The sequence below is a fragment of the Roseovarius confluentis genome, assembly GCF_002917925.1.
GTDB lineage: Bacteria > Pseudomonadota > Alphaproteobacteria > Rhodobacterales > Rhodobacteraceae > Roseovarius > Roseovarius confluentis.
This window is the reverse complement of record NZ_PPFE01000012.1, coordinates 1-111,191: the sequence shown is the minus strand read 5'-3', so window position 1 is coordinate 111,191 and position 111,191 is coordinate 1. Positions and strand designations below refer to the sequence as shown.

Here is a 111,191-nt window from a genome sequence, read left to right as displayed (position 1 = left end):
GCTGATCATGTCCGCGCCCGCCTCGGCATAGGCGTCGATATACTGATCCACCGGCGCAATCATCAGGTGCACGTCCATGAACGTTTTCACATGCGGACGGAACGCCTTGACCGCCGGGGGGCCGAAGGTGAGGTTCGGCACGAAATGCCCGTCCATCACGTCCACATGCACCCAGTCCGCACCCTGATCCTCGATCGCCCGGATCTCGGCCCCGAAATTGGCGAAATCGGCGGACAGGATGGACGGTGCGATCTTGACGGAACGGTCGAACGGCATGGCAGGCTCTCCTTGGGGTTTGCCCTGCTCTTGCGGGGTTTGGCGCACGCCGTCAAGTCTCGCGCCGCCGGATTGCACCGCACCGCCATTCGTGCCACCAATTGATCCCGCCATTCCGTCAAGGGGGACCCGCGCCATGCTCGGCCAGATGCAACATCGCCCGCTCAGGATCATCGACATCCTGACCTACGCCGCCGAAGCCTTCCCCGAACAGGGGCTGGTCTCGGTCCGCGACGAAGGCGACATTCACCGCACCACCTATCCCCAGACGCTGGCCCGTGTCTGCCAACTGGCCCACGCCCTAGACGCGCTCGGGCTCAAGACCGGCGACCGCATCGCAACGCTCGCCTGGAACGGCTACCGCCATTTCGAGCTTTACTATGCCATCGCCGGGATCGGCGGCGTCTGCCATACGATCAACCCCCGCCTGCCGCCCGACCAGATGCAGTATATCCTCGACCACGCGCAGGACAGCGCGATCTGCGTGGATATCAGCCTCGTGCCGCTGCTGGAAAACGTCACGCTACCAGAGGGTTGCCGCGTCATCATCATGACCGATGCCGCGCACATGCCCGACGCCCCCGACGGCGCCCTCGCCTACGAGACCCTCATGGCGGACCAGCCCACCAGCTATGACTGGCCCAGCTTCCCCGAGGACACCGCCGCCGGTCTCTGCTACACCTCCGGCACCACCGGCAACCCCAAGGGCGCGCTCTATTCGCACCGCTCCACCGTGCTGCACGCGCTTCTGGTCATCGCCGGTCACCCTCAAAGCCTGCGCCACGGGTCGCGCGTGCTGCCCGTGGTCCCGCTCTTTCACGTCAATGCGTGGGGGATGCCCTATACCGCGCCGCTGGCGGGCATGACCATGGTCATGCCGGGGCGCCACCTCGACGGGGCCAGCCTCTATGATCTGATGGACCGCGAAGAGGTCTTCTCCGCCTGGGGCGTGCCCACCGTCTGGGCCGGACTGCAACAGGAGATCGCCAAGCGCGGCACGCCACCAAATGGGTTCAAGGACCTCGTCGTCGGTGGCTCCGCCGCCCCCCGCTCGATGATCGCCGCCTTCGAGGAGATGGGCGTCAACGTCAACCAGGCCTGGGGCATGACCGAGATGAGCCCCATCGGCACGCGCGGGATCCTGCCCAGCCACCTTGCCGATGCGCCTTTCGACGAGCGCGTCGATGCCAAGGTCGGCGCGGGCCGCCGCCTCTTCGGTGTCGAGTTCAAGCTCAAGGACGACGCGGGCAACCTTGTGCCGCACGACGGCGAAAGCCCGGGCGAGCTCTTCGTGCGCGGCAGCACCGTGATCTCGGGCTACTACAACAACGACGACGCCACCGCGGCAGCCATGGACGAAGACGGCTGGTTCGGCACCGGCGACGTCGCCACCGTCGATGACAATGGCCGCCTGATCGTGCGCGACCGCGCCAAGGACCTGGTGAAATCGGGCGGCGAGTGGATCAGCTCCATCGACCTCGAAAACGCCGCCATCTCGCACCCGCTGATCGACACCTGCGCCGTCATCGCCATCCCGCATCCCAAATGGGACGAACGCCCGGTTCTGGTCGTGGTCCCCGCCGGTGCCGAAAAGCCCACGCTGGAAGACATCCACACCCATCTCGAACCGCATTTCGCCACATGGCAGATGCCCGACGACATCCTCTTCACCGATGCCCTGCCGCTCACCGCGACGGCCAAGGTCTCCAAGCTGACCCTGCGCGAACAGTTCTCCGATTACGTCCACCCCGACCTGCGCGAGGACGGCGCGTGAGCCTGTCGCTCGACACCGCTGCGCTCGAGGCCTGGGCCAAGACCCACCTGCCCGCCCTCGGCGGTCCGGTCACGGCCACCAAGTTCTCCGGCGGGCAATCCAACCCCACCTACATGCTCGACACGCCTTCGGGCCGCTTCGTGCTCCGCCGCAAACCCCCCGGCGTGCTGCTCAAATCCGCCCATGCCGTCGACCGCGAATACCGCGTGCAAAAGGCACTGGCGGACACCGACGTGCCGGTGCCGAAGATGCACGCCCTCTGCGAAGACGACAGCGTGATCGGCTCGGCCTTCTACATCATGGACCATGTCGAGGGCCGCAATTTCGATCAGCCGTCCCTGCCAGACGTCGCGCCCGAAGCCCGTGGCCCCCTCATCGACGCCATGAACCGCACCCTGGTGGCCATCCATTCCGTCGACCTCGACGCCAGCGGCCTCGCCGATTACGGCCCCCCCGGCCACTACTGCGAACGCCAGACCGAACGCTGGACCAAGCAATACCGCGCCACCGCGACCGAGGATATCGCCGAGATGGATGCCCTCATCGACTGGCTTTTCGCCAACATGCCTCCCGATGACGGCCAGCGCACGCTGGTCCATGGCGACTACCGCCTCGACAACCTGCTCTTCGCGCCCGACGCCCCCCGCGTCGCCGCCGTTCTGGATTGGGAGCTGTCGACCACCGGCCACCCCTATGCCGATCTGGCAGCGGTCATCATGCAATGGTCCATGCCCGCCACCACCGAAGGGCGCGGGCTGGAGGGGATCGACCGCGCCGCCCACGGCCTCTGGTCCGACAGGCAGTTCATCGATACCTATTGCGAAAGGCGCGGCATCCCCGGCATCGCGGATTTCCACTTCTACCTCGCCTTCACCTATTTCCGCATGGCCGCCATCCTCCAAGGCGTCAAGAAACGCGCCCTCGACGGCAACGCGTCGGACCCCGACCGCGCCCTGAAACTGGGCGCCTATGTTCCCTTCTTTGCCCGCTCGGGCCTGAAAGCAGCCACCCAATGACCGACACGTTCAATCCCAACCTGCGCGAGGCGCCCTCGCCGCTCTCCGCAACCCTCGGCTTCGACATGACCGACTGGTCCGAAGGCTATGCCCGGGTCGAAGCCCCCCTCGCGCCGCACCTGATGAACCGCCAGGGCCTGCCCCACGGGGGCGTCTACGCGGCGATCCTCGATACGGCGATGGGCTTTTGCGGCTGCTTTACCGGCGACCCGAAGGTCAAACAGAATGCCCTGACGCTCAGCATGACGGTCAACTACCTCGCCCGCGCCACCGGCACGCACCTTGTGGCAGAGGCCCGCGTGACGGGCGGCGGCCGCTCCACCTTCTTCGCCAAGGGCGAGGTCCACGACGACACCGGCGCCCTCATCGCCGAGGCCACCGGCGTCTTCAAACTGCGCTCCCGGACATAACCGGCCGCGCCCGCGGGCGCGATCTCACGCACCTCACACATCCCCTGTGCGTAAGGTGGGTGAAAACCCACGCGGCACCCATGTATTTCCTGAAAACCCCCTTGACCTTCCAGTCACTGGAACCCTTATCTACGCCTCATGACAACGCTTCGCCTAGAGATTGACGGCATGTCCTGCGCCGGCTGCGCGGGCCGCGCCGAACGCGCGCTCACGTCCCTGCCGGGCGTGGACGCCGCAACCGTGAACTTCGCCACCGGCACCGCGCAGGTAGACACCGGCACCGCGTCGCTCGACGCCATCACCGGCGCGCTCTCCTCTGCGGGCTATCCTGCCCGCACGGCGCAGACGACCCTCTCGATCGACGGCATGCATTGCGCCTCCTGCGTGGGCCGGGTCGAAGACAGCCTGACGGCAACCCCAGGCGTGCTGACCGCCACCGTCAACCTCGCGACCCAGACGGCGCAGGTCACCTACCTGGCGGGCACCGCCACGCCCGCCGACCTCGCCCGCGTCGTCACGCAGTCCGGCTACCCGGCCCGCCCGTCCGAGGAAGACACGCCCGATCCCGCTGCTTCGCGCCGCGCCGCAGAGATCACCCATGCCCGCCGCATGACCCTGCTCGCCGGGGCGTTGACCCTGCCGGTCTTCGTCACCGAAATGGGCGGGCACCTCATCCCTGCATTCCACCACTGGCTGCACGGCCTGATCGGCCAGCCAACGCTCTGGACCCTGCAATTCATCCTCACCACCCTCGTGCTCGCCTTTCCCGGCCGGCAATTCTTCACCCTCGGCCTGCCCGCGCTCTTTCGCGGCGCGCCCGACATGAACAGCCTCGTCGCCCTCGGCACCCTTGCCGCCTGGGGCTACTCGACCCTCGCGCTCTTCGCGCCGACCGTCCTGCCCCCCGGCACCGTCGCCGTCTATTTCGAGGCCGCCGCCGTCATCGTTACCCTCATCCTTCTGGGCCGCTGGATGGAGGCCCGCGCCCGCGGCCAGACCGGCGCCGCCATCCGCCGCCTCATCGGGCTGCAACCCGACACCGCCCGCGTGATACGAAACGGTGAAACCACCGAAATCCCCGTCGCGCAGGTCGGCGTCGGCGACAGGATCCAACTGCGCCCCGGCGAACGCATCCCCGTCGACGGCACCGTCACCGACGGCACGTCCTACGTGGACGAATCCATGATCTCGGGCGAGCCACTCCCGGTCTCCAAATCCGACGGGGACGCCCTCATCGCCGGCACGATCAACGGCGACGGCGCGTTGACCATGACCGCCACCGGCGTCGGCCGCGACACCATGCTCGCCCGCATCGTCGCCATGGTCCAAGAGGCCCAGGGCGCCAAACTCCCGATCCAGGCGCTGGCCGACCGCGTGGTGCGCATCTTCGTGCCCGTGGTCATCGCCACCGCCGTCCTGACCGTCCTTACATGGCTCACCTTCGGCCCCAATCCCGCCCTCGGTCTCGCCCTCGTGGCAGGCGTCTCGGTCCTGATTATCGCCTGCCCCTGCGCCATGGGCCTCGCCACGCCCACCTCGATCATGGTCGGCACCGGTCGCGCCGCCGAACTCGGCGTGCTCTTCCGCAAGGGCGACGCGCTCCAGACCCTGGCCGAGGCAAAGGTCGTCGCCTTCGACAAGACCGGCACGCTCACGATGGGCCGCCCAAGCCTCACCGCCCTGCACCTCGCCCCCGGCTTCGACCGCGCCGAAACCCTCGCCGCCATCGCCGCGGCAGAGGCACAGTCCGAGCACCCCATCGCCCGCGCCATCGAGGCCGCCGCCCAAGCCGAAGGCCTTACTCTGCCCGCGGTCAAGGCGTTCAAGGCCAAGTCCGGTCACGGTCTCACCGCGACCGTGGACCATCAAGACATTCTGGTCGGCACCGCGCGCCTGATGCAGATGCACGACATCGACACCGCCCCCCTCAAGGCCGAGCTTGATGAGCTTGCCAGCAAAGGCGAAACGCCCGTCTTCGCCGCCATCGACACCCGGATCGCCGCCTTGCTCGCGGTCTCCGATCCAATCAAGGATCAGGCAAGGGATACGATCCAAGCCCTCCATGGCATGGGCCTGCAAACCGCCCTCATCACCGGCGACACGGCAGCCACGGCTCACGCCGTCGCCGCGCGCCTGGGCATCGACCACGTCGAGGCCGAGGTCCTGCCCGGCGACAAGCGCGACACCATCGCCCGCCTGCAAGAGGCGCATGGCGCAACCGCCTTCGTCGGCGACGGCATAAACGATGCGCCCGCGCTGGCACAGGCCGATATCGGCATCGCCATGGGCACCGGCACGGACGTCGCCATCGAAAGCGCCGACGTGGTGCTCGTCTCCGGCAACCCCGCAAACGTGCTGACCGCGCTCCATGTCTCGCGCCGCACCCTGCGCAACATCCGCCAGAACCTGTTCTGGGCCTTCGCCTACAACGCCGCGCTCATCCCCGTCGCCGCCGGCGCGCTCTACCCTGTCACGGGCGCGCTCCTGTCGCCCATGCTCGCCGCCGGCGCCATGGCGCTCTCTTCAGTATTCGTGCTGACCAACGCCCTGCGCCTGCGCCGCCTGACCCCGGAGACCCCGCAATGAACATCTCGCAGATCGCAGACAAGACCGGCCTGCCGCCCAAAACCATCCGTTACTACGAGGAGATCGGCCTCATCACGCCCGACCGTGGCGCCAACGGCTATCGCGTCTTCACCGACAGCCACCTGCACAAGCTGGCCTTCCTGGGCCGCGCCCGGACCTTGGGCTTTTCCATCGAGGATTGCCGCACGCTGCTGGCACTTTACGAGGACGACACCCGCGCCAGCGCCGACGTCAAATCCATCGCCCGCCAGCACCTGGAACAGATCAACGAGAAAATCGCGCAACTGCAATCCATGGCCGACACGCTCGGCCACCTCATCGACTGCTGCGCCGGCGACAACCGCCCCGATTGCCCGATCCTGAACGACCTCGCCCGCCACTGAGCGCCAGAATTTTCGTACGAAAATTCTCACCCAAGATTATTCGCACGAATAATCTTGGGCTACAGCTCCGCCCCCGCCTTCCATTCCCCCCACTTCATCGTGGCATTTGCCCCGACATAGGTGAACGGCAACGGCGGTAGGCGCGACGGCTCCCCCTGCGCCATGACATGCTCCACGATATCGCTCTCGACGCCCGAGGCCAGCTCCGCCATCGCCATCCCATGGAGCGTGCCCCGCGCCGTGCCAAGCCCGTTCTGGCAACAGGCCGAGAACAGCCCCTCCTCCACCTCACCCAGCGCCGGCGCGCCGTTCCAGCTCAGGCACAGCCGCCCACCCCAGCGATACTCCATCTCGACACCCGCAAGCTGGGGAAACCGTGCCGCGAGGGCCCTGTCATGCGACCGGCTCATCCGTGCCACGCGCCCTTGGGAGACCTTCAGTGACGGATCATAAGTCACACGGTTGCGCATGATGATCCGCGTGCCGCCCGTGCCGCTGATCTTGCGCACCGTGCTGCCCATCGGGTCCGCCGGGGTCAGTCCCCAGCGTTCCGCGCCAAGCCGGGCATTCTCGCCGTTGGTCAGCGGCCGCGTCATCGAGGCATACAGGAACAGGTGCAACAGGCGTCCCTTGAACTGCCCGAAACTCTCGGCATGACCATTCACCGCCAGGATCACCTTCGGCGCCGTCACCCGGCCCTTCGGAGTCACGGCCACCCAATCGCCGTCGCGCCGCAATTCGGTCACCGGCGACCCCTCGCAAATGCGCACCCGGTTGCTGACCAGGCCCCGCGCCACGCCGCGCACGAACAGCGCCGGCTGGATCATCGCCGTGCCGGGCGTATAGAGCCCGCTGCGATAATACTCCGATCCGGTCATGTCGTGCATGGCACCAGCATCCAGCAATTCATGCGCCTCGCCCATCGCTTCAAGATGCGCGGCATAATCAAGATTGTGCCGATGCCCTTTCCCGCTCGCCGCCGCGTTGGTCTTTCCCGTCTGCTGCCATGCCTCCGCGCCCAACCCGAAGGCCTCCGCCATCTCTCCGGCGAAACCGATGGCCGTCCGGTTCATCCGCGTCTGCCTGACGTCCTTCTCCAGCGCCCCGCCATAATCCTTCGATGACAGGTCATGCGGCAAATCGATCATGAAGCCCGAGTTCCGCCCCGCAGGCCCCTCCCCGATCCGCTTGGCTTCCAAAAGGACGATCTTCGCCTCGGGGTGCAGCTGGCTCAACCGCCGCACGGCCGCCAGCCCCGCGAACCCGCCGCCGATCACCAGCCAATCCGCCGTCATCGCCCCTTCCAGCGGCTTCGCCGGCTCCGCTTCGGGCAGGATCGCGTTCCACCCGGTCACACCCGGATCACAGGGCAACTGGCGCACCTTCATGGCAGGCTCAACTGGGCCATCCGGCCGCCGTCAATGGTCCAGACCTGTCCCGTCACGAAACTCGCCTCGTCGCTTGCCAGCCAGCAGATCAATTGCGACACTTCCTCGGGTTTGCCCGTCCGCCGCACCGGGTGTATCCCCGCGATCCCGGCGCGAAACGCCGCCGGGTCCGGCATGCTGTCGATGAAACCCTCGTTCAGCGGCGTGTCGATCCACCCCGGCGCCACCGCGTTGCAGCGCACGCCATCCTTGCCGTGGTCCACCGCCACGGACCGTGTCAACCCGTGCAAACCCGCCTTCGATGCACAATAGGCCGGGTGCCGCGGGTTCGCTCCAAGCCCCTCGACCGAGCCGAGATTGACGATCGCGCCACCGCCCTCGCGCAGCATCGCCATTCCGTGACGGATCAGCAGAAACGGCACCGTCAGGTTCATATGCAACTGGATATCCCAGTCCGCCTTCGACGTTTCCTCGACCGTGCCCTCGCGCATCATCCCGGCATTGTTCACCAGGATGTCGAGCGTACCTGCCTTCTGGGCAACCGCCGCCATCACCCGCTCGGGCACGGAGTCATCGCTGAAATCCGCCGCGATATCCTCGTGCGCCGACCCGCCGCGCTGCGCACAGAACACCCGCGCGCCGCCCTCGGCCAGGATCGCCGCAGTGGCCGCGCCCATGCCGCTCGACCCGCCGGTTACCAGCGCGACCTTGCCTTCGAACCTGCTCATATCACGGCTTTTCCACCATTCACTTCGACCAGCGCCCCGCACATGTACCGCGCCGCGTCCGACGCCAGGAACAGCATCACGTCCACGATCTCTTCCGGGCTTGCGATATGCCCCACAGGCACGCTCGCGTTCAGGTCTTTGATCGCCTGCTCCGGGTCCAGCCCGCGTGCCGCAAAGCCCGTGCGCAGCATCGGTGTGTCCACCTCGTTGGGGCAGACCGCGTTCACGCGTATTCCCTGATGCGCATGATCCCGGCCCAGGCATTGCGTCAGGCTGGCAATCGCCGCCTTGCTCGTCACGTAGACCGGATGGTTCGGTCCCGGCCGCAAACCCCAACAGGAAGACGTGTTCACGATCGCCCCGCCGCCCCGCGCGGCCAGGATCGGGATCGCCGCCCGGCAAATCCGAAACGGCGCCTCCACGTTCACCCCAATGGTCAGGCGCCAGTCGTCATCGCGCGTCGTGGTGATATCGCCGCGCGTGATGACGCCGGCATTGTTGAACACCAAGTCCAGACCGCCCAAGGCATTCTCGACCCGCCCGGGCAATGCATCGCAGAAGGCACCATCCAAAAGGTCGCCATCCAGATGCGCCTCCGCCTCGACGGCAGAACTGTCGCGGTCACTCACCGCAAGTCGTGCGCCCTCCGCCCGGAGCGCCCGCACCAGCGCAGCCCCGATGCCGCCTGCGGCCCCCGTGACCAGCGCGACCTTGCCGTCGAATCGCATCACGCGACCTCGTAACGAACGGGCAACCTCAACGCTCCGGTATTGCCGCTATCCGGAAGCCATTCCGGCGCGCCGTCATAGTCCACCGTCCGAAAAGTCTGCCGCAACGCATCCAGTGCGCATCCCGTGTCCGTCCGCGCCACGAAATGCCCGATGCAGTGATGCGCCCCGCCGCCGAACCCGAAATGCCGCTTGCGCTTGACCGTGATGTCAAAGCCCGGGTCCTCGCAAATCTCCGGATCCCGCGCCGACGCATGGACCAGCAGGTTCAGCACCGTGCCCTTGGGGATCATCATCCCGTCCATCTCGACGTCCTCGACCGCCTCGCGCGTGGACCAGGTGGTCGTCGGCCGCGCGCGGATGAACTCTTCCACCGCGTTCGGGATCAGGCTCTCGTCCTCGCACAGCATCTGCCACTGCCCGGGGTTCTCGATGAACAGCGACAGGCCAAGCCCCAGCAACGCCCGCGTCGTATCCACACCCCCGAAGATCGAAATCACGATGGTATTCAGCAATTCCTCATGCGTGCAGTCCCCGTTGCGGTCGAACTCCGCCACCATGCGCGCAACGTAACTCTCGCTATCCTCGCCGCGCCGCACCTTGACCACCAGTTGATCGGCCAGTTGAAACAGCGTCTCGCAGGCCGCGTTGAACCGCTCCTGGTATTTCGGCGCCTCGATCCCCATCGCCAGCCCCAGATCCGCGGCATTATGCGCCACCAGCGGCCACGCCTCGCGCTCCATCCCCAGCAGGGTCGTGATCGCCTGCCCCGCGAAGGGTTCGCAAAACGCCGATTGAAACTCGCAGGAAGATTTGCCGCGCAGGTCAGCACAAAGGTCCCGCGCAATCTCATCAAAGGCCGGGACCAGCGACAGCACGTAGTCCTCGCTCAGCGCCGGCACCGCAAGTGCCCGCAGCTTCTGATGCGCGTCGCCTTCGCGCCCGATCACCGAATCCCGCCAGAAATCCGCGAAGCGCCCTTCGATCCCGACCGTATCCGGCCAGTTATGGCTGCCCTGTCGAAACCGCCGGTCGCGCAGGATCTTGCCCACCTGCCGATACCGCAGCACCGCCAGGCCAAAGGGCGTCTCGGCGCACCAATGGGCCTTGCGCGCCGCGACGACCTCCGCCCCCCGGGTCGAAAACTCCGGGTCTTTCAGGTCCAGATACGGCAGGTTGCCCATGTGCGTCACTCCCCGCGCCGCGGCGCGTTCTCAATACTCCTGGTTCAGCGCATCCGCCGCCGGGATCTCGGCCTCCCGCTTCGCAATATACGCCAGCAGCGCCTCGTTCACACCCTCGTCCAGCTTCGGTTCTTCGTACTCGTTCAGCATCTTGCGCGCATAGGCCTGCGCCCTTGCATTCGCCTCGACCGCACCCTCGGCCTGCCATTGCTCGATCGAGTTGTTGTCGAACAGATCCGGCATGAAGAACGCCCGCTGAAAATTCGCCAACGTATGGGGGTGGCCCAGGTAATGCCCCCCCGGCCCGATATCGCCCACGGCTGCCACAGCCTCGTCGAAATCGTCCCAGCGGATGCCCTCGGCCATCCGGTAGGCCATCGCGCATTGCTCGGCGTCGATCACGAACTTCGCCATCGAACAATGCATCCCGGCCTCGTTCCAACCTGCCGCGTGCCACATGTAATTCGTCCCCGCCATCTGCAACGCCATCAGGGTCGTGGCACTCTCGTACCCCGCCTGCGCGTCCAGCGTCTTGGCCCCACCCAAGTTGGTCGAGGACCGCCACGGCACGCCATAAAACCGCGCCATCTGCCCGATCATCATGTTCATCAGGGAAATTTCCGGCGTCCCCGCCATCGGCGCGCCCGACTTCATGCTGACCGTCGACAGGTAATGCCCATAGATCGCCGGCGCCCCCTTGCGAATGACCTGTGTATAGGCCAGCGCGCTCAGCGCCTCGGCATTCAACTGCGCCACCGCCGGTGCCACGGACGCCGGCGTATTGGCCCCGCCCAGCACGAACGGGCTGCACAGCACCGGCTGGTTACGCTTGCAGAACGCCCGCATCGCGCCCAGCATCGTCTCGTCCCACACAAGCGGGCTGTTGCCGTTGCAGTTCCCCGTCGCCACCGGATGATCCTCAAGGAAGTCTTCTCCGAAGAGGATCGCACACATCTCAATCACGTCCTCGGCGTTCTTGGGGCTGGTCGTCATCCCCATGAACGTCTTGTCCGAATGCTTCATCGACGAATAGGTGATCCGCAAATGCCGCTGGCTGATCGGGTGGTCATAAGGCTCCACGATATGATGCGCGCTGGAATGCAGCGCGGGCGACATCTGCGCCAGCTTGTGGAAGTTCGCCAGGTCGTCCAGCGTCGGGTTCCGCCGCACATCGTCCAGATCCCGCAGGAACGGCGCGCCCGTCATCGGCACGAAAATCGCATGATCCTTGCCGAAGGGCAGGTTATGCGCCGGGTTCCGCGCGTGATAAGTGAACGTCTCGGGGATCGACTTGATCAACTCCCGCACCAGCCCCCGGTCCAGATGCACCCGGTCGCCGTCGCGCACCTCCGCGCCGACCCGCTTCCAGTCGGCAATCGCGATCTCGTCGCGGAACACCACGCCGACAGTCTCAAGGATATCCATGCTCGCAGCGTCAATCCGCTCGATCTCTTCCGCACTCATCGGCTCGGTCAGCGGCAGCCCCCGCTTCAGGCTGGGCAACATCTTCACGTCCCGCACCGCGCGCTGCGCCGTGCGTGCCCCGCGCCCCCGCCTTGCGGACTTCTTTTCCATAACCTCATCCATCGCGTTATTCCTCGTAGGGTGGGTGCCAACCCACCGTTGCTGCGCTGGTGGGTTCACACCCACCCTACCCGACGTTGTCCCCATCCTTGGGATCGCTCAGATCGACCCAGATCGTTTTCACCTCGGTGAACTGGTCATGCGCATGCACGCCATTGTCCCGCCCGCCAAAGCCTGACTGCTTGTACCCACCAAAGGGCGTGGCGATGTCCCCCTCGCCGTAGCAGTTCACCGTCACCGTCCCCGCCCGGATCTCCCGCGCCGCCCGGATCGCGCGGCGCACGTTCCCGGTAAAGACGGACGCCGCCAGCCCATACGCCGTGTCATTGGCCAATTCGATCGCCTCGGCCTCGCTCGCCACCTCGATCACCGACAGGACCGGGCCAAAGATCTCCTCCTTTGCCCGCTTGTCGTCCTTCTTCACCTCGTACACCGTCGGCTCGATGAAATTGCCCTTTGGCTTGCCGCCCCCGGCCACCGCCTTGCCTTTGAGATAGCCGGCCACCTTCTTGCAATGCTCGGCATCCACCAGCGCGCCCAGATGGTTCGCCGGGTCCAACGGATCGCCGGTCTTCCAGTCGCGCATCCGCGCCACGATCCGCTCCATCAGCGGTGCCTTGACGGCCTTGTGCACGATCACCCGGCTGGCCGCCGAACAGTTCTCACCCATGTTCCAGAACGCCGCGTTCACCACGTGCTCGGCCACGTGATCGAGGTTCTCGGCATCCTCCAGGACAACAGCGGGGTTCTTGCCCCCGCATTCCAGCGTGACCTTCTTCATGTTGCTGTCCGCCGCATAGCGCAGGAACCGCTTGCCGGTCTCGGTCGAGCCGGTAAAGCTCACCATGTCCACGCCCATATGCAGGCCCAGCGGCTCGCCCACGCTCGGCCCATCCCCCGGCAGCACCTGCAACACGCCGCGCGGCACGCCCGCCATATGCGCCACTTCCGCCAGCCGCAACGCGGTCAGCGAGGTCTGCTCGGCGGGCTTCACGATCACCGAGTTTCCGGCGGCCAGCGCCGGCCCGATCTTCCACGCCATCATCAGCAGAGGAAAGTTCCACGGCAGCACGCAGGCCACCACGCCCAGCGGCTCCCGCACGATCAGGCTCAGCGCGTCGTCGCCCGACGGCCCCACCTGGTCATAGATCTTGTCGATCAACTCGGCATGCCACTTGATCGTGTGAATGACCTCGGGAATGTCCACGGCCTCGCAATCGCGGATCGGCTTGCCACTATCGAGGCTCTCCATCACCGCGAACTCATGCCGCCGCCGCGTGATCAATTTGGCAAACCGGATCAGCACATCCTTCCGCGCGCTCGGATGCGCCTTCGCCCACTCCCCGCGCTCAAACGCCTGCCGCGCCTTCTCCACCGCGAAATCCACGTCCTTCGTGTTCGCGGTCGAGATCTTCGCCAGCACGTCCCCCGTCGCGGGGTTCACAGTCTCCATCACCGGCCCCGATCCCTTGCGGAACTTGCCATCGACAAAGGGCGCCTTGGGCAGATCGATCTCGGCGGCAATCGCGCCATACTCGTCCCGTGTCAGAAGCTCGCTCATTTCTTGCCCCCTTCGATCGCGGCAATGGCCGTGTTCATCGTGCGGATCACCTCTTCGAGGCTACGCTTGTCATCCTTGTTCAGCGGCAACAGCGGCTTGCGCGGCGGCCCCGCCGGAATGCCCCGCATCGTCACGCCATGCTTGATGCACTGGATGAACTTGCCGCCCTGCTCCAACACCCGCATCAGCGGCATCATCGCACTCATGATCGCCCGCCCCTTGGTGAAATCCCCCTCCACCACGCAGGCCCGGTACAGCGCCACATGCGCCTCGGGCGCGAAATTCGACCCGGCACAGACCCAGCCCTTCGCGCCCCAGGCAAAGAACTCCAGCGCCTGGTCATCCATCCCGCAGAGAAGGCCCAGATGCGGATAGTCCCGCGCGATCAGGTGCAGCCGGTTGATGTCGCCGCTGCTCTCCTTGATGCCGCAGAAATTGGCCGAGCGGCCCAGGCGATCCAAGGTCTCCTCGTCCATGTTCACGCCCATCCGGCCCGGGTAATTGTACAGCATCACCGGCATATCCACCGCCCGGTCGATCGCCAGCGCGTGCAGCGCAATCTCGCGCCCCGTCGGCACCGAATAAGGCGGCGTCGCCACGAGGATCGCATCCGCGCCCACGTCCTTCGCCATTTTCGCGAATTCGATGCTGTCCTCGGTGCGCAACGCGCCCGTGCCCACGACCAGCGGCACACGGCCACGGATCAGCTCATGCGTCTTGGCCGCCAGCCACGCCCGCTCTTCAAAGCTCTGCGCGTAATATTCGCCCGTGGTCCCCGCACTGATGATCCCGGCCACACCACCCGCGATCAACTGCTCCACCACGTCGCCCAACGCGCCCTCGTCCACCGTGAAATCCTCACGATAGGGCGTCACGATGGGCGTCCAGATCCCCTCAAACTGCATCTTCACGATCCTTCATCGGCAAAACGTCAATCGGCAACGGATCCGGGCTCACGAACCGCTCCAGCCGGTCGCGCGACAGGTTCCAGTGCTCGATCGTCAGATCCACCATCAGGCCCGACTCCTGCCGCTCGATGGCCACGATCATCGCGTCATGGTGGTCGCAGGCCTTCACCACCCGCAGCGACTCGTCCGCCGATGCGGGGCGATAGAATGTCTGGCTCAGCCGCGTATGGTCGATCAGCATGCGCTTCAGGCTGGGCAGCAGGTAGGGATTGTGCGCCATCTCCCCCATCGCCAGGTGAAAGCGGTGGTTCTGCAACGCCGCCTTCGCCGCGTCGCCGCTTTGGGTGGCCCGGCGAAACGAGTCCTGGATCTCCTTCAACCCGTCAATCTCGCCTTCGCGTCGGTTCTCCGCGGCCAGCCGCGCCACGTTGGCATAGATCATCGGCGCGGTCTGAAAGAACGTCCGCAGCACCGGCAGGTCCATCGACGCCACCTTGGCTCCGCGATTCTGCGTCAGGTCCACATACCCCTCACCGCCCAGCCGCTGCAGGATCTCCCGCATCGGCGTGCGCGACATGGCATACCGCTCGCACAGCGTCGCCTCGTCCAGGTCGCTGCCCGGCGCGATATCCTGCGTCAGTATGCGCATCCGCAGGTCTTCCAGGCACTGGGTCTTCTTGTCGGCGGTCAAAACGAATCTCCTTGCTGAATACATAATGTATACATTTCGTATTCATACGTCGATTCAATTCGATATCGCCCGACCGATTGCCCCAAGCCTATCTTTTTCTTGCCAAAAATACTCGCGCCGCAGGCCCCCGCCGGCCATACGCGTACCGTCAGGCACAGCGCGTCACGCCGCCCTCACGCCCCCCGAGGCCACAAGGCCGAGACAACCCTGCGCGCGTGATACGCGCTCAATCTGGTTGAAAAATTACCGCCGTGCGCCCACCGGCGGATCGGCCCGGCTCGCGTCCCAGTCGGGCTCGAACCCCAGAACCTCGGTCGCCGGCGGCAGGGCCGGGTTGAACAGGACGTTATGCGCCATCGTCGACTGGTGCAGCAGGTTGTGCGGCGCCAACCGCCAGACCTTGCAAGCCAGCTCGAACTCCTGCCCGTAAGCCGCGAAGCGCAGCGTCGCATGCCCCGCCTCGTGCAGCGCCCTGGCGCCTTCGCTGCCCGGCGGGAACGTCGCGGTCAGGATATCAGAAAATTCCTTGGCCTTCTGGTAATATGTCGCCGACAGGAATTGCAGCGCGGTCTGCCGCCGCTGCGCCGGGTCGTTGGTCTTGGCCGCCATGTGCTGCAACTCGGGCGTCACCGAATACCCCGGCGCCTTGTTCAACAGCGTGATCACAACGCCCATCGGCTGATCATGCCCCTCCGGCGTGACTTCCGGCATGATCGCATCATCCGGCCGCCCATCATTGTTGCGCATCGCCAGCTGCCGCACGTGGCACTGCCACTTCAGGAACCCCAGCCGCAGCGGGTTGTCGGAATAGCTTTGCCCCAGTTGGGCCGCCAAAGATGTCATGCCACGCTCCTCTCGGGGTCTGGCGTTTCCATGTCGAACTCCCGGTCACTCATCAGGCTCGGCACCCGGCCCGCGGCCTTTTCCACGCCATCAAGGTCGATCTCCGCCTGCACCACGCCCGGCTCCGTGCCGCCCTCGGCCAGCACCTCGCCCCACGGTCCGACAATCAGCGAATGGCCAAAGCATTCGCCCCCGCCCGGCACCGGACCTATGGCACAAGGCGACACCACGAACCGCGTAGTCTCGATCGCCCGCGCCCGGTTCAGCACATGCCAATGCGCCTCGCCCGTCTTCCTGGTAAAGGCCGCGGGGCAAATCAGCATCTCCGCCCCGGCCTGCGCCAGGCCGCGCCACAGCATCGGAAACCGCAGATCGTAACAGATCGTGTGCCCGATCCGCCCGAACGGCGTGTCGTGAATGACCGCGCGACTGCCCGGCGCCACCCGCTCGCTTTCGCGATAGACTTCCGTTTCGCTCAGCTGGATGTCGAACATGTGGATCTTGTCATACCGTCCGCGGATCACGCCGGAATCGTCCAGCATGATCCCGCGATTGATGATCCGCCCATCCGGGCCATCGACGGCGATGGAGCCGAGGTTCATCCACACCCCCGCCGCCCGCGCAAAGGCCTGCGCCTCGCGCAGGAACGGTTGCTCGTCCTCCGGGGCAGAGGGCGCCGCCACAGCCGCACCCTCCGTTTTCAACCCACCGCAATATTCCGGCAGGAAAAGAACCTGCGCCCCGTCGGCCACCGCCTGTTCGGCCAAAGGCCGCGCTTCCGCCCAGGCCGATGCGAAATCGGGCATGGGCCGCGTCTGCAGGCAGGCGATGTTGATCGGGCGCGTCATGTCTGGTCCTTTCAAAGTTCCTTCAGAACTTCATATAGGCCTTGCGCAGGTTCACCAAAGGGTGCCGATCCGACATCTGGAACTTGATCAGGAGTTCCCGCGCGATCATGTCCCGGTCCTGCTGGTTGTCGGGCAGCTCGATCGTGTCGGGCACCCGCACCCAGCCGTTGTTGTTGCGGTCGAACACCGCCGGCGAGCCTTCCTCGTAACCCATGTGCACGTCTTCCAGCCAGTTGAGGTCGTCCCAGCCCATGGTCTCGATGTACTTTTCCAGGAACGGCGTGATCCGGTCATAATCCGGCACGAGGTTCACGTCATAGCGATAGCCGATATGCTGGCCGATTTCCTTTTCCCGCTCCGAGCCGAGCCCGTCCTTGTCCTTCAGGAACTGGTCGACATCGGTAATCTCCGAGCCGCGATATTGTGTTCCAGCCATTGTTTTCCCTCCTTATCGGGAGGTGGGGTAAACCCCACCCTACGCCGTACACGTAGGGTGGGTTTCCAACCCACCGTTTAGAAATGGTGATAATCCTCGACGCCAACCGTATGGCCGGTGCCTGCCAGCGGAACCCCCGCCATGGCCGAGGCCTCCATCGTCAACGCGGCCAGGTCCTCCGGCTCCAGCGAGTGCAGGTAGGTCTTGCCGCACGCCCGTGCGAACAACTGCGCCTCGATGGTCAGCGTGTGCAGGAAGTTGTACACGCGCTCCGCCGCCTCGTCCGGGTCCAGCCGCTCGCGCAGCTTGGGATCCTGCGTCGCCACGCCCACCGGGCAGCGCCCCGTGTGACAGTGATAGCAATAGCCCGGCTCGGCCCCGATTTCCTCGGGATAATTGGCCTCGGGGATGTCCTTGTTGCAGTTCAGCGCCATCATGGCCGAGTGACCGATCGCGATGGCATCCGCGCCCAGCGCGATGGCCTTGGCCACGTCCGCGCCGTTCCGGATCCCGCCCGCGTAGACCAGGCTGATCTCGCCGCGCTTGCCAAGGCTGTCGATGGCTTTCCGCGCCTGACGGATCGCCGCCATGCCCGGCACACCGGTATCTTCCGTGGCCAGGTGCGGGCCCGCGCCCGTGCCACCTTCCATCCCGTCGATATAGATCGAATCCGGGTCGCACTTCACCGCCATCCGCACGTCGTCGAACACGCGGGAGGCCCCCAGCTTCAGCTGGATCGGGATCTGCCAGTCGGTCGCCTCGCGGATCTCCTGGATCTTCAGCGCCAGGTCGTCCGGACCCAGCCAGTCGGGGTGCCGCGCCGGCGAGCGTTGGTCGATCCCCGCGGGCAGCGACCGCATCTCGGCCACCTGGTCGGTCACTTTCTGACCCATCAGGTGCCCGCCCAGACCCACCTTGCAGCCCTGCCCGATGAAGAATTCACAGCCATCGGCCAGAACAAGGTGGTTGGGGTTGAAGCCATAGCGCGACTGGATGCACTGGTAGAACCACTTCGAGCTATAGCGCCGCTCGTCGGGGATCATGCCCCCCTCGCCCGAACAGGTCGCCGTGCCCGCCATCGTGGCGCCCCGCGCCAGCGCGGTCTTCGCCTCGTAGGACAATGCGCCGAACGACATGCCCGTGATATAGACTGGGATATCCAGCTCCAGCGGCACCTTGGCGCGCGGACCGATCACTGTCTTGGTCTCGCATTTCTCGCGATACCCTTCGATCACGAACCGCGTCAGCGTGCCGGGCAAAAAGGTCAGGTCATCCCAGTGCGGGATTTTCTTGAACAGCGAGAAGCCCCGCATCCGGTACCGGCCAAGCTCGGACTTGATGTGGATGTCATCCATCACACGCGGCGGGAAGATGAAGCTGTCACCGATGCGGTTTACATCGCGGTCCAGCTGTTTTTTCTGCGGCAGATCACCATCAGCCATGATTGTCTCCTTCGTGCATGGTGAGGTGGGTTGCAAACCCACCCTACACGTCCGGCGTAGGGTGGGGTTTCACCCCACCATTACAAAATCAGTTTCTTCTCGGACGGCTCGAGGTTGTCGTAGTTCCACAGCATCTTGCCGGCGACGACCTTGGTGAAGTGATCCACCCCCTTGTCGGGCATCAGGCCATATTGCGTCAGCTTCCGTGTCAGCCACTTCTTGTCGAGCTCGGTCAACTCCGCCTCGACAGCATCCACGCCCAGGCTCTTGATGTCGCCGCCCACGTAGATCGTGCCGTCATACATCGAGTCGCCCAGGTTCTTGCCCGCGTTGCCGCAGACCACCATCCGGCCCCTTTGCATCATGAAGCCACTCAGCGCGCCGGTATCGCCACCGACGATGATCGTGCCGCCCTTCTGGTCGATCCCCGTGCGCGAGCCCACCGAGCCCCGGCACACAAGGTCGCCGCCCCGGATGGCCGCGCCAAAGGTCGAGCCTGCGTTCTTCTCGATCATGATCGTCCCGGACATCATGTTCTCGCCACAGGACCAGCCCACACGTCCGCTGATGCGCACGTTCGGCCCGTCGATCAGGCCGACGGAAAAGTACCCGGTCGAGCCTTCGATGATCAGGTTCAGCTTGCTCAGGATCCCCACGCCAAGGCTGTGCATGCCCCGCGGGTTCTGCAGCACGATCGTGCCGTAACCTTCCTTCATCAACTCGCGGATGTTCGAGTTCACTTCCGTCACGGTCTTGCCGTCACAGTCGATCTCGGTCCGCTTGTTGAAGTCCACGTCGGGCGCCCACGGATAGGTGAAACGCTCCTCGGCATCCGGGTCGAACTCGACGTAAAGCGACTTGCCCGTCAGCTGTTCGGTCCGCATGCCCAGCGCGGTCACCCGCTCTTCCTGGGTCATCTTCTTCAGTTCTGCGTCGCTTACGCTTGCCATACCCGGACCTCCTCATCATAGGGATCTGTCGTGTCGATTTCCTGCGGAAGGATCGCGCGGATCGCCACCTCTTCGCTCGCCATGGCGATCAGGTCGTCGGATTCGTAAAGAACCAGCGGTTTCGCCGCCATCGTGTCCTTCGCCATGCCCAGCTGATCCTTGGTGGCCACAAGATAGGTGAACACCCCGTCGATCTCCTCGATCGACTTGCGCAGGGACTCTTCCAGCGTGATGCCGTTGGCCAGGTTGTGCGCGGTATAGACCGCCAGCAGTTCGCTGTCGCAGTTCGACATGAACCGGTGGCCCTTGCGCTCCATCTCGCGGCGCATGATCCAGTAGTTGGTGATCTGGCCGTTATGCACCACGCTCACGTCGTTATAGGGAAACGCCCAGTAGGGGTGTGCCGACTTGATGTCGACGTCCGATTCCGTGGCCATCCGCGTATGCCCGATGGCATGCGTGCCCTTGAAATCGTTGAGGCCGTACGCCTTCGACACCACCGACGCATCGCCCAGATCCTTGATCAGCTCCAGGCCGTTGCCCATCGACAGGATCTCGATCCCATCGGTTTCCTCGATATGCTCGGCCATCTCGCCGACATTGTCGGCCCCGCTGAACACGTAGCGCAGCGCGTATTCCAAGGGCGCTTCCTTGGACTTGATCTTGGCGCCATGCTCTTCCATCACCTGTTCGACATAGGCGATGCGGTCCTCGATCACCTTGTGAACGCCACGGCCCTTTTCCATGTCCTCGGCCTCGGCCACCTTTAGGCGCATGATGTAATCGCCCTCGGTCGGTTCACCGTATACCGCGTAGCCGGTGCTGTCCGGCCCACGGTGCTTGAGCGCCAGCAGCATCGAGGTCATCTCCGACCCCACGTCGCTGCTCTTGCCCTTGTAGATTAGTCCAGCAATTCCACACATCTGGAAACGCCTCCTCTGGGTTGCATAGTCGTTAGATCGGCGGCGGGCTCCTCAACCCGCCGCCAGGCGCATGGGATGCCTCAGGGCAGGCATTCCATGTACGTGTCCTTGTCCCAATCCGTCACGGTGGACATGAACCGGGCATATTCATCGTGCTTGTACTCGTCGAACAGGCGGTACATCTCGCCGGGCATCCCGCGCTGCACCACTTCGTCCTTCTTGAGGAAGTCCAGCGCCTCGCCAAGCGACATCGGCAGCTTCTTCACCTGCTTGCCGGCCTCGATCGCGGCGTAGATGTTGCGCTCTTCGGGCTCGCCCGGGTCCAGCTTGTTGTCGATACCGTCGTCCATCGCCGCCAGCAGGGTCGTGCCCATCAGGTACGGGTTCACCATGCTGTCGACCGAGCGGTACTCGAACCGCCCCGGCGCCGAAACGCGCAGGCCCGTGGTGCGGTTCTGGAACCCCCAGTCGGCAAAGACCGGCGCCCAGAAGCCCGTGTCCCACAGACGACGGTAGGAGTTCACCGTCGAACAGCCCACGGCCGTCAGCGCCTGAAGGTGATGCACCACGCCGCCGATCGCCTCCAGGCCTTCCTTGCCGGGCATCTGCGGATCGTCGTCATCGGGCATGAACGTGTTGTCGCCGCCCTTGACGTACATGTAGTTCTCTTTCATCCCCGGCAGATCCTTGGGATCGTTGCCGCACTTGACGAACTCGTCCTCGCCGCCGCGCCACAGGCTCATGTTGTGGTGACAGCCGCTCGCCGACACGCCCATGAACGGCTTGGTCATGAAGCAGGCGAAAATGCCGTTCTCGCGCGCCACCTGCGCACAGATCTGGCGATAGGTGGTCAGACGGTCCGCGTTGCGCAGCACGTCGTCGAACATCCAGTTCAGCTCCAGCTGGCCGGGTGCGTCCTCGTGGTCGCCCTGGATCATGTCCAAGCCCATCATGCGGGCATACTTGATCACCTGCATCGACACCGGGCGCAGGCTTTCGAACTGGTCGATGTGATAGCAATAGGGCTTGGAATAGCCGTCGCGCGGCTTGCCGTTCTCGTCGAACTTCAGCCACATCATCTCGGGTTCGGTCCCGATCCGCAGGCTCCGGCCATGCTTCTTTTTGAAGTCTTCGTGCATCCGGCGCAGGTTGCCCCGGCAATCGCTGGTCAGGAACCCACCCGGATTTTCCTTTTCCTCGCGGTTGCGGAACAGCGTGCAGTAGAAGCGGCCGATCGTCGGCGCCCAGGGCAACTGCATGAAGGTTTCAGGTTCCGGAATGCCCACCAGCTCGGCCGCTTCCGGGCCATAGCCCAGGTACTCGCCCGCGCGGTTGGTGAACAGGTTCACCGTGGCGCCATAGACCAGCTGAAAGCCCTTCTTCGCGACGGTTTCCCAGTGATCGGCAGGAATGCCCTTGCCCATGATCTTGCCGGTCACCGACACGAATTGCAGATAAAGGTACTCGATGCCTTTCGCATCGATCATCTTGCGGACTTCTTTGATTTTCTCGTCGCGCCCGGGGGCCTCGACAAATTTCTCAAGATCCATTTCAGCCACGGTTTAGCTCCCTGATGTTGCGCCGCCTTGCTTGTGTCTGGACCCAAGAAGCGGCTGGTATTTTAGGTGGCATGAGCAGGCATCGCGATGCCGCCCAGCACCTTCACGATTCCGAGGCTCAATCCAAAAGTCAACCGAATTTGATCCAAACATGCAGATTCTGCTGGAAATAGCCGCTATATGGTATATAATTGGTCCAGTTAACGGAGGAATCACAGTGAGCGACGCACAAAGAATGGGCGCGGCGGATATCGCCGGCCTCATCCGGCGCGAAATATCCAAGGGCACGCTGCAACAGCATGACCGCCTGCCACCCGAACGGGTGCTGTCCGAGACATACGGCGCCGCCCGCGGCACCGTGCGCAAGGCGCTCATGCAGTTGGAATCCGAAGGTTTTGTCGAGATCCGGCCAGGCAGCGGCACCTATGTCATGCACAAGACCGAGACAGCCGCGGCCAGCGCCATTGACAACGCTACACCCCTGGAATTGATGGATGCCCGATTCGCGCTCGAGCCGCACAGCTGCCGCCTGTCGGTCCTGCACGGCCGCCACGCCGATTTCGACCGGATGGAAGAGCTCTGCGAGCAGATGGAGGCCAGCGTCGACGACCCCGCCGCGTTCTCCGAGGCCGACACGCAGTTTCACCGCGCCATCGCCGACAGCACCCGCAACGGTCTCCTGGTGTGGATCCTTACCCAGATCGGCAGCGTCCGCGGCCAGGACGACTGGACCCGCATGCGACGCCTGACGCTGGATGAGCCGACCATCAACACCTACAACCGGCAACACCGCCAGATTCTCGAGGCCCTGCGCGCCCGCGAACCCGAACGCGCCGCGACCATCATGAAGGAACACCTGGAAACCGCCCGCCTGTCCCTCACCCGCGCCTCCGAGACGTGAAGCCGTCCCGGGCCTGACCCAGGACCTCTTGACGCGAAGGGACTGCCCACCGCTACCCGCGTAGGGTGGGTGAAACCCCACGCGCCGCGACGCCCGCTACTTCTTGTAAAGCCGCGCCATCTCGTCCCCGAAGAGCCGGTCGAACTCCTCCGGCGGCAACCACCCCACCGGCGCATCCTCCAGCTCCTGCCCCAGGAACAGCTTCACCGCCGCCACCGCGTGCCAGCTCTGGCTGCCCGCCGCGTGATAGGGCCGCATCGGCACGTAGGTCCCATCCTTCAAGAGCAAATGTGGCCGGTCGATCCCGCTATCCGTGCCCTGGGCGCCCACCGTGCCGATCACGGCGGTTTCGACGTCGCTCAACCGCCACTCCCATTCCTTGGCACCCTTGCGGTCCGTCACCGTCAGATGCACCCGGTCCGCCGCCCGGTCGAAGACCAGCACAGACCGCATCTTGCTGCGCTTCCAGTAGACCACCATCCCGACGATCAGCACCGCTCCCGGCAACAGCAACTCGGGAAACCCCTCCCACGCCATGAAGAGGCTCATGCCGGCCACGAACACGCCAGCCAGCGTCAGGCCCAGCTTCTTGTCCTTCTGGTCATCCACCAGGGTCAGGGTGGTGTCGGTCTTGTCCTCGATCCGCATCCATCGACGATGCCCCGCGTCCCGAGTTCCGTCAATCCTGCACGTAGGGTGGGTGACAACCCACGCTTACCACCGCACGCCGCATTAACGACCCGATCTGCCGACGCCCCCACCGCCGCGATACCACCCGGATACCGACGCGATACCGACGTCCCAAATCAGCCAAACAAGGCCGTTAAACTTTTTACTCGCGCCAGTCGAAAAATCCCGGCCCCGCGCGCTCCAGCAATCCGCGCGCCAGCGCGTCGCCCAGCTTGGCCCCGTCCTCGACCGGCGCCTCGCCCTCGTCGCTGAGGCTCTCGCTGCCATCGGGCCGCAGCACTTCGCCGCGCAGCCGGATCCTGTCGCCCTGCAACTCCGCCAGCCCAGCAATCGGCGTCTCGCAGGAACCGTCCAACGTCGCCAGAAAGGCCCGTTCCGCCGCCAGCCGCTTACCCGTCTCGACGTCATGGATCGCCGCCAGCATCTCGGCCGCGCGGCTGTCATCCGCACGCCGCTCGATCCCGATGGCCCCCTGCGCCACGGCGGGCAGCATGTCCTCGGTATCCACCGCACCGACCGCCACCTCGGGCTGCCCAAGACGGTTCAGCCCGGCCATGGCGAGAAACGTGCATTCCGCCACGCCGTCATCCAGTTTCTTCAATCTTGTCTGAACGTTACCGCGAAACTCCACCACCTCAAGATGCGGAAATTTCACCAGCACCTGCGCCTTGCGCCGCAGGCTCGACGTGCCCACCTTGGCGCCCTCGGGCAGCCCCGCCAGCCCCTCGTAGCGCGGCGACACGAACGCATCGCGCACATCCTCGCGCGGCAGGTAGGTGTCCAGCATCAGCCCCTCGGGCTGCAACACAGGCATGTCCTTCATCGAGTGAACCGCGAGGTCGATCTCGCCCGACAGCATCGCCTCCTCGATCTCGCGGGTGAACAACCCCTTGCCGCCGATCTCTTTCAGCGGCCGGTCGATCACCCGGTCGCCGGTTGTCTTGATGACGACGATCTGGAACGCCTCGTGCGGCAGGTCAAAGGCGTCGGCCAGACGGTCGCGCGTCTCGTTCGCCTGCGCCAGCGCAAGCGGGGAACCTCGTGTACCGATCTTCAACGGCGCGGCGGGGGTGGGCATGGTCACAGTCATGCAGACGGTCTAGACGTGTAAATCTGGGCTGACAAGTTTTGGTTGACTTTCCAAGGCTCAAAGGGGACCAAACTCGCAAAAGGGAGACCGGACATGGCGTCACAAAAAACCATCCTCAAGGCCCTCGCCGGCGAGACGCAGGCAACGCCGCCGATCTGGATGATGCGCCAGGCCGGGCGGTATCTACCCGAGTATCGCGCGACGCGCGAACAGGCTGGGGATTTCCTGTCGCTCTGCTACAACCCCGACCTCGCAACCGAGGTCACGCTGCAACCGATCCGCCGCTACGGCTTTGACGGGGCGATCCTTTTTGCCGATATCCTCTTGGTCCCACAGGCCCTCGGCGCCGATCTGTGGTTCGTCACCGGCGAGGGCCCACGCCTGTCGACCGTCACCCAGCAGGCCGATTTCGACAAGCTCGGCCCAGCGGACGAGGTGCACGAGACGCTCAACCCGATCTACCAGACCGTCCGCAATCTCTCCGGCGCCCTGCCGCCCGAGACCACGCTCATCGGCTTCGCCGGCGCGCCTTGGACCGTCGCCACCTACATGATCGCCGGCCGCGGCACGCCCGACCAGGGCCCCGCCCACGCGCTCAAATCCGAAAACCGCCCCCTGTTCGAGGCGCTGATGCAGCGCATCACAGAGGCCACGATCCATTACCTGTCGGCCCAGATCGACGCCGGCGCCGAGGTGGTCAAGGTCTTCGACAGCTGGGCCGGATCGCTCAAGGGCCAAGACTTCGAAGATTTCGCCGTGGCGCCGACCAAGCGCATCATCTCCGCGCTCAAGGAAAAGCACCCCGGCATCCCGGTCATCGCGTTCCCGCGCGAGGCCGGCGACGGCTATATCGGTTTCCATGAAAAGACCGGCGCCGATTGCGTGGCTATCGACAATTCGGTCAGCCCCGAATGGGCCGCGGAACACGTGCAAAAGGACGGCTGCGTGCAGGGCAACCTCGCCTCGTCGCACATGGTCACCGGCGGCGACGCCCTGGTGCGCGAGACGCGCCAAGTGGTCGAGGCGTTCCGCGGCGGCCCGCACATCTTCAACCTCGGGCACGGCATCACGCCCGACGCCGACCCCGACAACGTGCAACTGATGATCGATACGGTCCGCAGCACCTGACCGCGCCTTTCATCGTTCCAAAATACTCAAAGAAAACCCGCCCGACGCACACGCACCGGGCGGCTCTGGCGTGGCTCAGTCCAGCCCCATGCAATTCGCGTAATAGGTCACCGTCGCGGGCCAGTCGCTGAACACACCGACCACGCCGACCTTGTCATGCAGCGCCTGCAGCATGGTGAAATAATCCGCATCGGTGTCGATCGTGTCCGCCACCGATTGGAAATACCATCCGCCACCGCCGGTCAGCGGGCCAGAGCGTTCCAGCGTCCAGGTGATGATGTTCAGCCCGGCCTCGCTGGCCGCCGTGGCATAGGGAGACGGCACGATCTCGTCGCCCTCCAGCGTCACCAGCATCCACATCGGCGGCGCGATGTAATTGACGCCCTGATCCGCCAGTTCCTGCATCGACGGCTCGAACGTCGCCGGGTCCATGTAGTCGAACCCCTCCACGTCATACCGGCCGTCCAGGTACACCGCCTGCGCACCGAACTCCGGCTCGTTCTCGATCCAGTAAAGCACATCGTCCAGGTTGAAACTTTGCGGCCAAACGTCCGAGGCCGGCACGCCCGCCGCCTTGTACTCGTCGATCATCTTCTGCGCATAATCCTGCTGGCTGAACCCGTCATGCGGCATCTCCACCGCCGGGCTCTTCAGCTCGGGCGTGAATTTCGCGCCCAGGTCTCGGAACAGCGCGATCGACTCGGCATGGGTCATCAGCGTTCCGCCCGCGAACGCGTAAAGATCGGTGCGCCAACTGGCCGTGCCGTCCATGTACCCCTCGACCGTCGTGGCCGACGTGTCCGCCGCATCCATCTTGCCGGTCAGCGTGCGGAACTCGGCCAGCGTGACTTCCGAGGCCCGGCATTCCGCCGTCGCGTCCGTCTCGCCATCGGCGGGGCTGAACGGGGTCACGCAGGTCCCCGCCAGGTCCGACGCCAGGATATCGGTCGTCGTGTGCAGATCGTTCTGCGCGTGGCGGCAGACCAGTTCATGATCCTTGGTGAAGGTCACGTCGCACTCCAGGATGCCCGCACCCATCCGCGCCGCCGCCTTGTTGGATTCAACCGTATGTTCCGGAAAGAGCAGCGGCGCCCCCCGGTGTCCGATAGAAAAATCCGACCGCGCCGGCGTCTGGCCCGTGCACCCGGCCAGCTTCTCCTTCAACGGTCCTTCGGCCATCCGGTCGATCAGGTAGCCCGGGCGCGGCCCGTACCCGACCTCTTCGGCGGCCAGCGGCGTCGCCAACCCGGCAATGGCAATAGGCAACGCGGCGAATGTGAAACGGATCATTCTCGATCTCCCATGACGTGTTTTCATCGCCCGGGAGTATCCCTGCTCTTCCAAAAAGATCGTGACGGTTTCGCAAAACCTTTGTGACGCGCCGGCGCAGTTCCGACATTCCCGATGTCGCATTCCGTCGAGCAAATCGCGGCTCGGGCGCCCAATCTTGAACCAGACTCGAAGAGCCCGACGATGAACATCCATTTCCGCGACACACGCAAGATCGACCCCACCCGAGGGCCCGTTCTGGGCGACAACACCCCCAACGACGCCGACCGGATCGAGATCGGCCCGACCCAACTGGCCTTCCGCGAGTGGGAGGCGGCAGATCTTCAACTCCCCGATCTGCAAGCCATGCGCCGCTACCGCTGGGAACGCCTGACCCGCTTCGTCCAGGACCGTGATTATGCCGGGCTGCTGGTCTTCGATCCGCTGAACATCCGCTACGCCACCGACTCGACGAACATGCAGCTCTGGAACACACACAACCCGTTCCGCGCCCTGCTGGTCTGCGCTGACGGCTACATGGTGATGTGGGACTACAAGAACTCACCGTTCCTCAGCACGTTCAACCCGCTGGTGCGCGAACAACGCTCCGGCGCCGATCTGTTCTACTTCGACCGCGGCGACAAGGTGGACGTGGCCGCCGATACCTTCTCGAACGAAGTGCGCGCGCTCTTGGCCGAGCACGCCCCGGGGAACAAACGCCTCGCGGTGGACAAGATCATGCTCCACGGCCTCCGCGCGCTCGAGGCTCAGGGCTTCGAGATCATGGAAGGCGAGGAACTGACGGAAAAGTGCCGCGCCGTCAAAGGCCCCGACGAGATCCTCGCCATGCGCTGCGCCTCCCACGCCTGCGAGGTCGCGGTGACCGAAATGGAGCGCTTCGCGCGCCTCAACGTGCCCTTGGGCAGCACCAGCGAAGACGATATCTGGTCGGTCCTGCACGCCGAGAACATCCGCCGCGGCGGCGAATGGATCGAAACCCGCCTGCTCGCCTCAGGCCCCCGCTCCAACCCGTGGTTCCAGGAATGCGGCCCGCGCATCACCCAGATGAACGAGATCATCTCGTTCGACACCGATCTCGTTGGCAGCTACGGCATCTGCGTCGACATCTCGCGCAGCTGGTGGATCGGTGACGCCAAACCGCGCCCCGACATGATCTACGCCATGCAGCACGCGCATGAGCACATCATGACCAACATGGAAATGCTCAAACCCGGCGTCACGATCCCCGAACTCACCGCCGGCACCCACGTGCTTGACGACCGATACCAGGCGCAGAAATATGGCTGCCTCATGCACGGCGTCGGCCTTTGCGACGAATGGCCCCTCGTCGCCTATCCCGACCAGGCCGTGCCCGGCGCCTTCGACTACCCGCTGGAACCCGGCATGACCCTCTGCGTCGAGGCGCTGGTGGGCGAGGTTGGCGGCGATTTCTCGATCAAGCTCGAAGACCAGGTGTTGATCACCGAGACGGGCTTTGAAAACCTGACGAAGTACCCCTTCGACCCCGCTCTGATGGGTCTCTCCTGACCGCGCTCAACTGTCCGGCGGCATGTCGTAGAACCCAAGCGACTGCACTGTGTAGCTTTCCTTGTCATCGACATCGGGTGTCACCACGAGTTCCAGCGCCAAGGTGAATTTCGGGTCTTCAACATCCTTTTCACCCCGCATCTGAAAGTTGAGCTGCGCCGCTTTCCCGGGGGGCAGCACGGTCGCATATTTCGGATCGCTCGAATTGCAGTATTGCAGGGCGCTTTCGCTGTAGCACGTCCTCAGGCCAGACCAATTGCTTGAGGGTGTCAGGAAGCCGCCACGGCCATCCGCGACGGATATCGATTTCGGCATATAGGCAAGCGCGATCGTTTTCTCCGTCGTGTTCTTGAAGCGCATCGCGAATGTCGTATCGCCCGAGGATTTCGAATAGACGAGGGTCGATACCTCGGCGTCGTAGACATCCGACGCGTATCTGCGCGAGGGTTCCACAAGGCTCTGACCCTGCCCGCTCGGCTGTCCGCCGCCCTCGACCACGACAACCTGTGTTGTCGGCGCCGCTTCAGCGCCGTCCGCCGTCTCGGAGAACCCGCAGGCCGTGCGGCTGCGCTTCGCCATCATCTCGGCCACACTGCCCACGCTGGGAAACTCCGACCTCGCGGTGGCAAACAGCCGGCCGTCCTGTGTGCCGATCATGCGTGCCTGCACCTTCACCTGTTCGCCGAACTGTATCAGCGAGCCGGTCACCAGCGCGTCAACCCCCTCGATCTCGCCCAACCGCTTCGCGGCATCCGGTGCGATGGTCCCGTCGAACACCAACTCCATCTCCCGGAAAATCGCGCTCAGCTGCGACCGCTCGATGATGTCGATCTTGCCCTCGCCCGCATTGAACAGGCTGTCCACCACGAACTCGCTCACGTAATTCGACAGATCGGAACAGGTGCCGTCACTGTGCGTGAAGGTCGAAATGCCGATGGTCGCCGTTCCGTCCGTGCGCGTCCGCTCCACGATCTGGCCCGCGATCTCGTCCAGGCTTTCGTCCACGGACGAGGCCGCCTCCGCAGTCCCCGCTAGACCCGCCATCCCGGTCAGACCCGACAGAAGGCAGGCAATCACCGCTTTTCTCAACCCCATGTTCACTCCCCTTTGCAATTCGCCTTGAAAATTCCGGTCTGCGTCACCTGCTCCTCAAAGCCGCGCAGGGCCATGTCGGTGGCGCCGATTGCTCCCGTCGGGCCCTTTCCCGACCCGACCAGACGCATTCGCTCCGGCCCATCGGACCCGGCCAGAACCACCGCAGCTTCCAGCGTATGGCCCTCGAAACCGTGGGTCGTCTCTTCGTCAGGCACCACAAGCGCCGTTGCCGTGACCTGCTCCACCGCGACACCGGCGCAGTCGTATCTCTGTAGCTGCTGTTCAATCCGCGTGGCCAACTCGCGCTCCAGAACGCTGCGCGTGGGCGCGTCGCGTGTTTCAACGGATGCCGCTTGCCCCCCGCCGCTCTCGCCCCCCGTGGCGCCCGTCTGACTGTTGTCCAGAGCACCCGTAATTGACTGGGTGGTGACCTCGCCATCCTCTTCGGTCGCGACCATGAGCCTGTCGCTGAGTTCAAACAAGCCGACGACCCCACCCACAAGGGCACTCACAAGGATGACCGACTTGGCCATGAAGGAATTTGTGGACATGCGACTGTTATTATTTGACGACAATGCGCCCACCATTGCACAGCGCTCCCAGCCCATCAACGATTCCGCGCAGAATGACGGGAAGGCTGTCACGGGACAAATCTGAAACTCGGCCGCCCCGGGATGCTGACCGTCCGCGCAGGCGCCTCACAATCCCGAGACGACCGTGAAACACTCCTTACGCATGCGATCCGAACTGCCATCTTGAAGGCAACCGAAAGGACCACCCATGCCAAGCGAACGCTTCACTTTCAAAGGCCATGACGGGCATGAGCTCGCCGCCCGGCTCGACCTGCCCGAAGGCCCGCACATGGCCACCGCGCTCTTTGCGCATTGCTTCACCTGCTCCAAGGACATTCCCGCCGCACGCCGGATCGCGGCTCGGCTGGTGGGGGCCGGGATCGCCGTGCTGCGCTTCGATTTCACTGGGTTGGGCCATTCCGAAGGCGAGTTCGAGAACACGTCTTTCACCTCGAATGTCGAGGATCTCGTGTTGGCCGCCAACGCGCTGGCGGCCCGCGACATGCCTCCCAGCCTGCTGATCGGCCACTCGCTCGGCGGCGCCGCCGTTCTGGCGGCCGCGTCGAGTATCGACAGCGCCCGCGCCGTGGCCACCATCGCCGCGCCCTTCGATCCCGGCCACGTCACCCACAATTTCGACGGCGCGCTCGAAAAAATCGCGGCCGACGGCGCCGCCGAAGTCGAACTGGGCGGCCGCCCCATCCGCATCGGCCAGAAATTCGTCGAGGATGTCCGCGCCGAAAACCTCGCTCCACGCATTGCCGGCCTCAAGCGCGCGCTTCTAGTGCTGCACGCCCCGCTTGACGAGACCGTCGGCATCGACAACGCCACCGAGATCTTCAAGGCCGCGAAGCATCCCAAGAGCTTCGTCACCCTCGACAGCGCCGACCACCTGATCACCGATCCCGGCGATGCCGAGTACGCCGCCGGGGTCATCGCCGCCTGGGCACAACGCTATCTCGACCTCAAGCGCCCCGCGCCGCCCCCCGGCGCGCCCGAAGGCGTCGTGCGTGTCTGCGAAGTGGACCCAGACGGCTTTCTGCAGGACATACATGCGGGACCACATCACCATGTCCGCGCCGACGAGCCAGAGGCCTATGGCGGCACCGACCGCGGCATGAGCCCCTACGGCTTTCTCGCCTCGGGTCTCGGCGCCTGCACGTCGATGACCATTCGCATGTATGCCCGTCGCAAAGGCTGGCCGCTGGATCATGTCTCGGTCGACGTCACCCATGACAAGGTCCATGCCCAGGATGCCGATGGCAGCAGCCCGGCCAAGATCGACAGCTTCATTCGCACCATCCGCCTCAAGGGGGATCTCAGCGACGACCAGCGCCAGCGCCTGCTCGAGATTGCGGACAAATGCCCCGTGCACCGGACGCTGGAAAACGCGTCGAAGATCGAAACCCGGCTGGCCGACCCGGACACCAGGCCTCAGCCCGAGCGGGCGTAGTGCTCCACCATCGCCGTCAGGTCTTCCGGCGGCGTCGCGGCATTCACGTAAGCCCGAGCATTGGCGCAATATCCAAAAACCGACCCGTCCGAAAAAAACGAGGTATTCGTGACGAACAGGATCGGGATACCGGGATGACGCGCCTCGGCCGCGTCGGCGATGGAAAAAGAACTGCTGCGCGTCAACAACAGGTTCAGCACGATCAGGTCGAAGGGCCGCAAGTCCAGCGCCTCTATCGCCCCGGCCTGATCATGCTCCAGTCGCACGCGCAAGCCTTGCCGTTCCAGGTGACGCTGCCACAGCTGGCCGAGCGACGCGTCGCTCTCCACGATCAGAACGTTCAGTTGGCTCTTTCTCACTCAAACGACTTCCGTACTTTAACCCAGCACGCACAGCACCTCGGTCTGCATGTCTAGATAAACGCTGAATATGATCAGTTAGTTCTGGAAAAAGAAAACGATATAAGGACTTAACACCTTACGTGACGTCAGTCCAGGCTCCGCCGGACACTCAGTGCACAAGAAACGGTACACCAGACTCCATCAAGTCGTCCAGTTCGACGTCGCCTAGCGCGAACCCGGCAGATGAAACCCCGACGCCCCGGGGGCGTTGCCCCTCCGATATTGAATAACACAATGCCCGAATACAGGTTTTCCGGACTGGCCAAGGCCAATCCGCTGCTGCACTCTCACCCGGAAAAGGAAGTACTGAATGATCCGCTGCCTCGCCCTCGCCCTGTCGCTCTGCACCGCCACCACCGCCTATGGTCAAAGTTGCGGCGGCTCGTTTTCCGGTTTCGTCGACGCGCTGCGGCAAGAGGCGATTGCCCGCGGCCACGCGCCCGACAGCGTGAACAGCTTTTTCGCCTCGGTGCGCCAGGACCAAAGCGTCCTGCAGGCCGACCGTCGCCAGGGTGTTTTCCAGAAACCCTTCACCGACTTTGCCCGTCGCCTGATCAGCGCGAACCGGCTCAACACCGGCCGCGCCAAGTCGCAGCAGTTCGATGCCGTCTTCGACCGGATCGAGGCCGAGTACGGTGTGCCGCGCGGCGTGCTACTGGCCTTCTGGGCGTTCGAGACCGACTACGGCGGCTTTCAAGGGGATTACAACACGCTCAACGCGCTGGTCACCCTGTCGCATGATTGCCGCCGGCCCGAGCTTTTCCGGCCTCAGGTCTTTGCCGCCCTGGAACTCTACGAGATGGGCAATTTCGACCCCATCGGAACCACCGGCGCCTGGGCCGGGGAAATCGGCATGGTCCAAATGCTGCCGCAGGATATCATCGACAACGGCGTCGACGCTGACGGCGACGGCGAGGTCAACCTCAAGACCTCCGCCCCCGACGCGCTGATGTCGGGCGGCAAGATGCTGCAACATCTCGGCTGGCGCGCGGGCGAGCCTTGGTTGCAGGAAATCGACGTGCCCGACAACTTCGACTGGTCCAAGACGGGCCTGCGCACGACGCTGCCCGCCTCCGAATGGGCCGCCATGGGGGTTACCCCCCGCCATGGCCAGATCCGCGGCGACCTGCCCGCGAACATTCTCCTGCCCGAGGGGCGCAAAGGTCCGGCCTTTCTCGCCTACCCCAATTTCAACGTCTATTTCGAATGGAACCAAAGCTACACCTACGTCCTGACCGCCGCCTATTTCGCCAACCGTCTGGAAGGCGCGCCTGTCTTCGACGCGGGCAACCCGGATCCGGGCCTTTCGGGCGATCAGATGAAGCGCTTGCAGGAAAAGCTCGCCGCACGCGGCTATGACGTGGGCGGGGTCGACGGCATCCTCGGCTCCGGCACCCGCGCCGCCGTGCAGGACGTGCAGCAGGAACTCGGCATGCCCGCCGACGCCTGGCCCACGCCCGCGCTTCTGAACGCCCTATGATGCCACGCCGCGCGTTCGAGATCTTTCTCACCGCCCCGCCCGGTCTCGAACTCACCCTCAAGGACGAGGCGCAGGCAGCCGGGTTCGCCAAGCCCAAGGCCACCCCCGGCGGTGTCCGCTTTCGCGGCCACTGGCCGGACGTCTGGCGCGCCAACCTCGCCCTGCGCGGTGCGGGCCGGGTCCTCGCCCGCGTCGCCCGCTTTCAGGCGATGCATCTCGACCAGCTCGAAACCCGCACGCGCGAAGTCGGCTGGGCGGGTCTCCTCCGCCCCGACGTGCCGATCACGGTCGAGGCCACGACCCGCAAATCAAAGATCTACCACCAAGGCGCCGCCGCCGAACGCGTCGCCCGCGCCATCCACGAGGTCACCGGCGCGCCGCTCGAAGGCGACGACCCCGTGCGCGTCCAGCTGCGGATAGAGGGTAACCAGTGCCTGCTCAGCCTCGACACCTCGGGCGAGCCACTCCACCGCCGCGGCCAGAAACCCTTCGTCGGCAAGGCCCCCATGCGCGAGACCCTTGCCGCGCTCTTCCTGCGCCAATGCGGCTACACCGGCACCGAGCCGGTGCTGGACCCGATGTGCGGTTCCGGCACCTTCCTGCTGGAGGCCGCGGGAATGGCCCTCGGCCACGCCCCGGGCCGTGACAGGGACTTCGCCTTCGAGCGTTTCGCCAATTTCGGTGCAAGCGCATGGCAGGACTTGAAAAGCGGCCAAACTGACACCGAAACCACGCTCCGCTTCCACGGCAGCGACCGTGACGCGGGCGCCGTCACCGGCGCGCGGGCCAACGCCGACACCGCCGGCCTCGGCGACCGGGTCACGATCTCGCACCATGCCTTCAGTGATCTCCAACGCCCCGACGGTCCACCCGGCCTCGTCATGGTGAACCCGCCCTACGGCACCCGCATCGGCGAGCGCAAACAGCTCTTCGGCCTCTATGGCGCCCTCGGCAAGACCCTCGCGGAACGGCTCGCAGGCTGGCGCGTCGGCCTCGTGACCACCGACGCCAGCCTTGCCAACGCCACCGGCCTGCCCTTCACCGACCCCGGCCCGCCCGTCGCCCATGGCGGCCTGCGCATCACGCTCTGGCAGACCGGACCGCTGCCGTAAGGCGTTAACCAAGGTCGCGCGCTCGGCTTTACTTTTTGGTAAGAAAAGCGCATCATATTAAGAATGCGGAAGTTGTCTTTCAGGTGAACCACCAAAGACGTGACCCCGCGAAGTTGCTGCTTCGCGGGGTCTTTCTTTGTCAGGGTATCAAAGCCCTATACAAAGTCGAATGATCGTCACGACCAGCGTTCCCGCTGCCAGAACGACCATCCATTTGCGGAAGGTGTTTTCCTTCAGTTGAACCACCTCCTCTCACTGCAAAGGGTTGCAGCGAGACCAGAGATATCGGCTCTATGTTCGTAAAATCTTAACGACGGATGGCTCACGCCACCATCTGCTCCGCCTTCTTGAGATCCACCGACACCAGCTGGCTGACACCCTGCTCGCCCATCGTCACCCCGAAAAGACGGTCCATCCGGCTCATCGTCACCGCGTGGTGCGTGATGATCAGGAACCGCGTCTCGGTCCGGCGGCACATCTCGTCCAGCAGATCACAGAACCGCCCCACATTCGCGTCGTCCAAGGGCGCGTCCACCTCGTCCAGCACGCAGATCGGCGCCGGGTTGGCCAGGAACACGGCAAAGATCAGCGCCAGCGCGGTCAGCGTCTGCTCACCCCCCGACAGCAGGCTCAGCGTCGCAAGTTTCTTGCCCGGCGGCTGGCACATGATCTCCAGCCCAGCCTCCAGCGGGTCGTCGCTCTCGACCATCACGAGGTTCGCCTCGCCGCCGCCGAACAGGTGCTTGAACAGCATCGAGAAGTTCGAATTCACCTGCTCGAACGCCGTCAGCAACCGCTCGCGCCCCTCGCGGTTCAGCGACGCGATACCATTGCGCAGGGTGCGGATCGCTTCCTCGAGATCGGACTTCTCATTGACCAGCGTGTCATGCTCTTCCTGCACCTCACGCGCGTCTTCCTCGGCCCGCAGGTTCACCGCCCCCAGCGCATCGCGCTGACGTTTCAGGCGGTTCACGTCGGCCTCGATCGCCTCCGACGCGGGCATTGTCTCGGGATCGGCCTGCAACGTCTCCAGCAGGTCCTCGGGCGAGCACTCCAGTTCCTCCTCGATCCGCGCCGCCGCCTGTGCCTGGGTTTCCCGCGCTGCTTCCGCCCGCGCCTCGGACCGCGCCCGCGCCTCGCGCGCCTCGCCGGCCAGCCGCTCGGCATCACGCTCGTTCGCCACCGCCTCACGTGCCACGCCCTCGGCGTTCGACAGCGTGTCGGCCGCCTCGGCCCGCCGCGCCTCGGCCTTCGAAATGTCCGCGCTCAATTCCTCGCGCTTGGCCGCCAACTCGCCAGGCTTCGCCCCGGCCTCTGCCAGTTCCGCCTCACTCGCCTCCTTGCGTTCGGCCAGCTCCGCGCTGCGCGTCTTCGCCGTTTCCAGCCGGTGCCGCCAGCCCGACAATTCCTTGGTCACTTCCTGGCTGCGCTTCAGCCGCGCTTCGCCCTCGCGACGCAGCTCATCATGGGCCGAACGCTTGGACATCATCGTCATCCGCGCCGCCTCGACCGTCATCTTGACGTCTTCCACCTCGGCGCGCGCGGTATCCAGATCACCCAGATCGCCCATCGCCTTTTCCGCCTCGGCCAACGTCTTGCGGGCGGCCAGCGCCTCTTCCTCGTGGCGCTTCACCGCCAACCCGAGGCTTTCCAGCTTGGACCCAGCCAGGCTCCGCTCCGCCTCGGCCCGGCTCAGCGCCCGGTTCGCCTCGGCGACCTTGCCATCGGCAGCACGCCGCGCCTCGCGCGCGGCCTTGTCCGCCTCGGTCAACTCCACCAGCCGCGCCTTAAGCGTCTCGTGCGCCCGCTGCGCACCCTCGGCCCGCGCGGTGGCATGCGACAATTGCTGCTTCAACTCTTCCAGCCGGTTCAACTGCTCCAGTCGCAGCGCGGCGGCAGACGGCGCATCCTCGGCCCAGGCACGGTACCCGTCCCAGCGCCACAGGTCACCCTCGACGCTGACCAGCCGCTGCCCCGGTTTCAGAAGCGCCTGCAACCGCGGCCCGTCATCCGGATCCACCAGCCCGATCTGCGCCATCCGCCGCGCCAGCACGCCCGGCACGTTCACATGAGCGCCCAAAGCAACGACACCTTCAGGCAAAGTCTGCGCCTGGGCATACCCGTCCAGCGGAACCCAGCCCGACGGCCCGTCCGCATCGACCTCGGGCGCGCGCAAATCATCGGCCAGCGCCGCGCCCAGCGCCTTTTCATACCCCGGCGCCACCTGCACCGCGTCAAGGATCTGCCCGCCCTCTGCCGTGTCCCGTTCCAGCAGCCGCGCCAGCGCCGACACCTCCGCCGACAGGGCACTCACCTCGCCCTCGGCCTCGGAGCGTTCCGCCCGCGCATCCGCCTCGCGCCCCTGCGCATCGGCCCGCGCGTCGTCGGCCGCGGTCAACGCTGTTTCGGCTGCCTGCGCCGCCTCGGTCGCGTCCTTCTCGGCTGTCTCGGCGGCCTCGAACTCTTCGCTGGCCCGCGTCACCGTGTATTGCGCCGCCTCCACCGCGTCCTTGGCCCGCGCCGCCTCGGCATCGGCCCGGTCGCGGGTCTTGCGGCTGTCCTCGACCAGCCGCTGCGCCGACTGGTGCCGCGCGGCCAGCCGCGCAACATCCTCCGTCAGCTCGGACAGTTCGGTTTCCCGCGCCTGCAAGACCTGGCTGGCGTCCGCCGCCTCGGCGCTCGCCGATTCCAGCTTGCCCTCGTGGCCTTCGGCGGCCTTGGCCAGTTCCTGCGCTTCCCACTCCAGCCGTTCGATCGTCTCGCCCGCGTCGCGGTTCAGGCTGTCCTCGCGCTCCATGTCGCGGGCCAGCTGTTCGATCCGGGATTGCAGCGTCTCGATCCGGTCCTTGGCCGCGGCTTCCTGCTCGGCCAGCGTGTCGCGGCTCACTTGCAACCGCTGCAACACCGCCGCCGCGATGGCCTCTTCCTCGCGCAGGGGCGGCAGTGCCTCGTCCGCCCGCGCCCGCAGCTTTGCCGCCTCGCGCGCCGCCGCCTCGGCCCGCGCCGCGTCGCTGGTCCGCTCGGTCAGCTCGCTCTGCGCATTGGCCCGCGCCAGGTCGGCTTCCTTCCAGCGGCGATACAGCAGCAATCCCTCGGCCTGCCGCAACTCCTCGCCGATCTGGCGATACCGCGCCGCCTGCTTGGCCTGCCGCGCCAACTGCGCCAGCTGCGTCGCCAATTGCTCGATCACGTCATCGACGCGGGCCAGGTTGCTCTCGGCCCCCTTCAGCTTCAACTCCGCCTCGTGTCGCCGCTGGTAGAGGCCGGAAATCCCCGCCGCCTCTTCCAGGATGCGCCGCCGCGCCGTGGGCTTGGCGTTGATCAATTCCGAAATCTGCCCCTGCCGCACCAGCGCCGGCGAATGCGCACCGGTCGAGGCATCGGCAAACAGCATCTGAACGTCCCGCGCCCGCACGTCCTTGCCATTCACCTTGTAGGCGCTGCCGACGTCCCGCGTGATCCGCCGGATGATCTCAAGGTGATCCGCATCGTTGAAACCGGCGGGGGCCAGCCGGTCGGAATTGTCCAGATGGATGCTCACTTCGGCAAAGTTGCGCGCGGGCCGGGTGGCCGCACCGGCAAAGATCACGTCCTCCATGCCGGAGCCACGCATCGAGGTGGGCCGGTTCTCCCCCATCACCCAGCGCAACGCTTCCAGCAGGTTCGACTTGCCACAGCCGTTCGGCCCCACCACCCCGGTCAGACCGTCCTGGATGAAAAGGTCGGTCGGGTCGACGAAGCTCTTGAACCCGGTCAATCTCAGCTTGGTGAACTGCACGGCACGTGTCCCTCTGGTCGGGCCGGCTTGATTATCGGATGTGATTCCGGCCTTGGAAGGACATGCAAGCGCACGACCTTGGGCCCTGTCAACGCAAAACCCCTGCATATGGCGCGATGCCAGCACTTATCCACAATATATTGCGTGATCTCGCGCGGATTCTGAATTCTCCCGATGCAGTTATTGCGGCGCACGCGCCCCAAACATATGCTTCGGCGCAGATCACGCTCACGCCACGGAACGCTTCGTCATGTCAAACCCGATTGCCCTTCTTGTGGCCGGCCTCGCCGCCGGGGCCGGTCTCGGCGCGCTGGTCACGGCCACGGTGATCGACCGCCCGGCCATGTCCAATATGGCCACGTCCAAGGGCATGTCCCATGACCACTCCGCCCATGATCACGGGCAGGACAACGCCATGCACGACCACAAGATGGTCGAGGCCGGCGATCCCGCCCCGACGCTGGCCATCGAGCTTCATCCCGACGGCCCGCAAAGCCGCAACCTGCATATCATGACAACCAACTTCACCTTCGACCCCGAAGGCGTGAACGGCGATCACCGCCCCGGCCACGGCCACGCGCATGTCTATATCAACGGCGTCAAGCAGCCCCGCGCCTACAGCCCGTGGGTGCAACTCGACGCACTGCCCAAGGGCACGCACGACATCCGGGTCACGCTCAACGCCAACACCCACGGTCACCTCGCCACGAACGGCACGCCGATCGAGGCCATGACGACCCTGACAATCGAATAGCCCGCGCCCCATGCTCATCGTCGAAATCGCCAAACCCTCCAGTCCCGGCCCCCGTGCCCTGCTGGAACAAAGCCACGCCATGATGCGCGACCTGTTTCCGCCCGAGGACAACTATTTCCTGGACCTCGAAGAGCTGCGCGGCCCCGATATCCGCTTCTACGCCGCCCGCGACGGGGCCGAGACGCTGGGCACCGGGGCGCTGGCCCTCAAGCGCGGCTATGCCGAGGTGAAATCCATGTTCACCTCAGAGGCCGCCCGCGGCCGGGGCGTGGCCGCCGCGATCCTGCGCGCGCTGGAAGACGAGGCGCGGGGCGAAGACATCACCGTCCTGCGCCTGGAAACGGCCGAAGCGCTCGACGCCGCCATCCGCCTTTACGAACGCCATGGCTTTACCCGGCGCGGCATCTTCGGCGATTACCGCCCGAACACCACCAGCGTCTTCATGGAAAAGATCCTGTCCCCCGTGGCGGCTCAGAACGGGTAACAGATCAACGCGCCGCCATCCGCGTCCAGATCGAACGCGTCGCATTCAAGATACGGCTCGCGCTGTCGTGGCGCCGGGGCGCCCGCCCCGCAATCCAGCGTGGCCCGCATCATTGCCTGGTCCCCGCGCAGCCGGTCCACCCGGCACCCGCTGACCCTCTCGATGGCCAGCACGGCCGGCACGCCCACGCTGGCCAGCCGCATTGCGGGTCGCGGGTTCAGCCGGATCGCTTCGGCGCGCCGCCCCGCCACGCGGATGTCAAAGACCGACTTGCCCAACTTGACGCGCACCGGCGCGACCCCGGCGAACTCCGGGCCGGGCGTCCCGCAGGCCCCCAGCACCAGCAAAATCAAAAGCATCCTGAGCATGGTCCCAGCTTGCCCGCCACAAGGTTAAGAAATCATGAGCAGCGACGCCCGCGCCAAGCGCCCTAACGCACTCCCCCCGCCAAAGGTTTCACGCGCTAAGCCTCAATTTTTCAATAGTTTTTCGGAACGACACGCACCCCCCGCCGCGTTGATCCATCAGAACAGAAATGAACAGGAGACAGATAATGAAACTCTTTGGAACCACCGCCATCGCAATGGCACTCGTAGCCACCACCGCGTTTGCCCAGAGCGACTCGAACACCGAGATGGACACCGACACCCAGAACACCCAAGTCGAATCCAACTCCGAAATGGACACGGCCAATGACACCGCCACCGACAGCAGCAGTGACGCTCAGGACGATCAGTCGGCCATGAACGAAGACTCGTCCAACATGGAAACCGAGCAATCGGCCATGAGTGACGGTGACAGCGACATGGGCTGGGACAAGTCCAGTGAAGAAATGAGCCAGATGCAAGGCGAGCTGATCCGCAGCCGCGACATCACCGGCGGTGCCGTTTACACCACCAACGAAGCCAACGACGAAGGCGAAAGCTGGGACATGACCGAGTATGACGAAGTCAACTCCGAGTGGAACCAGATCGGCGAGATCGAAGACCTCGTGATGTCGCAAGACGGCAAGCTGACCGGCATCATCGTCGAAGTTGGCGGTTTCCTCGACATCGGCGACAAGCACGTCATGCTGTCAGTGAAAGATGCGAAACTCGTGCCCGTCGATGACATGAGCTACACCTTCGTGACCAAGTTCAACGAAGAAGATATCGAAGCCATGAACGGCGTTGACGAAGCCTTCTGGAACTAAGCCGAGAAGTATCTCGCTTTTGCCGCCGCCCTTGCCGGGCGGCGGTTTGCGTTTGCGCAACAGCCGGGCTTAAAAGCTCTTCCAAAGCTGGTGCGCCACGAAACCCGCCCGCATCGCGCCGGTCTTCATCGCCTTGAACGGCACACGCTTCAGATCGCTCATCGGCACCGGCAGGCCCGCCGGATCTCCGCCCGCGATCAGCTCCGCCATGCACTGACCAAACACCGTCCCGGTCGTGATCCCCCGCCCGTTATACCCGATCGGCGTCAGCACACCGGGCGCCAGCCGGATAATCCGCGGCAAATGATCTGGCGTCATCGCGATCTGCCCATGCCAGGCCTCCTCGAAAGCCACCGCCCCAAGCTCCGGGAACAGCCGCTCCAGCCGTTTCGCCGCCCAGCGCCGCGACAAGCCCCGCCCGGCCTTGCCCACAACCGGCCCCATAGACCCGAGAACGATCCGACCTCGCACGTCGCGCCGCAGGCTGGTCATGATAGTCCCGGTGTCCCAGACCCCTTGCCGCTCCAGCAGGACGTGCGCCATCTCCGCCCCCAGCGGCGGCGTCGCCAGTTGAAAGAATTCGATCGGCGTGAATATATCGCGCAGACCCGGCCACAGCGTGTCGGTATAGGCATTCGTCGCCAGAACCACATGCCGCGCCCGCATCGTGCCCTGGTCGGTTTCGACAAGCCATGCCTCCCCGTCGCGTCGCAGCGCCGTCGCCCTCACGCCGGTATGCACCTCCGCGCCGGCCCCCTGCGCCGCCCGCGCCAACCCACGTACGTATCCCATCGGATTCACCGTGCCGGCACGATGATCCAGCAACCCGCCATGAAACGCCCGCGTGCCAGTCCGCTCGGCCACCGCGTCGCGCGACAGCAGTTCCACCGGCGCACCCAGCCGTTGCCACGCGTCGTACCGCGCCCGCAAGCCTCGCATCCCGCCGGGCGCATGGGCCGCATGGATGGTCCCCGTCCGCGTCACCTCGCACCGCATCTGGTGCTTCTCGATCAGGTCGAACACCTGCCCCGGCGCGTTCCCGAACCGCTCGATGAACCGCGGCCCGTAGGTGTCGCCCAACAGCTTGCGCACCTTGTCCGGCGGATACCACACACCGGCGTTCACCAGCCCCACATTGCGCCCCGACCCGCCAAAGCCGATCCGTTCGGACTCCAGCACATGCGCCTCCATCCCCTGTTCGGCACAGTAAAGCGCGGTCGCCAGCCCGGTATAGCCGCCCCCCACGATGGCCACGTCCGTCACCACGTCGCCGCGCATCGACGTGCCGCTCTCCGGCTCCTCCGCCGAATGGTCCCAAAGGGATATGCCGGGTATGTCCCCTGTCACGGTTGTCCTCTCATGGCCCGCCATGCCGCGGCACCGTGAAACGCGGATGCCCCGACGTCAATATCACACCGCCTCCGCGCAGCCTCGCCGCGCTCAACGCACGCGAGAAATAAAAATTGGCCGATTGCCGATTCTGTGAGACGATTTTCTTCTGATGCGCGCGAAACCGGAACAGCGTCCGCACCCAAGGGAGGAATTGCAGATGAACCTGAGACCAGACCCAACCTTCTACCCGACTCCGAAAATGGCGATGGAGGCCCCCGCCGAAAAGCTCGCCTTCACTCTCATGCTCAGCCCCGACGGCAGCCAGCCCGACGGCCTCGCCATCGTCGACGTCGACCCAAGCTCCAAGACCTATTCCCAGATCGTCCATCAGGTGATCATGCCCAACACCGGCGACGAGTTTCACCATTTCGGCTGGAACGCCTGTTCCTCGTCCCTCTCGCCGCTCTCCGGTCACGCCTTCCTCGAACGGCGCTACCTGATCATCCCCGGCATCCGCTCGTCGCGGATCTACGTGATCGACGTCAAGGAACCGCTCAAGGCCAAGATCCACAAGATCATCGAGCCCGAGGAAGTCTTCGCCAAAACCGGCTATTCCCGGCCCCATACCATCCATTGCGGTCCCGAAGGCATCTATGTCTCCACCCTGGGTGGCGGCGGCAAGGACGGCACCGACGGCCCTCCGGGCATCTTCATCATGGATTGCGAAACCTTCGAGATCCTCGGCCGCTACGAGATGGACCGCGGCAAGCAGGATAAGCACTACGATTTCTGGTGGAACCTGCCGCGCGACTACATGGTCAGTTCCGAATGGGGTCTGCCCCCGCAATTCGAGAACGGCATCGTCGCCGAGGATCTGCTGTCGAACAAGTACGGCCATTCGATCCACTTCTGGAACCTGCGCCAGCGCAAGAACGTCCAGACGATCGACCTCGGTGAAAACCACCAGATGGCGCTGGAAATCCGCCCGGCCCACGACCCTGGCAAGGATTACGGCTTCTGCGGCGTCGTGGTGGACACCACAAACCTCCAGGGTTCCATCTTCACGTGGTGGCAAAAGGACGACGGCACGTTCGAGGCCAAGAAGACACTCACCATCGACCCCCGCCCCGAGAAACCGGAAAACCTGCCGCCCCTGCTGCAGGGGTTCGAGGCCGTGCCGCCGCTGGTCACCGATATCGACCTCTCGCTCGACGACCGCTTCCTCTACGTCGCCTGCTGGGGTCTGGGCGAGATGCATCAATACGACGTCTCCGACCCGTTCGCGCCGAAGCTCGCCGGCAAGGTCGAACTCGGCGGCATCGCCCGGGGCACAAAGCACCCCAACGGCCAGCCTTTCGCCTATGGCCCGCAAATGGTCGAGATCAGCCGCGACGGCAAGCGCGTCTACTGGACCAACTCGCTCTATTCCACCTGGGACGATCAGTTCTACCCGGATGACGAAGGCGGCCAGATGGTCATGGCCAATGTCGGCGAAAACGGCGGGCTGGAACTGGACAAGGACTTCTACCTGTCCTTCCCCGAAGGCTATCGCAGCCACCAGATCCGGCTCGAGGGCGGCGACTGCTCCACCGACAGCTTCTGCTACCCCTCGGTCTGATCCATGCAAAACGGCGTCCCGGGCTTGACCCGGGACCTCCCCGGCGCTGACATCGCCCCATGACCGCTGACATTTCCACGACGGCGGCCCTGTGGTGGGCGGTGCTGGCCTCGGGGCTTTATCATGGCATCAATCCCGGCATGGGCTGGCCGCTTGCCGTGTCCTCGGCCCTGATGGAACGCCGCCAGTCCAGCCTCTTCAAGGCACTCGCGGCCCTCGCCCTCGGCCATCTTGCCGCCATGACCGCCATCCTCCTGCCCTTCTCGGCCCTCCTTTGGCTGGCCGAATGGCAGACCGTCCTCCAGACCGGCGCCGCCGTCTTGGTCATCGCCCTCGGGATCTACCTGCTGATCAACCGCCGCCACCCGCGCTTTCTCGCCCGCGTGCCGCCCTCGCGCCTCGCCCTCTGGTCCTTTCTCGTGGCGATGGCTCACGGCGCCGGGCTGATGCTGGTGCCGATCTATCTCGGCATCTGCGAAACAGCCGACGCCGGCCACACCGCCGCCGACACGCTCATGCGCGGCACGCTCTCCACCGCGCTGCTGGTGGCGCTCGCGCACACCGCCGCCATGATCGTCTCCGGCGGCGCACTCGCGCTCGGCACTTACCATTGGCTCGGCCTCAAGTTTCTTCAGAAATCGTGGTTCAACCTCGACATACTCTGGGCGCTCAGCCTCATCCTCGTCGGCGTCCTCGCGCTGCTGCTGACCCACTGACGCCTTGCATTTTCACTGTTCAAAAAATACTCAAATCCCAACGCCACCCATGGGAGCACAGACATGCCCAAAACGCGCCTCCTCACCGAATTCGGCATCGGCTCGTCCCTGCGCCACCGCGATTACACCGCCGCCGCCCGCCGCGCATTGCAGGACGCGCTCTGGCGCAACTCCATCAACCTCGCGGAGCTTTTCGGCCAGCCCAAAGAGGCGATGATGATCGACGTGGAAATCGCCGCGCAGGACCCCGACGCCGTCGACACCACGGCGCTCGCGGACGTCTTCCCCTACGGCCAGGTCACCGTAACCGCCCACAAGGGCGGCCTGGACGTCCCCCGCCCCGACGGTGAGCCTACCGTCATCGTCAACGCCGCCATCAATGTCAGCCTGAACCTGGAGCTCGCCCAATGACCGATCACCGCTTCATCATCGAAATGGGCATGGGCAACGACCAGTACGGGATGGACTACCAAAAGGCCGCCGCCCGCGCGATCGAAAGCGCGATCCGCCGCTCCGCCATCCCGATGTATTCGACCACCGCCCTCGACCCGTCGCAGATGCGCGTGCAGGTCACCATCGGCGTGCAGGACCCCGACAAAATCGACACGGACGCGCTCGCCGCCTGCCTGCCGCGCGGAAACGCCACCGTGACTGCCACCTTCGGCGGGCACAACGTGGTGAACCCCGACACCGGCGACACAATCGTCATCGCCACCGCGGCGGTCGAGGCGTTCCTGCCCGACCAGTCCGGCAACTACACCGCCGGCTGACCCCGAACGGCTCGGCGCTTGCCCCGTATCGCCTCTGGTCATATGATTTGACCAATTCACTCCCGAGGCGCCCATGCCGTTCCAGAAAGTCACGCCCGAAAAACTCTCGCTCGCGGTCACCCGCCAGATCGAGAAACTGATCCTGCGCGGCATCCTGCGCCCCGGCGAACGCCTGCCCTCGGAACGCGAGCTTGCCGACCGCTTCGGAGTCTCCCGCCCCTCCCTGCGCGAGGCGGTGGCCGAGCTTCAGCAGAAGGGACTGCTGACCTCCCGCGCCGGCTCCGGCATCTTCGTGGCCGATGTCCTGGGCAGCGCCTTCTCCCCCGCCCTGATCGAGCTTTTCGCCAGCGACGACGAGGCCGTGTTCGACGTCATCGCCTTTCGCCGCGACATGGAAGGGCTCGCCGCCGAACGCGCCGCCCGGCTGGCCTCGGACACCGACCTGCAGGTCATCGCGTCCACCTTCGACCGCATGGAGCAGGCCAGGGGCCGCGCCAACCCCGAACGCGAGGCCCGGCTCGATGCCGAGTTCCACATGGCCATCCTCGAGGCCAGCCACAACGTCGTGATGCTGCACATGATGCGCTCGATGTTCCAGTTGATGCAGGAAGGCGTGTTCTACAACCGCCAGATCATGTTCAACCAGTCCACCAAGCGGTCCAGCCTGCTGGACCAGCACCGCGCCATCCGCGACGCCATCCTCGCGCGCGACCCCGTCGCGGCCCGCGCGGCCGTCGAAACCCATCTCGATTTCGTCGAACGGGCACTGACCGACCAGCGCAAGGCCGAGGCGCATGAGCATATCGCCCGCCAGCGCCTCGAACACGAGAACCGCCGCTGAATTCATTGCCAACATCGTAGGGTGGGTGGTTCTGCGCGATGCGCAGGTTCACCCACCGTTACACCGCACACCCTGCAAATCACGGGCTTTAGCGCGCCGCGCCGCCGCTTTTCGCGCCGTTCACAAACCGCCTAAATTTTACCAATTGATAAAATTTTGATCTGTGCAATACTTTCTACAAAGCGCACAGCCACTGGAGCCCTCCATGAGCCATTCCGCCCTGACCCCCGGCATCACCTCCGGCCGCCTGTCAGAGGACGACCTCGCCCGGAACTTCTCCGACCTGCACCCACCCCTAGACCCGCACGAGGCGCTGGTGGCCGCCGACCGCTGCTATTTCTGCCACGATGCGCCCTGCATCACGGCCTGCCCCACCGATATCGACATCCCGCTCTTCATCCGCCAGATCGCCACCGGCACGCCCGAGGCCGCCGCCAGGACGATCCTCACCCAGAACATCCTCGGCGGCATGTGCGCCCGCGTCTGCCCGACCGAGACGCTTTGCGAACAGGCCTGTGTGCGCGAGACCGCCGAAGGCAAGCCCGTCCTGATCGGGCAACTACAACGTTACGCAACCGACACCCTCCAGGCCGCGGGCACGCATCCCTTCGCCCGTGCGCCCGAGACGGGCAAGTCGGTCGCCGTGGTGGGCGCGGGACCAGCCGGTCTGGCCTGCGCCCATCGTCTGGCGATGCACGGCCATTCCGTCACGCTCTTTGACGCCCGCCCCAAACCAGGCGGCCTCAACGAATACGGCATCGCCGCCTACAAGACAGTGGACGGCTTCGCCGAACGCGAGGTCGACTGGCTGCTGAAGATCGGCGGCATCACCCTGGAAAACGGCAAGGCCCTTGGCCCCGACCTCAGCCTCGACACCCTGCGCGACCAGTTCGACGCAATCTTCCTCGGCATCGGCCTGGGTGGCGTCAACGCGCTCGGCCTCGACGGCGAGGACAAGACCGGCGTGCTCGACGCGGTCGATTTCATCTCCGACCTGCGCCAGGCCAGTGATCTGCGCGCGCTTCAGGTGGGCCGCGACGTCGTGGTGATCGGCGGCGGCATGACCGCCATCGACGCGGCCGTGCAGGCGAAACTGCTGGGCGCGCTCAACGTCACGCTGGTCTACCGCCGGGGCCGTGACCGCATGAACGCCAGCGTCTATGAACAGAACCTCGCCGCGTCCAAGGGCGTGCGCATCATCACGAATGCCACGCCCCGCGCCATCCACGGCAACGGCACCGTCCGCGAGATCGAGTTCGAATATACCGACGACGCCCTCACCCCGACGGGCGAGACCGTGCGCATCCCCGCCGACCAGGTGTTCAAGGCCATCGGCCAGGCACTCGCGGGCGACGCCCTGCCCGATCTCGATGGCCGCAAGATCGCCATCACGGGCGCGGGCCGCACCTCGGTCACCGGCGTCTGGGCGGGGGGCGATTGCGCCGCGGGCGGCGACGACCTGACGGTGACAGCCGTGGCCGAGGGCCGCGACGCCGCCGAAGACATCCATAAAAGCCTCGTTTCGTGATACACTGCGCACCATCCCGGTTCCGCAGGAGAAGCGCCATGAGCGATGTCGAGTCCCGTGTGTCCACCCATTATTCCACCACCAACCTGATCGACGCGATCCGCGCGGCCCTTGAAAAGGCCGGCGTCGATCCCGACGCGCCCGGTCTTGATGACCTCAAGCCCGTGGACGAATTCCACACCGGCGGCGTCGAGGCCACCGATGCCCTGATCGACCAGCTCAGCATTACGCCCGAGACCCGCGTTCTCGATATCGGCTGCGGCATCGGCGGCGCATCCCGCCACGTCGCTGCCCGCACCGGCGCGCATGTGCGCGGTATCGACCTGACCCCTGATTTCATCGCCGCCGCCAAGGCGCTCAGCGCCGCCACCGACATGGCCGACCGCACCAGTTTCACAACCGGCAGCGCCCTCGACCTGCCCGAGACGGATGCCAGCGCTGACCTCGCCCTCATGTTCCATGTCGGCATGAATATCGAAGACAAGACCCGCCTTTTCTCCGAGGCCGCCCGCGTCCTCGTCCCCGGCGGCACCTTCGCGCTCTTCGACGTGATGCGCGGCTCGGACCGTCCCCTGACCTTTCCGTTCCCCTGGGCGGAACAGGCCGATTTCTCCTTCGTGGCCCCGCCCGAGACCTACCGTCAGGCCGCCGCCGCAGCCGGCTTCTCGCAAGTGGGCGAGCGCGACCGCTCCGAATTTGCAAAGGCCTTCTTCGATCGCGTTTTCAAACGCATCGAAGAGGCCGGCGGCCCGCCGCCCGTCGGCATCCACCTTCTGATGCACGACACCGGGCCCGAAAAGATCAAGAATTACGTGACACACCTGCAGGCGGGCGACATCGCACCGGTGGAAATGATCTTTCGCCGCAACGCGCCCCAGTCCCCGCGACACCAGACAAGGGAAACACGCTCATGGCTGACCTGACGACGAATTTCATCGGCATCACCTCGCCCAACCCGTTCTGGCTGGCCTCCGCCCCGCCCACCGACAAGGAATACAACGTCCGCCGCGCCTTCGAGGCCGGCTGGGGCGGCGTGGTCTGGAAAACCCTGGGCGAAGAGGGCCCACCTGTCGTCAACGTCAACGGGCCCCGCTACGGCGCGATCTGGGGCGCCGACCGCCGCCTTCTGGGGCTGAACAATATCGAGCTGATCACCGACCGCCCGCTGCAAACCAACCTCGACGAGATGACGCGGGTGAAAAAGGACTACCCCGACCGCGCCCTCATCGCCTCGCTCATGGTCCCGGTGAACGAGGACAGCTGGAAGTCCATCCTAGACCGTGTGCTGGAAACCGGTTGCGACGGCGTGGAACTGAACTTCGGCTGTCCGCACGGCATGTCCGAACGCGGCATGGGCTCCGCCGTTGGCCAGGTGCCGGAATACGTGGGCCAGGTCACCGAATGGTGCAAGAAACACTCAAACCTGCCCGTCATCGTGAAACTCACGCCCAACATCACCGACGTGCGCAAACCCGCGCAGGCGGCCAAGGACGGCGGCGCCGACGCGGTGTCACTGATCAACACGATCAACTCGATCACGTCCGTCAACCTCGACAGTTTCGCGCCAGAACCCACCATCGACGGCAAAGGCGCGCATGGCGGTTATTGCGGCCCGGCAGTGAAACCCATAGCGCTCAACATGGTGGCCGAGATCGCTCGCACGCCCTCGCTCGCCGGCCTGCCCATCTCAGGGATAGGCGGCATCACCACATGGCGCGACGCCGCCGAGTTCATGTCGCTCGGCGCAGGCAACGTGCAGGTCTGCACGGCGGCCATGACATACGGCTTCAAGATCGTGCAGGAAATGATCTCGGGCCTGTCCCAGTTCATGGACGAAAAAGGTTTCACCTCCACCGACGACCTCGTTGGCCGCGCCGTCCCGAATCTCAGCGACTGGCAGCACCTCAATCTCAACTACGTGACGAAAGCCCGGATCGACCAGGACCTCTGCATCAAGTGCGGTCGCTGCTATGCCGCCTGCGAGGACACCTCGCACCAGGCGATTTCGATGTCTCCGGAGCGCACCTTCGAGGTGATCGACGAAGAATGCGTCGCCTGCAATCTCTGCGTCAATGTCTGCCCCGTCGAGAATTGCATCACGATGGAGGAACTCAGCCCCGGCACGACAGATCCCCGCACTGGAAAGACGGTCCAGGACGACTACGCCAACTGGACGACCCACCCCAACAATCCGGGGACCTGCGCCGCGGAATGACCGCCCCAGATTCTTCGTACGAAAAATCTGTCCCCCAGAAAATTCGTACGAATTTTCTGGGGACGATCCGCACCGCATCAAAACACGATCCGAATGGGCCCCGCATGGCAGACCACGATCATCTGGTCGCCGGTTTCGATCAGGTGAAAGCCGCGCCGGCGCACTTCGCGCTCAAATTCCTCACGCCCGACTTCGCGCTCCACCCACCGGCGGGACCGCCGCACGACAGAGCCTTTGCGTGCCGATTGGCTCGAAAACAGTTGCGATACCCAAGGGGCGGCCGGAACAGGGCGAATGACATGGGTCATGCTCCAAAGCTGACGCCACCGTGGTAAAGATCAGGTTAAGGCGTCAGGAGGCCTTCCGGTGCCCTGCGCATCGCCACCCACGGTTTCGCGCGCGGTCCTCAGGACCCGTCTTCAACGGCAGGACTGGCTGACGGGCTTGGCGATTGGTCCCCGCCCACCTCGATCTTCAGAACCTCGATCATCTCGCGAAGGTCGGTGATGTCGCGCGCGGCCTGCGACTGTTCCAGTCGCGTGCTGGCCCGCAGAAGATCCTGCTGGCGCCCGACCAACTCGTACTGCGCCGCGACCAGTTGATCGCGCGGAGTCTCTTGGCTCTTGATCCGCGCGTCGAGCATGCTTTCGCCTGACGCCTTGGCCGGCAGCCGCGAGACATCGTCGGCAGCCGGATCACGGGCCGGACGCGCCGTCGCATCCATGCGCGGCCCGTCGCCGCCCGTGGCATTGTCGGAATTGTTGCCGCTCGCACTGCTTTCCGCCGACCCCGCGGCGCTCTTGACGGCGAGTTTCTGAAGGTTCTGCCCGGCGCTGGCTGGCACCGAGGGCAGGAAGGTCACAGGGGCTGGTCCTGTGATGTTCATGTATCCACTCCAAACACGGGGGATCGCTAGATCCGGCGCCCGCACCCAACTGCCTTCATACCACGCAGCGGGCAGGTGCCGCGACCGTATTCTAAGCAGCATTTTATGCGTTTTTGTCCCGCGCGCGCCTCAGATTGCCAGCATCCTGCGATAGAGCGCATCAAGAAACACCACAGCCTCGTCATGCGTATCGCGCCCATCCATCAACGCCTGAACCTGCGCGTCGAAATCAGCGTAATGCTGCGTCGTGGCCCAGATCGAAAAGATCAGGTGCCGCCCGTCCACCGGCTTCAGACGCCCCTCCGCCGCCCAGGTCTCGATCAGCGCCGCGGTCTCATCCACCAGCGGCTTCAAATCCGTCACCAGTCCCGCCCCGATCCTTGGCGCGCCTTGCAGGATCTCGTTCGCGAACAGCCGGCTCTCGCGCGGCAACGTCCGGCTCATCTCCAGCTTGCGATGCACGTAGCGCAGGATTTCCTCCAGCGGCTCGCCGTCGGGGTCGATCTCGCGCATCGGGTCCAGCCACGTGTCCATCAAACCGCTCAGCAGCGTGACGTGGATCTCTTGCTTGCCCGCGAAGTAATACAGGATGTTGGGCTTCGACAGCCCCGACGCCTCGGCGATCTGGTCCAGCGTCGCGCCGCGGAACCCGTGCATCGAAAACACGTCCAGCGCGGCGTCCAATATGCGCTTGCGGTTGCGCAACTGTATCCGGCTCGGCTTGGCGCCGCCCGCCGCCTGCGTCCCGTCTTCCATCGCGCCTCTCATGTTTCACTGCCCGAAGATTTAGCATCACCCGGCCCGAATTGGCCAGCAACAGGTGCAATGCTTGACAGACCCGCCCCGCTTCGCAATCGTGGTTTTACCATTTGGTAAAAAAGTGGCAACCGGGATGGCAGCCAATATCGCGCCCTTCCGTGCTATGATACGTCAGACAAGGGGACAGCGATGACCGCACCGGGCCAAAATCTCAAGATCGACGGCGACCGGCTCTGGGACAGCCTGATGGAAATGGCCAAGATCGGCCCGGGCGTCGCGGGCGGCAACAACCGCCAGACCCTGACCGACGAGGATGCCGAGGGCCGCGCGCTCTTTCAATCCTGGTGCGAGGCGGCGGGCATGACCATGGGCCTCGACACGATGGGCAACATGTTCGCCCGGCGCGAGGGCACAGACCCCGACGCGCTCCCCGTTTATGTCGGCTCCCACCTCGACACGCAGCCCACGGGCGGCAAGTATGATGGCGTGCTCGGGGTGTTGGGGGGGCTGGAAATCATCCGCACTCTCAACGACCTCGGCATCAAGACGAAACACCCCATCGTCGTCACCAACTGGACCAACGAGGAAGGCACGCGCTACGCCCCCGCCATGCTCGCCTCGGGCGTCTTCGCCGGCGTGCACGACCAGCAATGGGCCTACGACCGCGTCGATGCCGACGGCAAGAAATTCGGCGACGAGCTCGATCGCATCGGCTGGAAGGGCGACGAGCCGGTGGGAAGCCGCAAGATGCACGCCTTCTTCGAGCTGCATATCGAACAAGGCCCTATCCTCGAGGCCGAAGGCAAGGATATCGGCGTCGTCACTCACGGCCAGGGCCTGCGCTGGATCGAATGCACCGTCACGGGCAAGGAAAGCCACACCGGCTCGACCCCGATGCACATGCGCAAGAACGCCGGTCGCGGCCTCGCCCGGATCACAGAACTGGTCCACGAGATCGCCATGAAGAACCAGCCCAATGCCGTGGGCGCCATCGGCCAGGCCAACGTCTATCCCAACAGCCGCAACATCATCCCCGGCAAGGCCGTCTTCACCATCGACTTCCGCTCGCCCGACCTGGACAAACTCGAAGGCATGGTTGCCGAACTTCTGGAAAAGGCCCCGAAGCTCTGCGAGGACATCGAGGTCGGCTTTTCCTCCGAGATCGTCGGCCAGTTCAACCCGCCCGCTTTCGACGAGACCTGCGTCAAGGCCGTCCGCGACGCCGCCGAACGGCTGGGCTATTCCCACATGGAGATCGTCTCGGGCGCGGGCCACGACGCCTGCTGGATCAACGACGTCGCGCCGACAGCGATGGTCATGTGCCCCTGCGTCGACGGCCTCAGCCACAACGAGGCCGAGGAAATCTCCAAGGACTGGGCCACGGCGGGCGCGGACGTCCTGATGCACGCGGTGGTCGAGACGGCGGAGATCGTCGAATGATCGTCACACGATCATTCGACGTCCCGGACTTGATCCGGGACCTCCCAGCCACCCGGCGCAACGCAGCCCCGGACTTGATCCGGGACCTCCCAGCCACCCGCGTCCCGCCACAAACACCAAAGCCGCGTTTACATCAAATTAACCATGTTCCCACACCACCGGTCCATGGCGTTCTACACCTACATCATGGCCTGCGGTTCAAACACGGCGATCTACGTTGGAACCACAGGCAACCTGCGCGACCGCGCGGCCCAGCACCGGCTGGAGGCCAGGTCCGTGCACACCTCGAAATACAACATAACCAAGCTCGTCTATTTCGAGACCCACGAGACACTGGATGCCGCCGTCGCCCGCGAACGCAAGTTGAAACGCTTGCGGCGCGAGTGGAAAAACAAGCTGATCGAACACGCAAACCCAAGCTGGTCCGACTTGAGCATGGAGGCCTCGTTTCTCTGAGGTCCCGGATCAAGTCCGGGACTGCGTAGCACCAGGGAGACACCCAATGACCACCAAAGTCATCAAGAACGGCACCGTCTGCACCGCCGACCGCACGTGGAAGGCCGATGTCCTGATCGAGGACGAAAAGATCAAGCAGATCGGCGAGGACCTCAAGGGCGACGAGACCATCGACGCCGAGGGCGCCTATGTCATCCCCGGCGGCATCGACCCGCACACGCATCTGGAAATGCCCTTCATGGGAACCACGGCGGCCGAGACCTTCGAGACCGGCACCTGGGCGGCGGCCTGTGGCGGCACCACGATGCTGGTGGATTTCTGCCTGCCCGGCGCCGACGGCTCGATCAAGAACGCCATCGAGGAATGGCACCGCAAATCCGCCCCCCAGATCTGTTCCGATATCGGCTATCACATGGCGGTCACCGGCTGGAACGAGACCATCTTCAACGAGATGAAGGACGCCGTCGACATGGGCGTCAACTCCTTCAAGCATTTCATGGCCTACAAGGGCGCGCTGATGATCGAGGATGACGAGATGTTCGCCTCCTTCAAGCGCTGCCGCGAGCTGGGCGCGCTGCCCATGGTCCATGCCGAGAACGGCGATCTGGTCGCCGACATGCAGCAGGAGATGCTGTCCAAGGGCATCACCGGCCCCGAGGGCCACGCCTATTCCCGCCCGCCCGAGTTCGAGGGCGAGGCCGCCAACCGCGCCATCACCATCGCCGATGCCGCCGGCGTGCCGCTCTATATCGTGCACGTCTCCTGCGAACAGGCGCACGAGGCCATCCGTCGCGCCCGCCAGAAGGGGATGCGCGTCTATGGCGAGCCTTTGGCGCAATTCCTCACGCTCGACGAAGGCGAATACTTCAACACCGACTGGGACCATGCCGCCCGCCGCGTCATGTCGCCCCCCTTCCGCAACAAGGAACACCAGGACAGCCTCTGGGCGGGCCTTCAGGCCGGTTCCCTGCAGGTCGTCGCCACCGACCACGCGGCCTTCTCGACCGAGCAGAAACGCATGGGCGTGGACGATTTCACCAAGATCCCCAACGGCTCCAACGGGCTCGAGGAACGCATGCCCGTGCTCTGGACCCGCGGCGTTGAAACCGGCCGCCTCACGCCCAACGAATTCGTCGCGGTGACTTCGACCAACGTCGCCAAGATCCTCAACATCTACCCCAAGAAGGGCGCCATCGTCGAAGGGGCCGACGCCGACATCGTGGTCTGGGACCCCAAGATCACCAAGACGATCTCGGCCTCCAACCACCATTCGATCCTCGACTACAACGTGTTCGAGGGCTTCGAGGTCACGGCCAATGCCCGCTACACCATCTCGCGCGGCGAGGTCATCTGGGCCTGGGGCCAAAACTCCCAGCCGCAACCCGGCCGCGGCCGCTTCGTCCCCCGCCCGGCCTTCCCCTCGGCGCATGAGGCGCTGTCGAAATGGAAGGCGCTGACGGCCCCCAAGATGATCGAACGCGATCCGCTCAACATCCCGGCGGGCATCTGACCCCATGCGTCTCGCCCTCACCCTTCTCCTGCTGGCCAGCCCGGCCACGGCCCAGCTGGCCGCGCCACTCGGCAACCCCGACGGCTGCGCTCGCATCCTCGGCGAGGACAGCAACAAGGAAAACGAGGTCGCCATCGTCGCGGGGCACCTCAACCTGCACGGCGCGATCTGCCAGATCACCGCCGTGCAGACCGGCACGCTCATGGCCACCTGCCCCGGCGACGCCGACAGCCGCAAAAAGGTCCTCGGCATCACCCGCAGCGCCGATGGCAGCGGCGTGACGCTGACCCTGCCCGACGGCGCGGTCGAAAACCTGGCCCCCTGCGAATGAACCAAGTCCCCATCCGCCCGCGCCACTGCCCGCAAATTCATCATGTGCCTGCACCACAGGCAGATGACGCCGGGACCTGCCTTGACACCGCCTTGCGGCGTGGGATTGTTCCTTCCACCCGGCCCGGAGACACGACACCGTAATGCAAGACGCCCAAGCCACCTCGACAGCCAGCCCCGTGATCGCCGCCCGCGACCTGTCACTGACCTTCCAGACCAATGACGGCCCGGTGCACGCGCTCAAGGACGTGACGCTGGACGTGCAAAAGGGCGATTTCGTCTCCTTCATCGGCCCATCCGGCTGTGGCAAGACCACCTTCCTGCGCTGCATGGCCGATCTCGAACACCCCACCGGCGGCAGCATTTCCGTCAACGGCATGACCCCCGCCGAGGCCCGTCAGCGCCGCGCCTACGGCTACGTTTTCCAGGCCGCGGGCCTCTACCCATGGCGCACCATCGGCGGCAACATCCGTCTGCCGCTGGAGATCATGGGTTACTCCAAGTCCGATCAAAACGCCCGCATCGCCCGCGTTCTCGAACTGGTCGATCTCGCGGGGTTCGAAAAGAAATTCCCCTGGCAGCTTTCGGGCGGGATGCAGCAACGCGCCTCCATCGCCCGGGCGCTGGCCTTCGACGCCGATATCCTCTTGATGGACGAACCTTTCGGCGCGCTCGATGAGATTGTCCGCGACCACCTAAACGAACAGCTCCTGCACCTCTGGGACCGCACGAACAAGACCATCTGCTTCGTCACCCACTCGATCCCCGAGGCGGTGTACCTGAGCACGAAAATCGTCGTCATGTCCCCGCGCCCCGGCCGCATCGCCGACGTGATCGAAAGCACCCTGCCGCGCGAACGCCCGCTCGATATCCGCGACACGCCGGAATTCCTCGAAATCGCCCATCGCGTCCGCGACGGGCTCCGCTCGGGGCACAGCTATGAGGGCTGAGCTTGCACCGCCCGCCCCGGACCTGATCCGGGGCCTCCTGCTCACCGCGGGCCCAGAGGCCCCGGCTCGGTGGCCGGGGCGGGAGGCGCCCTGATGCGCAATGTCGTTCCCGTCCTGACGGTCGTCGCGACCCTCATCGCGCTCTGGTATGCCGGCGCGGTCGCGCTCAACGCGCCCTGGGCCTATGACAAGGCCGCGCGGGCCGAGGTCACGCTGACCTTCCCCGAACTGGTGGCCGACACCTGGTCCCAGGAAAAGCCCAAGCTGCCCGCGCCGCACCAGGTGGCGACCGAGATCTGGAACACCACCGGCGCGATGATCGCCAGCGGGCGGCCCTTTTCCAAGCGGTCGCTCATTTACCACAGCTGGATCACCTTCAGCTCCACCGCGCTCGGTTTCCTCCTCGGCACCGCGCTCGGCACGCTTCTGGCCATCGGCATCGTCTACAACCGCACCATGGACATGAGCGTCATGCCCTGGGTCATCGCGTCCCAGACCATCCCGATCCTCGCCATCGCGCCCATGATCATCGTCGTGCTGAACGCGGTCGGCATCTCCGGCCTGTTGCCCAAGGCCATGATCTCGATGTACCTGTCGTTTTTCCCGGTCGTCGTCGGCATGGTCAAGGGCCTGCGCAGCCCTAGCCAAATGCAACTCGACCAGATGCGCACCTGGAACGCCAGCCGGTCCCAGACCTTCTGGAAACTGCGCCTGCCGTCCTCCATGCCCTATTTCTTCACCTCGCTGAAAATCGCCATGGCCGCCAGCCTCGTGGGCGCCATCGTGGGTGAGCTGCCCACCGGCGCCGTCGCGGGCCTTGGCGCGCGGCTCCTGGCCGGCAGCTATTACGGCCAGACCATCCAGATCTGGAGCGCGCTGATCATGGCCGCCACCCTCGCCGCCGTTCTGGTGGGCCTGATCGGCCTCATCCAGCGCATCACGCTCAGACGAATGGGGATGGCAGCATGAGCTGGCTGATCGCAGGGGCGCTCATCTGGGCCGTGGGCTGGTGGATCAACACCCGCCTCGCGCGCCACCCGCAGAACACCGCCGCGCAGCTGGCCGCGCCCATCGTCTTCGGGGCCACGCTCATCGCGGTCTGGGAGTGCCTCGTCTGGGGCCTCGGGATCAAGCTCGCCCTCCTGCCCGCCCCCAGCGTCATCGCCGTGACCTTCGCGAACTCTCTCAACATCCTCTGGGGCGATTTCCTACAGACCGCCATCAAGGGCGCGCTCACCGGCTACATCCTCGGCTGCGGCGCCGCGTTCCTGACGGCCATCGCCGTCGACCGCTCCGATTTCCTGAAACGCGGCCTGCTGCCCGTGGGCAACTTCGCCGCCGCGCTTCCCATCATCGGCCTCGCCCCCATCCTCGTCATGTGGTTCGGCTTCGACTGGCAGTCGAAGGCCGCCGTCGTCGTCGTCATGGTGTTCTTCCCCATGCTGGTGAACACCGTCCAGGGCCTCTCCGAGGCCGACGCCATGCAGCGTGACCTGATGCGCACCTACGCCGCAGGCTACTGGACCACGCTCCTGAAACTCCGCCTGCCCGCCGCCATGCCCTTCGTCTTCAACGGGCTCAAGATCGGCACCACGCTCGCCCTCATCGGCGCCATCGTGGCCGAATTCTTCGGCTCGCCCATCCAGGGCATGGGCTTTCGCATTTCCACCTCGGTGGGGCGCCTCGCGATGGATCTCGTCTGGGCCGAGATCGTCGTCGCCGCCCTCGCCGGTTCGGGATTTTACGGCGCGGTCGCCCTCATCGAGCGCGCCGTCACCTTCTGGCACCCGTCCCAACGGGGCCGGACATAACCAAAGCAAACCAGAACAGGGAGAAGACAATGAAACATCTCACCACTACGCTTGGCCTCGCCGCCGCCACCCTCTGGGGTGGCATGGCCCAGGCCGCCGATGACGTCACGCTGCAACTCAAATGGGTGACGCAATCGCAATTCGCCGGCTACTACGTGGCGCAAGACCAGGGCTTCTACGAAGAGGAAGACCTGAACGTCACCATCAAGCCCGGCGGGCCCGACATCGCCCCGGCGCAGGTCATCGCCGGCGGCGGCGCGGACGTCATCATCGACTGGATGCCGTCCGCCCTGGCCAGCCGCGAAAAGGGCCTGCCCCTCGTCAACATCGCCCAGCCCTTCAAAAGCTCCGGCATGATGCTGACCTGCCGCAAGGACACCGGCATCGAAGGCCCCGAGGATTTCCGCGGCAAGACGCTCGGCGTCTGGTTCTTCGGCAACGAATACCCCTTCCTGTCATGGATGAGCCAGCTCGGCATCCCGACCGAGGGCGGCGAGGATGGCGTCACCGTCCTGAAACAGGGCTTCAACGTCGATCCCCTGCTGCAAAACCAGGCCGCCTGCGTCTCGACCATGACCTACAATGAATACTGGCAGGTCATCGACGCCGGACTGACCCCCGACGACCTCGTCGTGTTCAAGTACGAGGACCAGGGCGTCGCCACGCTCGAGGACGGCATGTACGTGCTGGAAGAGAACCTCGAAGATCCCGAGTTCGCCGACAAGATGACCCGCTTCGTGCGCGCCTCGATGAAAGGCTGGAAATGGGCCGAGGAAAACCCCGACGAGGCCGCGATGATCGTGCTCGACAACGACGCCACCGGCGCACAGACCGAGAAGCACCAGAAGCGCATGATGGGTGAGGTCGCCAAGCTGACGGCCGGCTCCAACGGCGCGCTCGACCCGGAAGACTTCCAGCGCACGGTCGACTCGCTGCTCTCGGGCGGCTCCGACCCGGTGATCACCGAGGACCCGGGCGAGGCCGCCTGGACCCACCAGATCACGGACGAAGCCCTGAACTGAGGGCTTTGAAAGCCTGACATCGGAACGCCCTCGCAGGGACCTGCGGGGGCGTTTTGCATTGGGACTCAACCCCGTCCCGGACTTGATTCGGGACCTCCTTCTCCAAGCCGCGCGTGGCTCTGCATCCGCCGTAGGGTGGGTTTCCAACCCACCACGCGCTACCCCAGGAACACCTTGTCGCTCGGATACCGCACCCGGGGCCGGCTCTTCGCTGCCAGGAAGAAGCCCAGCGTCAGCGGTCCCACCCGGCCCAGGAACATCACCGCGATGATCACGGCCCGCCCCAGCCAATTCAACTCGCCCGTCGCCCCGTGCGACAGCCCCACCGTGCCAAAGGCCGAGGCCACCTCGAACGCGAGGTCCCGGAAGGCGATGTTCTGCGTCGCGGTCAGCACGAACAGGCTTGCGAACATCAACAACCCGCTGATCGTCGCCAGCGCCATCACCTTCAGCACCTGGTCCAGCTCCAGGCTCCGCCCGAAGACGTGCAAGGCCGGCCGCCGCTGGAAAAACGCCGCTGTCGCCAGCAGCATCACGATCAGTGACGTCACCTTGATCCCCCCGGCGGTGGAGGTCGACCCGCCCCCGACGATCATCAGCATGATGGTCAGCAGGGTCGTCCCGTCCCCCATCGCCGCGGTGTCGATCGTGTTGAACCCCGCCGTGCGCGGCGTCACCCCCTGGAACCAGCTGGCCCACAGCTTGTCGCCCGTACTCTCCAGCCCGCCCAGGGTGCGCGGGTTGTTCCATTCCAGCAATGCGAAACAGACCACGCCGATCACGATCAGCCACAGCGTCCCCGCGATCATCAGCTTGGAATGCAGCGACAGCTTGCGCCACTTGCGATGCTGATAGACGTCGCCCACCACGATGAAGCCGAGCCCGCCGAGGATGAACATCACCGTGACCGTCAGGTTGACCACCGGGTTCCCGACCCAGTCCGACAGGCTGTCGGGCTGCAGCGCAAAGCCCGCGTTGTTGAAGGCCGAGATGCTGTGAAAAATTGCGTGCCACAGCCCCGTGCCCCAGCCCATCTCGGGCACGAAGACAAAAGCCAGCAGCACCGCGCCCACCGCCTCGCAGCCCAGCGCCACGTACAGGATGATCTTCACCAGCCGACCCAGGTTGCTGATCGTCGCCTGGTTCAGGTCCTCGCGCAGCATCACCTTGTGCGGCATCCCGATGGGAATGCCGAACGCCGTCAGTATCAGGACCGCGAACACCATCAGGCCCAGGCCCCCGAACTGCATCAGGCCGGCGATGATGATCTGCCCCAACAGGGTGAAATCCGCGCCGGTATCGACCACCACCAAACCCGTCACCGTCACCGCCGAGGTCGCGGTAAAGATCGCCTCGCTCAGGCCCACCTTGCCGTGATGCGACACCGGCAGCCATAACAGCAGCGCGCCCAGCGCAACGATAAGCAGATACATCACCGCCAGCACCGCCGGCGGCGACAGGCTCAGCCGGGTCGATCCCAGCTTGATCGACGATCTGCGCGCCACCTCAGAGGCTCGCGGAGAAGTCGCGCAGGTTGTTGCGTTCTCCCAGCATCAGCAGCAGGTCGTCGGTCTTCAGCGTGCAATCGTCACCGTCGCGGCCGATGAACTTCGTCCCGCGCATCACCCCAAGGCAGCGCAGGTCAAACTTGTCCGCGTGGCCCAGCTCGGACAGTTTCCTGTCCTCCATCTCCTCGGGCACCTTCAGGTTCACCACGAAGAACCCGTTGCCCAGGCCCACGTAGTCGCGCACCAGCGGGTTGTGCATCACCTGCGCGATCCGCTGGCCGATCTCGACCTCGGGGTGAATCACCCGGTCCACGCCGATCCGCGACAGGATGCGGTGTTGCGTGCGGCTGGTGGCCTTGGCCCAGACCGCGCCCGCGCCCACCTGCCGCAGGTTCACCGCCGCCAGGATGCTCGACTCCAGGTTGTCGCCGACCGCCACCAGCGCCATGTCGACCTCGCCCAGGCCCGCTTCCTTCAGCGCCTCGTCGTCGCGTGCGTCCAGGATGATCGCCTCGCCCAGCTTGTCGGCGTGGCGGCTGACGCGGGTCTCGTCGATGTCCACGCCGATCACGTGATTCCCGAACCGCTCCAACTCGGTCGCGACCGTGCTGCCGAAATTCCCAAGGCCGATCACGGCGAAACTGCGATGTGACATGAGGTCCCCTTCCTCTTCGCACGCAAACGCGCGGTACCATGCACCAGTTCCGAAGCCGGCATGGAACCCGGTCCCGGTCCCGCCATCAGGGCTGCCATCCGGGCCGCCACAATCCCGCCACAATTGCCGGTTTAGCGGTCACGGTAAATTTAACCACAACATGTGCCGTCAATTCTCGAAGAGTGCCCTCAAAATATTTGAAAATAAACACTTTATTCAAATGACCCCCTGTGCTACCTTTTTCTGCAATAAATAAGGCCAGCCGAACAATCGGCGGTTGAACGAGGCAGAGAAAGAGCAGTTCCATGAGAACGCGGAGCAGGCAGCCCATCCGTTGGGGTCTGGTGGCTATGGCCACTATCTGGATGATGGTTATCGTACCGCTAAGCGCGGTCGCGGCCCCCTACGCAGCTTTGGTGATGGACGCACGATCCGGCGAGGTGCTTCATTCGCGCAACGCCGACACTCGCCTTCACCCGGCGTCGCTGACCAAGATGATGACCCTCTACGTGGTCTTCGAGGCGGTCGAGAACGGCGAGATCACCCTCGACACGCCCGTGCGCATCTCCAAGCACGCCGCCAGCGAACCGCCCTCGAAACTCGGCCTGCGCTCGGGCTCGACGATCAAGCTGCGCTACCTCATCCGTGCCGCCGCGGTGAAATCGGCCAACGACGCCGCCACCGCTTTGGGCGAGGCGATCGAAGGCTCCGAGGCCGCCTTCGCCCGGCGCATGAACCGTACCGCCAAGGCGCTCGGCATGACGCGCACGACCTTCAAGAACGCCCACGGCCTGACCGAGAACGGCCACCTGTCGACGGCCCGCGACATGACCCTCCTGGGCCGGCACCTGTTCTACGACTACCCCGAATACTACAACCTCTTCTCCCGCGTGACCGCCGATGCGGGCATCAAGAAGGTCTACCACACCAACCGCCGCCTTTTGGGCGACTACCGCGGCGCCGACGGCATCAAGACCGGCTACACCCGGGCCGCGGGCTTCAACCTCACGGCCAGCGCGGAACGTGGCGGCGAGCGCATCATCGCCACCGTCTTCGGCGGCCGCTCCACCGCGTCGCGCAACGCCAAGGTGGCCGAACTGCTGGACCTCGGCTTCCGCCAGGCCCCCAGCCGCGTTGCGGTGAACCGCCCCTCGAAACCCGCCTACATGGGCAAGATCGGCCCCGCCGACAATCACTCCGTTCCCGGCGGCAAGGGCCGCACCGTGCGCCTCGCCTCCGCCGCCGCGGTCAAGAAATCCCTCCGCCCACAGCGCCGCCCCGGCGAAGCCGTCGTGGCACAGGCCGCGCCCACTGTCGGCAAGGAAGATATCGAAAAGGCCCTGCTGGCCGCCGCCGAGACCATCACCGAGGACGCAACCCCACCCGCAGCGCAGGGCAGCGCCCTGGCCACGGCGACGCCCAAGGCACGGCCCAAGGACCTCGTCCTGGCGAGCGTCGATGCGAAGGCACAGACCACGCCCAAGGCCAAAGAGCCCGCCAGCGACCCTGTGCAAAAGGTCGTCACCCGGATCTCCACCTCCGGCGGCCGCCACTGGGGCATCAATGTCGGCCGCTACCCGTCGGAATACAAGGCGCGCAAGGTCCTGTTGAAAACCGCCCTGAACGAGATGGAGACGCTCGACGGCTCCCTGCGCAAGGTGGTCAAGCGCTCCACCGGGTTCGAGGCGAATTTCATGGGTATGACCCGCGAAAGCGCCGACCTCGCCTGCCGCCGGCTTCAGGCCAAGCAGATCACCTGTTTCATGATCGACCCCGGCGCGTAACGCCGCGCCCGATCCAGAGAACGCCTGCGCCTCCCTCCGCGCAGGCGTTTGCCGTTCCGGGCCCCACCCCCGGCTTTTTCTTGCTGAAAATACTCAAATCCGACAGGCGCGACCGGGTGCTACCGCTTCGGCTTATCGTCGTAAGTGTCGCTCAGGATGCGCTGCGCGTTGCCCTCGGGGTCGTCATACTGGTTGCTGCGCACCGTCCACACGAAAAACCCCAGCCCCAGCCCACCCAGGATCAGCGAGATCGGGATAAGATAGGCCAGAATGGTCATGCACGCCTCCCCGACAGCCTTAGCGCGTTCAGCGACACGGTAATCGAACTCGCCGACATCGCCAAGGCCGCGATCAGCGGCGTCGCCAGCCCGGCCACGGCCAGCGGCACGGCAATGATGTTGTAAAGCGTCGCCAACCGGAAATTCTCGGTGATCCGCCGCCGCGCTTTCCGCGCCACGACCAGCGCGTCGGCCAGCGGGCTCAGGTCCGTGCCCAAGAGCACCACGTCGCTGGCCACCCGCGCGGCATCCAGCGCCGAGGCGGGCGAGATCGACACATGCGCCGCCGCCAGCGCCGCGGTGTCATTCAGCCCGTCGCCCACCATCAGCACATGGGCGCCTTTGTCCGACAACGCTGCCACGATCCGCGCCTTGTCCTCGGGCAGCACGCCCGCGTGCCAGGCTTCGATCCCCAACCGCTCCGCCAGCGCCTTCACCGCCGGTTCGGTATCCCCCGACACCAGCCAGACGGCCTTGCCCGCGCGCAAGAGCGCCGTCACGGCCTCTTCCGCACCAGGCCGCAACGCATCCTCGAAAGTCAGCGCCACAGGCGCCGCCTTCCCGATCTTCAGATAGGTCGCCGTCTCGGCACGCGGCTCCGCCCCGACCCAGGCCGCCCGGCCCAGCCGTACCTCCAGGTCGCCGACGCGCCCCGACACGCCATAGCCCGGCACCTCGGCAATCCCGGTCACGTCCGCAGGTTTCGCCTCCGCCTCGCCCAGCGCCTTGGCAATCGCCCGCGCCAGCGGATGCGCCGAGCCCCGCGCCAGCGCCAACGCCACGCCCCGCGCCGCATCGTCCAGAACGTCCGGGTTGGTCAGCACCGGCACCCCCGCCGTCAATGTCCCGGTCTTATCGAACACCACCGTGTCGACCTCCGCCAGCCGCTCCAGCGCGGTCTCGTGCTTGATCAGCATCCCCTTGCGGAACAGCCGCCCCGACGCCGCCGTGGTCACCGCCGGCACCGCAAGGCCCAGCGCACAGGGGCAGGTGATGATCAGCACCGCCGCCGCTATATTAAGCGCCGTGCGCATGTCGAACGTGTAAAGAAACCAGCCCGCAAAGGCCAAGGCAGACAGGATATGCACGCCGGGCGCATAGAGCTTCGCCGCCCGGTCCGCCAGCGACGTGTACCGCGACCGTCCCGATTCCGCGATCGCCACCAGATCCGCCATCCGGTGCAGCGACGTCTCCGCGCCCACCGCGCTGGCCCTGATCCGCAGCGGCCCGGTCAGGTTCACTTCGCCCGCCGACACAGCCTGCCCCGGCCCGGCAAAGACCGGCACGGTCTCGCCGGTCAACAGCGACCGGTCCAACTCTGACGTGCCCTCGACGATCTCGCCATCCACCGGCACGCGCCCCCCGGCCCGCACCAGCAGCACGTCGCCCACCGCCAGTTCCGCGATGGGCCGCTCTACCTCTTGGTCGTCCTCGATCCGCCACGCGCGCGGCACTTCCAGCGCCGTCAACTCCTCGGCCGCCGACCGCGCCACGGCCCGTGTCCGGTGATCCAGGTAACGCCCCGCCAACAGGAAAAAGACAAGCGCAATCGCCGCGTCGAAATAGGCGTGATGGCCCGACAGCGCCGTCTCCCAAAGCGACGTCACCACCGCCAGCGCCACGGCCAGCGTGATCGGCACGTCCATGTTCAGCCGCCCCTGCCGCAGCGCACTCCACGCGTTGCGATAGAACGGCACGCCGCAGAACGCGACGGCGGGCAAGGCAATCGCGGCGGAAATCCAGTGGAACATGTCCCGCGTCGCGTCATCCGCGCCGGACCAGACCGACACCGACAGCAGCATCACGTTCATCATCGAGAACCCGGCCACCGCCAGCCGCATAAGCAACTCGCGCCCGGCCTTGTCCGTCGCCGTGGCATTCAGCGTGCCGGGATCCAGCTCATGCGCCTCGTATCCCAGCCCTTCGACCAGCCCCACCATCTCGGCGGGCGTCACGTCGGCCTCGGCGTCGATGCTCGCCCGTTTCAGCGTCAGGTTCACCCGCGCCGAGCGCACACCGGGATGCGCGTTCAGCCCGTCCTCGATCCTGGAAATACACGCGGCACAATGGATCGTCGGCAGTGACAGCGCGATCTGCCATCCCTCCGGCGCGACCTCCACGTCGTCGGCACCGGGGGCCGCCGCACAGGCCGGGCAGCCCATCGCCGCCTGATGCCGCATCGCCACGGTCACGCACCGCTCTCCTTGATCAGCACCACGCGCTGCTGAAACACCGTGCCGTCCTCGGCCCGTGCCTCCATGCGGATGTTCCAGTTGCCCGCGCCCAGCGGCACCGTGGCAAAATAGGCCTCGCCGTCGAAACGGAACGCGGGCGTCACGTCATCCTGCACATGGGTCGCCCGCCCCACCGTTGCGTCCAGCGCCGCCACTTCCACCGGCTGGCCGTCCGCATCGGTGATCTTCAACTCCAGCATGCCCGCCTTGTGTGTCGCCTCCACGCTCCAGCCCAGCGCCTCCTGCGCGTCGCGCCGGTCGTCAAAGCTCTGGCTGGCGACATAGGAATTCTTCGTCTCCAGCCCCGGAAAGGTCTTCACCGCCGAAAAAGCCAAAACCAGGTTGACCGCGATGATGATCGAAAACGCCCCGGCAAACCCGGCAAAGACGTGCCATCCCTTGATCGTGAAGTCGCGCTTCATTCGCCCCTCCCGTTGAACACCGTGTCCTTGTGGGCGCGGTCTCCGTTCGAGATATCCTCGACCCACAGGCGCACGTCCGTCGCATCGCTCCGCGCCGCGTCCGATCCCGGCGGCGCTATCAGGTAGACGCGCTGCAAATAGGTCTCGTTGGCCGGCACATCTACCGTTTCATAGGGGGTCCCTTCAAGCTGCACGCGAATGGCCGGGTCGCCCTTGGCCGAAATCCGCATCGGGCGCGCCTCGCCATGCTTGTTGCGCAGCCGCACCTCGTAGGTGTTGCGGATCGACCCGTCCGACAGCGTGACGAAGGTCGGGTTGCGCACCGGCGCCACCGTCAGGTCGATATCCGCCCGGATGAACAGCGCAAACAACAGCCCCGCCCCCACCAGCGACCACAGCGACGTATACATGATCGTGCGCGGCCGCAGGATATGCTTCATCACCGGCTTCGGTGGCTTGCCTTCGCGCTCGCGCTCCTCGTCGGTCAGCGCCATGTAGTCGATCAGGCCGCGCGGCTTGCCGATCTTGGCCATGATGTCGTCGCAGGCGTCGATGCACAGGCCACACGTGATGCACTCCATCTGCTGCCCGTCGCGGATGTCGATCCCCATGGGGCAAACGTTCACGCAGGCCATGCAGTCGATGCAGTCGCCCGGCCCCTTCGCCGCCGCCGCGGCATCCGGCACCATGTCGCTCTCGTTGTTGGGCACCGGCGTCCGGGCATAGCTGGCCCCCGCGGTTTCCCCCGCCGCATGCGACGCCGCCTCGGCCTTGACCGCGTCCTCGGTCTGCCGCCGCCGCACGTTGCCTTTGCCCCGCGGCTCGCCCCGCCAGTACCGATAGCCGATGGTCAGCGTGTCCTCGTCCATCATCGCCGCCTGGATACGCGGCCACGGACAGGCATAAATGCAGATCTGCTCGCGTGCGAACCCGCCGAAAAAGAACGTCGTCCCGGTCAGGATGGCGATGGTCGTATAGGCGATGGGATGCGCGTTCAGGGTGAAAAGATCCACCAGCAGCGTCGGCGCATCGGTGAAATAGAACACCCACGCGCCCCCCGTGGCCACCGCGATCAGCAGCCACAGCGCCCACTTCGTCAGCCGCAGGCGCACCTTCCGCGCGTCCCATTTCTTCTGCCGGTGCAGGCGCAGCCGCGCATTGCGGTCCCCCTCGACCCAGCGTTCCACCAGGATGAACAGGTCCGTCCACACCGTCTGCGGGCAGGCATAGCCGCACCACACCCGCCCCAGCGCCGAGGTGAACAGGAACAATCCCAGCCCCGCCATCACCAGCAAACCGGCCACGAAATAGAACTCGTGCGGCCAGATCTCGATCCAGAAGAAAAAGAACCGCCGGTTCGCCATGTCCACCAGCACCGCCTGGTCGGGCAGCGACGGCCCCCGGTCCCAGCGGATCCAGGGCGTGACGTAGTAGATCCCTAGCGTCACGATCATGATGATCCACTTGAACCGGCGGAACCAGCCACTCACGCGCTTGGGAAAGACAGGCTCCCGCGCGGCATAGAGGCTCGGCGGGGTCTCGGGAGAATCAGATGTAGAGGACACGGATAGCTCTCGCTCCGATAAAGGTCTGTTGCGCCGGCCCGTTCTGACACGGCGGGTTTTCCAAAACCTTGACTCAGATCAACCCTTTTCGTCGCAGGGCGCTTCCTTCTGACGGCGCAGCCACGTCACGAAGGCCTTGGCCTTTGGGCGCAAAACACCGGGCCGCGTGACGATATGATACCCCGTCTCGCCCGCATCCCGAAACAGCAGCTTCAGCCGCCCCGCATCCACTTCCGCCTGGACCGAGGACATCGCCGTGCTGATGATCCCCTGCCCCGCGCGGGCGCCTTCCAGCATCAGGTTGCCCGGCACCTGCGTCACGCTCTTGGCGCGGCCCTCGGTGACGCCATGCTTGCGCAGCCAGTCGGTGGATTCTGACGTGCCAAGCTCTTCCAGCCACGGATAGTCCAGCAGATGCTCGGGCCGGGTGATCTCGCACGTCCCAACCAGCTTGGGCGCGGCGGTGATCACGATATCCGAGGGCACCAGCATCTCCACCTCCAGCCCCGGCCAGTTGCCGTCGCCAAAGCGCAGCGCAAGGTCATAGCCCCCCGGCGTCAACTCGTGCAGCTCCGCCGACGGGTTGATCATCAGATCGATACCGGGATGCCGCGTCTGGAAATCCATCAGCCGCGGCATCAGCCAGGTGGTCGCGAAAAGCTGCGTGGTCGAGACCTGCACCGCCCGGTCTGCATCCGCCCCGGTCAGCGCGTCGACACTGCGCGCGATGGTGTCGAACCCGGTCTTCAGCGCATCGGCCAGCTCACGCCCCTCGGTGGTCAGCTGCAACTTGCGCCCGCTGCGATCCACCAGCGGCACGCCCATCCGGGCCTCCAGCGCCTTGACCTGCTGGCTGATCGCCGCGTGGCTGACGTTCAGCGCCGCGCCCGCCGCCTGCGCCGAGCCGGTCTCGGCAAGGGCCGCGAACGCGCGCAAGGCCGTCAGGGGCGGGAGGGTCAGCCAATCCGTCATGTAATCTAATCTTACATATCCGAATTTTTCCTGAGTCGCAATAACACGCTATGGCTGTCAGATTGAGGCTATCACACGAACCTCAAAGGAACACGTCATGCTTGGAATTCTTTCAGATAGCTTCCGCACCGCCACCCGCCTGAACGATGCCGATGCCCGGCAGGGCCGCGGCCACTGGGCGCCGAACACGCGCTTCGACAACCGCCGCGACGCCGAGCTTGAGGCGCACCGCATCGGCCGCCTGCCACGCTAGGCCGGGACGATGCTCGAGGCCCGCATCTTTCACCCCAAGCCGGCCTTGCGACCACGGCCCTGGCCCTGGCGTACACGCCGCTGGCCCTACCAGACTCCTGATGTCGGCCCGCGCACAGGTTAGGTGCGCGGGGCGTCTCCCCCGACTGGCCCGTGGTCCCGGCCTTCTGGCCGCGCCACGGGTCTTTTTTCACCGACAGGCTTGCCCTCATGACCTGGAACCTGGATCACACCACAGACACCCCCGCCGGCACCGTCGCCTGGGGCAGCGCCGGATCGGGTCCGCCGCTCGTCCTCGCCCACGGCTGGCCTTGGTCGTCAGTGTCGTGGCACCAGATCATCCCCACGCTGGCGAAAACGCACACTGTTTACTGGCACGACATGCCCGGCTATGGCCGCTCCGAAAAACGCGCCGATCAGCCCACCGGACTGGACGTGCAGGGGCAGGTCTTTGCCCAAATTCTGCGCCATTGGGGCCTCGACCGGCCCCGCGTCGTGGCGCACGACTTCGGCGGCGCGACCAGCTTGCGCGCGCACCTGCTGCACGGGGCCGAATTCGACCGGCTCGTGCTGATGAACGTGGTGGCGATGCGGCCCTGGGGGTCGGAGTTCTTCGACCATGTCGGCCGCCATATCGGCGCCTTCATCGGCTTGCCCCCGCACATCCACGAAGCCATCGTGCGGGCCTATATCGACGGCGCGCTGGTCACTGACCTTGCAGCCGACGACACCGAGGCGCTCGTCGCCCCCTGGCTGGATGAGGCGGGCCGCGCCAGTTTCTACCGCCAGTTCGCCCAGGCCGACGAACGCTTCACCGCCGAGATCGAGCCGCATTACTGCGAGGTCCGCTGCCCGGTCAAAATCATCTGGGGAGAGGCCGATCCGTGGATCCCACTGGACCATGGCCGCGCCTTACACGCGCTGATGCCAGGGGCGGACTTTGAAACGCTGCCCGGCGTCGGCCATCTGCCCCAGCTCGAAGCACCAAAGGCCGTTCTAAGCGCCCTGGCCGATGTGCTCGAAAACTGACCCCTTCCAACGAAAAACACCGGCCCCTCCTGAAATGCGCGAACAGAGGGAGGGGCCGGTGCCTTCCCGGGGGCATTGCAATAGCACCCCCGGGAATCTCTTGTCGGAACGTCAGCTCATTCGCCGCCACCCAACTGATGGACGTAAGCAGACACCGCCCGGATCTCCGCTTCGCTCAGACGCTCCTGCCAAGACGGCATGACGCCAAAGCGCGAATTCCACACCGTCTCGTACAGCGCGTTGTAATCCCCGCCGTAAAGCCAGATCGCGTCGGTCAGGTTCGGCGCACCCTGCTCCTCCATTCCCATGGCGTTCTCGCCATGGCAGGCGGCACAGTTGTATTCGAACACTTCCGCACCTACCTCGGCGGCCTGCGCATCCTGCGGCTCGCCCGACAGGGACATGACGTAGTTCACCACCTGCACGACCTCTTCCTCGGTCAGAAGCTCGTCGCGGCCAAAGGCCGGCATCTGCGAATAGCGCGCGTCGGGGTCCTCGTCGTTGCGGATCCCGTGGGTGACGGTCGTGTGGATCGCCTCCATCGAGCCGCCCCACAGCCAGGCGTCATCCGATAGCGTCGGATAGCCGGTGGCCCCGCCGCCCTCGCGCCCGTGGCACTGCACGCACCAGGTGTTGAACACCGCCTCGCCCGCGGACCGGGCAAAGCCCGCCAACTCGTCGTCGCCCGGAATCGCCGCCAGCTCGACACTGGCCAGCCGCTCGTTGATCTGCGCGTTGGCCGCCTCGGCCGCCTCGATCTCGGTCTGCACGTTGGCCCGGGTCGAATACCCCAGGTAACCTTGCGTCGCGCCCGAGATCATCGGCCAGGCCGGATAGGCGATCGTGTACCAGACGCCCCAGGCGATCGTGGCGTAGAACACCCACAGCCACCAGCGCGGCAACGGGTTGTTGTATTCCTCGATCCCGTCCCATTCGTGGCCGGTCGTTTCGACCTCATGGTTGTCTTGCGGTTTCTTAACCATTTTATTGCTCCTCGTCCGAGGCACGGCGCGCAGCCGGGGCCGGCGCGTCTTCATTGCGGAAGGGAATGTCGGCGACATCCTGGTAGGCGCCCCGTGACCCGGGCCGCATGACCCAGATCACGACGCCGATGAAGAAGGCGAAGAGCGCCAGCAGCATCCAGCTGTCCGCGAACTCCCGCAGCAGGGAATAGGTGTCCATCGTCGTCCCTCCTTACCGGCTGGCCACGGGCGTGAAGGTCGAGAAATCGACCAGCGTGCCCAGCATCTGCAGATAGGCGATCAAGGCGTCGGCTTCGCTGATGCCCGGACGGCCATCGAAATTGGCTACCTGTGCGCTCTCGCCATACCGCTCGATCAACCCGTCATAGTCGCTGTCGGGATCGGCCTGCGCCCGGAAATCCGCCTGCGCGTTCTCCACATGCGCGTCCTCGTAGGGCACACCCACCAGCTTGTGCGTCGCCAGAAGGTCCCCCACGTACTGCCCGTCGATCAGCCGCTCCTCGAGATAGCCGTACTTGGGCATCACCGATTCCGGCACCACCGATTGCGGGTCGCGCAGATGGTCCACATGCCAGGCGTTGGAGTACCGACCGCCCACGCGCGCCAGGTCCGGCCCGGTCCGCTTGGACCCCCATTGGAACGGGTGGTCGTACTGGCTCTCTGCCGCAAGGCTGTAATGCCCGTACCGCTCCACCTCGTCGCGCATCGGGCGGATCATCTGGCTGTGGCAGACATAGCATCCCTCGCGGATGTAGATGTCACGCCCGGTCAGCTCCAGCGGGGTGTAGGGGCGCATCCCCTCCACTTCCTCGATGGTGTTCTCCAGCCAGAACAGCGGTGCGATCTGCACGATGCCGCCGATGGTCACCACCAGGAAGGCAAAGATCGCCAGCAGGGTCACGTTGCGTTCTAGGATCTGGTGCCGGTCCAGGAAGGTCTTCTTCTTGGGCCGGTCCCCCACGCCCGAGGCCGAAGCCGGCATCGGGGGTTTCTGCATTTTATCGTCAGTCATTTTTCCGGCCCTCCTTATTCAGCCGGGACAGCGGAGTTGTCGGTCTGCACCGCCGGGCTCCGTCTGACTGTCATGTAAAGGTTGAAGCACATGACGATCGCACCGGAGAGGAACATGACCCCGCCCAGACCGCGCACCACGTACATCGGCAGCTTCGCACTCACCGTGTCGGCAAAGGAGTTCACCAGGAACCCGTTGGCATCCACTTCACGCCACATCAGGCCTTCCATGATGCCGGTCACCCACATCGACGCCGCGTAGAGAATGATCCCGATCGTCGCCAGCCAGAAGTGCCAGCTCACCAGGCTCAGGCTATACAGCCGCTCGCGGTTCCACAGCTTGGGCACCAGGAAGTACAGGCAGCCAAAGGTGATCATCCCGTTCCAGCCCAGCGCGCCGGAATGCACGTGCCCGATGGTCCAGTCGGTGTAATGCGACAGGCTGTTCACCGCGCGGATCGACATCATCGGTCCTTCAAAGGTGGACATCCCGTAAAAGCCAAGGCTGATCACCATCATCCGGATCACCGGATCGGTCCGCAGCTTGTCCCACGCGCCGCTCAGCGTCATCAGGCCGTTGATCATCCCGCCCCACGAGGGCATCCAGAGGATGATCGAGAACACCATGCCCAGCGTCGAGGCCCAGTCGGGCAGCGCGGTATAGTGCAGGTGGTGCGGACCGGCCCAGATATAAAGAAAGATCAGCGCCCAGAAGTGGATGATCGACAGTTTATAGCTGAACACCGGCCGCCCGGCCTGTTTCGGCACGAAGTAGTACATCATCGCCAGGAACCCCGCCGTCAGGAAGAAGCCCACGGCGTTATGGCCGTACCACCATTGCGTCATCGCATCCTGCACGCCCGAAAAGACCTGCACGGACTTGGAGCCGAAGATGCTCACCGGAATGCTCAGGTTGTTCACCACGTGCAGCATCGCGACCGTGATGATGAACGACAGGTAAAACCAGTTCGCCACGTAGATATGCGGCTCTTTCCGCTTCACCAGCGTGCCGACGAACACGGCCAGGTAGGACACCCAGACGATGGTCAGCCACCAGTCCACGTACCATTCCGGTTCCGCGTATTCCTTGGATTGCGTCGCGCCCAGCAGGTAGCCGGTGGCGGCCAGCACGATCACCAGTTGGAACCCCCAGAACACGAACCACGCCAGGTTCCCGCCCCACAGCCGCGCCGCGCAGGTGCGCTGCACCACGTAGAACGACGTCGCGATCAGCGCGTTGCCGCCAAAGGCGAAGATCACCGCGCTGGTGTGCAAGGGCCGCAGCCGGCCAAAATTCATGTAGCCTTGCGCCCATTCGAAATTGAGCGTCGGAAAGGCCAGCTGGAACGCGATGAACGTCCCCACCAGGAAGCCCACGACCCCCCAAAGCGCCGTGGCGATCACCCCGGCGCGCACGACCCCGTCCATGTATTCCCCGGACAGGTCGACCACGGGGCGGTCCTCGTCCGTGTTGCGCAGCACCCAGATGAACATGCCCGCCGCCACAAGGGCGATGGTCAGCGCATTCACAAGGTACGCGATATCCCGTGCCTGGTTGGCGGCGAACAGCGCGAAAAACGCGATCAGCCCCAACAGGATCAGTTTTACGTAGTTACCCATTTTGCGTCCCTTTGCCGTATGTCCGCGCAGGCCCTGCCGGGGCGCACGGAGTCATTTGACTGGGGCCGCTTATTTCCGATGCCGAGTCACCCCGCTTTGATCTGCATCAAAGGATTGGCGGGAATGGGTTGACCGGCATCAAGGCAGCGTCTCGCCCCGGGGGCCAGATTGCGTTCGAAATGGTTAATGAAAGGCGAATCGCAATGCCCTGGAAAACGATCTTCTGCGCCCTGTCCGATGCCTCACGCGTCGAGCATACCTTGACCCACGCCGCCGAACTGGCTCGCCTGCACGGGGCGCATCTCGACGTGCTCAGCCTCGGCGTCGCCCGCGATCCGGCAACGCATTATTTCTCCGGCGCCGGTGTCAGCGCCGTGATGGTGCAGAACATATTCGAAGGTTGCCACGAGGAAGCCGCCGAGATCGACAGCGCCGCGCGCGCGGTCCTGGGCCGGCAGGACGGCTTCTTCTGGTCCTGCGACAAGGGCGTCGCGCAGCTTGCCGACCTCGGACACCATGTCGCCGACCGCGCCCGCTTTGCCGATCTCGCCGTGCTGCCCATGCCCTATGGCGAGGGGCTGGGCCCCGAGCTTGCCCCCCTGACCGAGGCGATCCTGTTCGACGGGCGCATTCCCGCGATGGTTCTGCCCAACACGCCGGACATCACCCTTGACCCCAAGCGGGTCGTGATCGCCTGGAACGACGGTCAGGAGGCGCTGCGCGCCGCCCGCGACGCGCTGCCGATGCTGCAACGGGCCGAGCGCGTACACGTCGTGGTCGTCGATCCGCCGGTACACGGCCCGAACCGCTCCGATCCGGGCGGTCTGCTATCACAATTCCTGGTGCGTCACGGCGTGGCGGTCGAAATCGACGTGGTCTCCAAAACCCTGCCCCGCATCGCCGACGTGCTCTTGCGCCGCGCGCAGGATATCGACGCCGATGCCGTTGTCATGGGCGCCTACGGCCATTCCCGCGTCCGCGAGGCGGTCTTCGGCGGCGCCACCCGCTACATGCTGGAGCACGCGCCCCTGCCGCTCTTCATGGCGCATTAAAGCGTTTCCGGGTCAGTCTGAAACATGCATCGCTTTTCGCGTCTCAAGAGGCAGCGAAAAGCGATGCAGTGTTTCCCGGAAACGCTCTGAGGTCGGGGCTGGGGTCGCGCAACGGACCAGACACATCGGTTCCTACGCGCGGCCTCAGATCGTCCCGAGGTAATACCCGATGGCCTCTTCCAGCTCCGTTTCCTCGTACCCGAAATGAGAGCGCACGACCTCTTCCAGCTTCCGGTACGTGGCGGCGGCCCGGGCAAAGTTTTCCTCGCTGGGGTCTTCCGCCAACGTGTCTGCCGCGCGCCCAAGACGAACGATCAACTCGTGGACGACCTCGTGCTCTGACACCAGTTTCGCCACGACCTCCCGGAACATTCCCCCGCCCGCTGCCTCGATGCGGGGAAACATGTCGGTGCTCTCGATATCGTGGTGCAGCTTCAACACCTGGCACTCGCGCCCGCACAGGGTCCCGAACACCCGGAAATTCTCGGCCATGTCCAGCGACAGCACGATCTGCCTCAGGTTCTCGGGTGGGGCATCCCGCGCTTCGATCCGCGCCAGCACCGCGCCGATCCGCGCCATCTCCATCAGGTAGTGCCGGTGGATCGCCGCCAACTGTCGGCCCTGGCGCCGATGCCTGTCCGTGGCGTCCGGCACCTTCGGCGCCCGTGGCCGCGCGGCCTCGTCGATGGTGAGGTCATCCAGCGAATAAGTCGAGAGGTCAGCCATGCCCGGTAACAAAGCCCCTCCCGGACCGAAGTCAAGACCATCGGTCACCCCGTAGGGTGGGTAAAAAACCACGCGCCGCGCCTTAACCGCACATTACCCCCGAACGCCCCGTTAACCCCGCCAATTCGGAAAAATCGCACCGTCGCGATACCACTTGAATACCGACGCAATACCGACGTCGAATTTTTCCTGAATTCAAAGGATTAACCTTATTCCCGGGCTCAGGCCAGCATCCCGCCGTCGCTGTCATCCCCCGCCTCTTCCAGCAGGCGGTCGAAATCCGGCACCGTCACATGCCGCTTGCCTTCCAGGTGGATCACCTGGTCACGCTTCAACGCACTGATCTGGCGGCTCACCGTCTCCAGCGTCAGGCCCAGGTAATCGGCCATCGCCTCGCGCGTCAGCGGCAGGTCGAACACCACCTGCCCCGCGGCCTTGGACATGTTCAAGACCGCGTTACGCCGCCCCAGGATCGCCAGGAACGACGCGATCTTCTCCCGCGCCGTCTTGCGCCCCAACAGCAGCATCCATTCGCGCGCCGCATCCAGCTCGTCCAGCGTCATCTCCAACAGGCGCTGGCCGATATGCGGCGTCTTTTCCATCATGTTCTCAAAGGGTTGCTTGCGGAAACAACACATCACCACGTCGCTCACCGCGACCACGTTATAGGCCGCCTTCTCGCGCCCTGGACGGCCCACGAAATCGCTCGGCAACAGCAGGCCCACCATCTGTGTGCGCCCGTCTTCCAGCGTCTGCGTCAGCATCGCGATGCCCGACACGACCGAGCCCACGAAATCCATCCGGTCCCCGGCCCAGATCAGCGTCCGGCCCGCCTCGAAGCTGCGGTAGTACTTGATCTGGTCCAGTTGCTCCAGTTCCTGCGCATCACATCGCGCGCACACGGCCCGGTGCCGAATGGGACACGCATCGCATTCACGGGGGATCAGGTCATGTGCATCTTTGAGCATCGATAATGCTTTCGGTCGAGTTGATCTGCATCAAGGCTTCGCTCTTCCTTGTGAGTATTTTAACGGCATGATTGACCGAGAACAACTCCGCAGACTGGGCCTGTTCGACGCGAATGTACCGCGTTACACAAGCTATCCGACCGCCCCGCATTTCTCCGATTCCGTCGGGTCCTCGACCATGCGGGACTGGATTTCCAACATCGAACCGGGCAGCGCAATCTCGCTCTACCTGCATGTGCCCTTCTGCCGCAGGCTATGCTGGTTCTGCGCCTGCCGCACGCAGGGCACCAAATCCCTTTCACCCGTCGCCGCCTATGTCGAGACGCTCAAGGCGGAATTGGCCCTGCTGAAAGCCACCCTGCCACAGGGCATCACGCTGTCGCGCCTGCATTGGGGCGGCGGCACGCCGACTCTTCTGTCTGCCGACCTTATCACCGATCTGGCCGAATCAGTGCGCGACGCGGTCCCCTTCGGCAGCGACACCGAGTTCTCGGTCGAGATCGACCCGAACGAGATCGACGCCCCCCGGATCGAGGCGCTCTCCGCCGCCGGGATGAACCGCGCTTCCGTGGGCGTGCAGGACTTCGACGACACCATTCAGCAGGCCATCGGCCGCATCCAGACCTTCGACATCACCCGCGACACCATAGACGCGCTGCGCGCCGCTGGCGTGCGCAGTCTGAACGCGGATATCCTTTACGGCCTGCCGCACCAGACCAAGGAGCGCATGGTGGAAAGCGTGCAGAAACTCCTGTCGCTCAACCCCGACCGCGTGGCGCTTTATGGCTATGCCCATGTGCCGTGGATGGCCAAGCGTCAGCAGCTTATCCCGTCCGATGCGCTGCCCACGCCCGAGGAACGGCTGGAGCTCTTTGATGCCGCCCGCCGCCTGTTCGTCTGGGACGGCTACCGGGAAATAGGGATCGACCATTTCGCGACACCCGAGGACGGCTTGAGCATCGCCAAGAAACTTGGCCGCCTGCGCCGCAACTTCCAAGGCTACACCGACGACACGTCCGAGGTGCTCATCGGGCTGGGGGCCTCGTCGATTTCGCGCTTCCCGCAAGGCTATGCCCAGAACGCCCCCGCGACCGGAGCCCATACCGGGGCAATCCGCGAGGGCCGCTTCTCGACCAGCCGGGAGCATGTCTTCAGGGGACAGGATCTTCTGCGGGCCCGCCTTATCGAGGCCGTCATGTGCGACTTCCGCATCGACGCCGGGGAAATCTGCGAAACTTTCAGCATGTCGCGCAAGGCTGTACGTGAAATGCTTGAACCTGCCACACGCGCCTTTGACGGGCTTCTGGACCTAAGCAACGAGGGCCTCTTTATCCCGCACGAGGCACGCCCGCTAACCCGGATGATCGCCCGCAGCCTCGACGCCTACGACCTCAGCCACGCCGGACACAGTTCGGCGATCTGAGCCGGGATCAGGTCAGGCGCTTCTCCAGTACCAGCGCGTCGACCGTCCCGCCATCGGGCCGCTTGTAATACTTCGCGCGCCGCGCAAGCTCGGTGAAGCCGAACGAGCGGTAAAGCCCCAGTGCCGCCGCGTTGTCTGCCGCGACTTCCAGGAACAGGCGCTCGGAGCCGCGCGCACGGGCCTCGGCCTCGAACGCTTGCAACGCCGCCCGCCCGTGTCCTTGCCGCCGCGCGTCGGGATCGGCGGCAAGCGTCAGAAGCTCCGCATCGCCCGCAACCGCCTGTCCGACAGCAAACCCCTTGGTGTCACCGACCACGAAGATATGCGAATGCTCCAGAAGGTCACGGAACTCGCCTGCGTCCCAAGCCCGCCCCTGCCCGTCGAATGCCCGCGCATGCAGCGCGGCCAAGTCGTCAGGCGTCATCAAGGATCACCGGGGGAGCATCGCGCGAGGGCGCCGCGTCGGCGGGCTTGAGGTACAGCGGCGCCGGGGGGGGCGTGTCTTCGCGCCAGCGGGTCGCGGCAATCCGCGCGATGGCAGAGGCCGGCGCAAAGGTCGCCGGAACCGCGGGCGCGCCGATCTGTGCCGCCACCGCCTTGGCCGCCGTGCCGACACATACAAGCCCCGGCTCCATCAGGCCTGTGTCGATCTCGTCGATCGCCATCAGGTCCGGCCCAAGCGGTGTGTCCATGTCAAAACCTTGCACATAAGCCTGTCCACGGGGTGCGTCCCGCGTCGCCAGCACCGGGCTGTCCTGCCCATATGCTGCGGCCTCGAGGATGCTGACGCCAATAGCGGGGATTTCCAGCGACAAAGCCAGCCCCCGCGCCGCGGCGACCGAAATCCGGATGCCGGTGAAATTTCCCGGCCCGATGCCGACCCCAATGGCGTCAAGGTCGCTCCAGCCGGCGCCGCCCTTGGCCAGAGCGTCTTCCAGCGCCGGAAACAACGCCTCGGCCTGTCCTTTTGGCATATCGACATGGTGATCGCTCAGAACGTCCTGCCCCGAAAGCAACAACACCCCCAGCCACGGGCCGGAGGTGTCGAATCCCAATACGAGCGGCGCGTTGGTCACGAGGTCAAACGCCGACGGGGCGGACCTCGGTCACTTCGGGGATGTAGTGCCGCAGCAAGTTCTCGATCCCCATCTTCAGGGTAATGGTCGAGGACGGACAGCCGGCGCACGCACCTTGCATGTGAAGGTAAACCACGCCGCGCTCGAAACCATGGAACGTGATGTCGCCGCCATCCTGTGCCACGGCAGGGCGGACGCGGGTATCCAGCAATTGCTTGATCTGGTCGATGACCTCGGAATCCTCGCCTTCACTGGCGGCGTGGCCCGACTCCGGACCGTCGCCGGTCATGACCGGCTGACCGGACTGGAAATGCTCCATGATCGCGCCCAGAATTGCGGGTTTCACATGGTCCCACTCCACCGCGTCCTGCTTGGTCACGGTCACGAAATCATTGCCCAGAAACACGCCGGTCACACCCTCGACGCCAAAGACGCGCGCAGCAAGCGGCGACTTGTCGGCCGTCTCGGAAGACGGGAAGTCTGCGGTCCCGGCGTCCAATACGGTCTGGCCGGGCAGGAACTTCAGCGTTGCGGGATTCGGTGTCGATTCCGTCTGGATGAACATTGTGCGCGCCCTTTTTGTCAGTTGTGCAAGATATGCGCAGCGAGACTGGCCCTGTCAAGGTTTGGAACGATTCTAAAACTGGGTTCAGGTGATCGCTTCCAGTCGCTCCTTGCTCAGGTCGCCGGGCACGATGGTGATCGGGATGGGCAAGCCACCGGAATTCTTCGACAATTGCGACACGAGCGGCCCGGGCCCCTTTTTGTCGGCGCTGGCGCCCAGCACCAACACGCCGATCTCGGTGTCCTCCTGAACTTGCGCCATGATCTCCGCCACCGGCTCGCCTTCGCGGATCACCAGCTCGGGGTCGATGCCCTGCTTGTCGCGCATCCACTTCGCGAAGACCTCGAAATGCGCGTGAATGCGCTCGCGGGCTTCCTCGCGCATGATGTCGCCCACGCCGATCCAGTGGTTGAATTCGTCGGGCGGAATGACCGCGAGAATCTCAACCCCGGCTTGCGTGTTCTTGGCGCGCATTGCGGCGAACCGCATGGCGTTGAGGCATTCCCGGCTGTCGTCCAGCACCACGAGAAACTTGCGCATGATGTTCCCTTCGTCTTCCGGCGTTCATATTGACGCGTTCCGGGGCGTCCGGCAACAGCCGCTTTCTTGCACGGCTCACACCACGGCAGTATCAGTCAAACGTCCCCGCCACGCGCCCGACCAGCATGAAGGCGCGCGCCGTGCGCGTGTCCGACATCTCGGACATCTCGGCATCCGTCGCCACCTCGGCGAACTGGCTGATCGTGCGGTCGAACAGCCGCAGGAAATGGTGGGCGGCATCGCGAAAGATCATGTCCTGCTTCATGCGAGCGGCCGTCAGCGCCAGCGACGAGCGGTCCCGCACACCGCCCAGCGCGGCTACGGCGCGTCCACGTTCCCCGGCAGCGAACCGGCGCCAAACTTCGGGACGGGCCATGTCTGGGCGCAGGTCGTCCATGTAGATGCCGTCCTGAGACAACAGTGTCAGCACGTCCTGGCTGGCCTGAATCAGTTGCGCGCTATGGCGGACCTTCAGCGCCCGGCGCAGTGCGGCAAAGCCTGCTTTGTCCTCGGCGTTCTCCGGGAAATTCAGCGCCCTTATGAAGTCTTCGGTCGCCAACGGCGGCGCCATCTCTTCGGGCGGGGTGCCCAACGGCAACGCAACCTGGTCCGTGCCCACCTCCTCGTTCTTTGACACTGGCGCGGGCCGCACCTCCACCGGGCTGCGCGACGTCGAGAACGTCGCCAGCGCCGTCTCGGTCTTGCGTTGCGCCGCCGCGATCTCCTCCAGCTTTTTGGCGACCGAGGGCTGTGCGACCTCGTGCGCGGCCTGGCTTTGCGCCACATAGGCCTGCCGGATCGCGTCGATGGCGGTTTGCAGGCGCCGGCTCTCCTCGCGCATCACCTTGCTCGAACGTGCCGCCGTAGCCGCGACCCAGATCATCGCCACCGGCATGAAGATGGCCAGCAGGACCACCACGAATTGCAGCGCCCCGCCGGATTCCGAGAACATGCCCATCGGCTCCAGCACCAGAAAGAACACCGCCGTGCCGACAAGCCACAGAATCGTAAGCGCCAGCGCGATTATCTCGACACCCGTGACCCCGTCCTTTCGGGGCCGGTCATAGACACCAAGCGGTGTCTGCGGTGACTGGTTCGGATCGGTCATGGGCAAACCTGATTGAAAAGGACCGGGTCAGATATATTCGACCTTCAGCACCTCGTAGGCCTTGTCGCCGCCGGGCGTGCGCACTTCTACGCTATCGCCCTCCTCCTTGCCAATCAAAGCCCGCGCAATCGGCGATTTTACGTTCAGCAGGCCCTTCTCGATACTGGCCTCATATTCGCCTACGATCTGATAGGACTTCTCCTCGTCCGTATCCTCGTCCACCAGCGTCACCGTCGCGCCGAACTTGATCGGGCCGGACAGCTTCTTGGGGTCGATCACGTCGGCGAGGCTGATCGCGCCTTCCAGCTCCTTGATGCGTCCCTCGATGAACGACTGTTTTTCCTTGGCGGAATGATACTCGGCATTCTCCGACAGGTCGCCATGCTCGCGCGCCTCGGAAATCGCCTTGATGATGGCCGGGCGCTCGACGGATTTCAGCTGTTTCAGTTCCGCGTTCAGCGCGTCGAAACCGTCCTGCGTCATCGGGATCTTTTCCATGACCTGTCCTTCTTTCTTGTCCCTAGTATCACCAAGGGGCCGCCGTTACGCGACCCCGTTCGTTTTCCAAACCATGCGCGACAGATTGACCCGACCTGCCCCGCCAATGCAAGTAGGTCCAGACCGCCAACCGCACAATCGCGCCGAAACTTGCGCCTTTTTGACGCTTTTGACCGTCTGTTACGTCGTGTTCGAATTGACCTTGCGCAACCCCGCGCGATAACCAGTTGCGAAGTTTCTTACGCGGGCCGGCATGCGACCGGACGACCAGGAGAGGACCAAGATGACCCAAGTCGAACGCGAAGCCATGGAATACGACGTCGTGATCGTCGGCGCAGGGCCCGCAGGCCTGAGCGCCGCGATCCGCCTGAAACAGCTCGACCCCGAGCGCGAGGTCGTGGTGCTGGAAAAAGGCTCCGAAGTGGGCGCGCATATCCTGTCGGGCGCGGTGCTCGATCCCTGCGGTCTCGACGCCCTCATACCCAACTGGAAGGAAAAGGGCGCGCCGCTCAACGTCCCGGTGAAAGAGGACAACTTCTTCATGCTGGGCGAGGCGGGCAAGGTCCGCATACCCAACTTTCCGATGCCGCCGCTGATGAACAACCACGGCAACTATATCGTCAGCATGGGCAATGTCTGCCGCTGGATGGCCGAACAGGCCGAGGCCTTGGGTGTCGAAATCTTCCCCGGCATGGCCTGCTCGGAAATCGTCTATGGTGAAAACGGCGAGGTGAAGGGCGTCGTGGCCGGCGAATTCGGCAAGAACGCCGACGGCACCCCCGGCCCCGGCTACGAGCCCGGCATGGAACTGCACGGCAAATACGTGTTCCTGGGCGAAGGCGTGCGCGGTTCGCTGTCCAAGGAGGTCATCGCGAAATACGACCTTTCCAAGGGCAAGGAGCCGCAGAAATACGGCCTCGGGATGAAGGAAATCTGGGAAATCGACCCGGAAAAGCACCGCGAAGGCACCGTCACCCACACGATGGGCTGGCCCCTGGGCAAAAACGCGGGCGGTGGCTCGTTCATCTACCACCTCGACAACAACCAGGTTTACGTCGGCTTCGTGGTGCACCTGAATTACCGTAACCCGCACCTCTACCCCTACATGGAATTCCAGCGGTTCAAGCATCACCCGGTGGTGGCCGACCTGCTCAAGGGCGGCAAGCGCGTCGCCTACGGCGCCCGCGCCATTTCCGAGGGCGGATACCAGTCGATGCCCAAGATGGTCGCGCCCGGCGTCGCCCTTCTGGGCTGCTCGGTCGGCATGGTCAACGTGCCCCGCATCAAGGGCAACCACAACGCCATGCTGTCGGGTAAGGCCGCGGCAGAAGCCGCGCACGAAGCCATCGAAACCGGTCGGGCCAGCGACGAGCTGTCCAACTATGAGAGCGAAGTGCGTAACGGCGCCATCGGCACGGATCTGAAAAAGGTCCGCAACGTCAAGCCGTTGTGGTCCAAGTACGGCCTCACCGCCTCGCTCACGCTAGGGGGCCTCGACATGTGGACCAACACGCTCGGCTTTTCCTTTTTCGGCACGCTGGGCCACGGCAAGACCGACGCCGAGGCGACCGAAGAAGCCAGCAAGCACGCCGAAATCGACTACCCCAAGCCCGACGGCAAGCTGAGCTTTGACCGCCTGACCAATGTCAGCTTTTCGATGACCAACCATGAGGAAAGCCAGCCCGCGCACCTCAAGCTGAAGGACCCGAATGTTCCGGTCGAGGTGAACCTGCCCAAGTATGCCGGCCCCTCGGCCCGCTACTGCCCGGCAGGGGTCTACGAGTTCGTGGAAAAGGACGGCGAGCAGCAGTTCGTCATCAACTTCCAGAACTGCGTCCACTGCAAGACCTGCGATATCAAGGACCCCGCCCAGAACATCAACTGGACCACGCCACAGGGAGGCGACGGGCCGAACTATCCCAATATGTGAGCGACAGGCGAAATCACGCGGACACCGAGGGCGGCAAATTGGCCGCCCTCATTGCGTTAACGGGCCGCTCATACTACTTTCTCGCAAATCATCGACCATACAGGCAGGGAGCCCAGACCCGTGAAAATCCTGACCGCAGGCGCAATCGCCGCGATTCTGCAGGGCATCGCGTTGCCCGCACTGGCTGATATCAATGTCGGTGCCTACCTTGCCGCACGGCAAGCACGCTACCTCAACGATTTCGACGCCGCCGCGCAGTATTACACTCAGGCGCTGACCCGCGACGCCAGCAACCCCGTCATCCTCGAAAGCACCGCGATTGCTTTCATGGCACTTGGCGAGATCGACCGCGCCGTGCCCGTCGCCCGCCAGATCGAGCAACAGGAGCTGCAAAGCCAGGTCGCCTTCATGGCCCTCATCGCCGAAGATGTGGCAGCCGGCAACCATGACGCCGTGATCGAACGGATCGAGGCCGGCAAGGGCGTGGGCCAACTGGCCGATGGCCTCGTAATGGCCTGGACCGAACTCGCCCGCGGCGATGTCGACGCGGCCCTCGCGCGCTTCGACGAGGTCTCCGAGGAACGCGGCCTTAAGAATTTCGCCCTCTATCACAAGGCGCTGGCTCTCGCCTCCGTTGGCGATTTCGAGGCAGCCGAGGCTATCTTTTCCGGTGGCGACGATGACGCACCCCTGCAACGCACCCGCCGTGGCACCCGCGCCTGGGCCGCCGTGCTCAGCCAGCTGGAACGCAACGACGAGGCCATCGCGCTTCTGGATGACGCCTTCGGCGCCAATGCGGATCCCCAGATCCTCGCCCTCCGGGCCGAGCTTGAAACCGGCCTGCCCGTGGCCTTCGACATGATCTCCGGCCCCAAGGACGGCGTGGCAGAGGTGTTCTTTTCCATCGGTCAAGCCTTGTTGGGCGACATGGGCGATGACTATACCCTGCTTTACGCTCGAGTGGCGCAGTACCTTAACCCCGACCACGTCGATGCTATCCTGATGTCGGCGGAACTGCTGGAATCGCTCGAACGCTACGAGTTGGCCACCGAAACCTACAAGAGCGTCCCGCGCGATCATCCGTCTTTCACCGCCGCCGAGATGGGCCGCGCCGAGGCCCTGCGCCGGGCGGACAAGATGGACGCCGCCATCGAGGTGTTGGAACAGCTGCGCGACTCGCACCCCGAACTGCCCATGGTGCATGTCGCCGCCGCAGACCTTTATCGCCAGAGCGAACAATACGGCAAGGCAGTCACCGCCTATGACAACGCCATCGACCTTCTGGGCGAGGCACAGCCCGGCCATTGGTTCGTATACTATGCCCGCGCTATCAGCCATGAACGGCAGGATGAATGGCCCGAGGCCGAGGCCGATTTCCGCAAGGCGCTGGAACTGAACCCCGAACATCCGCAGGTGCTGAACTACCTCGGCTATTCGCTGGTCGAGAAACAACAGAAGCTGGACGAGGCGCTCGACATGATCGAACGCGCAGTCGAGGCGCAGCCCGAATCTGGCTACATCGTCGACAGCCTCGGCTGGGTCCTTTACCGGCTGGGCCGCTACGAGGAATCCATTGGTCACATGGAACGCGCCGCCGAGCTGATGCCGGTGGACCCGGTGGTCAACGACCACCTCGGCGACGTGCTTTGGGCCGTGGGCCGCGAGGTCGAGGCTCGGTTCCAATGGAGGCGTGCGCTGTCCTTCGTCGACAAGGAAAACCCCTCGCCCGATGTGGATCCCGACCGGATGCGCCGCAAGCTCGAGGTCGGCCTCGACGTTGTCCTGCAGGAAGAAGGCTCGCCCCCGCTGGAGGTCGCGGATGACGGCGGCTGAGGGCTTCGCCCCGGCCAAGGTAAACCTGACGCTGCACATCACCGGGCAGCGCGACGATGGCATGCACCTTCTCGACTCGCTGGTGATGTTCGCCGATGTGGGCGATCACCTGACGGTCTCGCTCTCCGACACGCCGCACCTTTCGCTCAGCGGCCCGATGTCCAAGGGCGTGCCGGACGGGCCAGACAACCTCGTTCTGAAAGCCGCCGACCTGATGGGGGTCAGTGCCGATATCACGCTAAACAAGCTTCTGCCCCATGCCGCGGGCCTTGGTGGCGGCTCGTCGGACGCAGCCGCCACCCTGCGCGTGCTGTCGCGCCTGACCGACACGCCCATGCCCGCCGATGTCACGCCGCTGGGTGCCGACGTGCCCGTCTGCCTCGGCAACAGCGCTGCGCGGATGCAGGGGATCGGCGAAGAGATCACGACGGCGCACGACCTGCCCTGCCTGAACGCGGTCCTGATCAACCCCGGCGTGCCCATGCGCACGCCCGACGTCTTTGCCGCCGTCGGTCAGAAGAACAACACGCCCATGCCCCCGGACCTTCCGGCCAATCTCAGCGCGATCGAATTCATCGACTGGCTGCGGGGCATGCGCAATGATCTGGAATATGCGGCCATCGGGCAGACGCCTGTCATCTCGCAGGTGCTGGGTGCGCTCAGCGTGACGGCGGGCTGCCGCATGGCCCGCATGACAGGCTCGGGCAGCAGCTGCTTCGGCCTCTACACCGGCGAGGAAACCGCCCGCGCCGCCGAGGGCCGCCTGAAAGAGGAAAATCCGGGCTGGTGGATCACCGCCACCCGCCTCAACGCGCATCCCTGAGAATGCGTCCTAGCGGATGCGCGCCACCACGTAATCCGACAGCGCCAGCAGCATCTCCCGCACCGGATGTTCGGGCAGTTGCGCCATCGCCGCATTCGCCTTTGCCGTCCATTCCAGCGCGTCGGCCCGCGTGGCCTCCAACGTGCCGTGCTTGTTGAGCAACCTAAGCGCCTCGTCCAGGTCGCCGTCGCGCTGGTCGCCCTTCTCGATGGTCCGCGCCCAGAACGCCCGCTCGCTCTCGTCGGCCAGCGCCACCGCCTTGATCACCGGCAGGGTCAGCTTGCGCTCCCGGAAATCGTCGCCCACGTTCTTGCCCGTGGCCTTGGCATCACCCTGGTAGTCCAGCAGGTCATCGACGATTTGGAACGCAATGCCCAGCGCGTCACCATAATCGAAAAGCGCCTGCCCCTGGTCGTCCGCTACCCCTGCGATCACGCCGCCCACCTCGGTCGCCGCCGAAAACAGCGCCGCGGTCTTGCCGCGAACGATCTGCAGGTAGATATCCTCATCCGTCTTCAGGCTGCGCGACGCGGTCAGCTGCAGCACCTCGCCTTCGGCAATCGTTGCCGCCGCGTTCGACAGGATGTCCAGCACCGTCAGCGACCCGGTCTCCACCATCAGCTGGAACGCGCGTGCGAACAGGTAATCCCCGGTCAGCACGCTGGACTTGTTGTCGAACAGCAGGTTCGCCGTGGGCCGTCCGCGCCGCTGGGCGCTTTCGTCCACCACGTCGTCGTGCAACAGCGTCGCGGTATGGATGAACTCCACCGTTGCTGCCAGCTTCACGTCGTCCTCGCCGACATAACCGCACAGATCCGCCGCCGCCAGCGTCAGCATCGGGCGCAGGCGTTTGCCCCCCGCCTCGACCAAATGCGCTGTCACCTCGGGGATGCGCGGCGCGTGACGCGACGCCATGCGCGCACGGATCAGGCTGTTCACCGCGTCAAGTTTGTCCTCGAAATGCGAGGCCATTGCTTCGTGCGGTTTGGTAGCGGCGTGGTCCAGTCCCATCAAACTCCCGTCACTCAGGCTCGACAATGCGCGTCCGGTGTCCTTAAGTCATCCCCATGAAGCATCTTCTCAGCACCACCGACCCGACCGTGATGGCTTTCGCCAAGGCTTTGCTTCAGGGCGAGGATATAGACTGCTTTGAATTGGACGTAAACATGAGCATCCTCGAAGGCGGCATCGGGATTTTCCCCCGCCGCTTGATGGTCAGCGAGGAAGATTACTTTCCCGCGCGCCAGACCCTTGAGGACAACGGTATAGAGGTCGAGGCTCGCTCGTGACGCTTGAGACCACCTGCGACGATTTTCTCGGTGGCGGGCTGAAAATCCTGCAGCCCCGGGCCGGCTATCGCGCCGGCATCGATCCCGTGCTGCTGGCCGCCAGCATCCCTGCCAAGCCGGGCGAGACCTTGCTCGATCTCGGCTGCGGCGTCGGCGTCGCGGGGCTTTGTCTGGCCCGGCGCGTGCCCGGCGTTCACCTGGTGGGCCTGGAGCGCCAGCCTGCCTATGCCGAACTCGCCCGGCAAAACGGTGCAGCGAACGCCCTGCCGTTCGAGGTGGTCGAAGGCGACCTGTCCGCCATGCCCGACACTCTGAAAGAGCGCCAGTTTCACCACGTTCTAGCCAACCCGCCCTATTTCGACCGCGCTGCCAGCACGGCGGCCACCGATCCGGGCCGCGAAGGGGCCATGGGCGAGGATACTCCCCTCGCCGACTGGGTCGCCGCCGCCGCCAAACGCACCCGGCCCAAGGGCACCACAACTTTCATCCAGCGCGCCGACCGGCTGCCAGAGCTTCTGTCCCACGCCGCGCGCCACCTCGGCAGCCTCCAGCTTCTGCCACTGATTCCCCGACCCGGCCGCCTTGCGCGGCTGGTCCTTCTGCGCGGCCGACGCGGCGGACGCGCCGCATTTCGGCTGCATGACGGCTGGTGCCTTCATAATGGGCAAAGGCACGTTAACGATTGCGAAAACTACACATCGGCAACGGCTTGCATACTGCGCGACGGCAAGGAAATGCCTTTCCCGGACTAATTTAAGCAAGTTGCAGCTAATTCCCGCCGTCGGATTTTGCGTTCGCAGCGTGACAGACCATATCTTTTATGCTGCACTATCCCGTGCACACCAAAAGAGGAGACGCATTCATGGCTTTGAGTTCACATGTCGAGGAACTGAAAAAGAAACACCAAGCTCTCTCGGAACAGGTCGAAGCGGCACAGCGTGCCCCGGGAATGCCCGACCTAGAAATCTCAAGCATGAAAAAGCAGAAACTCCGACTGAAAGAAGAGATTGAACGACTGACCCATTAGCATGTCACGCAATGACTGATCGGGATGCGCCCTCGCGGCGCATCTCGTCATCAATCGGGCACCAGCGGTACCATTTCCAGCTTCGCCGTCGTCTCGAACCCCTTGGCGGTTTCGGCCAACATCCATTCTCGGAATACCTTGATCTGAGGTTTGTCCTCGGCGCCCCTGCGACAGACAAAGCGAAACTGGGCGCCCGCGCTTACCGCTTTACCGTAGGGCGCAACCAGCCTGCCTTCCATCAGGTCCTTGATCACCAGGGCCCGGCGCCCCAGCACCACGCCGACGCCCGCAAGGGCCGCATCCACCGCGTGGTCACCTTGCGAAAACCTCGGACCGTGCGGCGCGACCGGCGTCATGCCCATCGCACGGAACCATGCCGCCCAATCGGTCGCAGGATCCAGAAAATCGATCGACTGGTCGACGATCAGCACCGCGTCGCGCAGGCTTTCGATCGTCGGATACCGTTCGGCCAGCGCGGGTGTCATCATCGGCGTTACCCACTCCTCGGCCAGCGGCAGCGAATACAACCCTTTGTCCGCCCCGTGACCGAACCGGATCGCCACGTCCACCTCGTCGCGGGCAAAATCCATCAGCCGCAACGACGCCGTGAACCGCAGCTCGATCTCGGGATGCGCTTGGGCAAACTCGTATAACCGTGGCGCCAGCCATTTCGCGGTAAAGGCCGGCCCGGCGGTGACTGTCAGCGTGCTGTTGTCCAGCCCCCGCCGGGTCGCCATCCAGGCCGCCGACAGCGCCGAGAACCCGTCTCGGCACCCCGGCGCCAGTGCCGCGCCCGCCTCGGTCAGTTCCACTGCCCGGTTCAGCCGCCGGAACAGCGCCGCGCCCAGATGCTCCTCCAGCGACTTGATCTGGAACGACAGCGCGGCCGGCGTCACGTTCAATTCCGCCGCCGCCTTCTGAAAGGACATGTGCCGCGCCGCGCATTCGAACGCGCGCAAGGCAGTCAACGGGGGTAGACGATCGCTCATTTCACTAAAGTATTACTTAACTGAAGCCGTGAAAAGTCTCGTTTGCGGTCTTTTCTGCAAAGACGCATATTCAATCCAGTCAAGTTTCCCTGAAAGGATCAGCCATGATCGAAACAGCCACCGATGCCAAGACCCGCGATGCCTATCGCGCCGCGCACTACGAACGAAGCCGTGCTTTTGGCGAGCTACTCAACTGGCTGGGCCGCAAGACACCTTCCAGATGATCGTTGCAGGTCTCTGGAAACAGAAAGGGCCGGTTCCCCTGACCGGCCCTTTCGCTTTTCGTGGATGCATAACCCTCAGACGAAGAATTGCGCCCCGTTGGCCGAGATGGTCGAACCGTTGATGAACCCGGCATCGTCCGACGCCAGGAATGCCACGCAGCGAGCGATCTCTTCCGGCTCACCCAGTCGACCCGCCGGGATCTGACCAATGATCGATTCGCGCACGTTTTCGGGCACCGCCATCACCATTTCCGTCGCGATATAGCCCGGACAGACCGCGTTCGCGGTGATCCCGGCGCGCGCGCCTTCCTGCGCCAGCGACTTGATGATGCCAAGATCACCCGCCTTGGTCGCGGCATAGTTCACCTGCGCGAACTGCCCCTTCTGACCGTTGATCGAGCTGATGACGATCACACGGCCGAACTTGCGCTCGCGCATGCCGGGCCAGACCGGGTGCACGGTGTTGAACACGCCCGTCAGGTTGGTGTCGATCACGTCCTTCCACTGGTCCGGCGTCATCTTGTGGAACGGCGCATCGCGCGTGATGCCCGCATTGGCCACCACCACGTCGATCGGCCCCAACTCGGCCTCGACGGTTTCGATCCCGGCCTTCGAGGCGTCGTAATCGGCCACATTCCACTTGTAGGTCTTGATGCCGGTCTCTTCGGTGAACTTCGCCGCGGCTTCGTCGTTGCCCGCATAGGTGGCAGCAACCACGTAGCCCTCTTCCTTCAGTTTTTTCGAAATGGCCTCGCCGATACCGCGGCTACCGCCGGTCACAAGGGCAACTCTCGCCATGGGAATCCTCCAGTCTTTCTGTCCAGTGTTGGTTCTCTTGGAAACTTTGCTACTCATCATGCGCGCAAAGCGCAACATTGTTGCGCGATTCTTTTTGCCGCGCGGCACTCATCCGCCGTTCAGGTACGCTTCCGCGTCTTGCTCCCCCAGAGCCCACGTATCGCGCAGCTTTTGCGGGTCGGTAAAGTCGATCTTGTCCGCGGGCGTTTCCTCGGACGGCCAGACATAAACGCGGCCCGGCACATCCGGCAGTTTCTTGTAGGGCCGGGTCAATAGCACCAGCGTCTCGCCTTCGTCGGGGTCGGGCAGCGGGGCCTGGTCTGCCATGCCGCCATCAACCACGCGCCGGTCGCCCCAAAGTGGCGGCTCGAACACCGGCGGGATCACCGCAGCGGCATTGATCAGTTCCACCAGCCGCCCGTCGCGAGCCGCCTGGTTGGCATCGACCAGTTGCGAGGTCAGGCCCATTTTCTCGGCCCAGTCGAAATGCGGGCTGCCCACGATATGTAGTTCCGCCTCATAGGCCGCGGCCAGCGCAGTGCCCGTCATTGTCGGATGGTCGGTCGAGGGCGGATGCGCAATCTGGATCTGGAAGGCCGGACCATTCGCGACCCGCTCCTTGGCCGCCTCGTCAAGAACTGTCTCGACCACATCGCAATAAATGCGCTGGTGTGGCGTGATGCCTTCCTCGTCTGCGGCAAACAGATCGAGGTTGTGGTCGCGCTTCTCGAACGCGTCGCACATCACCTCCAGCAGCCGATCTTCGATCCCGGCAATCCACGCCGCGCCGGCCATCGCGCCGCCGCTCACCCCAGTCACCCGCTCGGGCGTAAACTTGCGCACCTGCTCCAGCCGCGTCAGGAAACCGCCCTGCCAGAAACACCGCAACCCACCGCCGGAAAACACGATCTGCGGGGGATTGTCGGGCAGCTTCATGCAAATGGCCTTTCGGGAAATCACATGGAAAAACAGGCCCCGCAGGGCCTGTTTTCTATTTCGGTATCAGGTACTTACGGACGCTCGATGCACATCGCGACACCCATGCCACCACCGATGCACAGCGTGGCGAGGCCCTTCTTGGCGTCGCGGCGCTTCATCTCGAACAGCAGGGTGTTCAGAACGCGGCAGCCCGAGGCCCCGATGGGGTGGCCGATGGCGATGGCGCCGCCGTTCACGTTCACGATCGACGGGTCCCACCCCATGTCCTTGTTCACGGCACAGGCCTGCGCGGCGAACGCCTCGTTGGCTTCCACCAGCTCCAGGTCGTCGACGCTCCAACCCGCCTTTTCCAACGCCTTGCGGCTGGCATGGATCGGGCCCACGCCCATGATCGACGGGTCCAGTCCGGCCGTTGCGTAGGAGGCGATCCGCGCCAGCGGCTCGATCCCGCGCTTCTCGGCATTCTCGGCACTCATCAGCAACACGGCCGCCGCACCGTCATTGAGGCCCGACGCGTTGGCCGCGGTGACCGACCCATCCTGCGTGAAGGCCGGGCGCAGCTTCTGCATGCCCTCTATCGTGGCGCCGTGGCGGATGTATTCGTCCTTGTCGACGACCGTCTCGCCCTTCCGGGTCTTGACGGTGAACGGGATCACCTCGTCATCGAACTTGCCCGCCTTCTGTGCCGCCTCTGCTTTGTTCTGGCTGGCGACGGCGAACTCGTCCTGCTGGTCGCGCGTGATCTGCCACTTGTCGGCGACGTTCTCGGCGGTCTGGCCCATGTGATAGCCGTTGAACGCGTCCCACAGCCCGTCGCGGATCATCGTGTCAATGTATTTCATGTCGCCCATCTTGTGCCCGGCCCGCAGATGCGCGGCGTGGGGGCTGAGGGTCATGTTTTCCTGTCCGCCGGCGGCCACGACATCGGCATCGCCCAACTGGATGTGCTGCGCGCCCAGCGCCACGGCCCGCAGGCCCGAACCGCACACCTGGTTGATGCCCCAGGCCGCGCTTTCGATCGGCAGGCCGGCGTTCACATGCGCCTGGCGTGCGGGGTTCTGGCCCTGCGCCGCGGTCAGGACCTGGCCAAGGATCGTTTCCGAAACCTCGGCCTTGTCGATGCCCGCGCGCTCGACGATGGCTTCCAGAACGGCTGCGCCAAGGTCATGGGCCGGAGTGTTGGCGAACGCCCCGGAGAAAGAGCCGACAGCGGTGCGTGCTGCCGAAGCGATAACTACATTGGTCATAGTGTCCTCCACCAATTCTTTCTGGCCGAGGAAAAAAGGGCAGCATGCCTGATGCGGCCCCCGGATTCCCCGCATTACGCAGGGTGTACCGCAGTCGCCGCAACGCGGCAACTGTAGCCGTTGTCACAGGTCAGGCCGTCGCCGCCGCCTGAGCCGTTGCCAGCCATGGCGGCTGTACCGTGGGCGCACCGAAGTAATAGCCCTGAAGGCAATGCACCCCGATATTCTGCAGGAATACGGCGTCGTTGGGCCGCTCCACGCTTTCGGCCACGGTGACCATGTCGAACTGTTCGGCGATGGCGATCAAGGCCCGCGTCAGAACCTGGTTGTCCGGGTTGTCCGCGATTCCGCGTATAAAATGCCCGTCGATCTTGAGTATGTCGAAATAGAAATCCTTGAGGTACCGGAACGAGGTGAACCCGGCCCCGAAATCGTCCAGCGCGAAACTGATGCCCTTCTTCTGCAGATCCGCCATGAAATTCACCACCAGCTCGGGCACCAGCATCGCCGAGCTTTCGGTGATCTCGAGGATCAGTCGCTCACCCAGCGTCGGGTCTTGCCCCAACCCGCGTTTCAGCGTCCGCATCCAGCGCGGGTAGCCGATGGACCGCGCCGACATGTTGATCGACAGGCGGATATCAGGATACTCGCGCAAGGTGCGGATTCCCTTTTCAAGCGACAGGCAGTCGACGATGCGGCCCGTCTCGGTCGCTTCGATCGCGTCGATGAATTCGCGCGCCGGGATGATCCGGCCCGTTTCGTCCAGCACCCGTGCCAATCCTTCGTAAAACGCCGGCCTGTCCTGCCGCCCGGACGGCACCACGGCCTGATAGGCCAGCATCATTTGGCCGTGTCGCACCGCCTCCTCGACCATCTGGATCACCGACTGGTCCCGCGCCGACACGGCGTAGGACAAGGGGTTGTGATGCCCCGTTGGCACGGTCGCCCACTTCAATCTCTTTTCACCCATGAATCTCTCCGTACTCCACCGCTGCCCAATAAGCGCCACGCAGCCTAAGGAATTGTTAAACCGGGCATTTGAGTCATACTGTCCGCAACAGGCGAAACCGGGGGGCTTGAAGGATGGAAAGATGCGGCTGGGTCGGCACCGATCCGATTTACGAGGCCTACCACGACACCGAGTGGGGCGTACCCGAATGGGACAGCCGCGCGCTGTGGGAAAAACTCATTCTCGACGGCTTCCAGGCCGGTCTCAGCTGGATCACCATCCTGAAGAAGCGCGACAACTTTCGCGCGGCTTTTCAAGGCTTTGATCCGAACCTCATCGCGACCTGGGGCGAGGATGACGTGCAGCGCCTTTTGGACGATGCCGGCATCATCCGCCACCGCGGCAAAATCGAGGCCACGATCACCAACGCCCGCGCCTGGCAGGCAATCGAGGCCGAACAGGGTTTTGATTCCTACCTGTGGTCCTACATGGGCGGGGCCCCGCTTCAGAACCGCTGGGCCAGCCTGGCCGAGGTGCCCACCGAAACCGAAATATCCCGCGCAATTTCGAAAGATTTGAAGAAACGCGGCTTCAAATTCTGCGGCCCCACCATCGTCTATGCCTTCATGCAGGCCGTGGGCATGGTCAACGACCACGTCCTCACCTGCCATCGCCACGTCCCTGTTGCAAAAATGGCCACGTCGCCGCGCTGAACTTTGACCGCGCGAAAGCTTGCCCCCGCCGCCCCTGTGGCCTAGACCGGATCCGAAGATTTCAGGGGAGGCCCAAATGACCAAGTTCGACAAAAGCAAACTGCCCAGCCGCCACGTGACCGAAGGGCCCGCCCGCGCGCCACACCGCTCGTATTACTACGCGATGGGCATGACCGAGGAGGAGATCCACCAGCCCCTCGTCGGCGTCGCCACCTGCTGGAACGAGGCCGCGCCCTGCAACATCGCGCTGAACCGCCAGGCCCAGGCCGTCAAGGGCGGCGTGAAAGAGGCCAAGGGCTCCCCCCGCGAATTCACCACGATCACCGTCACCGACGGCATCGCCATGGGCCACGAGGGGATGCGCTCGTCGCTCGCCTCCCGCGAGGCCATCGCGGATACCGTCGAGCTGACCATGCGCGGCCATTGCTACGACGCCATCGTCGGCCTTGCGGGCTGTGACAAGTCGCTGCCCGGCATGATGATGGCCATGGTCCGCCTCAACGTGCCGTCGGTCTTCATCTACGGCGGATCGATCCTGCCGGGCAAAGCCCCCCAGATCGACGAGATCCCCGAGGAATTCCGCACCCGCGACCTGACCGTGCAAGACATGTTCGAGGCCGTGGGCTGGAACCAGAACGGCACCATGTCCGACAAGGCGCTCGACGCGCTGGAACGCGTCGCCTGCCCCTCCGCCGGCGCCTGCGGCGGGCAGTTCACCGCCAACACCATGGCCTGCGTATCCGAGGCGATCGGCCTTGCCCTGATGAACTCTTCCGGCATGCCCGCGCCGTACGAGTCGCGCGACCAGTATGCCGAAGCCTCCGGTCGCGCCGTAATGGACTTGCTGGAGAAAAACATCCGCGCCCGCGACGTGGTCACCCGCAAGTCGATGGAAAACGCCGCGCGCGTCGTCGCCTGCACCGGCGGCTCCACCAATGCCGGTCTTCACCTGCCCGCCATCGCGCATGAGGCCGGGCTCGAGTTCTACCTCGACGACGTCTGCGAAATCTTCCGCGACACGCCCTATTTCGTCGACCTGAAACCGGGCGGCCAATACGTGGCCAAGGACCTTTACGATGCCGGCGGTATCCCCGTGGTGATGAAGGAGCTGCGCAAGGCGGGCCTCATCCACGAGGACTGCATGACCGCCACCGGGCGCAGCATCGGCGAGGAACTCGACCGCATCGAGCGCGAGGCCGACGGCAAAGTGATCTATTCCATCGATGCGCCCCTCACCAAGACCGGCGGCGTCGTCGGTCTCAAGGGCAACATCGCCCCGCAAGGCGCCATCGTGAAGGTCGCGGGCATCGCCCCCGAGCACCAGGTCTTCACCGGCCCGGCCCGCGTTTTCGAGTGCGAGGAAGACGCGTTTGCCGCCGTGCAAAAGCGCGAATACGAGGAAGGCGAGGTTATCGTCATCCGCAACGAAGGCCCCGCCGGCGGCCCCGGCATGCGCGAGATGCTGGCCACCACCGCCGCGCTTTCGGGCCAAGGCATGGGCAAGAAGGTCGCGCTCATCACCGATGGCCGCTTCTCCGGCGCAACGCGCGGTTTCTGCGTGGGGCACGTGGGCCCCGAAGCGGCCCACGGCGGCCCAATCGCGATGCTGAAAAATGGTGACATGATCACCATCGACGCCATCAAGGGCGAGCTTTCGGTCGATCTCGGCGATGACGAACTTGAGGCACGCAAGAAAGACTGGCCCGGCCCGCGCGAGACGATCTACGCCTCCGGCGCGCTCTGGAAATACGCGCAACTCGTGGGCGAGACCTACAAGGGCGCAGTAACGCACCCCGGCGCCGAGGCCGAGCGTCACGTCTACGCGGACCTCTGACCCTGTCCGTGCGCGCACTCCGACCGGTCTGGCTGGCGGCCCTGCTCTGGCCGCTGGCCGCCTGTGACGACGTGGGGCTCGGCACTGCCGACGAGCCCAACGTGGTCGAGGCGCTGGCACTCTATGACGGCGCGGTCGTGGTGCGCGGCCCCCGCGGCTATTGCGTCGACGCAGGCAACGTCCGCCGCCAGCCTTCCAGCCGTCTCGTCTTCCTCGGCAGTTGTGAATCGCTCAGCGGCGAGCCGGGCGTTACCGTGCCGCTGGCTCTGATCGCGGTCAACGTGGCGGGCAAGCAGCCGGGCCGCGCCCAGCCCACCGCCGCCACCATCGCCGCCAGCGCCGCCCCGAAAAAGCCGTTGGCCGCGGTAGATATCGACGGACTTGCGCTGGTGCACCTCGATGCGGGCGGCGAACTGGCCCTTCCCGGCGGTGACCCGCGCTACTGGCGCGGCGGCATGGTCATCAACGACCATTTCGTCAGCCTCGCGGTCTACGCCCCCGCCGGCAGCAGCCTTGCCGGCGCGTCGGGCCGCCGCTTCATCACCGATCTCGCCCGCACCCTGCGGAGCGCCAGCGCGCAGTAACCCAAGGCAATCAATGGATTGTTTCCAAACGCGGGTTAATGATATGACAATGTCTCAGGGGCAAACTGTGGCAGAACCAACCGGAATCGATCCACGCATATGGGGCTGAAACGTTCAGGACTGGATTGGCTGGCCCATCGGCGCGACCTGCGGCGGTGGCGGCAAACCGTGCGGGACGCCACGTCGATGACGCTGGGACAGCTTCGCGCCGAACGCTCCGAGGCGCGGAAACTGCGCTATCATCTCAACGAGTTGATCAGCCTTGCCGACAACCGCCTTGCGTTGCCGATGATCGGCTCCCACGCGTTTCCCAAGCCGCATGGCACCGACTGGTCCTGGCGCCCCGCGATCTGGCGCGAGCCCTTGGCAGTGCCCGGGCGCTCCTCGGTTCTCAGCAAGACGCAATTGGGACGCGAGCTGACACTGTTTCACGACTGCCAACAGTCCGAACTGTCCCTGCGCCAACTGCGCAACACCCGCGAGGCCGACCTCGCACCCTTCGGCCTGCGCATGGACGTCTTCAGCTTTGACGGCTCCTTCCTGTCGCTCGTTCTGGATCTGCCTGAGGCTGCGGTATCGGGGCTGCAATCGCGCCATCTCATCCGCATGGACACCATCGTCGAGATGGAAAAGCCCCTGGAGATCTTCGCCCGGCTGAACATCAAGCACGGCCCGAACACCGAACAGATCGTGCGTGAATTGCCGCTGCACGAAGAGGAAATCATGGTCGAATTCGACCTCGCCTATTCCAAGCTGAACGAAAAGCGCATCGAACGGGCCTGGGTCGACCTGATTTTCGAGAACCCGCAGATGAGCCAGGTCATCCTGCGCGACCTTACCTTCAGCCGCCGGCCACGCGCGGAATTCTAGGGGGATACGGATGCAAGAGCTGACATTGACCAAGACGCGCCTCTTCGAAGGGGTCTGGGAAGGAGTCATCACCGGCGCCGGCGATCGCCGCCCGGACGTGTCGGTCACGCACCTGCAAGAGACCATCGCCGGGGTCGAGGTCGTCGAGAAACCCGGGGAACAGGCCTGGGTCCTACGGGTGCCCATCCCAGCCGACCGTATTGCCGACGGGGTGCAGACCTTCCTGATCTCCGACACCGAAACCGGCGCCGCCCTGGGCAGCTTCTCAATCGTCTCGGGCGATGCGCTGGCATACGACATCCGCGCCGAGGTGACGCTCCTGCGCGAAGAGCTCGACATGCTCAAACGCGCCTTCCGCCGGCACTGTCTGGAAACGATGTAGGTCCGCTTTGCGGACCTAAAAGACGTTTGATCTAAGGCCCCAGCGCGGAATCAGGCCGCAGGCCCCGCGCCATTGACGGGCCGCCCCCACGGCCCGGCGATTGGGTGAAGTTCGGTGCATCGCTCAATTCTTTTTCGGATTTGGCCTGGATAAAACGCTGCCGAACAACCGTCGGATCGCCGCGCCGCGGCCCGTCAATGGCGCTCGAGGCTATAGATCACACTTGTCTCGCAATGGGCTCGTTTCGAACTTTCGCAGCCATCCCAGACCGCCGGCTAGCCGTCCTTGCCCAGCTTCACTACGTTCACCGGATCCTCCGGCGCCAGTTCCTCGAAGTCGAAATTGTCCAGCTTCGCCGCCCGCTTGCCCGCGCGCTCGGCGGCGGTGGAAATCCCTTCCACGTCCCGCCGCGCCTGGTCGAAATGCGTCTCCAGCTTGCTCGCGCGTTCCAGCACCAGTTCCACGTCGCGGTGCAGCTGCCCCAGCATCTTGCGGATGGCTCCGGCCTGTTCGCGCATCCGGGCATCCTTCAGGATTGCGCGCATCGTGTTCAGCGTGGCCATGCAGGTGGTGGGCGAAACGATCCAGACCTTCTGGGAGAACCCCTCGCGCACCAGTTCCGGGAAATTTGCGTGCAGCTCGGCATAGACAGCCTCGGAGGGCAGGAACATCAGCGCGCCATCCGCGGTCTCGCCATCAAGGATATACTTCTCCGAAATGTCCTTGATGTGCTTCTTCACCGAGGTCCGCAGGAACTTCGCGGCCTCGTTCAGCTCGTAATCGCTCTTGGCGTTGCGCAGCGCCTCGTAGGCTTCCAGCGGGAACTTGCTGTCGATCGCGATCGGCCCCGGTGGGTTCGGCAGGTGGATCAGGCAATCCGCCCGCCGCCCGTTCGACAGCGTCGCCTGCAACGAATAGCTGTCCGACGGCATCGCCTTGCTGACGATATCGGTCAACTGGATCTCGCCAAACGCCCCGCGCGTCTGCTTGTTCGAAAGGATATCCTGAAGCGACAGCACATCCCCCGACAGCTTGGTGATATTGTCCTGCGCCTTGTCGATGGCGCTCAGCCGTTCCTGTAGCGCGGTCAGGCTGTTGGTGGTCTGCTTGGACGAGCCATGCAGCGTCTCGCGCATCCGCTCCTGCATCTCGGTCAGCGCGCGCTGGCTGCGCATCGCATTGTCCGCCAGCCGGTCCTGCATCTGCTGTTGCACGCCCGCCAGCCGCTGTTCCACCATCTGCGCCAGTTGTGTCTGCCCGCTGGTCGCCGTGTCGCTCACCACCTGGATCGAACTGCGCAAGCCCTCCTGCCCATTGGCAAGGCTCTGCACGTTCTGCCCCAGATGCCCCAACTGCTGCGCCAAAGGTTCCGTCGCGCGCGCCGTCCGCGCCGCGGCCCGCAGCGCAAGGATGACCAACAGGAGGATCAGCAGCACCACGGCACCGGCCGCCATCGCGGCCATCACCAGCGGGTCGTCCAACGTGTAAGTTGTCTCGCCAATGGTAATCATGTCCGCCCGAACAGCCGCTCGATATCGCTCAGTTTCAGTTCCACGTAAGTAGGCCGTCCGTGGTTGCACTGCCCCGAATGCGGCGTTGCCTCCATCTCGCGCAACAGCGCGTTCATCTCTTCACCGCTCATGCGCCGCCCCGACCGGATTGAGCCATGACAGGCCACCCGGCTCAGGATCGCCTCGATCTTCGCCTGAACGTTCAGGCTCTCACCCATATCGGCCAACTCGTCCAGCACGTCGCGCAGCATCTTGTCCGCGTCGCACGGCCCCAGGATCGCCGGCGTCTCGCGCACCGCGATGCTGCCCGGCCCGAACGCCTCGATCACCAGCCCCAGCCGCGCCAGGTCCTCGGCCATGTCCAGCAGAATGCCCGCCTCGCCGCTGCTCAACTCCACGATCTCGGGGATCAATAGCGCCTGGCTGGCCACGCCGTTCTCGGCCATCTGCCGCTTCAACTTCTCGTAAACCAGCCGCTCATGCGCCGCGTGCTGATCGACGATCACCATCCCGGTCTCGGTCTGCGCCACGATGTAATTCTCGTGCACCTGCGCCCGCGCCGCCCCCAGCGGCAGCGATTGCGGCGCCACGGCGTCTTCGTGCGTCTCCACCACCTCGGGCTCGACCCGGCCGGAATACGCGCTCTGCATCTCGGCAAAGCCCGCCTCAGGTGCCTGCATCTGGTAACTCGCCGCCCGCGCCGATGCCCCGGGCCGATCCATCTGGTACACCCGTGCGCCGCCCGCCTGCGGCACCGGCTCGGGCCGCATCGCGCCCAGAGTCGCACCCGCCACCGTGGTCGACGCCCGATGTCCCGCCTCCGCCAGCGCGTGACGCAGCCCCGAGACCAGCAGCCCCCGCGCCACGCCCGGATCGCGGAACCGCACCTCGGACTTTGCCGGGTGCACGTTCACATCCACCAATTTCGGGGCGCATTCCAGAAACAGCGCCGCCGCCGGATGCCGGTCCCGGCTAAGGAAATCGTGATAGGCCGCCCGAAGCGCGCCATACAGCATCTTGTCGCGCACCGGCCGCCCGTTAACGAACAAGTACTGCGCCACCGAGGACCCCCGTGAATAGGTCGGCAACGCGGCATAACCCGTCATCGCGATCCCCTCGCGCTCGGCCTCGATCCGCAGGGAGTTCTCGGCGAACTCCCGCCCCAGCACCTGGCTCAGCCGCCCATGCAGCGCATCGAACAGGTCGCCACTCTCGGCATCGGCGCGAAAGACCGTGCGCGGCTCGCGCCCTTCGCTCACGTCCCGCAGGGTAAAGCTGACGAACGGCTCGGCCATCGCCAGCCGCTTGATCACGTCGCCCACCGCCTGCGCCTCGGCCCGGTCGGTGCGCATGAATTTCAGCCGCGCGGGCGTGGCATAAAAGAGGTCCCTCAGCTCCACCACCGTGCCCCGGTTCAGCGCCGCGGGCTTCACCGCGCCGATGCCACCGCCCGACACCGTGATCTCGACCCCGTCAAACCCCTGCGCCCGGCTGGTGATCGTCAGCCGTCCCACCGACCCCAGGCTGGGCAACGCCTCGCCCCGAAACCCGAAGGAATGAATGTTAAGCAGGTCCGAGCCGTCGATCTTCGACGTCGCGTGCCGGCTCAGTGCCAGCGGCAGCTCGTCGCCGGTCATTCCGCAGCCGTCGTCCCGCACCCGGATCAGGGTCTTGCCGCCATCGGCGATATCCACATCGATCCGCCGTGCGCCGGCATCCAGCGCGTTCTCCACCAGTTCCTTGACCGCCGAGGCCGGGCGTTCCACCACCTCACCGGCGGCGATCCGGTTGATCGCCGTCTCCTCCAGCTGGCGGATGACAGGCCGTTCCTGGCCTATATTGGGGCTGATTTCATTCATACCCCAATACCTAGCATGGCCGCGTCCGATTCTGCTAGGTCCGACTGCGCCATTAAATGCGTCCGGCACCGCTTCTCTCGCGATCCCGATCGCCACGGAACCCAAGGCACTGGACCGCTTCGGGAACTCGCAGCGCAACGCCCTAGTTTTCCACCAAACGCCAAGCGCAGGAAAGGCCATCCCATGAAATCCGAAACCATCGGTGCCGCCACTTTCGAGACCTGGACCATCGACGAGGTCGCAGACGCCTTCGCCGCGGATGAGATCGTCCTGATCGACGTCCGCACCATCCCCGAATACGCGTTTCAGCATATCGAGGGCGCCATGCTCTTTCCGATGCCCTTCTTCGACGCGCACAAACTCCCCGGCCAGACCGACAAGCGCATCGTCCTGCATTGCGGGTCCGGCGTCCGGTCCGAAAAGATGGCCCGTGCCGCAATCGAGGCTGGCGTAGACCGCATCGCCCATATGGAAGGCGGCTTCGGCGCCTGGAAAGAGGCCGACAAACCCTACATCGGCACCTCCATGAGCACCGGCGGCCCCGAGCGCGTCAACGCCTGATCCGGGCGGGTCTCTGCCGCGCAGGCGGGCTTTGCGCTTGATGCGGCGCCGCGCCTCGCCTATTCCCGCGCCAAATCCATCGCGAGAGGCACGCGTCCCATGACCCTTTCCACGATCCGGACCATCGACAGGATCCTTCTCGGCATTGTCGTCGCCGTACTGGTCCTCACGGTCGGCATATACTTCTACAGCACGGATTTCTTCTCGCTGACCTACGCCCGCGAGGACGGGTACGTCGAATACGGCACCGCGATCTTCCTTTTCGTGGCCAGCCTCGTCCTGTTGATGAACGCACGGTCGCTCAAGGCCCGCGGGGCCGGTCTCGCCCTCGCCTGCACCGTGTTCTACGCCCTGCTCTTCTTCTTCGCCGCGGGCGAAGAGGTGTCCTGGGGCCAGCGCATCTTCGGCTGGGAAACCGGCGAAACCTTCCAGCAGATCAACAAGCAGCAGGAAACCAACCTGCACAACCTGATCGTGCCTACGCCGTGGGGCGATTTCCATCTGGCCAAGACCCTCTTCGGCCCGATCCTGACGCTAATCCTGTTGCTCTACCTCGCGGTGCTGCCCTTGCTCTACCCGCGCGTGGGCTGGCTCAAGCGCACGCTCGACCGTATCGCCGCGCCAGTCCCCGGCACCCGCCACGCGGTGCTGGCCGTCTCCGCCAGTCTGGTGATCGCCGCTATCGACGTCTCGCGCAAATGGGAGGTCTACGAACTGGTCTTCAGCCTGCTGGCCACGTCCATCTTCCTGCTGCCCCAGAACCGCGACCACACGACCTGAGACCCCGGCTCAGATGATCTCGTCCTCATCGTAAAGCGGGGCCGCCTCCATGTGCGCGGCCACCCCCTCGGCAGCATGTTCCGCCCGCGGCGTCTCGGCGATGTGAAACAGCGCCTCGCCCTCGTAGACCGCCGGCATGTTCGATCGCCCGATCACGATCCCCGCCTCTTCGCACACCACCTCGCAATCGGTCTGGCCCATCGGGTCGCTGACCGCACCCAGCACCGTGCCCGGCGCCACCGCGTCGCCGACCGCCTTGTAGCCGCGAAAGACACCGCCCACCGGGGCCCGGTACCAACTCGAAGAATTCGCCACCACCGGCACGCTGCGCCGCTTCGGCACGCCCTTGGCCCCGATCATGCCCAACCGCCGCATCACCCGCAGACAGCCGCTCACCCCGGCCCGCACCGCCAGCTCGTCGAACCGCAGCGCCTCGCCGCCTTCATATAAAAGGACATCCACGCCCTCCTCCTCGGCGGCCAGCCGCAAGCTGCCCTCGCGCAGCTTCGAGGCCATCATCACCGGCGCGCCGAACGCCTCGCCCAGTGCTCTCAGTTGTTCGTTGTCCGGGGTCAGCCGGATCTGCGGCAGGTTCGTACGATGAATCGCCGCCGAATGCAGGTCGACCCCCACATCCGACCGCCGCACCACTTCTTCCATGAAGATATGCGCCAGCCGTGACGCCATGCTGCCTTCCGCGCCTCCGGGGAAACACCGGTTCAGGTCGCGCCGGTCCGGCAGATAGCGGGAATGATTGTGAAACCCGAACCCGTTGACGATCGGCACCGCCAGCAGCGTACCCGCCATGCCCTTCAGGGGCGCAGCCCGCAACAGCCGCCGCACGATCTCGACCCCGATCACCTCGTCGCCATGAATCGCGGCCGACACGAACAGCACCGGCCCGGGCCGCCGCCCGTGGATCACGTGCACCGCAAGGTTCACCGGCGTGTGGTCCGACAGCGTGCTCACCGGCACATCCACCGTCTCACGCGAGCCGGCCTTCACCACCTGCCCCCCAATCTCGAATGCGTCCCGTTTCGCCATGCCCGGCTATGTCGCGCAAAAAAGGGCCCTGTCCACATCCGAACAGGGCCCTCTTCCTCTGGCTATAAATATCCCGGGGAGTTTGAGGGGCAACGCCCCACATCCCACAGATAGAGCGCGGCGCAGCCGCCCCGCTGGATCAACCCGGCAGCTTCGCCATCCGCAGATAGGGCAGCACCGTGTTGAACTCGCCGAACTTCGCCTTGGCGTCCTCGTCGCTGACCGAGGTGGGGATCACCACGTCCTGCCCCACGGTCCAGTCGGCGGGCGTCGCCACGCCCTGCCCGGCGCTGGTCTGCAACGCATCCAGCGCGCGCAGCACCTCGCCAAAGTTGCGGCCCACCGTCATCGGATAGGTCATGGTCAGCTTCAGCTGCTTGTCCGGCCCGATGATGAAGACCGACCGCACCGTGGCGCTGTCGGCGGGCGTGCGACCGTCAGGCAGATAGGCCTCAGCGGGCAGCATGTCGAAGGCCTTGGACACTTCCAGGCCGTCATCCGCGATGATCGGAAAGCCCGGCTTCGCGCCGCCGGCGGTCTCGATGTCGCCCTTCCATTTCTTGTGATCCTCCACGCCGTCGACGCTCACGCCGATCACCTTGGTGCCGCGTTTCTCCCACTCGTCGGCCAGCCGTGCGACGGCGCCGAACTCGGTGGTGCAGACGGGCGTGAAGTCCTTGGGATGCGAGAACAGGATCGCCCAGCTGTCGCCGATCCAGTCATGCAGGCTGAATTCGCCCTGGTCGGTGGTCACGGTCAGGTCGGGAATGGTATCGTTGATCCGCAGTGCCATGGGGCATCTCCTTCTTTTGCAAATCGGGTTCTTTCGCTCAACATAAGAAGGCTGCGCGAAATTAACAGCCGCCCACTTGCGGCAATCCGCCCCCTATGGTCATGTGCGCGCGAAATGCCCACATATGCGGCTCAGACGAAAGGAATGCGACATGATCGAGAAGAAACAATTCTACATCGATGGCGCCTGGGTCGACCCGGTCGCGGGCACCGATCATCACGTCATCGACCCCTCGACCGAAGACCCCTGCGCCGTGATCTCGCTGGCCGGCGAGGCTGACTGCGATGCCGCCGTCGCCGCCGCCAAATCCGCTTTTCCCGGCTGGATGACCACCCCGGTGTCCGAGCGTATGGCCCTGGTCGAGAAACTGCGCGAAATCTACAAAGCCCGCGCCGAGGACATGGCCCGGGCCATCAGCCTGGAAATGGGCGCCCCCATCGACCTTGCCCGCGCACAGCAGGTCGGCGCCGGGTCGTCGCACATGAAGGCTATCCTCAAGGCCGCGTCGGAATTCGCCTGGATCGAACCCCTGGGCGATCACGCCCCCAATGACCGCATCATTCACGAGGCCGTGGGCGTCGTGACCATGATCACGCCCTGGAACTGGCCGATGAACCAGATTTCGCTCAAGGTCATCGCCGGGTTGCTGGCGGGCTGCACCATGATCCTCAAACCGTCCGAGGAATCGCCTCTCTCGGCCCTGCTCTTCGCCGAGATGATCGACGAGGCGGGCTTTCCCAAGGGCGTCTTCAACCTCGTCAACGGCGACGGCGCGGGCGCAGGCACGGCGCTCACCGGGCATCCGGATGTCGACATGGTCTCCTTCACCGGTTCCTCGCGTGCCGGCAAACTGATCTCCAAGAACGCCGCGGACACGCTCAAGCGCGTTTCGCTGGAGCTGGGCGGCAAGGGCGCCAACCTCATCTTCGCCGACGCCGACGAAAAGGCCGTCAAGCGCGGCGTCCTGCATTGCATGAACAACACCGGCCAGTCCTGCAACGCGCCCACGCGGATGCTGGTCCAGCGCGACATCTACGACCAGGCCGTCGAGACCGCTGCCGAGACGGCAAACAAGGTCGCCGTCGGCCCCGCGTCCGAGGAAGGCCGCCACATGGGACCGGTTGTGAACGAGACCCAGTTCAACAAGATCCAGGACCTGATCCAGAAAGGCATCGACGAAGGTGCCCGCCTCGTCACCGGCGGCACCGGCCGCCCCGACGGGCTCAACCGCGGTTTCTTCGTCAAGCCGACGATCTTTGCCGACGTGACCAACGACATGACCATCGCGCGCGAGGAAATCTTCGGCCCGGTCCTGTCGATCATCCCCTTCGGCACTGAGGAAGAGGGCATCGAAATCGCCAACGACACACCCTACGGCCTGACCAACTATGTCCAGACGCAGGACCCGGCCCGCGCCAACCGCTGTGCCCGCGCCCTGCGCTCGGGCATGGTGGAAATGAACGGCCAAAGCCGCGGCCTCGGCGCGCCCTTCGGCGGCATGAAACAGTCCGGCAACGGGCGCGAAGGCGGCAAATGGGGGCTCGAGGACTTTCTCGAGGTCAAGGCCGTCTCCGGCTGGACCGAAGGCGCCTGACACGGATGGAAGTCCACGCCTTCGTGTTGCATCTCATCCGGGCTTCGGCCCGGCGAGAGAACGCGCAGGCGCTGCTGGCCGACGCCCGCGAAATCGGCGGCATTAAAGGCGAGATATGGCCCGCCGTCGACGGCGGCGCGATGTCCTCCACCGACTTGTCGGCCAGTGTCGGCGCCGCGCTGTTCGATCCGGCATACCGGCCTGCGCCCGGCGATGATCTACCCATCGGGCCTTGTTGATATCGGGGAAGAGCTTGACGGGCCTGACACCCGACCCGACGACCAAGCCTGGACCGAGAAGATCACGCGCGAATATCACCGCGCGAGGTACGCAGCGAGCGTGTCACGACTCTCACGCCTCAGCACGGCCCCCACTAGCGGCGGTTTCGCAAGGGACGCACAGCACGACTGATCCAACCGGATCGACCGCCAACGCCCCACAACCGCGCGTATCATTCACCGTTCAGGGGGCGGCGCAGATACCTTTTCCCCTCCGTCAAAACCCACTACACAGCTCGAATGAACAGCACCCCCGATATCACGCAGGCCGCCTTCGTGCCCGAGACCGTGCACAAGCGCGATATCTTTTCCGAGACCATCTCCGGCCACCTCGAAGGCCACCCCGACATCGCCGTCGTCCTGCGCAAGCTCGACACGGTGCCGCTCTACGCCCGCCCCCTATCGCGTTGGCTCGCCGGCCGCGAAACCCGCGGGTTGCGTGCAGTGCAGGGAATCGAAGGCTGCCCTACCCTGATCCGCGCTGACCGCGTGGGCCTTTTGCGCAGCTGGACGCAAGGCACGCCCCTGCAACTGGCCAAACCCACCGATCCGGAATGGTACCGCGACGCCAAGCGCCTGCTGCGAGAGATGCGGCGCGCCGGCGTGACCCATAACGACATCGCCAAGCCGCAGAACTGGCTGATGACGCCCGAGGGCCGCGCCGCCGTAATCGACTTCCAGCTTGCCTCGGTCCACCCGCGCCGCGGCAAACTCTTCCGCCTCAAGGCCCGTGAGGACCTGCGCCACCTGCTGAAACAGAAACGCGCCTACGCGCCAGACCTGCTCACGCCTTCAGAGCATCGGATGCTGACGCAGAAATCCCTGCCCTCTCGTTTGTGGATGGCCACCGGCAAGCGGCTCTACAATTTCATCACGCGCCGCCTGATGAACTGGTCCGACGGCGAAGGGACCGAGGACCGGCTGGACCGCGACGGTCCCGCCCTGCGCAAGGCTCTCCTTGCCGATCCGCAGATCACCGACATCGCCCTTTGCACCTTCGCCCTGCCCGCCAATGGCGTCGGCCTCTACGCCTTCGTCGAAACGCCGCTTTCGGCGGCCGAGGTCACGAAACTGGCCCCCGCACCAAAGCCCGAGCACATCCAGACCGTGCCGGCCCTGCCCCGCCACGCCGACGGCACCCCCCGTCTCGATGCCCTCACGCTGGTGGCCACCAACCGGCTCGACGAACTGGAACAGCTTCAGACGGGCGACCCGGATCTCGCCACCACGCTCCACCCCATCGTCGCGCAGCGCCTCAACCTGACCGACCGCGTCCTGCGCGCCTGACAATGTGCCGCCCGCCCGATGAGCCGTTATTCTGGCTGACACGTGTGGCGACGTTCCTGTTCGCGATGTGGCTGGCCCGGCGTTGACCGCGTTGCCCTTAGCCCGGTTTCACTGTTCCAAAAATACTCAGGACCAACGGCCCGGTCCGGGCGCACCGCCCGCCTCAGAACGCTGCTTTCTGGCGAAACACCATCCCAGCCCCTCCATCCGGGTGCCGTAGCCGCAGTTCCTCGGAATGCAGCATCAGCCGCTCATGGTCCAGCGCCGCACCCTCGGCATAAAACGGATCCCCCAGGATCGGATTCCCCAAGCTCAGCATATGCACGCGCAGCTGGTGGCTTCGCCCGGTCTTCGGCATCAGCCGCATCCGGGTCTCGCCCTCGCCATATCGCTGCACCCGCCAGTCCGTCACCGCCGCCTTGCCGGTCTCATGGCACACTTTCTGCCGGGGCCGGTTCGGCCAATCCACGATCAACGGCAGGTCAACCGTCCCGGTCCGCTCCTCGACCCGGCCCCAGACCCGCGCGGTGTAGATCTTCTTCACCTGACGTTTTTCGAATTGCAGGCCAAGATGCCGCTGCGCATGGGGCGTCAGGGCAAACACCATCACGCCCGACGTGTCCCGGTCCAGCCGATGCACCAGCAGCGCCATCGGAAACACATCCTGCACCCGGGCCAACAGGCAATCGGCCAGGTGTTCGCCCTTGCCGGGTACGCTCAAAAGGCCGGGCGGCTTCGCCACGACAAGGATCTCGTGATCCTCGTGCAGCACGTCCAGCGGCGTCATCGGCGGGTTGTAATCGGACATGGCCCGCCGCATACACCAGCTCCGCCAGCCATGCCAGCCCAGCCCGCTCTTCGAACCTTCCGACCGCTTTCGCGGTTCTCGAAATACTTCCGCCGGAAGAGATTGCCGAAGCTTGCATCGGTCACGTCAGAACGGGCGATGAAGCTGTCGATGCCTACGAATGTTCAACTTACTTGCCCAAGCGCACACCCTTGATGAAAGAGTGGGCAAACATTCTTACCGGCAATTCCTGAACAAAACGTAAACGTGGCTTAAATCATTCGCTGTTAAGGTGATTGCATCCAACGAAATAGAGGACATGCATGACCGATAAAATATTAAGGCAGAAAGATATTCAGGAACTGACCGGGCTCAGCCGCTCGACGATTTACAGACATTTCAACGCTGGCACATTTCCAGCACCCGTTAAGTTGACCGAGCGCCTTATCGGATGGCGCCACAGCGCGATTTCTGAGTGGGTCGCGGATCGCCAGGCGTTTGCCTTCGTATGTCCCACGAACGTCCGGCATTAAGTGCCGGGCGGCTCTTTACGGCCCATTGCGGCGGTTGGTCAGCCAGTCTGGTGCCGCGGCGCAGCTTCACCGAAGCAGCCATTCGCTGCACGTGCATCATCCCGCTTCAGGTTGACGCTCATATTGCGGCCGAACCCCGCAGTGCGATGCCTTGCTTGCCGTTGCGCGAGACGTCGGGATCCCAGGAACAACTCGTGCGTTGCTCCGGTGATGGCAATCACGAGGAACGGAATGACAAACGACATCGGAAGCCTGACCGCCACGCAACTCGCCCAGGCCTTTCGGGAAGATCGCGCCACTCCGAGCGACGCCGTTCGGGCCGCTCTGGATCTGATCACGCGCTACAACCCGGCGGTGAACGCCTATGTCCACGTCGATTATGCCGGCGCCGAGGAGGCCGCCCATGCCTCGGACCAACGCTGGGCGGACGGCGCTCCGCTGAGCGCAATCGACGGGCTGCCGGTCTCGATGAAGGACCTCACCGAGGTCGCCGGCATGCCCGCCCGGGACGGCTCGCTCCTGACAGGTGACGGGCCCTGCGACACCGACGCCCCGCCCGCACGCATGCTGCGCGAGGCCGGAGCGGTGATCCTCGGCAAGACCAACACGCCGGAATTCGGCTGGAAAGGCGTGACCGACAACCGGGTCTTCGGCGCGACCCGAAACCCGTGGGACACCAAACTGACGCCCGGAGGATCGTCCGGCGGAGCCGCCGCCGCGGCAGCGCTCAACATGGGTGTCCTGCACCAAGGCGGGGACAGCGGCGGGTCGATCCGCATCCCGGCCTCCTTCACCGGCACGTTCGGGTTCAAGCCGACCTTCGGTTGGGCGGCGCAATGGCCGCCGTCCCGGGCACCGACCCTGTCCCAGATCGGCCCCATCACGCGGACTGTCGAGGACGCGGTCTTGATGCTGAACGTGATCGGCCGATACGATCAGGCTGACCCCTATGCGCACCGCGGCCAGCCGACCGACTGGGGCGAAGACTTGGGCCGGGGCCTCGACGGGCTGCGGATCGCCTGGTCGCTCGACCTCGGCTATGCGTCGGTCGATCCCGCGGTGGCGGCGCGCGTTCGCGAGGCCGCCGAGCGCATGGCCGCGCTCGGTGCGGACATGGTCGAGATCGATCCCGGATTCGAAAGCCCGATCGAGATCTTTCAAATGATCTGGTTCACCGCCTCGCTCGATCTCTACCGCCAATGCGACGAGGAAGAGCGTGACATGCTCGATCCTGGCCTCGTGGACAACGCCCTTCGGGCGGAGGCTTGGGACGCGGTCGACTATTTTCGCGCGCAGACCAGAGGTGCCGAGTTCACCCGCCATCTCGAGCGGTTCAACCAGGACTATCACCTGTTGATGACGCCGACCGTGGCGATCCCGCCCTTCGAGGCCGGCCACGATGTTCCTCCCGGCAGCGCCATGACCGACTGGACCGAGTGGTCGCCTTTCACATATCCGTTCAACCTCAGCCAGCAGCCGGCGGTCTCGGTGCCCTGCGGGTTCACGCAAGCGGGCCTCCCAGTGGGTTTCCAGCTGGCGGGCGGCAAGCACGACGACACCCGCGTGCTGCGCGCAGCGCATGCCTACATGGACGCCCACCCGCCGATCCTTCCGGATGCCGCTGACAGCCGCGGCGGGCCGAAAACAGCGAGCTGAAGCCGGCGCTGATCAGGTCAGGGTGACGGATAAGAGACCTCACATTCTGGTTGCTCGGCAAATAGGTGAATGACGGCCCAAATGTATGTACCGGCTGCTGTTCGCAAATGATTTCTGGCATGTTCTCGGAAGTCGCTCATATGTATCCGGCCTGTTGGTCGACACGCGGGTCGTGGCCTTGTTGGGGTTACGCACGCGCCGTGATCTCATTAGCGGACAGGTCGTAGATGACCATTTGGGCCGTCAGATTCTGGGGACGTAGTATTTCCGTTCCATGCTTTTGATCTATCGCGAACTCCTCTGGGTCGTCCCGGCTTAGACGCCGATAGCGACCTCGTCTCGTGGCGCATCTAACGCCGTTTTGTGTCTCAGAATGCTCCATGCCATACGCGCCAACTTGTTGGCGAGCGCGACGGCGGCCTTATTACGATGCATGCGTTCTGATGCGCGCGCCAACCA

General features: G+C 64.9%; 112 protein-coding genes and 1 pseudogene (1 of these 113 running past the window's edge). 53 read left to right on the top strand and 60 right to left on the bottom strand.

The window, feature by feature from the left end; genetic code table 11:
* Positions 1-276, bottom strand: the 5' end (the start) of a protein-coding gene (gene rpe, locus C2I35_RS19690) for a ribulose-phosphate 3-epimerase (RefSeq protein WP_103764805.1). Its footprint begins 408 nt before the window's first position; 276 of the gene's 684 nt are visible here — the first part of the coding sequence; the start codon lies at positions 274-276; its stop codon lies off the left edge, out of view.
* Between the two features lie 136 nt (positions 277-412).
* On the opposite strand from rpe, the gene C2I35_RS19685 reads away from it, so the two are divergent.
* The 5 genes from C2I35_RS19685 (at position 413) to cueR (ending at position 6,445) form a co-directional block, all read left to right on the top strand.
* On the top strand, positions 413-2,050 hold the full coding sequence (locus tag C2I35_RS19685) for a long-chain fatty acid--CoA ligase (protein ID WP_103764739.1): 1,638 nt from the start codon (positions 413-415) through the stop codon (positions 2,048-2,050).
* A complete protein-coding gene (locus tag C2I35_RS19680; RefSeq protein ID WP_103764738.1) occupies positions 2,047-3,066 on the top strand; it encodes a phosphotransferase family protein in 1,020 nt (339 codons plus the stop codon). Before C2I35_RS19685 ends, C2I35_RS19680 begins: the two co-directional genes overlap by 4 nt.
* Positions 3,063-3,476, top strand: a complete 414-nt coding sequence (locus C2I35_RS19675; protein ID WP_103764737.1) for a PaaI family thioesterase — start codon at positions 3,063-3,065, stop codon at positions 3,474-3,476. The genes C2I35_RS19680 and C2I35_RS19675 overlap by 4 nt, the downstream gene beginning before the upstream one ends.
* A 138-nt stretch (positions 3,477-3,614) precedes the next feature.
* Positions 3,615-6,062: a heavy metal translocating P-type ATPase gene (locus C2I35_RS19670; protein WP_103764736.1), complete on the top strand. Its 2,448-nt coding sequence runs from the start codon at positions 3,615-3,617 to the stop codon at positions 6,060-6,062.
* A complete protein-coding gene (cueR, locus tag C2I35_RS19665; protein WP_103764735.1) occupies positions 6,059-6,445 on the top strand; it encodes a Cu(I)-responsive transcriptional regulator in 387 nt (128 codons plus the stop codon). The genes C2I35_RS19670 and cueR overlap by 4 nt, the downstream gene beginning before the upstream one ends.
* Before the next feature lie 59 nt (positions 6,446-6,504).
* On the opposite strand, the gene C2I35_RS19660 is transcribed toward cueR, so the two are convergent.
* The 15 genes from C2I35_RS19660 to C2I35_RS19590 form a co-directional block, all read right to left on the bottom strand.
* Positions 6,505-7,833: an NAD(P)/FAD-dependent oxidoreductase gene (locus C2I35_RS19660; RefSeq protein ID WP_103764734.1), complete on the bottom strand. Its 1,329-nt coding sequence runs from the start codon at positions 7,831-7,833 to the stop codon at positions 6,505-6,507.
* The gene (locus C2I35_RS19655; protein ID WP_103764733.1) at positions 7,830-8,561 is read right to left on the bottom strand and encodes an SDR family NAD(P)-dependent oxidoreductase; all 732 of its coding nucleotides are present in this window, start codon (positions 8,559-8,561) and stop codon (positions 7,830-7,832) included. The genes C2I35_RS19660 and C2I35_RS19655 overlap by 4 nt, the downstream gene beginning before the upstream one ends.
* Complete coding sequence (locus C2I35_RS19650) at positions 8,558-9,289, bottom strand: SDR family NAD(P)-dependent oxidoreductase (RefSeq protein WP_103764732.1); 732 nt, start codon at positions 9,287-9,289, stop codon at positions 8,558-8,560. The genes C2I35_RS19655 and C2I35_RS19650 overlap by 4 nt, the downstream gene beginning before the upstream one ends.
* Positions 9,289-10,473, bottom strand: coding sequence for a cytochrome P450 (locus C2I35_RS19645; RefSeq protein WP_103764731.1), 1,185 nt, complete (start codon positions 10,471-10,473; stop codon positions 9,289-9,291). The genes C2I35_RS19650 and C2I35_RS19645 overlap by 1 nt, the downstream gene beginning before the upstream one ends.
* Before the next feature lie 30 nt (positions 10,474-10,503).
* Positions 10,504-12,048, bottom strand: a complete 1,545-nt coding sequence (locus tag C2I35_RS19640) for a trimethylamine methyltransferase family protein (RefSeq protein ID WP_245890566.1) — start codon at positions 12,046-12,048, stop codon at positions 10,504-10,506.
* A gap of 76 nt (positions 12,049-12,124) precedes the next feature.
* Complete coding sequence (locus C2I35_RS19635) at positions 12,125-13,618, bottom strand: aldehyde dehydrogenase (RefSeq protein ID WP_103764729.1); 1,494 nt, start codon at positions 13,616-13,618, stop codon at positions 12,125-12,127.
* Positions 13,615-14,523, bottom strand: a complete 909-nt coding sequence (gene dapA / locus C2I35_RS19630; RefSeq protein ID WP_103764728.1) for a 4-hydroxy-tetrahydrodipicolinate synthase — start codon at positions 14,521-14,523, stop codon at positions 13,615-13,617. Before dapA ends, C2I35_RS19635 begins: the two co-directional genes overlap by 4 nt.
* Entirely contained in the window at positions 14,513-15,217 is a 705-nt protein-coding gene (locus tag C2I35_RS19625; protein ID WP_245890565.1) for a GntR family transcriptional regulator, read from the bottom strand. Before C2I35_RS19625 ends, dapA begins: the two co-directional genes overlap by 11 nt.
* Positions 15,218-15,460: 243 nt before the next feature.
* Positions 15,461-16,060, bottom strand: a complete 600-nt coding sequence (locus C2I35_RS19620; RefSeq protein WP_103764726.1) for a hypothetical protein — start codon at positions 16,058-16,060, stop codon at positions 15,461-15,463.
* Positions 16,057-16,908, bottom strand: coding sequence for a carbon-nitrogen hydrolase family protein (locus C2I35_RS19615; RefSeq protein ID WP_103764725.1), 852 nt, complete (start codon positions 16,906-16,908; stop codon positions 16,057-16,059). Before C2I35_RS19615 ends, C2I35_RS19620 begins: the two co-directional genes overlap by 4 nt.
* Positions 16,909-16,930: 22 nt before the next feature.
* Positions 16,931-17,344 (bottom strand): hypothetical protein, encoded by a 414-nt coding sequence (locus C2I35_RS19610; RefSeq protein ID WP_103764724.1) that lies wholly within the window; start codon positions 17,342-17,344, stop codon positions 16,931-16,933.
* 77 nt (positions 17,345-17,421) lie between these two features.
* Positions 17,422-18,786: an FMN-binding glutamate synthase family protein gene (locus tag C2I35_RS19605; protein ID WP_103764723.1), complete on the bottom strand. Its 1,365-nt coding sequence runs from the start codon at positions 18,784-18,786 to the stop codon at positions 17,422-17,424.
* 80 nt (positions 18,787-18,866) lie between these two features.
* Positions 18,867-19,736 carry a GltB/FmdC/FwdC-like GXGXG domain-containing protein gene (locus tag C2I35_RS19600; RefSeq protein ID WP_103764722.1) on the bottom strand — a complete coding sequence of 290 codons (870 nt, stop codon included), beginning with the start codon at positions 19,734-19,736 and terminating at the stop codon, positions 18,867-18,869.
* A complete protein-coding gene (locus tag C2I35_RS19595; RefSeq protein ID WP_103764721.1) occupies positions 19,724-20,659 on the bottom strand; it encodes a class II glutamine amidotransferase domain-containing protein in 936 nt (311 codons plus the stop codon). Before C2I35_RS19595 ends, C2I35_RS19600 begins: the two co-directional genes overlap by 13 nt.
* A gap of 80 nt (positions 20,660-20,739) precedes the next feature.
* The gene (locus C2I35_RS19590) at positions 20,740-22,209 is read right to left on the bottom strand and encodes a glutamine synthetase family protein (RefSeq protein WP_170067267.1); all 1,470 of its coding nucleotides are present in this window, start codon (positions 22,207-22,209) and stop codon (positions 20,740-20,742) included.
* A gap of 226 nt (positions 22,210-22,435) precedes the next feature.
* Between C2I35_RS19590 and C2I35_RS19585 the strand changes: the two genes are divergently transcribed.
* The gene (locus C2I35_RS19585) at positions 22,436-23,119 is read left to right on the top strand and encodes a FadR/GntR family transcriptional regulator (RefSeq protein WP_245890564.1); all 684 of its coding nucleotides are present in this window, start codon (positions 22,436-22,438) and stop codon (positions 23,117-23,119) included.
* Positions 23,120-23,215: 96 nt separating this feature from the next.
* Here C2I35_RS19585 and C2I35_RS19580 read toward each other — a convergent pair whose 3' ends face one another.
* Both C2I35_RS19580 and hemC read right to left on the bottom strand, forming a co-directional pair.
* On the bottom strand, positions 23,216-23,767 hold the full coding sequence (locus C2I35_RS19580) for a hypothetical protein (protein WP_103764718.1): 552 nt from the start codon (positions 23,765-23,767) through the stop codon (positions 23,216-23,218).
* 184 nt (positions 23,768-23,951) lie between these two features.
* Entirely contained in the window at positions 23,952-24,899 is a 948-nt protein-coding gene (hemC, locus tag C2I35_RS19575; RefSeq protein ID WP_103764717.1) for a hydroxymethylbilane synthase, read from the bottom strand.
* Between the two features lie 93 nt (positions 24,900-24,992).
* Between hemC and hemE the strand changes: the two genes are divergently transcribed.
* A complete protein-coding gene (gene hemE, locus C2I35_RS19570) occupies positions 24,993-26,027 on the top strand; it encodes a uroporphyrinogen decarboxylase (RefSeq protein WP_103764716.1) in 1,035 nt (344 codons plus the stop codon).
* Positions 26,028-26,102: 75 nt separating this feature from the next.
* Here the strand turns inward: hemE and C2I35_RS19565 are convergent, their stop codons facing one another.
* Positions 26,103-27,317, bottom strand: a complete 1,215-nt coding sequence (locus C2I35_RS19565; protein ID WP_103764715.1) for a glycerophosphodiester phosphodiesterase family protein — start codon at positions 27,315-27,317, stop codon at positions 26,103-26,105.
* Positions 27,318-27,500: 183 nt separating this feature from the next.
* Here C2I35_RS19565 and dddP point away from each other — a divergent pair, with 183 nt between their 5' ends.
* Positions 27,501-28,844: a dimethylsulfonioproprionate lyase DddP gene (dddP, locus tag C2I35_RS19560; RefSeq protein WP_103764804.1), complete on the top strand. Its 1,344-nt coding sequence runs from the start codon at positions 27,501-27,503 to the stop codon at positions 28,842-28,844.
* Between the two features lie 6 nt (positions 28,845-28,850).
* Here the strand turns inward: dddP and C2I35_RS19555 are convergent, their stop codons facing one another.
* On the bottom strand, positions 28,851-29,939 hold the full coding sequence (locus C2I35_RS19555) for a FlgO family outer membrane protein (RefSeq protein WP_103764714.1): 1,089 nt from the start codon (positions 29,937-29,939) through the stop codon (positions 28,851-28,853).
* A 2-nt stretch (positions 29,940-29,941) separates the two neighbouring features.
* Positions 29,942-30,490 (bottom strand): hypothetical protein, encoded by a 549-nt coding sequence (locus tag C2I35_RS19550; protein ID WP_146050093.1) that lies wholly within the window; start codon positions 30,488-30,490, stop codon positions 29,942-29,944.
* 229 nt (positions 30,491-30,719) lie between these two features.
* On the opposite strand from C2I35_RS19550, the gene C2I35_RS19545 reads away from it, so the two are divergent.
* On the top strand, positions 30,720-31,964 hold the full coding sequence (locus C2I35_RS19545; RefSeq protein WP_103764712.1) for a bifunctional alpha/beta hydrolase/OsmC family protein: 1,245 nt from the start codon (positions 30,720-30,722) through the stop codon (positions 31,962-31,964).
* Here C2I35_RS19545 and C2I35_RS19540 read toward each other — a convergent pair.
* Entirely contained in the window at positions 31,946-32,323 is a 378-nt protein-coding gene (locus C2I35_RS19540) for a response regulator (RefSeq protein ID WP_245890563.1), read from the bottom strand. The genes C2I35_RS19545 and C2I35_RS19540 overlap by 19 nt on opposite strands.
* Before the next feature lie 352 nt (positions 32,324-32,675).
* Here C2I35_RS19540 and C2I35_RS19535 point away from each other — a divergent pair, with 352 nt between their 5' ends.
* Together C2I35_RS19535 and C2I35_RS19530 are read left to right on the top strand one after the other, a co-directional pair.
* The gene (locus C2I35_RS19535; protein WP_103764711.1) at positions 32,676-33,845 is read left to right on the top strand and encodes a lytic murein transglycosylase; all 1,170 of its coding nucleotides are present in this window, start codon (positions 32,676-32,678) and stop codon (positions 33,843-33,845) included.
* Positions 33,842-34,957, top strand: coding sequence for a THUMP domain-containing class I SAM-dependent RNA methyltransferase (locus tag C2I35_RS19530; protein WP_103764710.1), 1,116 nt, complete (start codon positions 33,842-33,844; stop codon positions 34,955-34,957). Before C2I35_RS19535 ends, C2I35_RS19530 begins: the two co-directional genes overlap by 4 nt.
* A 322-nt stretch (positions 34,958-35,279) precedes the next feature.
* Here C2I35_RS19530 and smc read toward each other — a convergent pair whose 3' ends face one another.
* Positions 35,280-38,735, bottom strand: coding sequence for a chromosome segregation protein SMC (smc, locus tag C2I35_RS19525; protein WP_103764709.1), 3,456 nt, complete (start codon positions 38,733-38,735; stop codon positions 35,280-35,282).
* A gap of 250 nt (positions 38,736-38,985) precedes the next feature.
* Here smc and C2I35_RS19520 point away from each other — a divergent pair, with 250 nt between their 5' ends.
* Entirely contained in the window at positions 38,986-39,489 is a 504-nt protein-coding gene (locus C2I35_RS19520) for a hypothetical protein (RefSeq protein ID WP_103764708.1), read from the top strand.
* 10 nt (positions 39,490-39,499) lie between these two features.
* Positions 39,500-39,973: a GNAT family N-acetyltransferase gene (locus C2I35_RS19515; protein WP_103764707.1), complete on the top strand. Its 474-nt coding sequence runs from the start codon at positions 39,500-39,502 to the stop codon at positions 39,971-39,973.
* Here the strand turns inward: C2I35_RS19515 and C2I35_RS19510 are convergent.
* Positions 39,961-40,332, bottom strand: coding sequence for a hypothetical protein (locus C2I35_RS19510; RefSeq protein ID WP_146050092.1), 372 nt, complete (start codon positions 40,330-40,332; stop codon positions 39,961-39,963). The two genes, C2I35_RS19515 and C2I35_RS19510, sit on opposite strands and share 13 nt — an antisense overlap.
* A 194-nt stretch (positions 40,333-40,526) precedes the next feature.
* Between C2I35_RS19510 and C2I35_RS19505 the strand changes: the two genes are divergently transcribed.
* On the top strand, positions 40,527-41,165 hold the full coding sequence (locus tag C2I35_RS19505; RefSeq protein WP_245890562.1) for a PRC-barrel domain-containing protein: 639 nt from the start codon (positions 40,527-40,529) through the stop codon (positions 41,163-41,165).
* 69 nt (positions 41,166-41,234) lie between these two features.
* Here C2I35_RS19505 and C2I35_RS19500 read toward each other — a convergent pair whose 3' ends face one another.
* The gene (locus tag C2I35_RS19500) at positions 41,235-42,512 is read right to left on the bottom strand and encodes an NAD(P)/FAD-dependent oxidoreductase (protein ID WP_245890561.1); all 1,278 of its coding nucleotides are present in this window, start codon (positions 42,510-42,512) and stop codon (positions 41,235-41,237) included.
* Between the two features lie 202 nt (positions 42,513-42,714).
* Here C2I35_RS19500 and C2I35_RS19495 point away from each other — a divergent pair, with 202 nt between their 5' ends.
* The 8 genes from C2I35_RS19495 to preA all read left to right on the top strand — a co-directional run bounded on the left by C2I35_RS19495 (position 42,715) and on the right by preA (position 50,185).
* Positions 42,715-44,115 carry a selenium-binding protein SBP56-related protein gene (locus C2I35_RS19495; protein ID WP_103764704.1) on the top strand — a complete coding sequence of 467 codons (1,401 nt, stop codon included), beginning with the start codon at positions 42,715-42,717 and terminating at the stop codon, positions 44,113-44,115.
* A 59-nt stretch (positions 44,116-44,174) separates the two neighbouring features.
* Positions 44,175-44,831, top strand: coding sequence for a hypothetical protein (locus C2I35_RS19490; RefSeq protein ID WP_103764703.1), 657 nt, complete (start codon positions 44,175-44,177; stop codon positions 44,829-44,831).
* 63 nt (positions 44,832-44,894) lie between these two features.
* Positions 44,895-45,242, top strand: a complete 348-nt coding sequence (locus C2I35_RS19485; RefSeq protein ID WP_103764702.1) for a Lin0512 family protein — start codon at positions 44,895-44,897, stop codon at positions 45,240-45,242.
* On the top strand, positions 45,239-45,601 hold the full coding sequence (locus C2I35_RS19480; RefSeq protein WP_103764701.1) for a Lin0512 family protein: 363 nt from the start codon (positions 45,239-45,241) through the stop codon (positions 45,599-45,601). The genes C2I35_RS19485 and C2I35_RS19480 overlap by 4 nt, the downstream gene beginning before the upstream one ends.
* Positions 45,602-45,674: 73 nt before the next feature.
* Positions 45,675-46,442 (top strand): FCD domain-containing protein, encoded by a 768-nt coding sequence (locus C2I35_RS19475; protein ID WP_103764700.1) that lies wholly within the window; start codon positions 45,675-45,677, stop codon positions 46,440-46,442.
* 205 nt (positions 46,443-46,647) lie between these two features.
* Complete coding sequence (locus C2I35_RS19470) at positions 46,648-47,970, top strand: NAD(P)-dependent oxidoreductase (protein ID WP_103764699.1); 1,323 nt, start codon at positions 46,648-46,650, stop codon at positions 47,968-47,970.
* Positions 47,971-48,008: 38 nt separating this feature from the next.
* Complete coding sequence (locus tag C2I35_RS19465; protein ID WP_103764698.1) at positions 48,009-48,893, top strand: class I SAM-dependent methyltransferase; 885 nt, start codon at positions 48,009-48,011, stop codon at positions 48,891-48,893.
* Positions 48,881-50,185: an NAD-dependent dihydropyrimidine dehydrogenase subunit PreA gene (gene preA, locus C2I35_RS19460; protein WP_103764697.1), complete on the top strand. Its 1,305-nt coding sequence runs from the start codon at positions 48,881-48,883 to the stop codon at positions 50,183-50,185. The genes C2I35_RS19465 and preA overlap by 13 nt, the downstream gene beginning before the upstream one ends.
* Before the next feature lie 77 nt (positions 50,186-50,262).
* Here the strand turns inward: preA and C2I35_RS22545 are convergent, their stop codons facing one another.
* From C2I35_RS22545 to C2I35_RS19445, 3 genes are all read right to left on the bottom strand, one after another.
* Positions 50,263-50,409, bottom strand: a complete 147-nt coding sequence (locus C2I35_RS22545) for a hypothetical protein (RefSeq protein WP_245890560.1) — start codon at positions 50,407-50,409, stop codon at positions 50,263-50,265.
* Between the two features lie 182 nt (positions 50,410-50,591).
* Positions 50,592-51,071: a hypothetical protein gene (locus C2I35_RS19450; protein WP_146050091.1), complete on the bottom strand. Its 480-nt coding sequence runs from the start codon at positions 51,069-51,071 to the stop codon at positions 50,592-50,594.
* 129 nt (positions 51,072-51,200) lie between these two features.
* Positions 51,201-51,827: a TetR family transcriptional regulator C-terminal domain-containing protein gene (locus C2I35_RS19445; protein WP_103764694.1), complete on the bottom strand. Its 627-nt coding sequence runs from the start codon at positions 51,825-51,827 to the stop codon at positions 51,201-51,203.
* Positions 51,828-52,019: 192 nt separating this feature from the next.
* On the opposite strand from C2I35_RS19445, the gene C2I35_RS19440 reads away from it, so the two are divergent.
* The 8 genes from C2I35_RS19440 to C2I35_RS19405 all read left to right on the top strand — a co-directional run bounded on the left by C2I35_RS19440 (position 52,020) and on the right by C2I35_RS19405 (position 59,349).
* Positions 52,020-53,270: a Zn-dependent hydrolase gene (locus tag C2I35_RS19440; protein WP_103764693.1), complete on the top strand. Its 1,251-nt coding sequence runs from the start codon at positions 52,020-52,022 to the stop codon at positions 53,268-53,270.
* A gap of 144 nt (positions 53,271-53,414) precedes the next feature.
* Entirely contained in the window at positions 53,415-53,726 is a 312-nt protein-coding gene (locus tag C2I35_RS19435; protein ID WP_211286197.1) for a GIY-YIG nuclease family protein, read from the top strand.
* A gap of 46 nt (positions 53,727-53,772) precedes the next feature.
* Positions 53,773-55,236 carry a dihydropyrimidinase gene (gene hydA, locus C2I35_RS19430; RefSeq protein ID WP_103764691.1) on the top strand — a complete coding sequence of 488 codons (1,464 nt, stop codon included), beginning with the start codon at positions 53,773-53,775 and terminating at the stop codon, positions 55,234-55,236.
* A gap of 4 nt (positions 55,237-55,240) precedes the next feature.
* Positions 55,241-55,567 carry a hypothetical protein gene (locus C2I35_RS19425; protein ID WP_103764690.1) on the top strand — a complete coding sequence of 109 codons (327 nt, stop codon included), beginning with the start codon at positions 55,241-55,243 and terminating at the stop codon, positions 55,565-55,567.
* Positions 55,568-55,709: 142 nt separating this feature from the next.
* Positions 55,710-56,516, top strand: coding sequence for an ABC transporter ATP-binding protein (locus tag C2I35_RS19420; RefSeq protein ID WP_103764689.1), 807 nt, complete (start codon positions 55,710-55,712; stop codon positions 56,514-56,516).
* A 93-nt stretch (positions 56,517-56,609) separates the two neighbouring features.
* Positions 56,610-57,485, top strand: coding sequence for an ABC transporter permease (locus C2I35_RS19415; protein WP_211286196.1), 876 nt, complete (start codon positions 56,610-56,612; stop codon positions 57,483-57,485).
* Positions 57,482-58,327: an ABC transporter permease gene (locus C2I35_RS19410; RefSeq protein WP_103764688.1), complete on the top strand. Its 846-nt coding sequence runs from the start codon at positions 57,482-57,484 to the stop codon at positions 58,325-58,327. Before C2I35_RS19415 ends, C2I35_RS19410 begins: the two co-directional genes overlap by 4 nt.
* 29 nt (positions 58,328-58,356) lie before the next feature.
* A complete protein-coding gene (locus tag C2I35_RS19405) occupies positions 58,357-59,349 on the top strand; it encodes an ABC transporter substrate-binding protein (protein ID WP_211286195.1) in 993 nt (330 codons plus the stop codon).
* Positions 59,350-59,507: 158 nt separating this feature from the next.
* On the opposite strand, the gene C2I35_RS19400 is transcribed toward C2I35_RS19405, so the two are convergent.
* The 3 genes from C2I35_RS19400 to C2I35_RS22000 all read right to left on the bottom strand — a co-directional run bounded on the left by C2I35_RS19400 (position 59,508) and on the right by C2I35_RS22000 (position 61,819).
* The gene (locus C2I35_RS19400) at positions 59,508-60,854 is read right to left on the bottom strand and encodes a TrkH family potassium uptake protein (RefSeq protein ID WP_425442949.1); all 1,347 of its coding nucleotides are present in this window, start codon (positions 60,852-60,854) and stop codon (positions 59,508-59,510) included.
* A 1-nt stretch (position 60,855) separates the two neighbouring features.
* Positions 60,856-61,512, bottom strand: a complete 657-nt coding sequence (locus tag C2I35_RS19395) for a potassium channel family protein (RefSeq protein ID WP_103764687.1) — start codon at positions 61,510-61,512, stop codon at positions 60,856-60,858.
* Positions 61,513-61,597: 85 nt separating this feature from the next.
* Complete coding sequence (locus C2I35_RS22000) at positions 61,598-61,819, bottom strand: hypothetical protein (RefSeq protein ID WP_146050090.1); 222 nt, start codon at positions 61,817-61,819, stop codon at positions 61,598-61,600.
* On the opposite strand from C2I35_RS22000, the gene C2I35_RS19390 reads away from it, so the two are divergent.
* Complete coding sequence (locus C2I35_RS19390) at positions 61,818-63,296, top strand: D-alanyl-D-alanine carboxypeptidase family protein (RefSeq protein WP_103764686.1); 1,479 nt, start codon at positions 61,818-61,820, stop codon at positions 63,294-63,296. The genes C2I35_RS22000 and C2I35_RS19390 overlap by 2 nt on opposite strands.
* Positions 63,297-63,415: 119 nt before the next feature.
* On the opposite strand, the gene ccoS is transcribed toward C2I35_RS19390, so the two are convergent.
* From ccoS to C2I35_RS19365, 5 genes are all read right to left on the bottom strand, one after another.
* Complete coding sequence (ccoS, locus tag C2I35_RS19385) at positions 63,416-63,574, bottom strand: cbb3-type cytochrome oxidase assembly protein CcoS (protein ID WP_103764685.1); 159 nt, start codon at positions 63,572-63,574, stop codon at positions 63,416-63,418.
* Positions 63,571-65,766 carry a heavy metal translocating P-type ATPase gene (locus C2I35_RS19380; protein WP_245890559.1) on the bottom strand — a complete coding sequence of 732 codons (2,196 nt, stop codon included), beginning with the start codon at positions 65,764-65,766 and terminating at the stop codon, positions 63,571-63,573. Before C2I35_RS19380 ends, ccoS begins: the two co-directional genes overlap by 4 nt.
* Positions 65,763-66,230, bottom strand: coding sequence for a FixH family protein (locus C2I35_RS19375; RefSeq protein WP_103764684.1), 468 nt, complete (start codon positions 66,228-66,230; stop codon positions 65,763-65,765). Before C2I35_RS19375 ends, C2I35_RS19380 begins: the two co-directional genes overlap by 4 nt.
* Positions 66,227-67,795: an RdxA/RdxB/FixG family protein gene (locus tag C2I35_RS19370; protein ID WP_103764683.1), complete on the bottom strand. Its 1,569-nt coding sequence runs from the start codon at positions 67,793-67,795 to the stop codon at positions 66,227-66,229. The genes C2I35_RS19375 and C2I35_RS19370 overlap by 4 nt, the downstream gene beginning before the upstream one ends.
* Before the next feature lie 78 nt (positions 67,796-67,873).
* Positions 67,874-68,767 (bottom strand): LysR family transcriptional regulator, encoded by an 894-nt coding sequence (locus tag C2I35_RS19365; RefSeq protein ID WP_103764682.1) that lies wholly within the window; start codon positions 68,765-68,767, stop codon positions 67,874-67,876.
* 97 nt (positions 68,768-68,864) lie between these two features.
* On the opposite strand from C2I35_RS19365, the gene C2I35_RS22235 reads away from it, so the two are divergent.
* Both C2I35_RS22235 and C2I35_RS19360 read left to right on the top strand, forming a co-directional pair.
* A complete protein-coding gene (locus C2I35_RS22235; protein ID WP_170067265.1) occupies positions 68,865-69,020 on the top strand; it encodes a hypothetical protein in 156 nt (51 codons plus the stop codon).
* Positions 69,021-69,229: 209 nt separating this feature from the next.
* Complete coding sequence (locus C2I35_RS19360) at positions 69,230-70,048, top strand: alpha/beta fold hydrolase (protein WP_103764681.1); 819 nt, start codon at positions 69,230-69,232, stop codon at positions 70,046-70,048.
* Positions 70,049-70,164: 116 nt separating this feature from the next.
* On the opposite strand, the gene ccoP is transcribed toward C2I35_RS19360, so the two are convergent.
* The 4 genes from ccoP to ccoN are packed head-to-tail and all read right to left on the bottom strand — an operon-like array spanning position 70,165 to position 73,662.
* Entirely contained in the window at positions 70,165-71,031 is an 867-nt protein-coding gene (ccoP, locus tag C2I35_RS19355; protein ID WP_103764680.1) for a cytochrome-c oxidase, cbb3-type subunit III, read from the bottom strand.
* 1 nt (position 71,032) lies between these two features.
* Positions 71,033-71,230: a cbb3-type cytochrome c oxidase subunit 3 gene (locus tag C2I35_RS19350; protein WP_103764679.1), complete on the bottom strand. Its 198-nt coding sequence runs from the start codon at positions 71,228-71,230 to the stop codon at positions 71,033-71,035.
* 12 nt (positions 71,231-71,242) lie between these two features.
* Entirely contained in the window at positions 71,243-72,013 is a 771-nt protein-coding gene (gene ccoO, locus C2I35_RS19345) for a cytochrome-c oxidase, cbb3-type subunit II (RefSeq protein WP_103764678.1), read from the bottom strand.
* 44 nt (positions 72,014-72,057) lie between these two features.
* Positions 72,058-73,662 (bottom strand): cytochrome-c oxidase, cbb3-type subunit I, encoded by a 1,605-nt coding sequence (gene ccoN, locus C2I35_RS19340; protein WP_103764677.1) that lies wholly within the window; start codon positions 73,660-73,662, stop codon positions 72,058-72,060.
* 203 nt (positions 73,663-73,865) lie between these two features.
* Here ccoN and C2I35_RS19335 point away from each other — a divergent pair, with 203 nt between their 5' ends.
* Positions 73,866-74,714, top strand: a complete 849-nt coding sequence (locus tag C2I35_RS19335; RefSeq protein ID WP_103764676.1) for a universal stress protein — start codon at positions 73,866-73,868, stop codon at positions 74,712-74,714.
* Positions 74,715-74,858: 144 nt separating this feature from the next.
* Here C2I35_RS19335 and C2I35_RS19330 read toward each other — a convergent pair whose 3' ends face one another.
* Both C2I35_RS19330 and fnrL read right to left on the bottom strand, forming a co-directional pair.
* The gene (locus tag C2I35_RS19330; protein ID WP_103764675.1) at positions 74,859-75,440 is read right to left on the bottom strand and encodes a hemerythrin domain-containing protein; all 582 of its coding nucleotides are present in this window, start codon (positions 75,438-75,440) and stop codon (positions 74,859-74,861) included.
* Between the two features lie 221 nt (positions 75,441-75,661).
* A complete protein-coding gene (fnrL, locus tag C2I35_RS19325) occupies positions 75,662-76,408 on the bottom strand; it encodes a transcriptional regulator FnrL (protein WP_103764674.1) in 747 nt (248 codons plus the stop codon).
* Positions 76,409-76,475: 67 nt separating this feature from the next.
* On the opposite strand from fnrL, the gene hemN reads away from it, so the two are divergent.
* Positions 76,476-77,831, top strand: coding sequence for an oxygen-independent coproporphyrinogen III oxidase (gene hemN / locus C2I35_RS19320; RefSeq protein WP_103764673.1), 1,356 nt, complete (start codon positions 76,476-76,478; stop codon positions 77,829-77,831).
* A gap of 7 nt (positions 77,832-77,838) precedes the next feature.
* On the opposite strand, the gene C2I35_RS19315 is transcribed toward hemN, so the two are convergent.
* The 6 genes from C2I35_RS19315 to greA form a co-directional block, all read right to left on the bottom strand.
* Positions 77,839-78,255 carry a GNAT family N-acetyltransferase gene (locus C2I35_RS19315; protein ID WP_103764672.1) on the bottom strand — a complete coding sequence of 139 codons (417 nt, stop codon included), beginning with the start codon at positions 78,253-78,255 and terminating at the stop codon, positions 77,839-77,841.
* Positions 78,245-78,907 (bottom strand): tRNA (adenosine(37)-N6)-threonylcarbamoyltransferase complex dimerization subunit type 1 TsaB, encoded by a 663-nt coding sequence (gene tsaB / locus C2I35_RS19310; protein WP_103764671.1) that lies wholly within the window; start codon positions 78,905-78,907, stop codon positions 78,245-78,247. The genes C2I35_RS19315 and tsaB overlap by 11 nt, the downstream gene beginning before the upstream one ends.
* Positions 78,908-78,911: 4 nt before the next feature.
* The gene (locus tag C2I35_RS19305; RefSeq protein WP_103764670.1) at positions 78,912-79,472 is read right to left on the bottom strand and encodes a NifU family protein; all 561 of its coding nucleotides are present in this window, start codon (positions 79,470-79,472) and stop codon (positions 78,912-78,914) included.
* A gap of 84 nt (positions 79,473-79,556) precedes the next feature.
* Positions 79,557-80,012 (bottom strand): universal stress protein, encoded by a 456-nt coding sequence (locus tag C2I35_RS19300; protein ID WP_103764669.1) that lies wholly within the window; start codon positions 80,010-80,012, stop codon positions 79,557-79,559.
* 91 nt (positions 80,013-80,103) lie between these two features.
* Positions 80,104-81,120: a hypothetical protein gene (locus C2I35_RS19295; RefSeq protein WP_103764668.1), complete on the bottom strand. Its 1,017-nt coding sequence runs from the start codon at positions 81,118-81,120 to the stop codon at positions 80,104-80,106.
* Between the two features lie 27 nt (positions 81,121-81,147).
* Complete coding sequence (gene greA, locus C2I35_RS19290; protein WP_103764667.1) at positions 81,148-81,618, bottom strand: transcription elongation factor GreA; 471 nt, start codon at positions 81,616-81,618, stop codon at positions 81,148-81,150.
* Positions 81,619-81,901: 283 nt separating this feature from the next.
* Between greA and C2I35_RS19285 the strand changes: the two genes are divergently transcribed.
* The 3 genes from C2I35_RS19285 to C2I35_RS19275 all read left to right on the top strand — a co-directional run bounded on the left by C2I35_RS19285 (position 81,902) and on the right by C2I35_RS19275 (position 86,204).
* Positions 81,902-83,548 (top strand): electron transfer flavoprotein-ubiquinone oxidoreductase, encoded by a 1,647-nt coding sequence (locus tag C2I35_RS19285; RefSeq protein ID WP_103764797.1) that lies wholly within the window; start codon positions 81,902-81,904, stop codon positions 83,546-83,548.
* A 120-nt stretch (positions 83,549-83,668) separates the two neighbouring features.
* Positions 83,669-85,381, top strand: coding sequence for a tetratricopeptide repeat protein (locus tag C2I35_RS19280; protein ID WP_245890558.1), 1,713 nt, complete (start codon positions 83,669-83,671; stop codon positions 85,379-85,381).
* Complete coding sequence (locus C2I35_RS19275) at positions 85,368-86,204, top strand: 4-(cytidine 5'-diphospho)-2-C-methyl-D-erythritol kinase (RefSeq protein WP_103764666.1); 837 nt, start codon at positions 85,368-85,370, stop codon at positions 86,202-86,204. Before C2I35_RS19280 ends, C2I35_RS19275 begins: the two co-directional genes overlap by 14 nt.
* Positions 86,205-86,213: 9 nt before the next feature.
* Here C2I35_RS19275 and C2I35_RS19270 read toward each other — a convergent pair whose 3' ends face one another.
* A complete protein-coding gene (locus C2I35_RS19270; RefSeq protein ID WP_103764665.1) occupies positions 86,214-87,215 on the bottom strand; it encodes a polyprenyl synthetase family protein in 1,002 nt (333 codons plus the stop codon).
* Between the two features lie 56 nt (positions 87,216-87,271).
* Here C2I35_RS19270 and C2I35_RS19265 point away from each other — a divergent pair, with 56 nt between their 5' ends.
* From C2I35_RS19265 to C2I35_RS19255, 3 genes are all read left to right on the top strand, one after another.
* Positions 87,272-87,493 (top strand): putative signal transducing protein, encoded by a 222-nt coding sequence (locus C2I35_RS19265; RefSeq protein ID WP_103764664.1) that lies wholly within the window; start codon positions 87,272-87,274, stop codon positions 87,491-87,493.
* Complete coding sequence (locus C2I35_RS19260; RefSeq protein WP_245890557.1) at positions 87,490-88,245, top strand: tRNA1(Val) (adenine(37)-N6)-methyltransferase; 756 nt, start codon at positions 87,490-87,492, stop codon at positions 88,243-88,245. Before C2I35_RS19265 ends, C2I35_RS19260 begins: the two co-directional genes overlap by 4 nt.
* A 110-nt stretch (positions 88,246-88,355) precedes the next feature.
* Entirely contained in the window at positions 88,356-88,520 is a 165-nt protein-coding gene (locus tag C2I35_RS19255) for a YdcH family protein (protein ID WP_103764794.1), read from the top strand.
* A 50-nt stretch (positions 88,521-88,570) separates the two neighbouring features.
* Here the strand turns inward: C2I35_RS19255 and C2I35_RS19250 are convergent, their stop codons facing one another.
* The 5 genes from C2I35_RS19250 to C2I35_RS19230 form a co-directional block, all read right to left on the bottom strand.
* The gene (locus C2I35_RS19250) at positions 88,571-89,509 is read right to left on the bottom strand and encodes a transcriptional regulator GcvA (protein WP_103764663.1); all 939 of its coding nucleotides are present in this window, start codon (positions 89,507-89,509) and stop codon (positions 88,571-88,573) included.
* A 299-nt stretch (positions 89,510-89,808) separates the two neighbouring features.
* A complete protein-coding gene (phbB, locus tag C2I35_RS19245) occupies positions 89,809-90,531 on the bottom strand; it encodes an acetoacetyl-CoA reductase (RefSeq protein WP_103764662.1) in 723 nt (240 codons plus the stop codon).
* Positions 90,532-90,639: 108 nt separating this feature from the next.
* Entirely contained in the window at positions 90,640-91,467 is an 828-nt protein-coding gene (locus C2I35_RS19240) for a patatin-like phospholipase family protein (RefSeq protein WP_103764661.1), read from the bottom strand.
* Positions 91,468-91,541: 74 nt separating this feature from the next.
* Complete coding sequence (locus C2I35_RS19235; RefSeq protein WP_103764660.1) at positions 91,542-92,717, bottom strand: acetyl-CoA C-acetyltransferase; 1,176 nt, start codon at positions 92,715-92,717, stop codon at positions 91,542-91,544.
* A 130-nt stretch (positions 92,718-92,847) separates the two neighbouring features.
* Positions 92,848-93,687: an EAL domain-containing protein gene (locus C2I35_RS19230; protein WP_103764659.1), complete on the bottom strand. Its 840-nt coding sequence runs from the start codon at positions 93,685-93,687 to the stop codon at positions 92,848-92,850.
* A gap of 113 nt (positions 93,688-93,800) precedes the next feature.
* Here C2I35_RS19230 and C2I35_RS19225 point away from each other — a divergent pair, with 113 nt between their 5' ends.
* From C2I35_RS19225 to C2I35_RS19205, 5 genes are all read left to right on the top strand, one after another.
* Positions 93,801-94,379 (top strand): DNA-3-methyladenine glycosylase I, encoded by a 579-nt coding sequence (locus C2I35_RS19225; protein WP_103764658.1) that lies wholly within the window; start codon positions 93,801-93,803, stop codon positions 94,377-94,379.
* 76 nt (positions 94,380-94,455) lie between these two features.
* Entirely contained in the window at positions 94,456-96,213 is a 1,758-nt protein-coding gene (gene ilvD / locus C2I35_RS19220) for a dihydroxy-acid dehydratase (protein ID WP_103764657.1), read from the top strand.
* An 8-nt stretch (positions 96,214-96,221) separates the two neighbouring features.
* Positions 96,222-96,797: a hypothetical protein gene (locus tag C2I35_RS19215; protein ID WP_103764656.1), complete on the top strand. Its 576-nt coding sequence runs from the start codon at positions 96,222-96,224 to the stop codon at positions 96,795-96,797.
* A gap of 99 nt (positions 96,798-96,896) precedes the next feature.
* Positions 96,897-97,667 carry a DUF6478 family protein gene (locus tag C2I35_RS19210; RefSeq protein ID WP_103764655.1) on the top strand — a complete coding sequence of 257 codons (771 nt, stop codon included), beginning with the start codon at positions 96,897-96,899 and terminating at the stop codon, positions 97,665-97,667.
* A 10-nt stretch (positions 97,668-97,677) separates the two neighbouring features.
* Positions 97,678-98,049 (top strand): hypothetical protein, encoded by a 372-nt coding sequence (locus C2I35_RS19205; RefSeq protein WP_103764654.1) that lies wholly within the window; start codon positions 97,678-97,680, stop codon positions 98,047-98,049.
* A 275-nt stretch (positions 98,050-98,324) separates the two neighbouring features.
* On the opposite strand, the gene C2I35_RS19200 is transcribed toward C2I35_RS19205, so the two are convergent.
* Together C2I35_RS19200 and mutL are read right to left on the bottom strand one after the other, a co-directional pair.
* The gene (locus C2I35_RS19200; RefSeq protein ID WP_103764653.1) at positions 98,325-99,560 is read right to left on the bottom strand and encodes a DNA recombination protein RmuC; all 1,236 of its coding nucleotides are present in this window, start codon (positions 99,558-99,560) and stop codon (positions 98,325-98,327) included.
* Entirely contained in the window at positions 99,557-101,419 is a 1,863-nt protein-coding gene (gene mutL / locus C2I35_RS19195; RefSeq protein ID WP_103764652.1) for a DNA mismatch repair endonuclease MutL, read from the bottom strand. The genes C2I35_RS19200 and mutL overlap by 4 nt, the downstream gene beginning before the upstream one ends.
* A 183-nt stretch (positions 101,420-101,602) precedes the next feature.
* On the opposite strand from mutL, the gene C2I35_RS19190 reads away from it, so the two are divergent.
* Together C2I35_RS19190 and C2I35_RS19185 are read left to right on the top strand one after the other, a co-directional pair.
* A complete protein-coding gene (locus tag C2I35_RS19190) occupies positions 101,603-101,980 on the top strand; it encodes a rhodanese-like domain-containing protein (RefSeq protein WP_103764651.1) in 378 nt (125 codons plus the stop codon).
* 99 nt (positions 101,981-102,079) lie between these two features.
* Complete coding sequence (locus tag C2I35_RS19185) at positions 102,080-102,760, top strand: hypothetical protein (protein ID WP_103764650.1); 681 nt, start codon at positions 102,080-102,082, stop codon at positions 102,758-102,760.
* 9 nt (positions 102,761-102,769) lie between these two features.
* Here the strand turns inward: C2I35_RS19185 and C2I35_RS19180 are convergent, their stop codons facing one another.
* Both C2I35_RS19180 and C2I35_RS19175 read right to left on the bottom strand, forming a co-directional pair.
* Positions 102,770-103,804, bottom strand: coding sequence for a succinylglutamate desuccinylase/aspartoacylase family protein (locus C2I35_RS19180; RefSeq protein WP_103764649.1), 1,035 nt, complete (start codon positions 103,802-103,804; stop codon positions 102,770-102,772).
* A 139-nt stretch (positions 103,805-103,943) separates the two neighbouring features.
* Positions 103,944-104,597, bottom strand: a complete 654-nt coding sequence (locus tag C2I35_RS19175; RefSeq protein WP_103764648.1) for a peroxiredoxin — start codon at positions 104,595-104,597, stop codon at positions 103,944-103,946.
* Positions 104,598-104,748: 151 nt separating this feature from the next.
* On the opposite strand from C2I35_RS19175, the gene C2I35_RS19170 reads away from it, so the two are divergent.
* From C2I35_RS19170 to C2I35_RS19160, 3 genes are all read left to right on the top strand, one after another.
* On the top strand, positions 104,749-106,191 hold the full coding sequence (locus tag C2I35_RS19170) for an aldehyde dehydrogenase family protein (RefSeq protein ID WP_103764647.1): 1,443 nt from the start codon (positions 104,749-104,751) through the stop codon (positions 106,189-106,191).
* A 5-nt stretch (positions 106,192-106,196) separates the two neighbouring features.
* Positions 106,197-106,430, top strand: coding sequence for a hypothetical protein (locus C2I35_RS19165; RefSeq protein ID WP_103764646.1), 234 nt, complete (start codon positions 106,197-106,199; stop codon positions 106,428-106,430).
* Positions 106,431-106,709: 279 nt separating this feature from the next.
* A complete protein-coding gene (locus C2I35_RS19160) occupies positions 106,710-107,756 on the top strand; it encodes a phosphotransferase (RefSeq protein ID WP_103764645.1) in 1,047 nt (348 codons plus the stop codon).
* Between the two features lie 163 nt (positions 107,757-107,919).
* Here the strand turns inward: C2I35_RS19160 and C2I35_RS19155 are convergent, their stop codons facing one another.
* Entirely contained in the window at positions 107,920-108,564 is a 645-nt protein-coding gene (locus C2I35_RS19155) for a pseudouridine synthase (protein ID WP_103764793.1), read from the bottom strand.
* A gap of 302 nt (positions 108,565-108,866) precedes the next feature.
* Between C2I35_RS19155 and C2I35_RS19150 the strand changes: the two genes are divergently transcribed.
* On the top strand, positions 108,867-109,076 hold the full coding sequence (locus C2I35_RS19150; protein ID WP_103764644.1) for a helix-turn-helix transcriptional regulator: 210 nt from the start codon (positions 108,867-108,869) through the stop codon (positions 109,074-109,076).
* A gap of 231 nt (positions 109,077-109,307) precedes the next feature.
* Positions 109,308-110,732 carry an amidase gene (locus C2I35_RS19145; RefSeq protein ID WP_103764643.1) on the top strand — a complete coding sequence of 475 codons (1,425 nt, stop codon included), beginning with the start codon at positions 109,308-109,310 and terminating at the stop codon, positions 110,730-110,732.
* A 315-nt stretch (positions 110,733-111,047) separates the two neighbouring features.
* Here the strand turns inward: C2I35_RS19145 and C2I35_RS19140 are convergent.
* Positions 111,048-111,191, bottom strand: a pseudogene (locus tag C2I35_RS19140) (IS110 family transposase); the annotation flags it as partial.

What these genes read in the sequence shown, in the direction of transcription:
- C2I35_RS19285 (WP_103764797.1), top strand. Translation starts at nt 81,902, where the DNA reads ATGACCCAAGTCGAACGCGAAGCCATGGAATACGACGTCGTGATCGTC.
- C2I35_RS19535 (WP_103764711.1), top strand. Translation starts at nt 32,676, where the DNA reads ATGATCCGCTGCCTCGCCCTCGCCCTGTCGCTCTGCACCGCCACCACC.
- dddP (WP_103764804.1), top strand. Translation starts at nt 27,501, where the DNA reads ATGAACATCCATTTCCGCGACACACGCAAGATCGACCCCACCCGAGGG.
- C2I35_RS19230 (WP_103764659.1), bottom strand. Translation starts at nt 93,687, where the DNA reads ATGGGTGAAAAGAGATTGAAGTGGGCGACCGTGCCAACGGGGCATCAC.
- C2I35_RS19435 (WP_211286197.1), top strand. Translation starts at nt 53,415, where the DNA reads ATGTTCCCACACCACCGGTCCATGGCGTTCTACACCTACATCATGGCC.
- C2I35_RS19175 (WP_103764648.1), bottom strand. Translation starts at nt 104,597, where the DNA reads ATGGCACTGCGGATCAACGATACCATTCCCGACCTGACCGTGACCACC.
- mutL (WP_103764652.1), bottom strand. Translation starts at nt 101,419, where the DNA reads ATGAATGAAATCAGCCCCAATATAGGCCAGGAACGGCCTGTCATCCGC.
- greA (WP_103764667.1), bottom strand. Translation starts at nt 81,618, where the DNA reads ATGGAAAAGATCCCGATGACGCAGGACGGTTTCGACGCGCTGAACGCG.
- C2I35_RS19605 (WP_103764723.1), bottom strand. Translation starts at nt 18,786, where the DNA reads ATGGCTGATGGTGATCTGCCGCAGAAAAAACAGCTGGACCGCGATGTA.
- C2I35_RS19170 (WP_103764647.1), top strand. Translation starts at nt 104,749, where the DNA reads ATGATCGAGAAGAAACAATTCTACATCGATGGCGCCTGGGTCGACCCG.
- C2I35_RS19160 (WP_103764645.1), top strand. Translation starts at nt 106,710, where the DNA reads ATGAACAGCACCCCCGATATCACGCAGGCCGCCTTCGTGCCCGAGACC.
- C2I35_RS19620 (WP_103764726.1), bottom strand. Translation starts at nt 16,060, where the DNA reads ATGACATCTTTGGCGGCCCAACTGGGGCAAAGCTATTCCGACAACCCG.
- C2I35_RS19510 (WP_146050092.1), bottom strand. Translation starts at nt 40,332, where the DNA reads ATGCTTTTGATTTTGCTGGTGCTGGGGGCCTGCGGGACGCCCGGCCCG.
- C2I35_RS19470 (WP_103764699.1), top strand. Translation starts at nt 46,648, where the DNA reads ATGAGCCATTCCGCCCTGACCCCCGGCATCACCTCCGGCCGCCTGTCA.
- C2I35_RS19365 (WP_103764682.1), bottom strand. Translation starts at nt 68,767, where the DNA reads ATGACGGATTGGCTGACCCTCCCGCCCCTGACGGCCTTGCGCGCGTTC.
- C2I35_RS19275 (WP_103764666.1), top strand. Translation starts at nt 85,368, where the DNA reads ATGACGGCGGCTGAGGGCTTCGCCCCGGCCAAGGTAAACCTGACGCTG.
- C2I35_RS19410 (WP_103764688.1), top strand. Translation starts at nt 57,482, where the DNA reads ATGAGCTGGCTGATCGCAGGGGCGCTCATCTGGGCCGTGGGCTGGTGG.
- C2I35_RS19360 (WP_103764681.1), top strand. Translation starts at nt 69,230, where the DNA reads ATGACCTGGAACCTGGATCACACCACAGACACCCCCGCCGGCACCGTC.
- C2I35_RS19145 (WP_103764643.1), top strand. Translation starts at nt 109,308, where the DNA reads ATGACAAACGACATCGGAAGCCTGACCGCCACGCAACTCGCCCAGGCC.
- C2I35_RS19300 (WP_103764669.1), bottom strand. Translation starts at nt 80,012, where the DNA reads ATGCGCAAGTTTCTCGTGGTGCTGGACGACAGCCGGGAATGCCTCAAC.
- C2I35_RS19390 (WP_103764686.1), top strand. Translation starts at nt 61,818, where the DNA reads ATGAGAACGCGGAGCAGGCAGCCCATCCGTTGGGGTCTGGTGGCTATG.
- C2I35_RS19545 (WP_103764712.1), top strand. Translation starts at nt 30,720, where the DNA reads ATGCCAAGCGAACGCTTCACTTTCAAAGGCCATGACGGGCATGAGCTC.
- C2I35_RS19515 (WP_103764707.1), top strand. Translation starts at nt 39,500, where the DNA reads ATGCTCATCGTCGAAATCGCCAAACCCTCCAGTCCCGGCCCCCGTGCC.
- C2I35_RS19445 (WP_103764694.1), bottom strand. Translation starts at nt 51,827, where the DNA reads ATGGAAGACGGGACGCAGGCGGCGGGCGGCGCCAAGCCGAGCCGGATA.
- C2I35_RS19495 (WP_103764704.1), top strand. Translation starts at nt 42,715, where the DNA reads ATGAACCTGAGACCAGACCCAACCTTCTACCCGACTCCGAAAATGGCG.
- C2I35_RS19255 (WP_103764794.1), top strand. Translation starts at nt 88,356, where the DNA reads ATGGCTTTGAGTTCACATGTCGAGGAACTGAAAAAGAAACACCAAGCT.
- C2I35_RS19475 (WP_103764700.1), top strand. Translation starts at nt 45,675, where the DNA reads ATGCCGTTCCAGAAAGTCACGCCCGAAAAACTCTCGCTCGCGGTCACC.
- C2I35_RS19395 (WP_103764687.1), bottom strand. Translation starts at nt 61,512, where the DNA reads ATGTCACATCGCAGTTTCGCCGTGATCGGCCTTGGGAATTTCGGCAGC.
- C2I35_RS19185 (WP_103764650.1), top strand. Translation starts at nt 102,080, where the DNA reads ATGACCCTTTCCACGATCCGGACCATCGACAGGATCCTTCTCGGCATT.
- C2I35_RS19315 (WP_103764672.1), bottom strand. Translation starts at nt 78,255, where the DNA reads ATGACGCCTGACGACTTGGCCGCGCTGCATGCGCGGGCATTCGACGGG.
- C2I35_RS19565 (WP_103764715.1), bottom strand. Translation starts at nt 27,317, where the DNA reads ATGATCCGTTTCACATTCGCCGCGTTGCCTATTGCCATTGCCGGGTTG.
- C2I35_RS19225 (WP_103764658.1), top strand. Translation starts at nt 93,801, where the DNA reads ATGGAAAGATGCGGCTGGGTCGGCACCGATCCGATTTACGAGGCCTAC.
- C2I35_RS19650 (WP_103764732.1), bottom strand. Translation starts at nt 9,289, where the DNA reads ATGCGATTCGACGGCAAGGTCGCGCTGGTCACGGGGGCCGCAGGCGGC.
- C2I35_RS19480 (WP_103764701.1), top strand. Translation starts at nt 45,239, where the DNA reads ATGACCGATCACCGCTTCATCATCGAAATGGGCATGGGCAACGACCAG.
- C2I35_RS19190 (WP_103764651.1), top strand. Translation starts at nt 101,603, where the DNA reads ATGAAATCCGAAACCATCGGTGCCGCCACTTTCGAGACCTGGACCATC.
- C2I35_RS19200 (WP_103764653.1), bottom strand. Translation starts at nt 99,560, where the DNA reads ATGATTACCATTGGCGAGACAACTTACACGTTGGACGACCCGCTGGTG.
- C2I35_RS19335 (WP_103764676.1), top strand. Translation starts at nt 73,866, where the DNA reads ATGCCCTGGAAAACGATCTTCTGCGCCCTGTCCGATGCCTCACGCGTC.
- ilvD (WP_103764657.1), top strand. Translation starts at nt 94,456, where the DNA reads ATGACCAAGTTCGACAAAAGCAAACTGCCCAGCCGCCACGTGACCGAA.
- C2I35_RS19240 (WP_103764661.1), bottom strand. Translation starts at nt 91,467, where the DNA reads ATGAAGCTGCCCGACAATCCCCCGCAGATCGTGTTTTCCGGCGGTGGG.
- C2I35_RS19350 (WP_103764679.1), bottom strand. Translation starts at nt 71,230, where the DNA reads ATGGACACCTATTCCCTGCTGCGGGAGTTCGCGGACAGCTGGATGCTG.
- C2I35_RS19550 (WP_146050093.1), bottom strand. Translation starts at nt 30,490, where the DNA reads ATGTCCACAAATTCCTTCATGGCCAAGTCGGTCATCCTTGTGAGTGCC.
- C2I35_RS19655 (WP_103764733.1), bottom strand. Translation starts at nt 8,561, where the DNA reads ATGAGCAGGTTCGAAGGCAAGGTCGCGCTGGTAACCGGCGGGTCGAGC.
- C2I35_RS19610 (WP_103764724.1), bottom strand. Translation starts at nt 17,344, where the DNA reads ATGGCTGGAACACAATATCGCGGCTCGGAGATTACCGATGTCGACCAG.
- ccoP (WP_103764680.1), bottom strand. Translation starts at nt 71,031, where the DNA reads ATGGTTAAGAAACCGCAAGACAACCATGAGGTCGAAACGACCGGCCAC.
- C2I35_RS19580 (WP_103764718.1), bottom strand. Translation starts at nt 23,767, where the DNA reads ATGCGGATCGAGGACAAGACCGACACCACCCTGACCCTGGTGGATGAC.
- C2I35_RS19505 (WP_245890562.1), top strand. Translation starts at nt 40,527, where the DNA reads ATGAAACTCTTTGGAACCACCGCCATCGCAATGGCACTCGTAGCCACC.
- ccoS (WP_103764685.1), bottom strand. Translation starts at nt 63,574, where the DNA reads ATGACCATTCTGGCCTATCTTATCCCGATCTCGCTGATCCTGGGTGGG.
- C2I35_RS19330 (WP_103764675.1), bottom strand. Translation starts at nt 75,440, where the DNA reads ATGGCTGACCTCTCGACTTATTCGCTGGATGACCTCACCATCGACGAG.
- C2I35_RS19600 (WP_103764722.1), bottom strand. Translation starts at nt 19,736, where the DNA reads ATGGCAAGCGTAAGCGACGCAGAACTGAAGAAGATGACCCAGGAAGAG.
- C2I35_RS19405 (WP_211286195.1), top strand. Translation starts at nt 58,357, where the DNA reads ATGAAACATCTCACCACTACGCTTGGCCTCGCCGCCGCCACCCTCTGG.
- C2I35_RS19520 (WP_103764708.1), top strand. Translation starts at nt 38,986, where the DNA reads ATGTCAAACCCGATTGCCCTTCTTGTGGCCGGCCTCGCCGCCGGGGCC.
- C2I35_RS19150 (WP_103764644.1), top strand. Translation starts at nt 108,867, where the DNA reads ATGACCGATAAAATATTAAGGCAGAAAGATATTCAGGAACTGACCGGG.
- C2I35_RS19645 (WP_103764731.1), bottom strand. Translation starts at nt 10,473, where the DNA reads ATGGGCAACCTGCCGTATCTGGACCTGAAAGACCCGGAGTTTTCGACC.
- C2I35_RS19660 (WP_103764734.1), bottom strand. Translation starts at nt 7,833, where the DNA reads ATGAAGGTGCGCCAGTTGCCCTGTGATCCGGGTGTGACCGGGTGGAAC.
- hydA (WP_103764691.1), top strand. Translation starts at nt 53,773, where the DNA reads ATGACCACCAAAGTCATCAAGAACGGCACCGTCTGCACCGCCGACCGC.
- C2I35_RS19530 (WP_103764710.1), top strand. Translation starts at nt 33,842, where the DNA reads ATGATGCCACGCCGCGCGTTCGAGATCTTTCTCACCGCCCCGCCCGGT.
- C2I35_RS19615 (WP_103764725.1), bottom strand. Translation starts at nt 16,908, where the DNA reads ATGACGCGCCCGATCAACATCGCCTGCCTGCAGACGCGGCCCATGCCC.
- C2I35_RS19640 (WP_245890566.1), bottom strand. Translation starts at nt 12,048, where the DNA reads ATGGAAAAGAAGTCCGCAAGGCGGGGGCGCGGGGCACGCACGGCGCAG.
- C2I35_RS19205 (WP_103764654.1), top strand. Translation starts at nt 97,678, where the DNA reads ATGCAAGAGCTGACATTGACCAAGACGCGCCTCTTCGAAGGGGTCTGG.
- ccoO (WP_103764678.1), bottom strand. Translation starts at nt 72,013, where the DNA reads ATGCCGGCTTCGGCCTCGGGCGTGGGGGACCGGCCCAAGAAGAAGACC.
- fnrL (WP_103764674.1), bottom strand. Translation starts at nt 76,408, where the DNA reads ATGCTCAAAGATGCACATGACCTGATCCCCCGTGAATGCGATGCGTGT.
- C2I35_RS19590 (WP_170067267.1), bottom strand. Translation starts at nt 22,209, where the DNA reads ATGGATCTTGAGAAATTTGTCGAGGCCCCCGGGCGCGACGAGAAAATC.
- C2I35_RS19450 (WP_146050091.1), bottom strand. Translation starts at nt 51,071, where the DNA reads ATGAACATCACAGGACCAGCCCCTGTGACCTTCCTGCCCTCGGTGCCA.
- cueR (WP_103764735.1), top strand. Translation starts at nt 6,059, where the DNA reads ATGAACATCTCGCAGATCGCAGACAAGACCGGCCTGCCGCCCAAAACC.
- C2I35_RS19555 (WP_103764714.1), bottom strand. Translation starts at nt 29,939, where the DNA reads ATGGGGTTGAGAAAAGCGGTGATTGCCTGCCTTCTGTCGGGTCTGACC.
- C2I35_RS19250 (WP_103764663.1), bottom strand. Translation starts at nt 89,509, where the DNA reads ATGAGCGATCGTCTACCCCCGTTGACTGCCTTGCGCGCGTTCGAATGC.
- ccoN (WP_103764677.1), bottom strand. Translation starts at nt 73,662, where the DNA reads ATGGGTAACTACGTAAAACTGATCCTGTTGGGGCTGATCGCGTTTTTC.
- preA (WP_103764697.1), top strand. Translation starts at nt 48,881, where the DNA reads ATGGCTGACCTGACGACGAATTTCATCGGCATCACCTCGCCCAACCCG.
- C2I35_RS19670 (WP_103764736.1), top strand. Translation starts at nt 3,615, where the DNA reads ATGACAACGCTTCGCCTAGAGATTGACGGCATGTCCTGCGCCGGCTGC.
- C2I35_RS19465 (WP_103764698.1), top strand. Translation starts at nt 48,009, where the DNA reads ATGAGCGATGTCGAGTCCCGTGTGTCCACCCATTATTCCACCACCAAC.
- C2I35_RS19180 (WP_103764649.1), bottom strand. Translation starts at nt 103,804, where the DNA reads ATGGCGAAACGGGACGCATTCGAGATTGGGGGGCAGGTGGTGAAGGCC.
- C2I35_RS19635 (WP_103764729.1), bottom strand. Translation starts at nt 13,618, where the DNA reads ATGAGCGAGCTTCTGACACGGGACGAGTATGGCGCGATTGCCGCCGAG.
- dapA (WP_103764728.1), bottom strand. Translation starts at nt 14,523, where the DNA reads ATGCAGTTTGAGGGGATCTGGACGCCCATCGTGACGCCCTATCGTGAG.
- C2I35_RS19490 (WP_103764703.1), top strand. Translation starts at nt 44,175, where the DNA reads ATGACCGCTGACATTTCCACGACGGCGGCCCTGTGGTGGGCGGTGCTG.
- C2I35_RS22000 (WP_146050090.1), bottom strand. Translation starts at nt 61,819, where the DNA reads ATGGAACTGCTCTTTCTCTGCCTCGTTCAACCGCCGATTGTTCGGCTG.
- C2I35_RS19685 (WP_103764739.1), top strand. Translation starts at nt 413, where the DNA reads ATGCTCGGCCAGATGCAACATCGCCCGCTCAGGATCATCGACATCCTG.
- C2I35_RS19420 (WP_103764689.1), top strand. Translation starts at nt 55,710, where the DNA reads ATGCAAGACGCCCAAGCCACCTCGACAGCCAGCCCCGTGATCGCCGCC.
- C2I35_RS19425 (WP_103764690.1), top strand. Translation starts at nt 55,241, where the DNA reads ATGCGTCTCGCCCTCACCCTTCTCCTGCTGGCCAGCCCGGCCACGGCC.
- phbB (WP_103764662.1), bottom strand. Translation starts at nt 90,531, where the DNA reads ATGGCGAGAGTTGCCCTTGTGACCGGCGGTAGCCGCGGTATCGGCGAG.
- C2I35_RS19415 (WP_211286196.1), top strand. Translation starts at nt 56,610, where the DNA reads ATGCGCAATGTCGTTCCCGTCCTGACGGTCGTCGCGACCCTCATCGCG.
- C2I35_RS19165 (WP_103764646.1), top strand. Translation starts at nt 106,197, where the DNA reads ATGGAAGTCCACGCCTTCGTGTTGCATCTCATCCGGGCTTCGGCCCGG.
- C2I35_RS19440 (WP_103764693.1), top strand. Translation starts at nt 52,020, where the DNA reads ATGACCGCACCGGGCCAAAATCTCAAGATCGACGGCGACCGGCTCTGG.
- C2I35_RS19675 (WP_103764737.1), top strand. Translation starts at nt 3,063, where the DNA reads ATGACCGACACGTTCAATCCCAACCTGCGCGAGGCGCCCTCGCCGCTC.
- C2I35_RS19375 (WP_103764684.1), bottom strand. Translation starts at nt 66,230, where the DNA reads ATGAAGCGCGACTTCACGATCAAGGGATGGCACGTCTTTGCCGGGTTT.
- C2I35_RS19305 (WP_103764670.1), bottom strand. Translation starts at nt 79,472, where the DNA reads ATGTTCATCCAGACGGAATCGACACCGAATCCCGCAACGCTGAAGTTC.
- hemN (WP_103764673.1), top strand. Translation starts at nt 76,476, where the DNA reads ATGATTGACCGAGAACAACTCCGCAGACTGGGCCTGTTCGACGCGAAT.
- C2I35_RS19270 (WP_103764665.1), bottom strand. Translation starts at nt 87,215, where the DNA reads ATGGGACTGGACCACGCCGCTACCAAACCGCACGAAGCAATGGCCTCG.
- C2I35_RS19595 (WP_103764721.1), bottom strand. Translation starts at nt 20,659, where the DNA reads ATGTGTGGAATTGCTGGACTAATCTACAAGGGCAAGAGCAGCGACGTG.
- C2I35_RS19210 (WP_103764655.1), top strand. Translation starts at nt 96,897, where the DNA reads ATGGGGCTGAAACGTTCAGGACTGGATTGGCTGGCCCATCGGCGCGAC.
- C2I35_RS19265 (WP_103764664.1), top strand. Translation starts at nt 87,272, where the DNA reads ATGAAGCATCTTCTCAGCACCACCGACCCGACCGTGATGGCTTTCGCC.
- C2I35_RS19295 (WP_103764668.1), bottom strand. Translation starts at nt 81,120, where the DNA reads ATGACCGATCCGAACCAGTCACCGCAGACACCGCTTGGTGTCTATGAC.
- C2I35_RS19155 (WP_103764793.1), bottom strand. Translation starts at nt 108,564, where the DNA reads ATGTCCGATTACAACCCGCCGATGACGCCGCTGGACGTGCTGCACGAG.
- C2I35_RS19235 (WP_103764660.1), bottom strand. Translation starts at nt 92,717, where the DNA reads ATGACCAATGTAGTTATCGCTTCGGCAGCACGCACCGCTGTCGGCTCT.
- C2I35_RS19485 (WP_103764702.1), top strand. Translation starts at nt 44,895, where the DNA reads ATGCCCAAAACGCGCCTCCTCACCGAATTCGGCATCGGCTCGTCCCTG.
- hemC (WP_103764717.1), bottom strand. Translation starts at nt 24,899, where the DNA reads ATGACTGTGACCATGCCCACCCCCGCCGCGCCGTTGAAGATCGGTACA.
- hemE (WP_103764716.1), top strand. Translation starts at nt 24,993, where the DNA reads ATGGCGTCACAAAAAACCATCCTCAAGGCCCTCGCCGGCGAGACGCAG.
- C2I35_RS22235 (WP_170067265.1), top strand. Translation starts at nt 68,865, where the DNA reads ATGCTTGGAATTCTTTCAGATAGCTTCCGCACCGCCACCCGCCTGAAC.